The 114,362-nt window shown below is 68.2% G+C and carries 97 protein-coding genes, 3 tRNA genes and 2 pseudogenes (2 of these 102 cut by a window edge); 48 read left to right on the forward strand and 54 right to left on the reverse strand.

Annotated elements, in window-relative coordinates; translation table 11 throughout:
- Positions 1-125, reverse strand: the start of a protein-coding gene (locus MC45_RS02245; RefSeq protein WP_038658979.1) for a LysE family translocator. The gene continues 505 nt to the left of window position 1, outside the view; only the first 125 of its 630 coding nucleotides appear in the window; it begins with the start codon at positions 123-125; its stop codon lies off the left edge, out of view.
- Between the two features lie 24 nt (positions 126-149).
- On the reverse strand, positions 150-1,370 hold the full coding sequence (locus MC45_RS02250; protein ID WP_038658980.1) for an alginate export family protein: 1,221 nt from the start codon (positions 1,368-1,370) through the stop codon (positions 150-152).
- A gap of 248 nt (positions 1,371-1,618) precedes the next feature.
- Between MC45_RS02250 and MC45_RS02255 the strand changes: the two are divergent.
- Positions 1,619-2,077: pseudogene (locus tag MC45_RS02255) on the forward strand (GAF domain-containing protein); the annotation flags it as partial.
- Here MC45_RS02255 and MC45_RS20045 read toward each other — a convergent pair.
- A pseudogene (locus MC45_RS20045) lies at positions 2,018-2,176 on the reverse strand (KH domain-containing protein); the annotation flags it as partial. The pseudogenes MC45_RS02255 and MC45_RS20045 overlap by 60 nt on opposite strands.
- Between MC45_RS20045 and MC45_RS02260 the strand changes: the two are divergent.
- Together MC45_RS02260 and MC45_RS02265 are read left to right on the forward strand one after the other, a co-directional pair.
- Positions 2,125-4,179, forward strand: coding sequence for a putative bifunctional diguanylate cyclase/phosphodiesterase (locus tag MC45_RS02260; protein ID WP_245640898.1), 2,055 nt, complete (start codon positions 2,125-2,127; stop codon positions 4,177-4,179). The pseudogene MC45_RS20045 and the gene MC45_RS02260 sit on opposite strands and share 52 nt — an antisense overlap.
- 95 nt (positions 4,180-4,274) lie before the next feature.
- On the forward strand, positions 4,275-4,625 hold the full coding sequence (locus tag MC45_RS02265) for a hypothetical protein (RefSeq protein ID WP_052075478.1): 351 nt from the start codon (positions 4,275-4,277) through the stop codon (positions 4,623-4,625).
- A 77-nt stretch (positions 4,626-4,702) separates the two neighbouring features.
- Here the strand turns inward: MC45_RS02265 and MC45_RS18815 are convergent, their stop codons facing one another.
- The 3 genes from MC45_RS18815 to MC45_RS02275 are packed head-to-tail and all read right to left on the reverse strand — an operon-like array spanning position 4,703 to position 6,509.
- On the reverse strand, positions 4,703-4,843 hold the full coding sequence (locus MC45_RS18815; RefSeq protein ID WP_081974303.1) for a DUF2256 domain-containing protein: 141 nt from the start codon (positions 4,841-4,843) through the stop codon (positions 4,703-4,705).
- Complete coding sequence (gene aroB / locus MC45_RS02270) at positions 4,843-5,943, reverse strand: 3-dehydroquinate synthase (protein WP_038658988.1); 1,101 nt, start codon at positions 5,941-5,943, stop codon at positions 4,843-4,845. Before aroB ends, MC45_RS18815 begins: the two co-directional genes overlap by 1 nt.
- Entirely contained in the window at positions 5,940-6,509 is a 570-nt protein-coding gene (locus MC45_RS02275) for a shikimate kinase (protein ID WP_081974304.1), read from the reverse strand. Before MC45_RS02275 ends, aroB begins: the two co-directional genes overlap by 4 nt.
- 76 nt (positions 6,510-6,585) lie before the next feature.
- On the opposite strand from MC45_RS02275, the gene MC45_RS19900 reads away from it, so the two are divergent.
- The 4 genes from MC45_RS19900 (at position 6,586) to MC45_RS02290 (ending at position 10,593) form a co-directional block, all read left to right on the forward strand.
- On the forward strand, positions 6,586-6,720 hold the full coding sequence (locus tag MC45_RS19900; RefSeq protein ID WP_281177479.1) for a hypothetical protein: 135 nt from the start codon (positions 6,586-6,588) through the stop codon (positions 6,718-6,720).
- 207 nt (positions 6,721-6,927) lie between these two features.
- The gene (locus MC45_RS02280; RefSeq protein ID WP_169742515.1) at positions 6,928-8,721 is read left to right on the forward strand and encodes a hypothetical protein; all 1,794 of its coding nucleotides are present in this window, start codon (positions 6,928-6,930) and stop codon (positions 8,719-8,721) included.
- Entirely contained in the window at positions 8,718-9,635 is a 918-nt protein-coding gene (locus MC45_RS02285; protein WP_038658992.1) for a tyrosine-type recombinase/integrase, read from the forward strand. The genes MC45_RS02280 and MC45_RS02285 overlap by 4 nt, the downstream gene beginning before the upstream one ends.
- Before the next feature lie 10 nt (positions 9,636-9,645).
- A complete protein-coding gene (locus MC45_RS02290) occupies positions 9,646-10,593 on the forward strand; it encodes an acetyl-CoA carboxylase carboxyltransferase subunit alpha (RefSeq protein ID WP_038658995.1) in 948 nt (315 codons plus the stop codon).
- 71 nt (positions 10,594-10,664) lie between these two features.
- Here the strand turns inward: MC45_RS02290 and MC45_RS02295 are convergent, their stop codons facing one another.
- Positions 10,665-10,832 (reverse strand): Flp family type IVb pilin, encoded by a 168-nt coding sequence (locus MC45_RS02295; RefSeq protein WP_038666264.1) that lies wholly within the window; start codon positions 10,830-10,832, stop codon positions 10,665-10,667.
- A gap of 123 nt (positions 10,833-10,955) precedes the next feature.
- Positions 10,956-11,156 (reverse strand): Flp family type IVb pilin, encoded by a 201-nt coding sequence (locus MC45_RS02300; RefSeq protein ID WP_038658998.1) that lies wholly within the window; start codon positions 11,154-11,156, stop codon positions 10,956-10,958.
- Positions 11,157-11,187: 31 nt separating this feature from the next.
- Between MC45_RS02300 and MC45_RS02305 the strand changes: the two genes are divergently transcribed.
- Positions 11,188-11,634: a (deoxy)nucleoside triphosphate pyrophosphohydrolase gene (locus MC45_RS02305; protein WP_052075480.1), complete on the forward strand. Its 447-nt coding sequence runs from the start codon at positions 11,188-11,190 to the stop codon at positions 11,632-11,634.
- Positions 11,635-11,676: 42 nt separating this feature from the next.
- A tRNA-Cys gene (locus tag MC45_RS02310) sits at positions 11,677-11,750 on the forward strand.
- A 7-nt stretch (positions 11,751-11,757) separates the two neighbouring features.
- On the opposite strand, the gene MC45_RS02315 is transcribed toward MC45_RS02310, so the two are convergent.
- Positions 11,758-12,102, reverse strand: a complete 345-nt coding sequence (locus tag MC45_RS02315) for a hypothetical protein (protein WP_038659000.1) — start codon at positions 12,100-12,102, stop codon at positions 11,758-11,760.
- Positions 12,103-12,258: 156 nt separating this feature from the next.
- On the opposite strand from MC45_RS02315, the gene MC45_RS02320 reads away from it, so the two are divergent.
- From MC45_RS02320 to MC45_RS02345, 6 genes are all read left to right on the forward strand, one after another.
- On the forward strand, positions 12,259-12,939 hold the full coding sequence (locus MC45_RS02320; protein WP_038659003.1) for a protein-L-isoaspartate O-methyltransferase family protein: 681 nt from the start codon (positions 12,259-12,261) through the stop codon (positions 12,937-12,939).
- An 18-nt stretch (positions 12,940-12,957) separates the two neighbouring features.
- On the forward strand, positions 12,958-14,463 hold the full coding sequence (locus tag MC45_RS02325; RefSeq protein ID WP_038659006.1) for a TolC family outer membrane protein: 1,506 nt from the start codon (positions 12,958-12,960) through the stop codon (positions 14,461-14,463).
- A 40-nt stretch (positions 14,464-14,503) separates the two neighbouring features.
- Positions 14,504-15,043, forward strand: a complete 540-nt coding sequence (locus MC45_RS02330) for a DUF2497 domain-containing protein (protein WP_038659009.1) — start codon at positions 14,504-14,506, stop codon at positions 15,041-15,043.
- A gap of 119 nt (positions 15,044-15,162) precedes the next feature.
- Positions 15,163-17,199, forward strand: a complete 2,037-nt coding sequence (locus tag MC45_RS02335; protein WP_038659013.1) for an alpha/beta hydrolase family protein — start codon at positions 15,163-15,165, stop codon at positions 17,197-17,199.
- Positions 17,200-17,255: 56 nt separating this feature from the next.
- Positions 17,256-19,946 carry a valine--tRNA ligase gene (locus tag MC45_RS02340; RefSeq protein WP_038659016.1) on the forward strand — a complete coding sequence of 897 codons (2,691 nt, stop codon included), beginning with the start codon at positions 17,256-17,258 and terminating at the stop codon, positions 19,944-19,946.
- Positions 19,947-20,192: 246 nt separating this feature from the next.
- Positions 20,193-21,626 (forward strand): MATE family efflux transporter, encoded by a 1,434-nt coding sequence (locus tag MC45_RS02345; RefSeq protein ID WP_038659019.1) that lies wholly within the window; start codon positions 20,193-20,195, stop codon positions 21,624-21,626.
- A 130-nt stretch (positions 21,627-21,756) separates the two neighbouring features.
- Here the strand turns inward: MC45_RS02345 and MC45_RS02350 are convergent, their stop codons facing one another.
- On the reverse strand, positions 21,757-22,641 hold the full coding sequence (locus tag MC45_RS02350; protein ID WP_038659022.1) for a diacylglycerol/lipid kinase family protein: 885 nt from the start codon (positions 22,639-22,641) through the stop codon (positions 21,757-21,759).
- 88 nt (positions 22,642-22,729) lie between these two features.
- Between MC45_RS02350 and hemB the strand changes: the two genes are divergently transcribed.
- Complete coding sequence (hemB, locus tag MC45_RS02355) at positions 22,730-23,722, forward strand: porphobilinogen synthase (protein WP_038659025.1); 993 nt, start codon at positions 22,730-22,732, stop codon at positions 23,720-23,722.
- Positions 23,715-25,925, forward strand: coding sequence for a polyamine aminopropyltransferase (locus MC45_RS02360; protein WP_052075481.1), 2,211 nt, complete (start codon positions 23,715-23,717; stop codon positions 25,923-25,925). Before hemB ends, MC45_RS02360 begins: the two co-directional genes overlap by 8 nt.
- Here the strand turns inward: MC45_RS02360 and MC45_RS02365 are convergent.
- Positions 25,922-26,425 (reverse strand): hypothetical protein, encoded by a 504-nt coding sequence (locus MC45_RS02365; protein ID WP_038659034.1) that lies wholly within the window; start codon positions 26,423-26,425, stop codon positions 25,922-25,924. The two genes, MC45_RS02360 and MC45_RS02365, sit on opposite strands and share 4 nt — an antisense overlap.
- Before the next feature lie 82 nt (positions 26,426-26,507).
- On the opposite strand from MC45_RS02365, the gene MC45_RS02370 reads away from it, so the two are divergent.
- Together MC45_RS02370 and MC45_RS02375 are read left to right on the forward strand one after the other, a co-directional pair.
- Positions 26,508-26,584 (forward strand) — tRNA-Arg (locus tag MC45_RS02370).
- A gap of 102 nt (positions 26,585-26,686) precedes the next feature.
- Positions 26,687-27,682 (forward strand): bile acid:sodium symporter family protein, encoded by a 996-nt coding sequence (locus MC45_RS02375; protein WP_038659037.1) that lies wholly within the window; start codon positions 26,687-26,689, stop codon positions 27,680-27,682.
- Here the strand turns inward: MC45_RS02375 and MC45_RS02380 are convergent.
- The 10 genes from MC45_RS02380 to MC45_RS19190 form a co-directional block, all read right to left on the reverse strand.
- Positions 27,672-28,421 carry a 3'(2'),5'-bisphosphate nucleotidase CysQ gene (locus MC45_RS02380; protein ID WP_038659040.1) on the reverse strand — a complete coding sequence of 250 codons (750 nt, stop codon included), beginning with the start codon at positions 28,419-28,421 and terminating at the stop codon, positions 27,672-27,674. The two genes, MC45_RS02375 and MC45_RS02380, sit on opposite strands and share 11 nt — an antisense overlap.
- Positions 28,418-30,331, reverse strand: coding sequence for a sulfate adenylyltransferase subunit CysN (cysN, locus tag MC45_RS02385; protein WP_038659043.1), 1,914 nt, complete (start codon positions 30,329-30,331; stop codon positions 28,418-28,420). Before cysN ends, MC45_RS02380 begins: the two co-directional genes overlap by 4 nt.
- Positions 30,331-31,230, reverse strand: coding sequence for a sulfate adenylyltransferase subunit CysD (cysD, locus tag MC45_RS02390; protein ID WP_038659046.1), 900 nt, complete (start codon positions 31,228-31,230; stop codon positions 30,331-30,333). The genes cysN and cysD overlap by 1 nt, the downstream gene beginning before the upstream one ends.
- A gap of 58 nt (positions 31,231-31,288) precedes the next feature.
- The gene (locus MC45_RS02395) at positions 31,289-31,507 is read right to left on the reverse strand and encodes a hypothetical protein (protein ID WP_038659049.1); all 219 of its coding nucleotides are present in this window, start codon (positions 31,505-31,507) and stop codon (positions 31,289-31,291) included.
- Between the two features lie 76 nt (positions 31,508-31,583).
- The gene (locus MC45_RS02400) at positions 31,584-32,822 is read right to left on the reverse strand and encodes an N-succinylarginine dihydrolase (RefSeq protein WP_038659052.1); all 1,239 of its coding nucleotides are present in this window, start codon (positions 32,820-32,822) and stop codon (positions 31,584-31,586) included.
- Positions 32,816-33,832, reverse strand: a complete 1,017-nt coding sequence (locus MC45_RS02405; protein ID WP_038659055.1) for an arginine N-succinyltransferase — start codon at positions 33,830-33,832, stop codon at positions 32,816-32,818. The genes MC45_RS02400 and MC45_RS02405 overlap by 7 nt, the downstream gene beginning before the upstream one ends.
- Complete coding sequence (locus MC45_RS02410; protein WP_179944556.1) at positions 33,829-35,034, reverse strand: hydrolase; 1,206 nt, start codon at positions 35,032-35,034, stop codon at positions 33,829-33,831. The genes MC45_RS02405 and MC45_RS02410 overlap by 4 nt, the downstream gene beginning before the upstream one ends.
- Positions 35,035-35,088: 54 nt before the next feature.
- Positions 35,089-36,021 carry a DUF481 domain-containing protein gene (locus MC45_RS02415; protein ID WP_038659061.1) on the reverse strand — a complete coding sequence of 311 codons (933 nt, stop codon included), beginning with the start codon at positions 36,019-36,021 and terminating at the stop codon, positions 35,089-35,091.
- Positions 36,022-36,070: 49 nt separating this feature from the next.
- The gene (locus MC45_RS02420; protein WP_038659064.1) at positions 36,071-36,571 is read right to left on the reverse strand and encodes an RNA pyrophosphohydrolase; all 501 of its coding nucleotides are present in this window, start codon (positions 36,569-36,571) and stop codon (positions 36,071-36,073) included.
- Complete coding sequence (locus MC45_RS19190) at positions 36,568-36,732, reverse strand: hypothetical protein (protein WP_156143762.1); 165 nt, start codon at positions 36,730-36,732, stop codon at positions 36,568-36,570. Before MC45_RS19190 ends, MC45_RS02420 begins: the two co-directional genes overlap by 4 nt.
- A gap of 54 nt (positions 36,733-36,786) precedes the next feature.
- Between MC45_RS19190 and MC45_RS02425 the strand changes: the two genes are divergently transcribed.
- On the forward strand, positions 36,787-37,683 hold the full coding sequence (locus tag MC45_RS02425) for a histone deacetylase family protein (RefSeq protein WP_038659067.1): 897 nt from the start codon (positions 36,787-36,789) through the stop codon (positions 37,681-37,683).
- Positions 37,684-37,725: 42 nt separating this feature from the next.
- The gene (locus MC45_RS02430) at positions 37,726-38,916 is read left to right on the forward strand and encodes an SAM-dependent methyltransferase (RefSeq protein ID WP_052075770.1); all 1,191 of its coding nucleotides are present in this window, start codon (positions 37,726-37,728) and stop codon (positions 38,914-38,916) included.
- Between the two features lie 145 nt (positions 38,917-39,061).
- On the opposite strand, the gene MC45_RS02435 is transcribed toward MC45_RS02430, so the two are convergent.
- A complete protein-coding gene (locus MC45_RS02435) occupies positions 39,062-39,769 on the reverse strand; it encodes an SDR family NAD(P)-dependent oxidoreductase (protein WP_038659071.1) in 708 nt (235 codons plus the stop codon).
- 3 nt (positions 39,770-39,772) lie between these two features.
- Positions 39,773-41,230, reverse strand: a complete 1,458-nt coding sequence (gene purF, locus MC45_RS02440; RefSeq protein WP_038659073.1) for an amidophosphoribosyltransferase — start codon at positions 41,228-41,230, stop codon at positions 39,773-39,775.
- A 124-nt stretch (positions 41,231-41,354) separates the two neighbouring features.
- Here purF and MC45_RS02445 point away from each other — a divergent pair, with 124 nt between their 5' ends.
- The gene (locus MC45_RS02445) at positions 41,355-41,606 is read left to right on the forward strand and encodes a DUF7218 family protein (RefSeq protein ID WP_038659076.1); all 252 of its coding nucleotides are present in this window, start codon (positions 41,355-41,357) and stop codon (positions 41,604-41,606) included.
- Positions 41,607-41,772: 166 nt separating this feature from the next.
- Here MC45_RS02445 and MC45_RS02450 read toward each other — a convergent pair whose 3' ends face one another.
- From MC45_RS02450 to MC45_RS02460, 3 genes are read right to left on the reverse strand one after another with little or no spacing between them, the layout of a single operon-like run.
- Complete coding sequence (locus MC45_RS02450) at positions 41,773-43,125, reverse strand: cell wall hydrolase (RefSeq protein WP_081974306.1); 1,353 nt, start codon at positions 43,123-43,125, stop codon at positions 41,773-41,775.
- Positions 43,126-43,151: 26 nt separating this feature from the next.
- Positions 43,152-44,072 (reverse strand): cysteine synthase A, encoded by a 921-nt coding sequence (gene cysK / locus MC45_RS02455; protein WP_038659080.1) that lies wholly within the window; start codon positions 44,070-44,072, stop codon positions 43,152-43,154.
- Complete coding sequence (locus MC45_RS02460; protein WP_038659083.1) at positions 44,069-45,343, reverse strand: MFS transporter; 1,275 nt, start codon at positions 45,341-45,343, stop codon at positions 44,069-44,071. Before MC45_RS02460 ends, cysK begins: the two co-directional genes overlap by 4 nt.
- 107 nt (positions 45,344-45,450) lie before the next feature.
- On the opposite strand from MC45_RS02460, the gene hisI reads away from it, so the two are divergent.
- From hisI to epsC, 6 genes are all read left to right on the forward strand, one after another.
- A complete protein-coding gene (gene hisI / locus MC45_RS02465; RefSeq protein WP_038659086.1) occupies positions 45,451-45,810 on the forward strand; it encodes a phosphoribosyl-AMP cyclohydrolase in 360 nt (119 codons plus the stop codon).
- A complete protein-coding gene (locus tag MC45_RS02470) occupies positions 45,807-46,301 on the forward strand; it encodes a hypothetical protein (RefSeq protein WP_038659089.1) in 495 nt (164 codons plus the stop codon). The genes hisI and MC45_RS02470 overlap by 4 nt, the downstream gene beginning before the upstream one ends.
- 37 nt (positions 46,302-46,338) lie before the next feature.
- Positions 46,339-46,764 (forward strand): MerR family transcriptional regulator, encoded by a 426-nt coding sequence (locus MC45_RS02475; protein WP_038659092.1) that lies wholly within the window; start codon positions 46,339-46,341, stop codon positions 46,762-46,764.
- A 4-nt stretch (positions 46,765-46,768) separates the two neighbouring features.
- Positions 46,769-48,571 (forward strand): acyl-CoA dehydrogenase C-terminal domain-containing protein, encoded by a 1,803-nt coding sequence (locus tag MC45_RS02480; RefSeq protein WP_038659094.1) that lies wholly within the window; start codon positions 46,769-46,771, stop codon positions 48,569-48,571.
- A 384-nt stretch (positions 48,572-48,955) separates the two neighbouring features.
- A complete protein-coding gene (locus MC45_RS02485; protein ID WP_038659097.1) occupies positions 48,956-50,269 on the forward strand; it encodes an NAD(P)/FAD-dependent oxidoreductase in 1,314 nt (437 codons plus the stop codon).
- 104 nt (positions 50,270-50,373) lie between these two features.
- Positions 50,374-51,312, forward strand: a complete 939-nt coding sequence (gene epsC, locus MC45_RS02490; protein WP_052075482.1) for a serine O-acetyltransferase EpsC — start codon at positions 50,374-50,376, stop codon at positions 51,310-51,312.
- Here the strand turns inward: epsC and MC45_RS02495 are convergent, their stop codons facing one another.
- Together MC45_RS02495 and MC45_RS02500 are read right to left on the reverse strand one after the other, a co-directional pair.
- Entirely contained in the window at positions 51,313-52,047 is a 735-nt protein-coding gene (locus tag MC45_RS02495) for a glycosyltransferase family 2 protein (RefSeq protein WP_052075483.1), read from the reverse strand.
- Positions 52,048-52,093: 46 nt separating this feature from the next.
- The gene (locus tag MC45_RS02500; RefSeq protein ID WP_038659099.1) at positions 52,094-54,994 is read right to left on the reverse strand and encodes a TonB-dependent receptor plug domain-containing protein; all 2,901 of its coding nucleotides are present in this window, start codon (positions 54,992-54,994) and stop codon (positions 52,094-52,096) included.
- A 181-nt stretch (positions 54,995-55,175) separates the two neighbouring features.
- On the opposite strand from MC45_RS02500, the gene MC45_RS02505 reads away from it, so the two are divergent.
- The 3 genes from MC45_RS02505 to MC45_RS02515 are packed head-to-tail and all read left to right on the forward strand — an operon-like array spanning position 55,176 to position 58,164.
- A complete protein-coding gene (locus tag MC45_RS02505; protein ID WP_038659101.1) occupies positions 55,176-56,444 on the forward strand; it encodes an extracellular solute-binding protein in 1,269 nt (422 codons plus the stop codon).
- Entirely contained in the window at positions 56,441-57,322 is an 882-nt protein-coding gene (locus MC45_RS02510) for a carbohydrate ABC transporter permease (protein ID WP_038659104.1), read from the forward strand. The genes MC45_RS02505 and MC45_RS02510 overlap by 4 nt, the downstream gene beginning before the upstream one ends.
- Positions 57,313-58,164 (forward strand): carbohydrate ABC transporter permease, encoded by an 852-nt coding sequence (locus MC45_RS02515; RefSeq protein ID WP_052075484.1) that lies wholly within the window; start codon positions 57,313-57,315, stop codon positions 58,162-58,164. The genes MC45_RS02510 and MC45_RS02515 overlap by 10 nt, the downstream gene beginning before the upstream one ends.
- Here the strand turns inward: MC45_RS02515 and MC45_RS02520 are convergent.
- Positions 58,125-59,234, reverse strand: coding sequence for an ABC transporter ATP-binding protein (locus tag MC45_RS02520; protein WP_038659110.1), 1,110 nt, complete (start codon positions 59,232-59,234; stop codon positions 58,125-58,127). The genes MC45_RS02515 and MC45_RS02520 overlap by 40 nt on opposite strands.
- A 136-nt stretch (positions 59,235-59,370) precedes the next feature.
- On the opposite strand from MC45_RS02520, the gene MC45_RS02525 reads away from it, so the two are divergent.
- Complete coding sequence (locus MC45_RS02525; RefSeq protein ID WP_038659113.1) at positions 59,371-59,556, forward strand: hypothetical protein; 186 nt, start codon at positions 59,371-59,373, stop codon at positions 59,554-59,556.
- 144 nt (positions 59,557-59,700) lie between these two features.
- Here MC45_RS02525 and MC45_RS02530 read toward each other — a convergent pair whose 3' ends face one another.
- Positions 59,701-60,702, reverse strand: coding sequence for an ATP-grasp fold amidoligase family protein (locus tag MC45_RS02530; protein WP_038659116.1), 1,002 nt, complete (start codon positions 60,700-60,702; stop codon positions 59,701-59,703).
- 222 nt (positions 60,703-60,924) lie between these two features.
- Here MC45_RS02530 and MC45_RS02535 point away from each other — a divergent pair, with 222 nt between their 5' ends.
- Positions 60,925-63,129, forward strand: a complete 2,205-nt coding sequence (locus MC45_RS02535; protein ID WP_156143763.1) for a TonB-dependent siderophore receptor — start codon at positions 60,925-60,927, stop codon at positions 63,127-63,129.
- An 89-nt stretch (positions 63,130-63,218) separates the two neighbouring features.
- Here the strand turns inward: MC45_RS02535 and ftrA are convergent, their stop codons facing one another.
- On the reverse strand, positions 63,219-64,217 hold the full coding sequence (ftrA, locus tag MC45_RS02540) for a transcriptional regulator FtrA (RefSeq protein ID WP_052075486.1): 999 nt from the start codon (positions 64,215-64,217) through the stop codon (positions 63,219-63,221).
- A 139-nt stretch (positions 64,218-64,356) separates the two neighbouring features.
- Between ftrA and MC45_RS02545 the strand changes: the two genes are divergently transcribed.
- A complete protein-coding gene (locus MC45_RS02545) occupies positions 64,357-65,217 on the forward strand; it encodes a DMT family transporter (RefSeq protein ID WP_052075487.1) in 861 nt (286 codons plus the stop codon).
- 24 nt (positions 65,218-65,241) lie between these two features.
- Here MC45_RS02545 and MC45_RS02550 read toward each other — a convergent pair whose 3' ends face one another.
- On the reverse strand, positions 65,242-67,527 hold the full coding sequence (locus MC45_RS02550) for a hypothetical protein (RefSeq protein WP_038659123.1): 2,286 nt from the start codon (positions 67,525-67,527) through the stop codon (positions 65,242-65,244).
- Positions 67,518-68,249, reverse strand: coding sequence for a hypothetical protein (locus MC45_RS02555; protein ID WP_038659126.1), 732 nt, complete (start codon positions 68,247-68,249; stop codon positions 67,518-67,520). The genes MC45_RS02550 and MC45_RS02555 overlap by 10 nt, the downstream gene beginning before the upstream one ends.
- Before the next feature lie 184 nt (positions 68,250-68,433).
- Here MC45_RS02555 and MC45_RS02560 point away from each other — a divergent pair, with 184 nt between their 5' ends.
- From MC45_RS02560 to MC45_RS02580, 5 genes are all read left to right on the forward strand, one after another.
- A complete protein-coding gene (locus MC45_RS02560; RefSeq protein WP_038659129.1) occupies positions 68,434-69,807 on the forward strand; it encodes a sugar porter family MFS transporter in 1,374 nt (457 codons plus the stop codon).
- Positions 69,804-70,433 (forward strand): nucleoside/nucleotide kinase family protein, encoded by a 630-nt coding sequence (locus tag MC45_RS02565; protein ID WP_052075488.1) that lies wholly within the window; start codon positions 69,804-69,806, stop codon positions 70,431-70,433. The genes MC45_RS02560 and MC45_RS02565 overlap by 4 nt, the downstream gene beginning before the upstream one ends.
- Positions 70,434-70,557: 124 nt before the next feature.
- Positions 70,558-71,856, forward strand: coding sequence for an O-acetylhomoserine aminocarboxypropyltransferase/cysteine synthase family protein (locus MC45_RS02570; RefSeq protein ID WP_038666286.1), 1,299 nt, complete (start codon positions 70,558-70,560; stop codon positions 71,854-71,856).
- A 101-nt stretch (positions 71,857-71,957) separates the two neighbouring features.
- Positions 71,958-72,833 carry a glutathione-dependent disulfide-bond oxidoreductase gene (yghU, locus tag MC45_RS02575; protein ID WP_038659132.1) on the forward strand — a complete coding sequence of 292 codons (876 nt, stop codon included), beginning with the start codon at positions 71,958-71,960 and terminating at the stop codon, positions 72,831-72,833.
- Positions 72,834-72,846: 13 nt separating this feature from the next.
- Positions 72,847-74,691 (forward strand): glycoside hydrolase family 35 protein, encoded by a 1,845-nt coding sequence (locus MC45_RS02580; protein ID WP_038659134.1) that lies wholly within the window; start codon positions 72,847-72,849, stop codon positions 74,689-74,691.
- Positions 74,692-74,776: 85 nt separating this feature from the next.
- Here MC45_RS02580 and MC45_RS02585 read toward each other — a convergent pair whose 3' ends face one another.
- The 7 genes from MC45_RS02585 to MC45_RS02615 all read right to left on the reverse strand — a co-directional run bounded on the left by MC45_RS02585 (position 74,777) and on the right by MC45_RS02615 (position 85,504).
- Positions 74,777-75,289 (reverse strand): Hsp20/alpha crystallin family protein, encoded by a 513-nt coding sequence (locus tag MC45_RS02585; protein WP_038659136.1) that lies wholly within the window; start codon positions 75,287-75,289, stop codon positions 74,777-74,779.
- Between the two features lie 50 nt (positions 75,290-75,339).
- A complete protein-coding gene (locus tag MC45_RS02590) occupies positions 75,340-75,819 on the reverse strand; it encodes an Hsp20 family protein (protein WP_038659139.1) in 480 nt (159 codons plus the stop codon).
- A gap of 176 nt (positions 75,820-75,995) precedes the next feature.
- Entirely contained in the window at positions 75,996-77,411 is a 1,416-nt protein-coding gene (locus tag MC45_RS02595) for an efflux transporter outer membrane subunit (RefSeq protein ID WP_038659142.1), read from the reverse strand.
- On the reverse strand, positions 77,404-80,454 hold the full coding sequence (locus MC45_RS02600; protein WP_038659144.1) for an efflux RND transporter permease subunit: 3,051 nt from the start codon (positions 80,452-80,454) through the stop codon (positions 77,404-77,406). Before MC45_RS02600 ends, MC45_RS02595 begins: the two co-directional genes overlap by 8 nt.
- A 3-nt stretch (positions 80,455-80,457) precedes the next feature.
- Positions 80,458-81,546, reverse strand: a complete 1,089-nt coding sequence (locus tag MC45_RS02605) for an efflux RND transporter periplasmic adaptor subunit (protein WP_156143764.1) — start codon at positions 81,544-81,546, stop codon at positions 80,458-80,460.
- Between the two features lie 110 nt (positions 81,547-81,656).
- Positions 81,657-82,742 carry an AraC family transcriptional regulator gene (locus tag MC45_RS02610; protein WP_052075490.1) on the reverse strand — a complete coding sequence of 362 codons (1,086 nt, stop codon included), beginning with the start codon at positions 82,740-82,742 and terminating at the stop codon, positions 81,657-81,659.
- Between the two features lie 59 nt (positions 82,743-82,801).
- The gene (locus MC45_RS02615) at positions 82,802-85,504 is read right to left on the reverse strand and encodes a TonB-dependent receptor (protein WP_038659147.1); all 2,703 of its coding nucleotides are present in this window, start codon (positions 85,502-85,504) and stop codon (positions 82,802-82,804) included.
- A 103-nt stretch (positions 85,505-85,607) separates the two neighbouring features.
- Here MC45_RS02615 and MC45_RS02620 point away from each other — a divergent pair, with 103 nt between their 5' ends.
- Both MC45_RS02620 and MC45_RS02625 read left to right on the forward strand, forming a co-directional pair.
- Positions 85,608-86,477, forward strand: a complete 870-nt coding sequence (locus MC45_RS02620) for a DUF6528 family protein (RefSeq protein ID WP_038659150.1) — start codon at positions 85,608-85,610, stop codon at positions 86,475-86,477.
- A 79-nt stretch (positions 86,478-86,556) separates the two neighbouring features.
- A complete protein-coding gene (locus MC45_RS02625; RefSeq protein WP_038659153.1) occupies positions 86,557-87,708 on the forward strand; it encodes an ROK family transcriptional regulator in 1,152 nt (383 codons plus the stop codon).
- Positions 87,709-87,753: 45 nt separating this feature from the next.
- Here the strand turns inward: MC45_RS02625 and MC45_RS02630 are convergent, their stop codons facing one another.
- Positions 87,754-90,750 (reverse strand): M16 family metallopeptidase, encoded by a 2,997-nt coding sequence (locus MC45_RS02630; protein WP_081974310.1) that lies wholly within the window; start codon positions 90,748-90,750, stop codon positions 87,754-87,756.
- Between the two features lie 72 nt (positions 90,751-90,822).
- On the opposite strand from MC45_RS02630, the gene MC45_RS02635 reads away from it, so the two are divergent.
- Complete coding sequence (locus MC45_RS02635; RefSeq protein WP_038659155.1) at positions 90,823-93,918, forward strand: TonB-dependent receptor domain-containing protein; 3,096 nt, start codon at positions 90,823-90,825, stop codon at positions 93,916-93,918.
- Between the two features lie 210 nt (positions 93,919-94,128).
- Here the strand turns inward: MC45_RS02635 and MC45_RS02640 are convergent, their stop codons facing one another.
- From MC45_RS02640 to MC45_RS02675, 8 genes are all read right to left on the reverse strand, one after another.
- Positions 94,129-94,821, reverse strand: a complete 693-nt coding sequence (locus tag MC45_RS02640; RefSeq protein ID WP_038659158.1) for a type 1 glutamine amidotransferase domain-containing protein — start codon at positions 94,819-94,821, stop codon at positions 94,129-94,131.
- 101 nt (positions 94,822-94,922) lie between these two features.
- The gene (locus MC45_RS02645) at positions 94,923-95,522 is read right to left on the reverse strand and encodes a TetR/AcrR family transcriptional regulator (protein WP_038659160.1); all 600 of its coding nucleotides are present in this window, start codon (positions 95,520-95,522) and stop codon (positions 94,923-94,925) included.
- A 32-nt stretch (positions 95,523-95,554) separates the two neighbouring features.
- On the reverse strand, positions 95,555-96,976 hold the full coding sequence (locus MC45_RS02650) for an efflux transporter outer membrane subunit (RefSeq protein ID WP_038659163.1): 1,422 nt from the start codon (positions 96,974-96,976) through the stop codon (positions 95,555-95,557).
- Positions 96,977-96,987: 11 nt separating this feature from the next.
- The gene (locus MC45_RS02655) at positions 96,988-100,170 is read right to left on the reverse strand and encodes an efflux RND transporter permease subunit (RefSeq protein WP_038659166.1); all 3,183 of its coding nucleotides are present in this window, start codon (positions 100,168-100,170) and stop codon (positions 96,988-96,990) included.
- 55 nt (positions 100,171-100,225) lie between these two features.
- Positions 100,226-101,488, reverse strand: coding sequence for an efflux RND transporter periplasmic adaptor subunit (locus tag MC45_RS02660; protein ID WP_038659169.1), 1,263 nt, complete (start codon positions 101,486-101,488; stop codon positions 100,226-100,228).
- Positions 101,485-101,886, reverse strand: a complete 402-nt coding sequence (locus MC45_RS02665; protein WP_038659170.1) for a hypothetical protein — start codon at positions 101,884-101,886, stop codon at positions 101,485-101,487. The genes MC45_RS02660 and MC45_RS02665 overlap by 4 nt, the downstream gene beginning before the upstream one ends.
- Positions 101,887-102,192: 306 nt before the next feature.
- Entirely contained in the window at positions 102,193-102,804 is a 612-nt protein-coding gene (locus MC45_RS02670) for a TetR/AcrR family transcriptional regulator (RefSeq protein WP_169742516.1), read from the reverse strand.
- Between the two features lie 220 nt (positions 102,805-103,024).
- The gene (locus MC45_RS02675; RefSeq protein ID WP_081974311.1) at positions 103,025-104,125 is read right to left on the reverse strand and encodes an ROK family transcriptional regulator; all 1,101 of its coding nucleotides are present in this window, start codon (positions 104,123-104,125) and stop codon (positions 103,025-103,027) included.
- Positions 104,126-104,260: 135 nt separating this feature from the next.
- Here MC45_RS02675 and MC45_RS02680 point away from each other — a divergent pair, with 135 nt between their 5' ends.
- The 3 genes from MC45_RS02680 to MC45_RS02690 are packed head-to-tail and all read left to right on the forward strand — an operon-like array spanning position 104,261 to position 108,098.
- Positions 104,261-104,878, forward strand: coding sequence for a TonB-dependent receptor plug domain-containing protein (locus MC45_RS02680; protein ID WP_038659172.1), 618 nt, complete (start codon positions 104,261-104,263; stop codon positions 104,876-104,878).
- Complete coding sequence (locus tag MC45_RS02685; RefSeq protein WP_038659174.1) at positions 104,875-106,980, forward strand: TonB-dependent receptor; 2,106 nt, start codon at positions 104,875-104,877, stop codon at positions 106,978-106,980. Before MC45_RS02680 ends, MC45_RS02685 begins: the two co-directional genes overlap by 4 nt.
- Positions 106,977-108,098, forward strand: a complete 1,122-nt coding sequence (locus tag MC45_RS02690; RefSeq protein ID WP_218916694.1) for a hypothetical protein — start codon at positions 106,977-106,979, stop codon at positions 108,096-108,098. The genes MC45_RS02685 and MC45_RS02690 overlap by 4 nt, the downstream gene beginning before the upstream one ends.
- 51 nt (positions 108,099-108,149) lie before the next feature.
- Here MC45_RS02690 and MC45_RS02695 read toward each other — a convergent pair whose 3' ends face one another.
- Positions 108,150-108,572, reverse strand: coding sequence for a VOC family protein (locus MC45_RS02695; RefSeq protein ID WP_038659178.1), 423 nt, complete (start codon positions 108,570-108,572; stop codon positions 108,150-108,152).
- A gap of 104 nt (positions 108,573-108,676) precedes the next feature.
- Here MC45_RS02695 and MC45_RS02700 point away from each other — a divergent pair, with 104 nt between their 5' ends.
- Positions 108,677-108,934: an aldo/keto reductase gene (locus MC45_RS02700; RefSeq protein ID WP_038659181.1), complete on the forward strand. Its 258-nt coding sequence runs from the start codon at positions 108,677-108,679 to the stop codon at positions 108,932-108,934.
- Positions 108,935-108,982: 48 nt separating this feature from the next.
- Here MC45_RS02700 and MC45_RS02705 read toward each other — a convergent pair whose 3' ends face one another.
- Both MC45_RS02705 and MC45_RS02710 read right to left on the reverse strand, forming a co-directional pair.
- Positions 108,983-110,500: a DUF4139 domain-containing protein gene (locus MC45_RS02705; protein ID WP_052075493.1), complete on the reverse strand. Its 1,518-nt coding sequence runs from the start codon at positions 110,498-110,500 to the stop codon at positions 108,983-108,985.
- Positions 110,501-110,505: 5 nt separating this feature from the next.
- On the reverse strand, positions 110,506-111,978 hold the full coding sequence (locus tag MC45_RS02710) for a DUF4139 domain-containing protein (protein WP_038659184.1): 1,473 nt from the start codon (positions 111,976-111,978) through the stop codon (positions 110,506-110,508).
- 253 nt (positions 111,979-112,231) lie between these two features.
- On the opposite strand from MC45_RS02710, the gene MC45_RS02715 reads away from it, so the two are divergent.
- Together MC45_RS02715 and MC45_RS02720 are read left to right on the forward strand one after the other, a co-directional pair.
- On the forward strand, positions 112,232-112,552 hold the full coding sequence (locus MC45_RS02715; protein ID WP_038659187.1) for a hypothetical protein: 321 nt from the start codon (positions 112,232-112,234) through the stop codon (positions 112,550-112,552).
- A 164-nt stretch (positions 112,553-112,716) separates the two neighbouring features.
- Positions 112,717-113,547 carry a 23S rRNA (adenine(2030)-N(6))-methyltransferase RlmJ gene (locus MC45_RS02720; RefSeq protein WP_038659189.1) on the forward strand — a complete coding sequence of 277 codons (831 nt, stop codon included), beginning with the start codon at positions 112,717-112,719 and terminating at the stop codon, positions 113,545-113,547.
- 369 nt (positions 113,548-113,916) lie between these two features.
- Here MC45_RS02720 and MC45_RS02725 read toward each other — a convergent pair.
- Together MC45_RS02725 and MC45_RS02730 are read right to left on the reverse strand one after the other, a co-directional pair.
- Positions 113,917-113,992, reverse strand: a tRNA-Ile gene (locus tag MC45_RS02725).
- Positions 113,993-114,144: 152 nt separating this feature from the next.
- A protein-coding gene (locus tag MC45_RS02730; protein ID WP_038659191.1) for a hypothetical protein crosses the window boundary here: on the reverse strand, positions 114,145-114,362 show its 3' portion. Its footprint extends 46 nt past the window's final position; the window shows 218 of its 264 coding nt (coding positions 47-264); its start codon lies off the right edge, out of view — the gene reads right to left on this strand; its stop codon occupies positions 114,145-114,147.

The following is a 114,362-nucleotide window of genomic DNA, read 5'->3' on the forward strand; positions in this document are numbered from 1 at the left end:
GCCGCGACGCTGCGCCGCGCGCCGAGCGCAACGCTGCGCGACAGGATGTGGAGCATGTTCGGTCCCGGCGTTCCGCACAGCAGGAACACCGCGCCGACGAACAGCCACCAGCCATGAAGCGTCACGTCATCCTCCTCTTCCGCCGATCGCTACAGCGTCCAGTCCATCTGCAACCAAACTTTGCGCGTGTCGGTGGCGAAGCGGTCGGCGCGATAGTCGGCGTAGCGCAGGCTGGCGACGGTGCGCCCGATCCGCGCCTGCGCGAGCAGGTCGATCTCGTTGCCATAGTGCCGCACCAGCCGGTCGCTCTCGAAGCGGTGGTAGACCGCCTGCACGCTCACCGCCTTGAGCGCGCCGAGCTGCGGCCAGCCCCAGCCGGCGCTGCCGTAGAGATCGCGGATGCCGTCGGCGGGCGTGGTCGTCAGTTTGTCGGCCCAGCCCTGGAATTTGAAGATCGAGGCGAGCGGCGTCTGGAAGCTCGCCAGCGTGGCGCCGCGGCTGCGCCCGCGCCCCGCGCCGAGCACCTCATAGCCCGCGCCCACCTTCGGCCCGGCGAGATCGAGGCCGATGTCCGCCAGCCAATAATCGGCGGCATAGTCGTTGGGGTTGCGGTGATAGTCGGACTGGCGCGCATGGCTCGCGGTCCACGCCAGCTTCGTCTTGCCGAAGCCGCGCGATCCCGCCAGCCGCGCGCCATAGGTCTGGCTCGACAGGCGATAGCCCTGGACGATCGCCTCGTCCTGATCGACCAGATAGGCGAAGCCGGCCAGCGTACCGACCGGTGTCGTCACCCCCAAGGTCGCGAAGACATTGTTGCCGCCGATCGCCTGTTGCCGCGCACCCGCGCCGTCGATCCCCCACACCGTCCGCACGCCCCAGGCATAGGTGACGTCGGCCTTGACGCCCTTGACCGGGGTCAGCTCGGTACGCACCGCATCGAAGGTCTGGCCGTTGTTGCGTATCGCGGCGGCGCCGACGAAGCGCTCGTCGTCGAGCTGGATGCGCTGGCGGCCGGCGGTGACGGTCAACGCGTCGCTGCGATATTGCAGCTGCGCGCGATAGAGCGCGACGTTCTGCGGGTCGCTGATCTGCGGACGCACGGTCGCCGGACCGGCAAGCCCGTCGTAATAGTCGCCGACGATCGCCAGATTGCCCTGCGCTTCCGCCAGCGCCGTCCAATGCCCCGCGCGTGCCTGCAAACCGGCGCGGACGCGAACGGTGACCGCGTCCGCGTGCTCGGGCAGGCCGTCCTGCTCGACATGCTCGTGGCGCAGGCGCGCCTCCGCCAGCGGCGTCAGCGTCTGGGCTGCGGCCGGACCGGCGGCGATGACGGCGACGGACAGCAGCGACAGATTGAAGATCAGGCGCATCGTCTGGTTGGAACCCCCTCGGCGACGCCCCCCGGCGTGCCTTCCACCTCCTTCCTAGCGTCCCTCCGCCGCGCGCAATAGAAAATCGCGAAAGGCCAGCGAAGAAAGTGGCCTAACCACCGCGCAGGCGAGACGATCGCCTGATCGTGCCTTTGCCCGGCATTACGGCTTCCCGTCGCTAGATTTGCAACATTTGTTAACGTCTTACGGCCATTGTCGACACTCGTCGGGATGATAGTGGGTCGGGGATGTTCAAGAGCCTGTTGCGCGAGCGTCGCCGCTCGATAGCCGTGCATGGGCTTGCCCGCCTTGAGGCGTCGGCGGAGCCGGCGTTCGATCGTTTCGTCGGTGCCGCCGCTGCGGCCTTCCACGCGCCGATCGCGGCGCTGTCGCTGATCCATGACGACGTGCAGGCGATCAAGGCGGCGCGGGGTATCGCGTTGCATTGCATGCCGCGACAGGCCGGGTTCTGCAGCTTCGCGCTCGACCGGGACGGCGTACTGGAATGCTGCGCCGCGCTCGACGATCCGCGTTTCGCCAAGCTGCCCGGCGTGGTCGGCGAGCCGCACATCCGTTATTATATCGGCGCGCCGCTGCGGCTGCTGAGCGGGGTCGATGTCGGCGCCCTGTGCGTCGTCGATACCGTCGAGCGTCCGCCCGCCTCGACCGATCAGAAAGCCTATCTGCTCGGGCTCGCACGTCAGGCGTCGCAGGCGCTCGAGGCGCGGCTCGATATCCTCGGCTACGCCGCATGATGCGGGTGGTGGCATGTATCGCACACGATCATGACCTGCGGCTCGTCGCATTGGCGCTGGCGGTGGCGCTGCTCGGCTCGCTGGCGACGTTGCAGACCTTCCGCCGCATCGCGCTGGCACCCGGCCCCAGCCGCACCGGCTGGATCGGGCTCACCGCGGTCGGCATCGGCACGATGGTGTGGGCGACGCATTTCGTCGCGATGATGGCCTATCGCGCCAGCGCACCGGTGGTGCTCGATCCGCTGCTGACGCTCGCCTCGCTGCTCGCGGTGATCGTCCTGGCCGCGCCGGGGCTGGCGATCGCGGCGCGGCGGCCGCTCGCGGCGCGCTTCGGCGGTGGCGCGATCGTCGGGATGGCGATGACAATCATGCATTATCTCGGCATGGCTGCCTATCGCGTCGACGGCATCGTCCATTGGGACGCGCGTTTCGTCGCCGCCTCGCTGGTCTGCGCGATGCTGCTGTCGGGTGCCGCGTTCGCGCTGTTCAGGCGCCGCCGCGGCTGGCGCAACGTCGGTGCGGCGGCGACGCTCGCGCTGGCGGTGGCGACGCTCCATTTCACCGGCATGGCGGCGCTGTCGATCACCGCGCTGACGCTGGGGGAGGGATTGTCCGACGTCACGATGACGACGCTGGCGATCACCACCGCGATCGCGGCGATGATCGTCATCGGCGGCGCCGCGGTGAGCGCGCTGATCGACGGCCATACGCAGGGCGAATCGTATCGGCGGCTGCGGCGCATGGCGCTGCACGATGCGCTGACCGACCTGCCCAACCGGATGCATTTCACCGAGGAGCTGGAGCGGCGCTTCCGCATCGACGGCGGCTACCACCGGCTCGCCGCGGTGATGCTCGACCTGTCGCGGTTCAAGGTGGTCAACGACACTTATGGCCATCAGGCCGGCGACCAGTTGCTGATGGCGCTGGCGGCGCGGCTGACCGCGAGCCTGCGTCCCGGCGAATGTATCGCGCGACTGGGCGGCGACGAATTCGCCGCGATCATCTCCTATGACGCGGGGGAGGAGCTCGATGCCTTCCTGCTGCGGCTGCGTGCGGCGTTCGCCACGCCGTTCGTGTTCGACCGCTTCAGCGCGACGATCGACGCCAATATCGGCGTCGCGCTGGCGCATCACGACGGCTTCGATCCCGATGCGCTGCTCGCCAAGGCCGATCTGGCGATGAGCCGCGCCAAGGCGGCGCGCTCGCCGGAACCGTGTTTCTACGATGCGCAGATGGACGAGGCGGTACGCGCGCGCCGCGAGCTGGTCACTGACCTGCGCGCCGCGGTCGAGGCGGAGGCGTTCGAACTCCATTACCAGGTGCAGGCTTCGGTCGAAACCGGCGAGATCACCGGTTACGAGGCGTTGGTCCGCTGGAACCACCCGACCCGGGGGCGGATCGCGCCGTTGGTGTTCATTCCGCTGGCGGAGGAAAGCGGCGAGATCGTGCCGCTGAGCATCTGGATCCTGCGTCAGGCGTGTTTCGAGGCGGCCTTGTGGACCAACCGGCACATCGTTGCGGTCAATCTGTCGCCCAAGCACCTCGCCGACCCGCGGCTGGTCGAGACGGTGGCGGCGGCGCTCGCCGACAGCGGCCTGCCGCCCGAACGGCTGGTACTCGAACTGACCGAGAGCGCGATCATCCACGATCGCAACTTCGCACTCGACCAGTTGCAGGCGCTGAAGGCGATGGGAATCGGCATCGCGCTCGACGATTTCGGCGTCGGCTATTCGTCGCTCGACGTGCTCCGCTCGTTCCCGTTCGACCGGATCAAGCTCGACGCCTCGTTCGTGTCGGCGATCGACCATGACGACCAGGCGGTGTCGATCCTCCGGTCGGTGGCGGCGCTCGGCCGAACGCTCGGCATGTCGGTGCTCGCCGAGGGGATCGAGCAGCCCGCGCAACTGTCGATCGTGACGCGCGAGGGCTGTTCGGCGATCCAGGGCTATCTGATCGGCAAGCCGGCGCGCGTGCTCGCCGACCCCGGCGAGGTGCGGCAGGCGATGCTTCTCAAGCCGCGATCGCTGGTGCCGGGGATTGCCGCGACGGGGTGAGGCGGCGTTGGCATCGCCGGGCGAGCGATCACGGGCGGACATCGATGGCCTCTCCACAGGTTGGCACCCAAGCGCCGATGTGAGAACAACCGGGCATGCGTGCGCGATTGATGAAGCTTCTTGCCCTGCTGCTCGCCAGCGGATTGTACTGGCAGCTGGTTTGTGAGGTGACGGACGCGCCGGAGCCCTGGGATAGCGATGGTTATTGGACGCTCTGGTATCCAATCTCCCTCGCATTGGCGGCGGTCGCCGGGTATTTCCTAAGAAGCCACGGGTGGCTGGCTGGAGTCATCATCACGTTCTCGCAGCTGCCAGTGATGTGGACCAACGCCGGAACAGGCCCGTTGCTCGCGGCAGGATTGCTCTTCCTGTGCATCCTGGCAGTTCCAGCGGCAGCGGTCTCATTCATTGCCGGTCGGGTTGCGATGCGAACCCGGACGTCCTGAACGTCCGAATGGTGGCACTGCCATTCGACAGGCCCACCAGATCCATGCGGTTACCCGACCGTTGTCCTTCCGGACGCCTACCGCTTCTTGCGACAGGCGTCCGAGCAATAGATCACCGAGTCCCAGTCGCGCGCCCATTTCTTGCGCCACGCGAAGGGGCGCTCGCACGCCGGGCAGATCTTGGTCGGCAGATTGCCCTTGGCGATGCCGTTGGGCATCAGCGTGGCTGCGCGTCGAGGAACGCGGCGACATCCGCGAGGTCCACCGATTTGTCGAGATAGGTCCGGCCGATGCCGCGGGCGAGCAGGAAGGGGAGCGTGCCGGCCGCCATCTTCTTGTCGTGGCGCATATGGTCGACCAGCGTCGCGCCGCTTGCGGCGATGCCGGCGGCGGCGAGACCGTCGGGCAGGCCGACGCTGCGAAAATGCGCAGCGACGCGGCCCGCGTCCTGTCCGGAACCGATGCCCTGCGCGGCGGAGAAGGCGAAGGCGAGTGAACAGCCCGCCGCGACGCCTTCGCCGTGGATCAGTTTCTGCGAGAAGCCCGCTTCGGCCTCCAGCGCATGGCCGAAGGTGTGGCCGAGGTTGAGCAACGCGCGCGTGCCGTTGGTCTCATGCTCGTCGGCGGCGACGATGCGCGCCTTGGCGGCGACGGCATGCGCGATCGCATGGTCGCGCGCCGCCGGATCGCCGGCGAGCAGCGCCGCGCCGTTCGCCTCGCACCATTCGAAGAAGGCGGGATCGTCGATCAGGCCGTATTTGACCACTTCGGCGTAACCGGCGCGGACCTCGCGCAGCGGCAGCGTGTCGAGCAGCGACGGATCGATCAGTACCAGCGACGGCTGGTGGAAGGCGCCGATCAGATTCTTGCCGGCGCGGGTGTTGATCGCGGTCTTGCCGCCGACCGAACTGTCGACCTGCGCGAGCAGGGTGGTGGGGATCTGGACGAAGTGGCAGCCGCGCTTGAGGATCGCGCAGGCGAAGCCGACGAGGTCGCCGATCACCCCGCCACCCAGCGCGACGACATGGTCGCCGCGCTCGACGCCGAGGTCGAGCAGCCGGTCGCAGAGGCCGGCGAGATGCTCCCAGCTCTTGGTCTTCTCGCCGGGCGGCAGGACGATCGCCTCGCTCCGCACTCCGGCGGCGGCGAGCACCGCCTGCAACGTGTCGGCATGGGGGCGGACGTTCTCGTCGGTCACGATCGCCATCGTGCGGCCACGCGCGAGCGGGGCGAGATGGTCGGCGGCGCTTGCGAGCAGTCCGGCCGCGATATGGATCGGATAGCGGCGGTCGCCGAGCTCGACGGTGACGGTCCTCATGCCGCGTGCCGCCCGTGGCCGATCGCCTTCAGGATCGCATTGACCGTGGTTTCGTGCGGGGCGGCGTTGCTGGTGATGTGGATATGGGCCTCGGCGTAGATCGGGTTGCGGATGGCGGCGAGCTCGGCGAGGACCTTGCGCGGGTCCTTGCCGCGCAGCAGCGGGCGGGTGTCGCGGCGGCCGACGCGTTCGGCGAGCACGTCGGGATGCGCGCGCAGCCAGATCGCGGTCGCCTCGGCGAGGATCAGCGCACGCGTCTCGTCGTTGATGAAGGCGCCGCCGCCGGTGGCGATCACCTTGGGCGTGCCGTCCATCAACCGCTGGATGACGCGGCGTTCGCCGTCGCGGAAATAGGGTTCGCCGAAACGCGCGAAGATCTCCGCGACGGTCATGCCGGCGGCCTGTTCGATCGCGGTGTCGGCGTCGACGAAAGGCAGGCGCATCCGGTTCGCCAGCCGGCGGCCAACGGTCGACTTGCCGACGCCCATCAGCCCCACCAGCACGATCGGCCGAGCGGGATCGTGGCGGGCAGGGGCGGCAGCCGGGGGATGAGCGCTTTGCAACATGGAATGGAGCGCTATACAGCGGGTCCGGACGGGGCAAAAGCTCCGCATCCGTCTTTTACGTGTCCTAAGGTACGGTATGTCTCGCTTGGTCCTCTCCGTCATCGTGCTCCTCGTCGTGGTGGGCGGCGGCCTGTTCCTGCTCGCCGGCCGCGCCTCGGAGCGGCCGCAGACGCATGTCGAAAAGGCCGTGACGCTTGCCAACCTCAGCTAGGGCGCACGCTGTGCGCGTCGCCTGGACGGCGGCTTGGCGATGAGTGATCCGGCTGCTCCATCCACGCCGTCACCCCGGACTTGTTCCGGGGTCCACGGTGCCGCAGGAGCAACGGACCAGTCGCCTGCGGAACGGTGGATGCCGGAACAAGTCCGGCATGACGGGGGAATCTTGGCAGCGGTTTCAGGACACAAGCGGCGCTCAGGCTTGCGTCGACTGACGCGCGGCGTCGCCGCCGTCGCGATCACCGCCGCCGCCGTCGCCGCTTATGCGCAGGAGCGGCCCGAATCGATCCTGCCGCCCGGCTTCGGCGAACCGGCGCCTGCCCCCTCGCCCCGCGCGACCTCGTCCGCGCCACGGGCGACGCCCACCGGCAGCGCGCTCACCACCGCGCCGGCGCCCGCCGCGACCGGGCTCGTCCAGCCGCTGCCGCTCGACCTGCCGGCACCGGTAGCGAGCGCCACGCCGAGCCCGACGCCAACCGTCGATCCGGCGGTCCTCGCCCAATATGAGATGCCGCTCTCGGCGCGCAGGTCGCTCGACCGGGTCGGGCCGGCAGGCGAGCGCGAGGGCGCGCTTGCTGCGGATGCGTTCGGCGAGGCGGACGGGCGCTATCTGGAAGGCCTGATGCGCCGCGTCGCCGCGCCGCTGCCATCGCGCTGGCTGTCGATCCTGCTGCGGCGGACCTTGGTCGCGCAGCTCGATACGCCGGCGCAGGTCCATGGCGCCGATTTCGCCGCCGAGCGCGCGTGGCTGCTGCTGCGCATGGGCGAGGCGGTCGGCGCGCGTGCGGTCGTGCAGAGCGTCGACAATGCCGGCTATACGCCCAAACTTTATCAGGTCGCGATGAACGCCGCGCTGGCGACCGGCGATCCGGCGGAATTGTGCCCGATCGCCGATGCCGGGTTCGCGGCGACCCGCGAGCGCGGCTGGACGCTGGCGCAGGCGATGTGCGCGGGGCTCGCCGGCGAACCGGCGCGCGCCAAAGCGCTCGTCACTGCCGCGCGTAAGCGCAACGTCGCGACCGGGATCGACCTGCAACTGGCGCAGAAGGTGGTCGGTGCCGGTCCTGGTGGCGGACAGGCGGTGACGATCGAATGGGCGGGCGTCGACGCGCTGACCGCCTGGCGGTTCGGCCTCGCCGCGGCGACCGGAGTCACGATTCCCGCCGACATGTTCGCGACCGCGGGACCGCAGGCGCGCTATTGGTATGCGCTCGCGCCGGGGATCCCGATGGCCGAGCGACTGACATCGGCGGAGGCAGCGGCGGGGCAGGGGGTGCTGTCCGCCGCGGCGCTGGTCGATCTGTACGGCGCACTCGATGCGGCCAATGACACGCCGGCGCCGGTGGCCGCGTCGATCAACGACCTGCGCACCGCTTATATCGGCGGCGACATGGACACGCGGCTGACCGCGTTGCGCGCGCTGTGGGGCGCGACGCCCGCCTATCCGCGGCTGGTGCTGACCGCGCGCGCCGCGGCGCGGCTGCCGGTACGCACCGGGATCGCTGATGCGCCGCAGCTCGTTGCGTCGATGTTGACCGCGGGGCTCGATCGCAGCGCGGCGCGCTGGCGGGCCGCGGTCGACGAGGGCAGCGACGCCTGGGCGATGATCGCCCTCGCCGACCCCGACAGCGGCGGGCGGCTGAGCTACCGGCAATTGTCGTCCTATGCGGGCAGCGGCAATGCCGCGCTCAAGCAGCGACTGTTCTTCGCCGGCCTCGCCGGTCTCGGCCGGCTGACGCAGGAGGATACCGAACGCGCCGCGGCGGCGCTCGACGTGAAGATCGGCGCCGAGAACAGCTGGACGCGTGCGATCGATCGTGCCGCATCCGATGGCCAGCCGGGGACGGTGGTGCTGCTCGCCGCGATCGGCATGCAGACGCCGCAATGGCGCGGCGTGCCGCCGGCGATGCTCTACCGGATCGTCAGCGCGCTGCGCGCGGTCGGGCTGGAGGGCGAGGCGCGGATGATCGCCGCCGAGGCGCTCGCGCGGGTGTGAGTAGCGGTGACCGCGCGCTGATCGAGCGGTTCCTTGAGATGCTCGCCGCCGAGGCGGGCGCGGCGGCGAATACGATCGCCGCCTATCGCAGCGACCTGACGCTCGCCTCGGCGTCGGTGCCGGGCGGGCTGGTCGCGGCGGATGACGCACGGTTGCAGGTGCTGGCGGAGGACTGGCGAGCGCTGGCGCGGAGCACCGTCGCGCGCAAGTCGGCGGCGTTGCGGCGTTTTTACGCCTTCCTTGTCGACGAGGGGCATCGCGCCGACGATCCGGGCAAGGCGCTGCCGCGTCCCGGCGCAGCGCGGCCGCTGCCAAAGGTGCTGGGCCATGGCGATGTCGAACGGCTGTTCGCGGCGATCGCCGCGTGCATCGGGGTGGAACGGCCGCTGCCCAACGACCTGCGGCTCGCGGCGCTGGTCGAGCTGCTCTACGGATCGGGGCTGCGCGCGACCGAGCTGGTCAGCCTGCCGCGCAATGCCGTCCATCCCGACCGGCCCTATCTGATCCTCAAGGGCAAAGGCGGGCGCGAGCGGCTGGTGCCGCTGTCCGACCGCGCCCGCGCGGCGGTGGCGGAGTGGCGCGAGCATGTCGCGGTCGAGACGCCGTGGCTCTTCCCGTCGGGGAAGGGGCATCTCTCGCGCATCCGCCTCTACCAGCTCGTCAAGGCGCTGGCGGCGGAGGCGGGCATCGCGCCCGACCGGGTGAGCCCGCACGTGCTGCGCCACGCCTTCGCGACGCATCTGCTTGCCGGCGGCGCCGATTTGCGCGCCTTGCAGTCGATGCTCGGCCATGCCGATATCGCGACGACCGAGATCTACACGCATGTCGATGCGAGCCGGCTGGTCGAGCTGGTCAATGCGCGCCATCCGCTCGGCGATCCCGGGCGCGTTGACGGACGCGCGCGTCGCCCGTAACCGGCGTTCCATGGCGAGCTTCCTCGAATTTGAAAAACCGATTGCCGAGCTGCAGGGGCGGATCGACGAACTCCGCGCGACCGCGGCGGACGGCACGATCGACATCGCGGCCGATCTGGCGCGGCTGCAGGCCAAGTCGGACAAGCTGTTGCGCGATACCTTCGCGAAGCTGACCCCGTGGCAGAAGACGCAGGTCGCGCGGCATCCCGAACGACCGCATTTCAAGGACTATGTCGCCGGGCTGTTCGACGAGTTCGTGCCGCTGGCGGGCGACCGCGCCTTTTCGGACGATCAGGCGATCATGGGCGGCTTCGCCAGCTTTCGCGGCCGCAAGGTGATGGTGCTGGGCCATGAGAAGGGCTCGGACACCGCGACGCGGCTGCGCCACAATTTCGGCATGGGCAAGCCCGAGGGCTATCGCAAGGCGATCCGGCTGGTCGAGATGGCGAGCCGATTCGGCCTGCCGGTGGTGACGCTGGTCGACACGATGGGTGCCTTCCCCGGCATCGAGGCGGAGGAGCGCGGCCAGGCCGAGGCGATCGCGCGCTCGACCGAGGCGTGTCTGGCGGCGGGCGTACCGGTGGTCGCGGCGATCGTCGGCGAGGGCGGCTCGGGCGGCGCGGTGGCGCTGGCGGCGGGCAACCGCGTGCTGATGTTCGAACATGCCATCTATTCGGTGATCAGCCCCGAAGGCTGCGCCTCGATCCTGTGGCGCACCGCCGACAAGGCGGCGGACGCCGCCGAGGCGATGCGCGTCACCGCGCAGGACCTCAAGACGTTCGGCGTGATCGACACGATCGTCCCCGAACCGCTCGGCGGCGCACATCGCGATCCCGCCGAAGCGATTCGTGCCCTAGGCGACGCGCTCGACGAGGCGCTGGCTGGCCTCGATCACCGCGACGCCGCGACGTTGCGGCAGGACCGGCGCGAGAAGTTCCTGGCGATGGGCCGCCTGTAAGCCTCACGAGAAAAAGGGCGGCGGAACCGGAGTTCCGCCGCCCTTCGTATCGATCCTACCCGAAGGTGGGATCAGGTCGCCGACATGTTCGTCGACACGTTGTTGAACGTGGTCTTCAGCTTGTTGCCGAGGCCCTGCATCGCGGCGATCGCGGCGACGGCGATCAGCGCTGCGATCAGGCCGTATTCGATGGCGGTCGCGCCCTTGCTGTTCTTGATGAACTTGCGAATCGTCTGCATTCCGGTCTCCATAATCGACACTTCAGTCACCCGGCTGAACCGGTGAACCGGAGCAGCAGGGCGGACATAACCGGCGCAAGGTTGCTAAACGTTTAAACCAGTTTAGCTTTTTTGAGGGCCGGGTCAGCCGGCGTTGACCACTTTGGTGCTGACCTGCTGCCAGACATCGGTATTGGCCCGGGCGACCTGTTTGAGCGCGACGACCATGACGATGACGATCAGCGCGACGATCAGGCCATATTCCACGGCGGTGGCGCCCCGCGAATCGCGCCGGAGATCGGCCGCCGCGCGGCGCCGGCGGCGAGGGGGCGTATGGCCTGACATGGCCGATCAACTATCTGAAGAGATTTAAGGAATGGCTGACGACAGGTCCGAAACGACGCCGATGCCGGTGCGACTGATGCCGGTCGTCGCGGCGGCGCTGATCGACGCCGACGGTCGGGTGCTGCTCCAGCGCCGGCCGCCCGGCAAGCAGATGGCGGACCTGTGGGAGTTCCCCGGCGGCAAGATCGAGCCCGGCGAGGCACCCGAGGCCGCACTGGTCCGCGAGTTGCACGAGGAACTGGCGATCACCGTCGATCCGGCGGCGCTGGTGCCGCTGACCTTCGCCAGCGCCGGGCTCGGCGAGCGACACCTGCTCTTGCTGCTCTACGTCGTACGCCGCTGGCAGGGTGTCCCGCAGGCGCTGGAGGCGACGGCGCTCGCCTGGGTCGAGCCCGCGGCGATGCGGGCGCTCGCGATGCCGCCCGCCGACGTCCCGCTGGTGGCGATGCTGGAGCGTTTCCTGCAAATCGGCGGTTGACGGTCCGGCCAAAACCGATCATCAGCCGCCCTCCCGCGTCGAGGCCCGATGGCGGAGTGGTGACGCAGAGGACTGCAAATCCTTGCACCCGGGTTCGATTCCCGGTCGGGCCTCCAATATCCGTTACGCGGTTTCCGACATCTTCACCCGCGCCGCGTCGCGCGGCAGCAGCATCGGCCGCATCCGCAGGCCGAGGCAGATCACCGTCGGCCAGAAGAGCGTGTTGAGGACGTCCGAGGTCGTGTCCTCCCAGCGCCACGAGCCGAAGTTCAGTCGGTCCATCACCTCGTTGAACGCCTCGGCGAGGACGACGAACGACCAGGGCACGAAGCTGCCGAGCGAGCGGCGGGTGAGCAGCCGGGCGATCATCAGCACCGCCAGACCGGCGTGGATGTGGAGGATTGTATCGGGAAGGCCGGTGCCGTCGCCGATCCAGTCGATGAATTTGTGATAGGTCGCAGGAAGCATGCCGCGCCTCATACGGACTGTGCCCGATGCTGGCCATCCGTTCCGCCGCACGGCAATACGCCTGCGTCCGCTTGGCGCGACGCATCGCGCGCGATACAAGCCGGTTCATCACGAAGTGTATTGCGCAGCTAATACGGTTGTGCGAGAGGGATCAGCATGAATATCAGCGTCGACACCATCCAGCACGATTCCACCGATCTGGCGGTGATGCGGCAGGCGATGGTCGCCAGCCAGCTGCGCACCAATGCGGTCAGCGACCAGCGCGTGCTGGTGGCGATGAACACCGTGCCGCGCGAAATGTTCGTCCCCGCCGAATCGCGCCGTCTCGCCTATCGCGACACCGCGCTGCCGGTCGGCGGCGGCCGTGCGATCAACCTGCCGATGGTCACCGGGCGGCTGCTGACCGAAGCCTATCTGGAAAAGGGTGACCGCGTGCTGCTGATCGGCGCGGCGGGCGGCTATACCGCGGCGCTGCTCGCGCAGATCGTCGCCGAGGTGATCGCGGTCGAGCAGGATCCGGCGCTCGTCGCGCTGGCCCGCGACGGACTGGCCGGAACGCCGAACGTCACCCTCGTCGAGGGACCGCTCACCGCCGGCCATTCCGACGGCGCGCCCTATGACGTGCTGATCGTCGACGGCGCGGTCGAGCATCTGCCCGAGGCGCTGGTCGATCAGATCAAGACCGGCGGCCGCGTCGTCACCGGGCTGATCGAACATGGCGTGATCCGGCTCGCCAGCGGTCGCAAGACCGAGGGCGGGTTCGGACTGTCGCCGTTCCTCGACTGCGATTGCGTCGTGCTGCCCGGCTTCGCGACGCCGCAGGGTTTTAAGTTCTAGACAATGATAAACGGGGGGATGATGCGGGGATTGTTGCTGGGGGGCGCGGCGCTGCTGGGGGCTGCCGCGCCGGCGAGCGCGGAGACGCTGCGCGAGGCGCTGGCCAAGGCCTATGCATCGAACCCGACGCTGACCGGGCAGCGCGCCGCGCAGCGCGCCACCGACGAAAACGTGCCGATCGCCCGGTCGAACGGCATCCCGGGCGTCAACGTGTCCGGGTCGCTCACCGACAATTTCCTGCAGGCGAACAACAACTTCGCCAATCCCGAGCGGACCGCGGCGGGATCGCTCAATCTGTCGGTGCCGATCTTCCAGGGCGGTGCGGTAAAGAATGCGGTGCGCGCCGCCGAGACGCGTGTTGATGCCGGCCGCGCGACGCTGCGCGGTACCGAGGCGAGCACCTTCACCAACGTCGTCGCGGCCTATATGAACGTCATCCGCGACGAGGCGATCACCTCGCTCAACCAGCAGAACGTGCGGGTGCTCGAGGTCAATCTGCGCGCGAGCCGCGACCGGTTCCAGGTCGGCGACCTGACCCGCACCGATGTCGCCCAGTCCGAGGCGCGGCTGGCGCTGGCCCGCGCACAATTGCAGCAGGCGGAGGCGCAGCTGATCTCCAGCCGCGAGACCTATATCCAGATCGTCGGCACGCCGCCGGTCGCGCTCGAAGAGCCGCCGGCGCTGCCCAATCTGCCCACTGCGCCCGATGCGGCGATGAGCGTCGCGCTCAACAACAATCCCAACCTGATCGCCGCGAGGCGTCAGGCGGATGCGACGCGCTATGACGTGAACGTCGCGCGCGCCAACCGGCTGCCGCGCCTGTCGGTCGTCGCAGGGCCGAATTATTTCAACTATCTCCAGACGCTTCCCGCCGGTTCGGGCTTGCCCAATTCGGGCACTGCCGCATCGGCAGGTCTCCAGGTCACGCTGCCGCTGTTCCAGGGGGGGCGCCCCGCGGCGCAGATCCGTCAGGCCGAGGCACTGCGCGGCCAGTCGCTGGAGAACGTCACCGCGACCGAGCGTGCGGTAATCTCGCAGGTGCGGTCGGCCTATGCGGTTTGGCAATCGTCGCAGCAGGTGATCGCCTCGTCGGAGACCGCGGTGAACGCCAACAAGCTGAGCCTCGAAGGCGTGCGCGCCGAGAATAGCGTCGGCACGCGCACGATCCTCGACATCCTCAACGCCGAACAGGAATTGCTCAACAGCCAGGTGACGCTGGTGAGCGCCCGCCGCGACGCCTATGTCGCCGGCTTCGCGCTGCTCGCCGCGATGGGCAATGCCGAGGCGCGCGACCTCGGCCTCGACGGGGGTGCGCTGTACGATCCGACCGTCAACTACAGGCGCGTGCGCAACCGGATCAGCGACTACGGCAGCGACGGCGAGCCGGTCCCGGTCGCGGTGTCGACCGCGCAGACGCCGGCACAAAATGCTGCCGTTGCGAAACCAAGCGACCCTTTGCTCAACACGCCGGTTGACAGGAGCCCCGGTCTGACGACAGGTGCTGCATCGCCAAGCCGCCAATAACGGCGTCGAAAAGGGTAGGGACGTCAGGATCATGGGGGATATGAGCGCGGAGCCGTCGATGGAAGAGATCCTGTCGTCGATCAAACGGATCATCGCCGAGGAGGGCGAGGGGACGCAGGCGCGCTCACGCCGGACCCGCACGCAGCCCCAGCCGATCGAATCGGACGCGGCAGAAGTGCTCGAGCTGAGCGATCCGATGCCGTCGCTACATGCGCCGATCCCGGAGCCGCAGCCGCATTTCGAACCCGAGCCCGACGTCGAGCCGGTGCCCGCCCCGCGTGCCCAGGCACAACCGCAACCCGCCCCTTCGCCGCAACCGACGCGCGCCGCAGCCGTTCAGACGCCGATGTCCGAGGAACCGATCCTGTCCAACCGTGCCGCCGCCGCCAGCCTTGGCTCGCTGGAAACGCTGAGCAAGCTGCTCGTCAAGCCCGAGCCCGAGAGCGAAGGCACGCTTGAGGGTCTGGTGCGCGAGATGCTGCGCCCGATGCTGCGCGAGTGGCTCGACGCGCATCTGCCCGAGATGGTCGAGACGATGGTCGCGCGCGAGATCGCCAAAATCACGTCGCAGATGCGCTGAGGGTTTCCCTTCGATTGCTATGCGTCATCCCTGTCTAGGCGGGGATGACGGTTGATGGCGGATAGGCGGTAGCCGACGACCCGTTGCTCAGCCGCGGACTTCTGCCTAACCTGCCGCGCATGAGAACCCTGTTCGCCGCGAGCCTGCTCGCCACCGTCGCGGTCATCGCCGCACCCGCCGCCGCCCGCCAGCTCACCATCGACGATGTCGCCTCGCTCAGCCGCATCGGGGCGCCGACCGTTTCCGCCGATGGCAAATGGATGGTCTGGGCGCAGCGCGAGACCGATCTCGCCGCGAATCGTGGACGCTACGACCTCTGGCGGCTCGACTTGTCGCGCAAGGGCGCCAAGCCCGAACCCCTGGTCGCCGAGCCCGAGGTCAACGAGAACGATCCGCAGATCGTCGGCGGCACGGTCTATTTCAGTTCCAACAAGGGCGGCGACGATGCGATCTGGTCGGTGCCGGTTGCCGGCGGCGCGCCGCGCAAGCTGACCGGCTTCCAGGGCGGGTTCGGCGGCTTCAAGGTCGCGCCGACCGCGGACCGCATCCTCGTCTGGGCGGACCGCAAGCCCAATGCACCGAGCCTCGCGCCGGCGATCGAGAAGAAGGACCCGCAGGCGGGCGAGGGCCGCGTCTACGACAAATTGTTCGTGCGGCACTGGGATACATGGGTCGACGGCAGCCATTCGCAGCTCTTCGTCCTGCCCCTGACCGCCGCGGGCGCGCCGGGCGACGGCATGGCGATCGAACACGGCCTCGATGGCGACGCCCCCTCGCGCCCGTTCGGCGGCGGGGAGGAAGTGTCGTGGAGCGCCGACGGCAAGACCGTCTATTTCGCGTTGCGCATTGCCGGCACCACCGAGCCGCTGTCGACCAATCTCGATATCTGGTCGGCGCCCGCCGACGGGTCGGCCGCGCCGGTTAATCTGACCCCCGCCAACCGCGCCACCGACACGCTGCCGACGGTTTCGCCCGACGGCCGCAGCCTCGCCTGGGTGGCGATGAAGCGACCCGGCTTCGAGGCGGACCGGCAGGTGCTGATGCTGCGCGATCTCGCCACCGGGCAGGTGCGTGCGCTGACTGAAAGCTGGGACCGGTCGGTGTCCTCAATCGCCTGGTCGCCCGATTCGAAGCGGATCTACGTCACCGCGCAAGACACGCAGGAAAACCCGCTGTTCGCGGTCGAGCCGGCGAGCGGCAAGGTGACGCGGCTGACACAGCAGGGCCATGTCTCCGCGGTGGCGGCGACGCCGAAGGGCGCGGTGGTCGCGCTCAACAGCCTGACCGCGCCCGACGATTTCTACGCCGTCGCGGGCAAGGACAAGCCGGTGCGGCTGACCCAGGTCAACGCCGCCAAGCTCGCCGGCATCGATATGCCGGGCGTGACGCGCTTCAGCTTCACCGGCGCGAACAGCGACACGGTCTGGGGCTATGCGGTCAGGCCGGCGGGCAGCACCGGCAAGGTGCCGGTCGCCTTCATGGTCCACGGCGGCCCGCAGGGATCGAGCGACAACAGCTGGTCGTATCGCTGGAACCCGGCGGTATTCGCCGGCGCCGGCTATGGGCTGGTCGCGGTCGATTTTCACGGCAGCACCGGTTACGGTCAGGCGTTCACCGACGCGATCAGCAACAATTGGGGCGGCTGGCCGCTCGACGACCTGAAAGCCGGACTCAAGGCGGCGACCGACAAATTCGGCTGGCTCGACGGCGACCGCGCCTGCGCGCTCGGCGCGTCATACGGCGGCTATATGATGAACTGGATCGAGGGCCAGTGGCCCGATCGCTTCAAGTGTATCGTCCAGCACGACGGCGTCTTCGATGCGCGCGCGATGGCCTATGAGACCGAGGAGCTGTGGTTCGACGAATGGGAACACGGCGGCAAGGCCTATTACGAGGACCCCGCCGCATTCGAGAAATGGAACCCGGTCAATTACGTGCAGAATTGGAAGACGCCGCAGCTCGTCATCACCGGCGAGAAGGACTTCCGCATTCCCTATACGCAAGGGATCGCCGCCTTCACCGCGCTCCAGCGCCGCGGCATCCCGTCGCGCCTGCTGGTCAATCCGAACGAGAACCATTGGGTGCTGAAGCCCAACAATTCGCGGCAATGGTATCGCGAGGTGCTCGGCTGGATGGACCGCTGGACGGCGAAGTAACCGCCGCGCAGACGGGGAGGTGACGAACCACCTCCTCCCCGTCTAAAGCGCGGGGCATGACCGAGCTTCCCAAGACCTTCGACCCCGCCGCCATCGAGACCCGCTGGTACCAGCATTGGGAGGCGAACGGCTTGTTCCGCCCCGACCGGCCCAACGCCGAGCCGTGGACGATCGTCAACCCGCCGCCCAACGTCACCGGCTCGCTGCATATCGGCCATGCGCTCGACAATACGCTGCAGGACATCCTGACGCGGCATGCCCGGCTCAAGGGCAAGGACGCGCTTTGGGTGGTCGGCACCGACCATGCCGGCATCGCGACGCAGATGGTGGTCGAGCGGCAGATGGCCGCCAAAAGCGAGAAGCGCACCGACGTCAGCCGCGAGGACTTCGTCGCCAAGGTCTGGGACTGGAAGGCGGAGAGCGGCGGCGAGATCACCCGCCAGCTGCGCCGGCTCGGCTGTTCGATGGACTGGGCCAACGAACGCTTCACGATGGACGAGGGCTTTTCGAAGGCCGTGCTCAAGGTGTTCGTCGAGCTGCATCGGCAGGGCCTGCTCTATCGCGACAAGCGGCTGGTCAACTGGGACCCCGGCCTCGGCACCGCGATCAGCGATCTCGAGGTCGAGACCAAGGAGATCGCGGGCAAATTCTGGCATCTGCGCTACCCGCTCGCCGACGGCTCGGGTTACATCGAGGTCGCGACGACGCGACCCGAGACGATGCTCGCCGACATGGCGGTGGCGGTGAACCCCGAGGATGCGCGCTATACCGCCTTGATCGGCAAGCAGGTGAAGCTGCCGATCACCGGCCGGCTGATCCCGATCGTCGCTGACGACCATGCCGATCCGGCGCTTGGCTCGGGTGCGGTAAAGATCACGCCGGGGCATGACTTCAACGACTTCGAGGTCGGCCGTCGCGCCGGGATCGAGGCGCGCGACATGCTCAACATGCTCGATGCCAAGGCGCAGGTCTGCCAGACCGCGGACGGGCTGATCCCGGCCGAGCTGATCGGGCTCGACCGGTTCGCGGCGCGCGCGGCGATCGTCGAACGGCTCAAGGCCGAGGGCGTGTTGATCGCGCACGTCGACAAGGAGGGCGTCGAGCACGATGCCGAGCCGCGCACGATCCAGACGCCGTACGGCGACCGGTCCGGCGTGGTGATCGAGCCGTGGCTGACCGACCAATGGTATGTCGACGCCAAGACGCTGGCGCAGCCGGCGATCGAGGCGGTGAAGTCAGGCGCGATCAAAATGGTGCCGAAGAGCTGGGAAAAGACCTTCTTCAACTGGATGGACAATATCCAGCCGTGGTGCGTCTCGCGCCAGCTCTGGTGGGGGCATCAGATACCGGCGTGGTTCGACGCCGACGGCAAGGCCTATGTCGCCGAGACCGAGGAGGCCGCGCAGGCGCAGGCCGGGGCGGACGTCGCGCTGACCCGCGATCCCGATGTGCTCGACACGTGGTTCTCCTCCGCGCTGTGGCCGTTCGCGACGCTCGGCTGGCCGGAGACCGACGACCCGACGCTCGGCGGGCGTTACCCCAACGACGTGCTGATCTCCGGGTTCGACATCCTGTTCTTCTGGGATGCGCGGATGATGATGCAGGGCCTGCACTTCATGCAGGACGTGCCGTTCAAGACGCTGTATCTGCACGGTCTCGTCCGCGCCGCCGATGGCGCCAAGATGTCCAAGTCGAAGGGCAATACCGTCGATCCGCTCGGCCTGATCGACGCATATGGCGCCGATGCTTTGCGCTTCTTCATGGCGGCGATGGAGAGCCAGGGCCGCGACATCAAGATGGATGAGAAGCGCGTCGAGGGCTATCGCAACTTCGCGACCAAGCTGTGGAACGCGAGCCGCTTCGCGCAGGCGAACGGCATCGGCGGCTCGACGCCGGGCAAGGCGCCCGCGGCGACGCTGGCGGTCAACCAGTGGATCATCGGCGAGACGATCGCGACGGTGCAGGCGATGGACCTTGCGCTCGCCGACCTGCGCTTCGACGCGGCGGCGGAGGCGATCTACCAGTTCGTCTGGAACCGCTTTTGCGACTGGTATCTCGAGCTCATCAAGCCGACGCTCGGCGAGGATGCGGTGACGTATCCGGAGCATGCCGTCGAGACGCGCGCGGTGGCGGGCTGGGTGCTCGACCAGATCCTCGTCCTGCTGCACCCGTTCATGCCGTTCATCACCGAAGAGCTGTGGCATGCGATGGCGCCGCGCGAGCACGACCTGATCGTCGCGCAATGGCCGCTGGTCGACGGCGAGCATATCGATGCCGAGGCGATGGCCGATATCGCGTGGCGCATCCGCCTGATCGGCGAGGTGCGCACCGCCAAGAACGAGCTCGGCATCGCGCCGGGCACGCAGCTCAAAGCCTATGTCCGCGATGCCGATGCGACGACGCAGCGGCGTGTCAACGGTGCCTACACCGCGCTGCGCAAGCTCGCGCGGTTGCAGGAGGTGTCATTCGAGCCTGCACCGGCGGGAGCGGCGATCCAGTTGGTCGTCGACGAGGCGACCTATGTCATCCCGCTCGACGGCATCATCGACCTTGACGCCGAGCGCGCGCGCCTGACCAAGGCGATCGCCGCGGCGGCGAAGGAGCGCGACGCACTGGCGGGACGGCTCGGCAATCCGAGCTTCGTCGAGCGCGCCAAGCCCGAAGCGGTGGAGAAGGCCAAGGCCGACCATGCCGACAAGGCTGCGGAGGCCGAGCGGCTGTCCGCGGCGCTTGCGCGACTGGGATAGGAGTCGGACCCGCGCCTCCCTTTCCCCGTCACCCCGGACTCGTTCCGGGGTCCACTCTGCGGCGGGGAGACCGGCCGGGATTGGGAGCGCACGCCTGCGGCCCGGTGGACCCCGGAACGAGTCCGGGGTGACGGGTGGTTTGTGAGAAGGCTCGACCCGATTGAACGATCGCCACATCTTCGCGGCGACGCGGTTACCGCGTAAGGCCGCGCCCTCGCAGATGCGAGCGCAGGAGGGGCACCACGAATGGCGAGACCGCAACGCGACCTGACGTCCGGGCCGATCGGCAAGACGCTCTTGCTCTTCGCGCTCCCCACTCTGGGGTCGAGCGTGCTCCAGTCGATCAACGGCTCGATCAACGCGATCTGGATCGGCCAGCTACTCGGCGAGCGCGCGCTGGCGGCGACGACCAATGCCGGGCTCGTCATGTTCCTGCTGGTGTCGGCGGTGTTCGGCTTCGGCATGGCGGCGACGATCCTGATCGGGCAGGCGATGGGCCGGCGCGATATCGACGGCGTCCGCCGCGTGGTCGGCACCGCACACGGGCTGTTCGCGATCCTGTCGCTGCTCGTCGTCGCGGCCGGCTGGATGACCGCGCCGGCGATCCTCACCGCGCTCCGTACCCCGGCCGACGCCTATCCGCTGGCACTTTCCTATCTCCGGGTGATCTTCGTCGCGATGCCGACCAGCTTTCTGGCGGTGCTGCTCAGCATGGTGCTGCGCGGCGCGGGCGATTCGGTGACGCCGCTCAAGTTCATGGCGCTGGGATCGTTGATCGACGTCCTGCTCAATCCGGTGCTGATCCGTGGCATGGGGCCGATCCCGGCGCTCGGCATCGCCGGGTCGGCGACGGCGACCTTCATCGCCAATACCGTGTCGTTCGCGGCGCTGCTCGCCTATGTCTATCGCCGCGATCTCGTCGTGCGGCTGCGCGGCGCGGAGTGGCGCTATCTGATCCCCGATCCGGCGCTGCTGCGGCCGATCGTCACCAAGGGCGTGCCGATGGGGTTGCAGATGCTGGTCGCGACCGGATCGGCGCTGGCGATGATCGGGCTGGTCAACGGCTATGGCACGACGACCACCGCCGCTTATGGCGCGGCGAGCCAGCTGTGGACCTATATCCAGATGCCGGCGATGTCGGTCGGCGCGGCGGTGAGTGCGATGGTCGCGCAGAATATCGGCGCTGGGCGCTGGGACCGGGTGGCGCGAATCACGCGATCGGGGCTGCTGCTCAACCTCGCGATGACGGCGGCATTGATCGTTGCGGTGGCGGTGCTGGACCGCGCCGCGCTGGGGCTGTTCCTCGGCAGCGATGCCGGCTCGATCGATCTCGCGGCGCATATCAATATCATCGGCTCGGCGAGCTTCCTGCTGTTCGGCGTCTCGATGGTGTTGTCGGCGACGGTGCGCGCCAATGGCGCGGTGGTCGGGCCGCTGCTGATCCTGGCGGTCGCGCTCTTCCCGATCCGGCTCGGCCTGGCTTATGCCCTGCAACCGAGCTGGGGCGCCGACGCGATCTGGTGGAGCTTCCCGGCCGGCTCGGCGGCATCGATGGTGATGACGATCGCTTATTACCGCTACGGCAGCTGGCGGAAGGGGCAATTGCTGCCCGCGGTCGAGGGCGAGGAGCACGCCAAGGCCGCCACCGAACCGACCGCCAAGCAGATGCCGGTGGGGTGATTTGCCCGCGAAGACGCGAAGGGGGCAGGCTTCGACAGGCTCAGGGCAAACGGTGGGCGTTCGCGTCGCTCTGCAAAGCCCCCGCGTCTCCGCGCCTTAGAGCGAAACCATTTCCCGTATTCGCGACAAATCACTCCGAGGCCGGTACCATCACCTCGATCACCCCGGGGGCGACCTCCGCCATCACCGGCGTATGTGCCAGCACCTCGCCGTCGATCGAGATCGGCAGCGACGGCTTGGTGTCGATGCGCAGCGACTTGCCCGAGAAGCTCACCGTATCCTGATGCCGCGATTCGTGGCCGAAGAAGCTCGCCGCCCAGTTCTTCACCAGCGTCCGCTTGTAGCGGCCGGTGACCGCCTGCACGACGATCTCGCCCGAATTGACCGAGGCTTCGTCGACCAGCCAGGTGCCGCCGTGATACGGCCCGTTGGAGATGCGCACCTCGACGACACGCATCGTCTTGGTCTCGTTGCCGTCGTCGACGGTCAGGATGAACGGCTTGAACCGCGCGAACTGCCAGCTCGCCCAGCCGAGATAGCCGATCCGGCCGAGCACCTTCTTGAGGCCGTGCGGCACCGTCTCGGCGATCTGGGGGCTGATCCCCATCGCCGCGCAATTGGCGAAATAGTCGCCGTCGATGCGGCCGAGGTCGATGCGCTTGCGCACGCCGGTGCGGATCGCCTCGATCGCGCCCTCGACGTCCATCGGCAGGCCGAGCGTACGCGCGAAACTGTTCGCGGTCCCGAGCGGCAGCACGCCGAGCACCACGTCGTGGCCGACGAGCAGGTCGACCAGCCCGCTGATCGTGCCGTCGCCGCCGCCGAGGATGACGAGCTGCGGTTTCTTGGCGAGCGCGTTGCGCACCGTCTCGACGAGGTCGTCGGGATTTTCCACGGCATGGGCATCGACGGGATAAGGTAGTCCGCTCAACGCCTTGCATGCCCGTTCGAACAGGGCCTGGCCCTTTCGCGACTTGGCGTTGACGATCAGAGCGGCGGACGTGAACTGGGTCATGGGGTTCCGATCGGTTACGGGCGCGCAACGCTTGGCAAGTGCGCCGCGATCCCTCAAAGCCAGCCTAACCCGTCAAGCAGGATGCGTCATGACCGCTGCCTATCCCGCGCTCCGTCTGCGCCGTACCCGTTCGAGCGGCTGGAGCCGCCGCCTCCACGCCGAAACCGTGCTGACCCCGGCCGATCTGATCTGGCCGATGTTCATCGTCGGGGGCGAGGGCGTCGAACAGCCGATCGACAGCCTGCCCGGCGTGTCGCGCTGGTCGGTCGACGGCATCGTCGCGCGGGCGAAGGAAGCGCACGATCTCGGCATTCCCTGCGTTGCGCTGTTTCCGTTCACGCCGGCCGAGCTCAAGACCGACGACGGGCGCGAGGCGCTCAACCCGGACAATTTGATGTGCCGTGCGATCCGCGCGATCAAGGATGCGGTGCCCGAGGTCGGCGTGCTGACCGACGTCGCGCTCGACCCCTATACCAGTCACGGCCATGACGGGCTGGTCGACGCGGCGGGCTATGTCGTCAACGATTCGACCGCAGACCTGCTGATCCAGCAGGCGCTCAACCAGGCACGTGCCGGTGCCGACATCATCGCGCCGTCCGACATGATGGACGGCCGCATCGGCATGATCCGCAGCGCGCTCGAAGGCGAGGGCGCGCACAACGTCCAGATCATGAGCTATGCCGCCAAATATGCGAGCGGCTTCTACGGCCCGTTCCGCGACGCGGTCGGCAGCCGCGGGCTGCTCAAGGGCGACAAGAAGACCTATCAGATGGATGCCTCCAACGCGGAAGAGGCGCTGCGAGAGGTTGCGCTCGACCTTGCCGAGGGCGCGGACAGCGTGATGGTCAAGCCCGGCCTGCCCTATCTCGACATCATCGTGCGGGTGAAGACGCGCTTCGAGGTGCCGGTGTTCGCCTATCAGGTGTCGGGCGAATATGCGATGCTCGAGGCCTCGGTCGCCGCCGGCGCGGGCGAGCGCGACGCGCTGGTGCTGGAGACGCTGATGGCGTTCAAGCGCGCCGGCTGTTCAGGCGTGCTGACCTATCACGCAGCGCATGCGGCGCGACTGCTGAATGGCTGAGCCAACGGAGGGCGCCATGCGCGCCTGCCGCATCACCTTCGTGGTCACGATCCTCACCGGATCGTTCCTGCTGTTCCTCGTCCAGCCGATGGTCGCGCGGATGGCGCTGCCGCGGCTCGGGGGCGCGCCCGCCGTGTGGAATTCGGCGATGCTCGTCTACCAGACCCTCCTGCTTGGCGGCTACGCCTATGCGCACGCGCTGGCGCGGGTGCGGCCGGGGTTGCAGGTGCTCATCCATCTCGGGGTGCTGCTGGTCGGCGCGGCATGGTTGCCGATCGGGCTCGCGCTGACCGGTAGCCCGGCGGGTGTCACCCCGGCGCTGTGGGTGCCGTGGCTGCTCGGTGCATCGATCGGACCATTGTTCTTCGCCGTCTCCGCGCAGGCGCCGCTGGTGCAACGTTGGTTCAGCATCGCGAGCCGCGAGGGCGATCCCTATGCGCTCTATGCGGCGTCCAACCTCGGCAGTTTCGGCGGGCTGATCGCTTATCCTCTGCTCGTCGAGCCGTTGCTCGCGCTGCGCCAGCAGAGCTGGCTGTGGAGCGGCGGCTATGTGCTGTTGATCGTGCTGGTGATCGCCTGCGCGTTCCGCCTGCCGCGCGGGGCGAGCGCCGATGTCGCGCGGCCGACCAGCGTACCGGCGACGCGGCGACGGATAATGCACTGGTTCGCGCTCGCGCTTGTGCCGTCGGGGCTGATGCTCGCGACCTCGACCTATATCACCACCGATATCGTCGCGATGCCGTTGCTGTGGGTACTGCCGCTCGGCCTTTATCTGCTCAGCTTCACGATCGCCTTCGCCGCCAACCGCGAGATCGCCGATTTGCTCACCCGGATCGCGCCGATCACCATCCTGATGTTCGGCGGGGTAATGATCGGCGGCTTCAACGAATCGCCGCTGGTCAATCTCACCATCGCGTTGACGTTACTGTTCATGGCGTCGGTCGCGCTGCACACCCAGATGTACCGGCTGCGGCCCGAGCCAGACCGGCTGACCGGATTCTACCTCGCAATGGCGTTCGGCGGCGCGCTTGGCGGCGTGTTCGCCGGGCTGATCGCGCCGGTGGTGTTCGACTGGACCTACGAATATCCGATCCTGATCTTCGCGGCCGGGCTGCTCGTGCCGCAGGTGTTCCTGACGCACCGCATCCGCAGCCTGTGGACGACGCCGGCGAAGCGCCGCCTCGCCTACGCCGGCGTGGTGGCGATGCTGGTGCTCCTCACGGCGCTGACCTTCCGCGGGCCGGCGGCGCTGTTCGGCGAGGGGCATCAGGGGCTGACCTTCATCGGCATCGCGCTGATCGGGGTGATCTCGGTCGGTGCGCGCCTGTCCTATGCGATGATCCTGGCGGTGACGCTGGTGATCTTCGGCGGCTGGCGCGCGGTGGAGCTGTCGCTCGAACAGGGCGCGCGGACGCGCAGCTATTTCGGCGTCTACACGATCCGCGACGGGCGCGGCGTACGCGAGCTCGACCATGGCACGACGGTGCACGGCATCCAGTTCACCGGCAGCCCGGTGCTCGAACGGCTGCCGACCACCTATTACGCGCCGCCCTCCGGTATCGGCCGCGCGATGGAGGCACTCGACGGGCTGTACGGCCCGGCGGCGCGGGTCGGGGTGGTCGGACTGGGGACCGGCACGCTTGCCTGCTATGCGCAGGCGGCGCAGCGCTGGCGCTTCTACGAGATCGATCCGGCGGTGGTGCGGATCGCGCGCGACACCGGCCAATTCACCTATCTCAGGAATTGCCTGCCGCGCCCCGACATCCGTATCGGCGACGCCAGGATCAGCATCGAGGCGGACCGGCCGGCAAGCCTCGACCTGCTCGCGCTTGACGCCTTCTCGTCCGACGCGATTCCGATGCATCTGATGACGCGCGAGGCGTTCGGCGATTATGCGCGGGTGCTGCAACCCAAGGGGCTGCTGCTCGTCCATATCTCCAACCGCTTCCTCGATCTCGAGCCGGTCGTCGCCGCCGCGGCGCAGGCGGGCGGCTGGCAGCCGGCCAAGCTCTATTACCAGCCCGAGCAGCCCACCCCCGTCGCCTCGCCGAGCCAGTGGATCGCGCTGTCCCGGGACCCGGCGACGATGCACGCGCTGGGCAAGGCGGATGGGCGCTGGGTGCCGCTTACCGCGCGCGCCGGCTTCGTCGCCTGGACCGACGATTATTCGACGATCCTGCCGCTGCTCAAGTGGCGTCGCTAGGCGGCGGGCAGCATCGCCTGCAGCCGGTCGATCGTGCCACTCTGTCGATCCGCCTCGGCGACGATCCGTTCGCGCAGCGTGGCGAGTGCGGGATAGGCGGGGGCGAGCGCCGCGGCACGGTCGGTCGCCGCCCGGTCCAGATCGGTGAGCAGCGACGAGGTCTGCGCCCGCCAGTCGTCCAGTCCGGCCAGCGCCGATTGCGCATCGAGCCAGGCGTCGCTGCCGACGCCTTTGCCCCGCGCGCGGCCGGCGGCGGCGTCGGCCTTGGCGGCATCGCTGCCGTACCCCTTGGCGATCGTATCGAGCGTGCGCTGCCAGTCGGCGATCTTCGCATCGAGCGCCGGATCGGGCTTGGCTTCGACGATCGCGACCGCCGGCTCTGCGAAGCCCAGTTTCTCCACCGCACGCGGCGCCAGCGACGGATAGGGCGTCGCATCGTGCGCGCAGCCGGCGAGCGGGAGGAGGACGAGCACGGGGGCGAACAGGGGGGCGGTTTTCATGCCATCGGTCTATGCGCGCGCAGAAAATGGCGCAACGCACTTGCGCCGGGCGAAACGTCTGCTATCAGCGCGCCTCCGATGTGCGCCCGTAGCTCAGCTGGATAGAGCATCAGACTACGAATCTGAGGGTCGGACGTTCGAATCGTTCCGGGCGCACCAGGATCTCCCCCGCGGACCAGAGATGGTTCGGCGGGGGTTTTCATATCCCCCGTCGGCGATCGCGGGGTGGCCGTGCGGCGGATGACGGCCTAAGCGCTGGCCATGCTGCGCGCGATCCTCTCCTTCTTCGAACCCTTCATCCTGATGCTGCTCGGCACGGTGGTGATCGCCAGTCTGGTGCCGGCGCGAGGGGTCTATGCGGATATCGTCGCTGGCGCCGCGGATGTCGGCATCGTGCTGCTCTTCTTCCTGCACGGCGCCAAATTGTCACGCGCCGCGATATGGGAGGGGGCGCGCAACTGGCGGCTGCATCTCACCGTCGTTGCCACCACCTTCCTCGTCTTCCCGCTGTTCGGCCTCGCGCTCGGCCGGCTGCCCGGTCTCACCGGCGCGGTGGCGACGGGGATGCTGTTCCTCACCTTGCTCCCGTCGACGGTCCAATCGTCGATCGCCTTCACCGCGATCGCGCGCGGCAACGTCGCCGCGGCGGTGTGCAGCGCCTCCTTCTCCAACCTGGTCGGCATCGTGCTGACCCCGGCGCTGGTCGCGCTGCTGATCGGCAGCGGCGTCGGCGGGCAGGGGAGCGGCATTTCGCTGTCGGCGGTCGAGGCGATCGTCGCGCAGTTGCTGCTCCCGTTCGTCGCCGGCCATCTGCTGCGGCCGTGGATCGGCGGCTTCGTCGCGCGGCAGAAGCGGCTGCTAATGATCGTCGATCGCGGCTCGATCCTGCTCGTCGTCTACAGCGCCTTCGGGGCGGCGGTGGTCGAGGGGCTGTGGCACCGCGTGTCCCCGGAGGACCTGATGCTGATCGGCCTCTTCTGTTCGGTGCTGCTCGCTGCGGTGCTGGCGTTCACCTGGCTGGCCGGGCGGCTGCTCGGTCTGCCCCGCGAGGATGCAATCGTGCTGCTGTTCTGCGGCTCCAAGAAGAGCCTCGCCGCCGGCGTGCCGATGGCGGGCGTGCTGTTTCCCGCGGCGCAGGTCGGCGCGGTGCTGTTGCCGGTGATGCTGTTCCACCAGCTCCAGCTGATCGCCTGCGCGGTGATCGCGCGGCGCTACGCCGATGCGGCGGGCGTGACTGAAACGGAGGTCAGCGTGTAGCCGCCGCGACCGCCGCCAGCACCTGGTCCGCCAGTTCAGGGCGGCAGATCAGCAGGTCGGGGAGCAGCGGATTGGCGCAATTGTAGACCAGTGGGCTGCCGTCGATGCGCGAGGCATGGAGGCCCGCCGCCAGCGCCACCGCGGCGGGCGCGCAATTGTCCCATTCATACTGGCCGCCGTCGTGCAGGTAGATGTCGGCGCGGCCGTCGACCACCGCCATCGCCTTGACCCCCGCCGACCCCATGCCGACGCGCGTCGTCGCCAGCGCCTCGCTGACCCGCGCGACCATGTCGGTCATGCGGGTGCGGCTGACCACCATGCGCGGCGCGGCGGCGCTGCGCAGGTGCGTGCAGCGCGCCTCGGCGGTGGTGTAGACGCGGCCGGTGGTCGGCACCGCCACCGCGCCCACCGTCGGACGGCCGCCGATCGCGAGGCCGATATGCACCGCCCAATCGTCGAGCCCCTCGGCATAGTCGCGGGTGCCGTCGAGCGGGTCGACGATCCATACCCGCTCCGCCGCACAGCGGGCGCGGTCGTCGATCGATTCCTCCGACAGGATGAAATCGTCGGGTCGTGCGGCGCGCAGACGATCGAGGATCAGCGTGTTCGCCTCGCGATCGCCGGCGTCGCCGAGCGCCTTGCCGTGCGCGTCGCCACGGTCACGGATCGCGAGCAGCAGCGCGCCGGCCTCTACGGCGACGCTACGCGCCAGTTCGACGTCGGTGGCCGCAGCCGTCACAGTTCGAAACTCCACACGCCGAGCACATGCTCGACGATCCGTTCGGCGGCAGCCTCGGCGCTTTCGCGACGCGTGTCGATATGGATATCGGGCCGCTCCGGCGGTTCGTAGGGGCTGGAGATACCGGTGAAATGCGCGATCTCACCGGCACGCGCCTTGGCGTAGAGGCCCTTGGGGTCGCGCGCCTCCGCCTCGGCCAGCGGCGTATCGACGAAGATCTCGACGAACTCGCCGGCGGGCAGCAAACCGCGCACCAGATCGCGCTCGGCACGGAACGGCGAGATGAAGGCGGTCAACACGATCAGCCCGGCATCGGTCATCAATTTGGCGACCTCGCCGACGCGGCGGATGTTCTCGATCCGGTCGGCATCGCTGAAGCCGAGGTCCTTGTTGAGCCCGTGGCGGACGTTGTCGCCGTCGAGCAGGAAGCTGTGGCGGCCGAGCGCATGCAGCTTCTTCTCGACCAGATTGGCGATCGTCGACTTGCCCGATCCCGACAGGCCGGTGAACCACAGCAGCCGTGGCGACTGGCCCTTCTGCCGGGCGTGCGCCTCGCGGGTGATGTCGACCGATTGCCAATGGACGTTCTGCGCGCGGCGCAGCGCGTGGTGGATCATCCCGGCGGCGACCGTTGCATTGGTCTCGCGATCGATCAGGATGAAGCCGCCGAGTTCGTGGCTGTCGGCATAGGGCTGGAAGACCAGCGGCGCGTCGGTGAACACCTCCGCCACGCCGATATCGTTGAGCGCCAGCGTCTTGGCCGAGAGATGCGCCTGCGTGTTGACGTCGACGACGTGCGCCGGTGGCTGCACCGTCGCGCCGACGGTGCGCGTGCCGAGCTTGAGCCAATAGCCGCGACCGGGGACGAGCGCGGTATCGGCGAGCCAGACGAGCGTCGCCTCAAACTGGTTGGCGGCCTCGGGCGGCGCCTCGGCGGCGGCGATCACGTCGCCGCGCGAGCAATCGACCTCGTCGGCGAGCACCAGCGTCACCGCCTCGCCGGCGCCGGCCGTGTCGCGATCGCCGTCATGGGTGACGATCCGCGCGACCTTGCTCGTCTTGCCCGATGGGACGATCCGGATGGGATCGCCGGTGCGGATGCGGCCGGCGGCGATCGTGCCGGCGAAGCCGCGGAAATCGAGATCGGGCCGGTTGACCCATTGCACCGGCAGCCGGAACGGTGCGGCTGTCGCCCGATCGGCCTCGATCGGCACCGTCTCGAGAAGCGGCAGCAGCGCCGGCCCCTCGTACCAGGGCATGGCGTCGGAGCGGGCCAGTATGTTGGCGCCGGTCAGGCCGGAGAGCGGGATGGCGGTGAAGCCGGCGATGCCGATACTGTCTGCGAACGCCGTGTAATCGGCAACGATCTGCTCGAATCGCGCCTGATCGTGATCGACCAGATCCATCTTGTTCACCGCAAGCACGATGTGGCGGATGCCGATCAGATGGGCGAGGAAGGAATGGCGCCGCGTCTGCGTCAGCACGCCCTTGCGTGCGTCGATCAGGATCACCGCGAGGTCGGCGGTCGAGGCGCCGGTCACCATGTTGCGGGTATATTGTTCGTGGCCGGGCGTGTCGGCGACGATGAACTTGCGCTTGTCGGTGGCGAAGAAGCGATAGGCGACGTCGATCGTGATGCCCTGCTCGCGCTCGGCGGCAAGCCCGTCGACGAGCAGGGCGAAATCGATATTCTGCCCCTGCGTGCCGAGCCGCTTGCTGTCCGCCTCGAGCTGGCTGAGCTGATCCTCGAAGATCGTCTTCGAATCATACAGCAGCCGGCCGATCAGCGTCGACTTGCCGTCGTCCACCGAGCCGCAGGTGATGAAGCGCAGCATCGACTTATGCGCATGGCCGTCGAGATAGGCATGGATGTCCGCGGCGATCAGCGCGTCGGGCGTATAAGCGGTCATCAGAAATACCCCTCGCGCTTCTTCTTCTCCATGCTGGCGGCCTGATCGTGGTCGATCGCGCGGCCCTGCCGTTCGGAGGTGGTGGTGAGCAGCATCTCCTGGATCACGTCGGGCAAGGTTGCCGCCGCGCTCTCCACCGCCCCGGTAAGCGGATAGCAGCCGAGCGTGCGGAAGCGGATCGAGCGTTCGACCGGCACTTCGCCGGGATGCAACCGAAAGCGATCGTCGTCGACCATAAGCAGCATGCCGTCGCGCTCCACCGTCGGGCGCGGCGCGGCGAAATAGAGCGGCACGATCTCGATCCCCTGATCGAGGATGTACTGCCAGATATCGAGCTCGGTCCAGTTGGACAAAGGGAACACCCGGATGCTCTCGCCGCGGTGGATGCGCGCATTGTAGAGGCTCCACAATTCGGGTCGCTGCGCCTTGGGGTCCCAGCCCTGGCTCGCCGAGCGGAACGAGAAGATCCGCTCCTTGGCGCGGCTCTTCTCCTCGTCGCGGCGCGCGCCGCCGAAGGCGACGTCGTAGCCGCCCGCCTTCAGCGCCTGTTTGAGCCCCTCGGTCTTCCACAGGTCGGTGTGGCGGCTGCCGTGATCGAAGGGGTTGATCCCCGCGGCGACCGCATCGGGATTGGTGTGGACGATCAGCTCTATTCCGGCATCGGCCGCGGCCTTGTCGCGAAGGTCGTACATCGCGCGAAATTTCCACGTCGTATCGACGTGCAGCAGCGGGAAGGGCGGGCGTGCGGGGAAGAAGGCCTTGCGCGCGAGATGCAGCATGACCGCCGAATCCTTGCCGACCGAATAGAGCATCACCGGCCGTTCCGCCTCGGCGACGACTTCGCGCATGATGTGGATGCTTTCGGCTTCAAGCCGTTGTAAATGGGTAAGCCCGCTCATCAGCGTTCAGATAAGCATCCTGCGCGACGAAGCGACGAACTTATCCTATCGGGCGGCCCTAGTCCGACTGCCGCCGCTCGACCGAATCGAGCAGCACGCCGCCGACCATGAACACCGCGATTGGACAGCAGGCGAACAGCAGCCAGCCGCCATAGCCCGGATATTGCTGGAGATAATGGATGCCGCGCTCGACCGCGCCGAGGCCGAGCCCATAGATGACGAGGAACGCCTCGAATTTCGTCTTGATGGTGAAGAGGCGTTTGATCCGTGTCCACATGCGCTGCCCCACGCAAGCACCGGGCCAGTGGCGGAAAACGGCCATTTGCCGCGGGCGGCATTAGGTTAATTGTTAATTAACTCGACAGGTTCAACGCCCCCCGCAGCCGGCCGTGCGCGGTTTCGATGTCCCGGATGAGGGCGGCGTCGCCGAGTGCGTCGGGGTCGATCGTCTCGGGCCACCAGCGGCGGACGATCGCGCCGATCGCATCGAGCTTCGCCGCATCGACGAGGAAGCGCGGATCGATCGACGCGGGATCGCCGACGACGCGCAGCCGCAGGCAGGCGGGGCCGCCGCCATTGGCCATCGATTGGGTCACGTCGACCGTTTCGACCCGGCGGATCGGGCCGTTGCCGGCCTGATGGCGTTCGAGCCAGCCCCAGACCGCGCTATTGGCCCTAGCCTCCATCGGCACGACCAGCGTCGGCCCCTGCGCGGTCGTCACGAGCTGCGCGTTGAACAGATAGGAGGCGATCGCGTCGGCGAGACTGACCTCGCTTTCCGGCACCTCGACGATCTCGACTTCGGGCAGCAGGCGGCGCAGATCGGCGTAGAGCCGGTCCTTGTCGGCGAAGGCGCGCTCGTGCGCGAACAGCACGCGTTCGTTGGCGACCGCGACGACGTCGTTGTGGAAGGCACCGGCGGCGACCGCCTCCTCCGACTGCTGGACGAACAGCGTCTGTGCCGGATCGAGCCGATGCGCGCGCGCGATCGCGGCGCTCGCCTGCAGGTGCTGCCGGGCCGGGAAATGGCCGCCAGCGACGGTGTAGACGAACAGTTCGACCCCCGGCGCGTCATGCGCCGCGGCCAGCCGCATGTGGTTGGCCGCGCCCTCGTCGCCGAACGGGGCGGGGATCGGCGCGTGGACGGCGAAGGCGTCTTTCGCGAAGGCGGTGCGGAGCTGCGCCAGCGTCTCGGGCCATTCGTGACTGCGATGCGGCATCGTCATCAGATTGGCGACGGTGAGATGGCAGCGGCCGTCCGCCGTATCCGGCGCCGGCGAGACGGTCGCGGCATTGGCGGCCCACATCGCCGAGGCGGACATGGCTTGCGCCTGCAACAGCGGCGGCGCGTCTTCGTAGCGGGTCGACAGCGCATCGAGCCACGCCCGGTCCGGCCGCCGGTGCGGCAGCAGCACGCCCTGCGTCAGCCCGAGCGCGAGATTGGCGCGCATCTTGTCGAGCCCCTGCAACGCCGCCGCGCGCGGCTGCGACAGCTGCCCGGCATGCGCGGTCGCGGCGAGATTGCCCGGCGAAAGGCCGGCATAATTGTGGCTGGGGCCGACGATGCCGTCGAAATTGATCTCGATCACCACCGCGGCACCTGCAACACGTCATCGCCGGGACCGACGCCGAGCGCCTCCGCGCAGTCGCGCGACAAGGCGATGCCGCCGTCATCGTGGCGGATCATCCCATAAGCGCATCGGAAGTCCGCCAGCCGGCCGACCGAGATCAGGGATTCGTCGCCGTCGACGTCGTCGATCGCGACGATCCGCCGCTCGCGTGCCTGTTCGATCGTCTTCACCCGGTCGGTCCGCGCGGTCATCGTCGGGCCGCCGTCGAAGATGTCGACATAATGTTCGTAGCTGAAGCCTTCGTTCTCCAGCATCCGCATCGCCGCGCGACCGCTGGGATGCGGCAGGCCGATCGCCGACCGCGCCGCCTCGGACAGCATCGCGGTGTAGATGGGATGTTTGGGCATCAGGTCGGCGATCATCTGGTGGCCGTTGATCGCGTTGAATTGATCGGCGTCCTGGAAGTTCATCCCGAAGAACCGCCCCGCCAACCCGTCCCAGAACGGCGAGCCGCCCGCCTCGTCGATCACCCCGCGCAATTCGGCGAGGATACGGTCGGCGAACCGGGCGCGATGTGCACGGATGAACAGATAGCGGCTGCGCGCGAGCAGCAGGCCGAGCCCGCCGGCGCGTTCGCCGGGGTGGAGGAACAACCCGCCGACCTCGCACGATCCTTCCAGATCGGTGGTCAGCGCCAGCATCTCGGCACGGAAGGTGCGCGCCAGTTCCTTGCTGTGCTGGGTCAGCGTGCCGAGGCGATAGCTGTAGAAGGGATGCTGCTGCCCGACCTGGGTAAACAGCTGGCAGGTGCCGCGCACCTCGCCGGTCGCGACATTCTCCAGCATCAGCACGAACAATTCGTCGGTGACCGCGTCGTTCTGCCGCGCGAAGGCGGCCCCGGCGCGCTCGAGCTTGCCGCGCAGCGCGGTGCGGTCGGGCGGCAAATTGGTGAAGCCGCCGCCGGTCAGCTTGGCCATTTCGTAGAGATGCTGCAGGTCGTCGGCACGCGCCGCCCTGATCCGGAAGGTCATGCATGCCCCTTTCGCAGGATGCGGTGGATGGTGAGCGCCGACAGCGCCGCCCGCTCGGCGAGGCTGTCGACGATCATGAACTCGTCCGGCGAATGGATCGCCCCGCCCCGCACCCCCATCGTGTCGACGACGGGGACGCCGGCGGCGGCGATGTTGTTGCCGTCGCACACCCCACCGGTGGCGCGCCACGCGATCGGAATGCCGAGATCGGCACCGACGGCGGCGACGAGCCCGAACAGCGCCTCCGCGCCGGTGTCGAGCGGCTTGGGCGGGCGGTTGAAGCCGCCATGGACCGCGATTGCGACGTCATGCGTCGCGGCGACCTCTGCGACCGCTGCGTCGATCGCGGCGCGGGCGCGGGCGATTTCGGCGGCGGCAGCGGGGCGGAAGTTGACGCGCAGCACGGCGAGATCGGGGACGACGTTGTTCGGACTGCCGCCGTCGATCCGCGCCGGATTGACCGCGAGGCCCGGTGCTCGCGCCTCGGCGAGCCGCACCGCCAGCGCCGCGGCGGCGACGATCGCGTTGCGGCCGTCTTCGGGATTGCGGCCGGCGTGCGCGCTGCGCCCGCGGACCACGATCGAGAAATTGCCCGTACCGCCGCGTGCACCGGCGAGCGTACCGTCGGGCAGCGCCGGTTCGTAGGTCAGCGCCGCGACCTTGCCGCGCGCGGCCCGCGCGAGCAACGCGGCCGAGGACAACGATCCGGTCTCCTCGTCGGAGTTGATCACCACCTCATATCCGAGCTGCGCCGCGCCCGCCGCCTCGACCGCCCGGAGCGCCGCGAGCATTACCGCGAGGCCGCCCTTCATGTCGGCGGTGCCGGGGCCGTTGATCGTGCCGTCGGCGCGGCGGGTCAGCGTCTGGAAAGGATGATCGGCAGGATAGACGGTATCCATATGGCCGGTGAACAGCATCTGCACCGGCGCGTCGGGCCGGACCCGCAGGTGGAGGTGGCGGCCGTGGGCGATGTCCGCGACGCTGCCGTCGGCGGCAACCGCTTCGGCCGGTTCGGGTTCGACCAGCATGATCTCCCCCGGCAGCACCGCGAAGGCGTCGGCGAGCAGCGCCGCCATCCGCCCGACCCCGGCGAGATGGCGCGTCCCGCTGTTCACCGCCGCCCAGCGCTCGACCTGATCCAGCATCGCGGCCTGGTCGATCGTCGCGACCAGTGCGTCTTCGTCGTCCGGCAATCCTCTCATCCGGGGATGTTAGCCGATGGACGCGGCGGGGGGAACCGGCCGCTGCGCGTCAGCCTAGAAGCTGTATACCAGCGACGCGCGGCTGGTCGTGTCCGTCGACAGCGACCCCACCGGCGGCATGCTTTCATATTGGACGTTGTACGACAGCGCCGCCGACAGCGGCCCGATCAGCTTGGCGTTGACCGAGGTCGTGCCGCTCAGCGTCGAATTCGAGCTTTGCACGTAGGCCGACGCGTTCTGCGTCACCGACAGGCCGGGCAGCAGCCGCCAGTTGAACGCCAGGGTGCCGCGACCGGCGATGTTGCTCTGGTCGGTCTGGTCGGTGAACGCCGTCTGGCGGAACGCCGGGCCGAGCTCGATGTCGAGTCGGATCGCCGAGGTCTTGATCGCGCTGTAGCCGACGCCGGTCGAGGCGGAATAGCGGTGATAGAAGCCGAGGAACCGGTCCTCCTCATATTGCGCGGCGCCGTAGAGATAGACGCGATCCTTGATCTTGTAGTTCGGCTCGTAGCTGGCGAGATAATGTTCGCGCGTCGTGATCCCGGCGTTTTCCTGATAATCCGCCTGGATGTGGAACTTGTGCCGCCATTGCAGGCCTTCGCGGGTCAGGTCGAGCACCGCCGATCCACCCTTGCTGTCGGTGTTGCCGGTGGTGATGTAGCCGCCGAGTTCGGCGCGGCCGCTCCACAGGTCGAACATGCTCGCCTGCCGGATCGTCGTCTGCCGCGCCTGCGCGCGGTCGCTGCGCCATTTCTGCGCGATCGCCAGCACCGCATCGGCGCTCGCCGGATCGGCGAGCCGGGCATATTTGACCACCACCGACACGTCGCCGTCGTTGCCGCTCTCGATCGCGGCATCGAGCATCGAGCGGATCGCGGCGGGGATCGGCACCTTGCTGTCGTCCGGCTCGCCATCCGCCGCCGCGTTGGCGAGCAGCAGCGGGGCGAGGATCAGAACGAGGATCGGGGACAGCAGGGTAGCGCGCACATCGCGCGCTCTACCCGTTGAGTCCGTAGAGGAAACCCCCAAAATCCGCTCACCCCGTTTGGTCTGCGCCGAGCTGAGGCCGGAACGCGGCGAGCACGGCCGTATAAAGATCGCGTTTGAACGGCACGATCAGCGTCGGCAGGTCGTCCGGATCGCTCCATCGCCAGGCGCGGAATTCGGGGTGGGGCGTGTCGATCCGCACGTCGGCATCCTCGCCGAGGAAGCGGAACAGGAACCAGCGTTGGCGCTGGCCGCGCCATTTGCCCTTCCACACCTTGCCGACCATGTCGTCGGGCAGGTCGTAGAAGAAGTCGTCCGACGCCTCGGCGACCAGTTCGACCTTGTCGGGCGAAATCCCCGTCTCCTCGCCGAGCTCGCGGACCGCCGCCGCATAGGCGTCCTCGCCGGGATCGATCCCGCCCTGCGGCATCTGCCATGCCTCCAGGATCGTATCGATGCGCTGGCCGACGAAGACCTTGCCGTCGCGGTTGACCAGCATGACGCCGGCGCAAGGACGGTAGGGCAGGCGGGCGTTGGCGTCGTTGCTCATCGGCCGGCCGCCGCCGGCTCACCGACCGGCAGATCGGCGAGCGCGCGAGTCGCGCGGAACGCCTCGCGCGCCTCGGCGGGCGGCATCGCGTGCCGCGCCGGTCCGGGCAAGGCGTTGAGATAGTCGAGGAAACTCCGGACGTCAGGGGGCGTATCGGTCATGCGTCACTCCGCAGGCGGCTTGGGGAACGGCCACCGCATCCCCAACTACCGGGCGTGATCCCGATCGTCCATCATCCCGCCTATGTCGCGCCGGCGCCGGCGCGCTCCACCTACCGCTGGAACAAGAACGGCCTGATCCGCGACCTCCTGCTGGCCGAGGGGCCGCGGGTGGCGTGGCACGCCCCCGAACCGATGCCGCTGCATTGGCTGGAGGCGGTGCACGACCCCGGCTACGTCGCCGAGGTGCTGGCCGCCGACGTGCCGTATCTAAAGACCCGACGGATCGGCTTCCCGATCACGCCCGAGGTCGCGGCGCGCGCTCAGGCGGTGCCGGGGGGCACGTGGCTGGCGGCGCATCTCGCGCTCGATTACGGCTTCGCGGCAAACACCGCGGGCGGCAGCCATCATGCGCTCGCCGACACCGGTGCGGGCTATTGCGTATTCAACGATCTCGCGCTCGCCGCGGTGCGGCTGATCGAGGAGGGGACGGTCGACCGGCTGGCGGTGGTCGATTGCGACGTCCATCAGGGCGACGGCACCGCCGCGCTGCTCGCCGGGCGGCCGGAGATCGCGACCTATTCGATCCACGCCGAGAAGAACTTCCCGGCGCGCAAGGCGCGTTCGACGCTCGACGTGGCGCTGGCCGACGGGGTCGGCGACGACGCCTATCTGGCGACGCTGGCGGCAACGCTCACGCCCTTCCTCGCCGAGCATCGGCCACAGCTGATCCTGTATCAGGCGGGCGTCGATCCCTTTGCGGGCGACCGGCTCGGACGGCTGTCGCTGACGCTCGACGGACTGGCGCGGCGCGAGCGGCTGATCGCGCGGCTGACCCGCGGCATCCCGCTCGCGAGCACCGTCGGCGGCGGCTATGGCGACGACGCGCTGGAGATCGCGCGACGGCATGTCGCCGCGATCCTGACGCTCGGCGAGGCGATTGCGGCGCGCTGACCCTTTCCTGATCGGGCAAGCTGCGGCATGAGCGCCCGCGACATGGCTGCGGACACATTCCAGACACGCGCGCTCGCCCCGATCTTCCACCGTTTGCTCGACCGGATCGATGCCGGGCTGGCGAGCGGCGGCATCGAGGCGCGACTGCCCGACGGCACCCACCGGCTGCTCGGCGGACGCAGGCCGGGGCCGGTGCCGATCGTTACCCTCCACCGCTGGCGCGCGCTGGTCCGGCTGGCGACGGGCGGTTCGGTCGGCTGGTATCGTGCGTGGCGCGACGGCGACTGGTCGAGCCCCGACCCGGTGCCGCTGTTCGATCTCTTCATGCGCAATCGAGTCGAGCTCGCCGACGTGGCCAGGGCGGGCGGCGGATCGAAGCTGTTGCTGCGCCTGTGGCACCGCCTTCGTCGCAACGACAAGCAGGGTTCGCGTCGTAACATCGCCGACCATTACGACCTCGGCAACGACTTCTACCGCGAATGGCTCGATACCGGCCTGACCTATTCGAGCGGGATCTTTGCGAGCGGTGACACGCTCGAGCGCGCGCAGGACCGCAAGCTCGCCGCGATCCTCGATCGCACCGGCACGGCGCCGGGCGACACGATCCTGGAAATCGGTTGCGGCTGGGGTTCGTTCGCCGCCACTGCGGCGGCAGGCGGGCGGCGCGTCCAAGCGCTGACGCTCTCTACCGAGCAGAAGGCGGCGGTCGATGCGCGGAACCTGCCGGGGGTGACGGTAGCCCTGACCGACTATCGCGACGTCACGGGCCAGTTCGACGCGGTGGCCAGCATCGAGATGGTCGAGGCGGTCGGGCAGGATTACTGGCCGGCCTATTGCGACACGCTGGCGCGGGTGCTCAAGCCCGGCGGGCGCGCGGCGCTGCAATATATCAGCATCGCCGACGACGTGTTCGACCGCTACGCGACCAGCGTCGATTTCATCCAGCGCTACATCTTCCCCGGCGGCATGCTGCTGTCGGAAAGCCGCTTTCGTGCCTTGTGCGAGGCGCGGGGGCTGGCGTGGACCGACCCCTGCAGCTTCGGGCTCGATTATGCGCAGACGTTGCGCCACTGGCGCGAGCGGTTCGAGAATGCCGACAAGGCCGGGCGCCTGCCCGAACGGCTCGACGCGCGCTTCCGCGATCTGTGGCGCTATTATCTGATGTATTGCGAAGGCGGCTTCCGCGGCCGCGGCATCGACGTCGCACAGGTGACGCTGGTGAAGCGTACCTAATTCCTCCCTCGCTTTAGCGGGGGAGGGGGACCGTTCGCGATGCGAATGGTGGAGGGGCGCTTCCGCAAATACGGACATTACCGTATCCTCCACCTCCGTCAGGCCTTCGGCCTGCCACCTCCCCCTTGCGGGGGAGGACTTGGGGTCACCCCACGCGTTCGCGGTGTCCGGCCTCGAAGCCCGCCACCGCCAGCGCGACGATCCGGTCCGCCACCGTCTCGGGCGGCTTGACCGACTCGGGTGCCTCGCCCGGATAGGCGCGCGCGCGCATCTTGGTCCGGGTCGCGCCGGGATCGACGATCGCGGTGCGGATCTGGCTGATGTCGGCGGTCTCGTCGCCATAGGCGCCGAGCATCGTCTCGAACGCCGCCTTCGACGCGCCATAGGCACCCCAATAGGCGCGCGGATTGCGCCCGACGCTGGAGGTCAAACCGATCACCTTGCCCGCCGCCGCCTTGCGCAGCATCGGGTCGAACGCCTGGATCATCGCCACCTGCGCGCTGACGTTGAGCGTCAGCACCTGCGCCAGTTCCTTGGCGTCGATCGCCGGCACCGCGGCGAGGCTGCCGAGCATCGCCGCGTTGAGCACCAGCACGTCGAGCGCCTGCCAGCGCTCGCCGACCGCCGCGGCGAGCCGCGCAATACTGTCGGTCTGCGTCAGGTCGAGCGGTGCGATCGTCGCCGAGCCGCCCGCGTCGAAGATCGTTTCCTCGACCGCCTCCAGATCCTTGGCGGTGCGCGCGGTCAGCACGACATGCGCGCCCGCCGCGCCCAGCGCGATCGCGGTGGCGGCGCCGATGCCGCGGCTCGCGCCGGTGACCAGCGCGAGTTGGTTCGCAAGCGGTCTGGCCATGCCTTAGTTGACCCGCTCCGCCAGCATCGCGAACTGGTCGACCGCGACGCTGTCGTCCTGGTCGGTCAGCGTCGTCGGATAGTCGCCGGTGAAGCAGGCGTCACAGTATTTCGGCCGGATGTCGGCGCGCTTCGCCTCGCCCAGCGCCTTGTAGAGGCCGTCGATCGACACGAACGACAGGCTGTCGGCGTGGATAAAGTCGGTCATCCCGCCGAGGTCGAGCTTGGCGGCGAGCAATTTGGCACGCTCGGGTGTGTCGACGCCGTAGAAGCAGCTATGCCGCGTCGGCGGGCTGGCGATGCGCATATGCACCTCGGCCGCGCCGGCATCGCGCATCATCTGCACGATCTTGAGGCTGGTGGTGCCGCGGACGATCGAATCGTCGACGAGGATGATCCGTTTGCCCTTGATGAGCGCGCGATTTGCGTTGTGCTTCAGCTTGACGCCGAGGTGGCGGACCTTGTCGCCCGGCTGGATGAAGGTGCGACCGACATAATGCGAGCGAATGATGCCGAGCTCGAACGGAATGCCCGATTGCTGCGCATAGCCGATCGCCGCCGGTACGCCCGAATCGGGCACCGGGATGACGAGGTCGGCCTCGACCGGCGTCTCGATCGCGAGCTGCGCGCCGATCTCCTTGCGCACCGTATAGACCGACTGGTCGCCGGCGATCGAATCGGGGCGGCTGAAATAGACCCATTCGAAGATGCACGGCCGCGGCGCCATCGGCGCGAACGGGCGAATCGAGCGAATCTCGCCGTTCTGGACGATGACCAGCTCGCCCGGCTCGACCTGCCGTTCGAAGGTCGCGCCGCAGACGTCGAGCGCCACCGTTTCGGAGGCGAAGATCACCGCGCCGTCGAGCTTGCCCATCACCAGCGGCCGGATGCCGAGCGGGTCGCGGCAGGCGATCATCCCCTCGGGTGTCATCACGACGAGGCTGTAGGCGCCTTCGATCTGCTTGAGCGCATCGATGAAGCGGTCGAGCAGGGTGCGATAGTTGGAGGTCGCGACGAGATGGATGATCGTCTCGGTGTCGCTGGTCGACTGGAAGATCGAGCCGCGCCGGATCAGCTCGCGTCGCAGCTTCATCGCGTTGGAAATATTGCCGTTATGCGCGACGGCGAAGCCGCCGCTGGCGAGTTCGGCATAGAGCGGCTGGACGTTGCGCAGCGCCGTCTCGCCGGTCGTCGAATAGCGGACGTGGCCGACCGCATAATCGCCGGGCAGCGCGCGGATCACGTCGTCGCGGTCGAAATTGCCCGCGACATGGCCCATCGCGCGATGGGTGTGGAAGTGATGGCCATCGAAGCTGCTGATGCCAGCCGCCTCCTGGCCGCGGTGCTGCAGCGCGTGCAGGCCGAGCGCAACGAGCGCCGCGGCGCTGTCGCTGCCGGATACACCGAATACGCCACACTCTTCGCGTAGCTTGTCGTCTTCAAACGGATGGGTCGTCAGCATGGTGGCGGGGGCTCACATCGTGCGGGTGGCCATATAGGAGCGCATTCCGCGTTTGTCGCGTATTTGTAATGCGCAAAACGAACCGATTGTCGCGATGCGCGTTCCGGGCGCGAAGGAGAGGGTGATGGCCAAGGACCATGGCGCGCAGATCAAGGACGACGCGCTCTACGAGGAGCTGCTGAAACAGGGCAATTCCAAGGAGAAGGCGGCGCGGATCGCCAATGCCAAGGCGGCCGGCACGCTCGACCATCCGGGCGGCACGCTGGAGGAGCGCAGCAAGGCGGACCTGCTGAAGGAAGCACGCGAGATCGGCATCGAGGGCCGTTCGAAGATGGACAAGGCGGCGCTGGTCAAGGCGATCCGCGGGCATAAATAAGCGTCGTGGCGCGGAACGGCGCGTCAACCGCCCGTCACCCCGGACTTGTTCCGGGGTCCACCGGGCCGCAGGGGGACGATATCCTCTCAAGCCGCGCTCCTCGCCGCGGAGTGGACCCCGGAACAAGTCCGGGGTGACGGGGTGGGTGGGTAGTCGTCAACGAGTCCTAGCGCTCGCTCGTCATCGGAAGACGACGCGCGGACGACGAAGCTGACGGGAAGGCGGACGCTGGCCGTTTTGCGCCGGTGGCCTCCGGCACCTCGTTACCGCGGGCTACCGCATCCCCCTTGCGCCGTACGCCGCCCAGCTCGGCTACCGGCGTTGCGACCGGCGTCGGCGTCACTGCCGCCACCGGCACGGCCGTCAGCAGCACCTGCTGCTTCATACACTGCCGCCGGTCGGGCCGGGGGTATTTGGCGCAATTCCATAGCGTCCGCTCCAGCCCGGCATCGCGGTCGCGGATATAGCTGAACGCCATCGCCGCGACCTGATCGGCGGTCAGCGGCGCGGCGGTCGGCGTCTTTGCCGCGTCGCTCCACGCCGAGAAGCGGCACGCCTTGCGGTCGCCGCACGCCTTGGCGGCGATCGTCGGATACAATTCGGGCTGCACGCCCCACGGCAAGGTCACGAAGAAACTGTCGCCATCGGCCGCCGAGGCGGTGAACGGCGCCGTCTCGCCCGCCACGCCGTCCGGCGCGACCAGTCCGAGTGCCGCCGACGCCTCGAGCAATGCCGCATCCGCCTCGGCGAGCGCGCCGCCCATCTTGTGCGCGTCGGAGATCGGCGCGAGCTGCGCGATCACCGGCTCGCTCGAACTCACCTGCCGGTTGAACGCGGGCGGCGTTCCCCACCAGCCGGTCCAGCGGAAGAACAGATGGCTGTGCACCGCAACGACCTTGTCGAGGCTCGCCTGCCAATAGGGCACCACCCAGTCGGTGTGGTAATGCGTCGCATAGCCGACCGGGCGATAGACCGCGCCGCCCAGCGCCATCGTCGCCACCTCGCGCGCCCGCCGCCAGGCGTCGGCGGTCGGCGTCCAGCGCGTCAGCGCGTGGTCGCACGCGAAGCTGAACTGGCAGCCGGTGCTGCGCTCCTGCCCCTCGAAGATCACGCCGCACACGGTCTTCGGAAAGGCGGGGTGGCGCAGCCGGTTGAGCACCACCTGCGCGACGGCGCGTTCGCCCTCGCTATCGTCGCCAGCCTCATACAGCACGCCCGCCGCCATACAGTCGGTCGCCCGCGCACGATCCTCCGCGTCGCCGACGAAGCGGAACGGCCGCGCCGCCGGATTGGGCAAATCGGAAAAAGGAACGCCGGCGTTGAACGCCTTGGCATCCTCCGGCGTCAGGTCGATGAACGTCACCGGTTCGACCGGCGGCAGCTCGGCGGGCGGCACGACCCGCCGTTGCAGCACGACACGCTTGTGCGGCTGCGGCATCGCGGGCGGATGGGTGACGACGAGGGCGGGGACGGCGACCGCGACGATCGCAGTCGCCGCCAGCACCGCGCGCAGCCACATCGGGCTGCGCGCCTGGGAAGGAACCGTCACTGTTCGGGCAGGAAGTCCGGCACCGACAAATAGCGCTCGCCCGTGTCATAGTTGAAACCGAGCACGCGGACACCGTCGGGCAGATCCGGCAGCTTCTGGAGGATCGCGGCGAGCGTCGCGCCCGACGAGATGCCGACGAGGATACCCTCTTCGGTCGCCGAGCGGCGCGCCATGTCCTTGGCGACCGCGGCGTCGACCTCGATCACCCCGTCGAGCGCCTGCGTGTGCAGGTTGCGCGGGATGAAGCCGGCGCCGATCCCCTGGATCGGGTGCGGCCCCGGCTGGCCGCCGGCGATGACCGGCGAGGCGGCGGGCTCGACCGCGAAGACCTTGAGGTTCGGCCAATGCTTCTTCAGCGTCTCGGCGACGCCGGTGATATGGCCGCCGGTGCCGACGCCGGTGATGATGACGTCGATCGGCGAGTCGCGGAAATCGTTGAGGATCTCCTGCGCCGTCGTGCGGGTGTGGACATCGATGTTGGCGCCGTTTTCGAATTGCTGCGGCATCCACGCGCCCGGCGTCGCATGGACCAGCTCGATCGCGCGCTCGATCGCCCCCTTCATCCCCTTCTCGCGCGGGGTCAGGTCGAAGGTCGCGCCATAAGCGAGCATCAGCCGCCGCCGCTCGAGCGACATCGATTCGGGCATGACGAGGACCAGCTTGTAGCCCTTCACCGCGGCGACCATCGCCAGGCCGACGCCGGTGTTGCCGCTGGTCGGCTCGATGATCGTGCCGCCGGGCTTGAGGTCGCCATTGGCTTCCGCCGCCTCGATCATCGCCAGCGCGATGCGATCCTTGATCGAGCCGCCCGGATTGGAGCGTTCGGATTTGATCCAGACTTCCGAATCGGGAAACAGCTTGGCGACGCGGATGTGCGGCGTGTTGCCGATCGTTTCCAGGATGGTGTTGGCCTTCATGGCTTGGCTTCTCCGTGCTGCGGTTCGATCTGTAACATGTCTGGCGGGTCGAAGGTCCGTGCGGCGCGCAGTTCGGGGAACAGCCGCGCCCAGAGCAGGGTGACGACGATCGCCGCGATCCCGCCGAACGCGACCGCGCCGACCGGACCGAGCAGCGACGCCATCAGCCCGCTTTCCGCCTCGCCCAGTTCGTTCGATGCCGAGATGGTGAGCTGCGACACCGCGCTCACCCGGCCGCGCATCTCGTCGGGGGTATGGAGCTGGATCAACGACTGGCGGACGTAAACCGAGACCATGTCTGCGCCGCCCGCGACGATCAGCGCGGCGAGGCTGAGCGGGAAGGAGGTCGACAGGCCGAAGGTCAGCACCGCCACGGCGAAGACGACCACCGCGATCAGCATCTTGGTGCCGACGTTGCTGTCCATCGGCCTCACCGAGAACCACACCGCGGTGACTGCCGCGCCGATCCCCATGCCGGCGGCGAGCACGCCCAGCCCCTGCGCGCCGACATGCAGGATATCGCGGGCGTAGATCGGCAGCAGCGCGGTCGCGCCGGCGAGCAGCACGACAAACAGGTCGAGCGTGATCGTTGCCAGCACCAGCCGGTTGTTGCGGACGTACTGGAAACCGTCGAGGATGCGGGTGAGCGGGTGTTTGTCGGTCTGCGCCGGCGGCTGCGGCACCGGCCCGATCAGGAACATCGTCGCCAGCGCCAGAACGAACAGCCCGGTGATCGTCGCATAAGCGACGTCGGGATGGATCGCATAAAGCAGCCCGCCGACGCTCGGCCCGGCGATCGACCCCACCTGCCACGCGATCGACGAGATCGCGATCGCGGTCGGCAGACTCTCGCGCGGCACCAGATTGGGGGCGAGCGCCGAATAGGCCGGGCCGGTGAAGGCGCGCACGACACCGATTACCACCGCCGCGAAGAACAAGGCCGGCAGCGTCAGCTCGCCGAGCCAGGTCAGCACGCCGAGGAACGCCGCGACCAGCGCGATCACCGCTGTCGTGGCGCGGACGATCCAGCGCCGGTCGACGCTGTCGGCGACGAGGCCGGTGACGGGGGTGAGCAGGAACAAAGGCACGAACTGCGCCGCGCCGATCATGCCGAGCAGGAACGCCGCCTGCCGCACGTCCATCGTCTCGCGCGCCAAGCCATAGACTTGCCAGCCGATGACGATCGCCAATGCGGTCTGCGCGATCGTGCCGGACAGGCGCGACAGCCAATAGCTGCGGAAATTGGCGATACGGAAGGGGTGGGTGGCCATGTGGCGCGCAGCTTTGCCGCGTGCGCAACCGAAGGGCAACATAGTTGCGCTTTTCAGCGGTTGCACGGGAGGATGACGCCGCCTCCGCACCCGCTATAGACGCTGGCATGGCCGATCCCCGCGAAACCGAACTCGTCCTCGATCCCAAATACGACGCCGCCGGGCTGATCACCGCGGTCGTCACCACCCGCGACGGCGCGCTGCTGATGGTCGCGCATATGAACGCCGAGGCGCTCGCCGCGACGCAGGCGAGCGGCGAGGCGACCTTCTGGTCGCGCAGTCGCGCGCGGCTGTGGAAGAAGGGCGAGACGTCGGGCAACGTGCTGCGCGTCGTCGAGATGCGCATCGACTGCGATCAGGATGCGCTGTGGATCATCGCCGATCCCGCCGGGCCCGCCTGCCATACCGGCGCGGCGAGCTGTTTCTACCGCCGGGTCGACGGCGATCGGTTGCAGGCGATCGGATGAGGCGCGCGCTGTTCGCGGCGCTGTTGCTCGCCGGCTGCGGATCGCCGCCACCGGCACCGCAGGACACGCCGGGCAGCCGGTTGGAACGCGCGGCGCTGCGTGCCGGCCTCGTCGGCGATCCCGCGCGCGCCGGCCTCGCCGGGTCGTGGGCCGCCGACACCGACCGGCTCTGCATCGTCCCCGCCGGCCGCGACACGTTCCGGATCGGCGCGTTGATCGATTACGGCGAGGGGCAGGGCTGCGCCGCTGCCGGCACCGCCCGCCGGCGCGGCGAGACCGTCGCGGTCGCCTTCGGCCCCTGCCGCTTCGATGCGCATTTCGATGGCGAACGCATCGTCTTCCCCGCCGCGATGCCCGCCGATTGCGATCGGTACTGCACCGGCCGCGCCTCGCTCGATTCGCTGACCGTCGAGCGGCTCAGCGGCGCGGTGGCCGAGGCGGCGACGCTGCGCGCGCCGTCTGGAAAACGGCTGTGCAGCGCAGGTGAGTAGGTTGACGTTGACGTAAACGTGACGTAACGAATCGGCCATGGCCTCGTCACCCGCTTATGCCGTGATCGAACATCGCCACGATCGCGACTCCTTCACGATTTCCGATCTGTGCGAAGAGTTCGGCGTCACCGCGCGGGCGCTGCGCTTCTATGAGGACGAAGGGCTGATCGCTCCCGAGCGGCGCGGCACCCAGCGCATCTATTCGCATCGCGACCGCGCGCGGCTCGCCTGGATCCTGCGCGGCAAGCGCGTCGGCTTCAGCCTCGGCGAGATCCGCGAGATGATCGACCTCTACGATCTCGACGACGGCCGCCGTCTCCAGCGGCAGGTGTCGATCGACCGCTGCCGCGCACGGATCGAACTGCTCGAACGCCAGAAGCACGACATCGACGCCGCGATCGCCGAACTTACCGAATTCGTGGCGGTCGTCGAGGCCGTCCATATCGCCGACACACAAGGATAATCGGATGCCACAGTATACGCCCCCCGTCCGCGACACGCGTTTTATCCTCGAGCATGTCGTCGGCTTGCAGAAATACGCAAATCTGCCCGGCTTCGACGCCGCCACCCCAGACGTGGTCGAGGCGGTGCTGGAGGAGGGCGGCCGCTTCGTCGCTGAGGTGCTGTTCCCGCTCAACCAGTCGGGCGATCTCGAAGGCTGCACCCGGAACGAGGACGGCAGCGTCACCACCCCCGCCGGCTTCAAGGACGCCTATAACCAGTACGTCGAGAGCGGCTGGGCGACGCTGGGCAACGCGCCGGAATATGGCGGGCAGGGCATGCCGCACGTCGTGTCGATCGCCTTCCAGGAATATATGATCTCGTCGAACATGGCCTTCGCCATGTATCCCGGCCTGACCCACGGCGCGATCGCGGCCTTGGTCGCCAAGGGCAGCCCCGAGCAGCAGCAGATGTACGTCCCCAAGATGGTGTCGGGCGAATGGGGCGGCACGATGAACCTCACCGAGCCGCAATGCGGCACCGATCTTGGCCTGATCCGCACCAAGGCAGAGCCGCAGGCGGACGGTTCCTATGCGATCACCGGCACCAAGATATTCATCTCGGCGGGCGAGCACGACCTCACCGACAACATCATCCATCTCGTGCTGGCCAAGACGCCGGGCGCGCCCGACAGTTCGAAGGGCATCTCGCTGTTCGTGGTGCCCAAGGTGCTGGTCAACGCCGACGGCAGCCTCGGCGAGCGCAACGCGGTCACCTGCGGCTCGATCGAGCACAAGATGGGCATCCACGCCAATTCGACCTGCGTGATGAACTATGACGGCGCCAAGGGCTGGCTGGTCGGCGAGGAGATGAAGGGCCTTGCCGCGATGTTCATCATGATGAACGCGGCGCGGCTCGGCGTCGGCCTGCAAGGGCTCGGCATCGCCGAGGTCGCCTATCAGAATGCCGTCCAGTACGCCGAGGATCGTCGCCAGGGCCGCGCGCTGACCGGGCCGAAGCAGCCCGAGGAAAAGGCGGACACCTTGTTTGTCCATCCCGACATCCGCCGCATGCTGATGGAGGCCAAGGCGTGGACCGAGGGGCTGCGTGCGCTCTGCCTGTGGGGTGCGTTGCAGGTCGATCTGGAGCATCATGCCGGCACCGATGCCGAGCGCGAGATGGCGGGCGACCTGATCGGCCTGCTCACGCCGGTCATCAAGGGCGTCGGCACCGACAAGGGCTATGAGGTCGCGACCAACGCGCAGCAGGTCTATGGCGGACACGGCTACATCGCCGAATGGGGCATGGAGCAATATGTCCGCGATGCCCGGATCGCGATGATCTACGAGGGCACCAACGGCGTGCAGGCGATGGACCTCGTCGGCCGCAAGCTCGCGCTGAAGGGCGGTCGTGCGGTGCAGGCGCTGTTCAAGATCGTCGCCGAGGAAACCGCGGCGGCCGAAGCCGTCGAGGCGACCGCGGGAATCGCCACCGCGCTCAAGAAGGCGCTCGGCGAGCTGCAGGCCGCGACGATGTGGTTCATGGCGAACGGCATGAAGAACCCGGAGAACGTCGGTGCCGGGGCGGTGCCGTACATGCATCTGATGGGGATCGTCGCCACCGGCCTGATGTGGCTGCGCATGGCGAAGGCCGCCGCCGAGCTGAAGGCCGCGGGCGAGGGCGACCCGGCGTTCCTCGACGCCAAGCTGGTCACCGCCCGCTTCTTCGCCGAGCGGATCGCACCCGACGCGGGCGCACTGCGCCGCAAGATCGAGGGTGGCGCGGAGAGCCTGATGGCGCTGCCGCCGGAGATGTTCCGCGCGGCGTGATCCGCGGGGGTGCCGGCGGTTGGCGCGGCAGTCCTGCGATAGTCGCCAAGGTACGCAAGAGCTGTACCCCGGCGGAGGCCGGGGCCCAGTTGGGCGAAGGTTTGCGATGACTTGCGACAGTCATCCCAACTAAGCCCCCGGCCTCCGCCGGGTACAGCGACGCTTCATTGAGATCTTTCGCCTCCCGTGATGACGGCTTGGCTAAGGGCCTGACGCAAGTGTGGGCCGGGCGGCGGATATTTACCCAATCCGTCCCGGCACGGTATACTGTGCCGCAAGACGATCAGATCGGCCGCCGCCAGGTCCGCCGATCGGAAAACGAGGGGATGCCGTAACCAACGCGCGAGCGGCGCCCGCCCGCGTGTTCGATGCGGAGACGAAGCCATGACGTCCAAGACCCAGATCGTCATCGTCGGCGGCGGTGCAGCGGGCCTCGAACTCGCCACCCGGCTCGGTGCGCGCTATGGTCGCAAGGCGCACGACATCATCGTCGTCGATCGCAACCGCACGCATATCTGGAAGCCGCTGCTGCACGAGGTAGCGACCGGCTCGCTCGATGCCAATATGGACGAAGTCGGCTATCGCAGCCATTGCCATCGCTGGGGCTATCGCTTCTTCTACGGCACGCTGCGTGCGATCGACCGGACCACGCGGCAGGTCCATCTGGCGCCGGTGTACGACGATCAGGGTCGCGAGGTGATCGCCGCGCACGCGATCCGCTACGATTATCTGGTGCTCGCCTACGGCTCGGTGACCAACGATTTCGGCACGCCCGGCGTGGCGGACAATTGCACCTTCCTCGACAGCCGGGCGCAGGCCGACCGCTTCCGCGACCGGCTGCTCGATCATTGCCTGCGCGTCTCGCGGACGATGACCGCCGATCCCGCCAGCGACGCGCACGTCCGCATTGCCATCGTCGGCGGCGGTGCCACCGGCGTCGAACTGGCCGCGGAATTGTTCAACGCCGCTGCGGCGCTCGGTCATTACGGGCTGGAGGTGTTCGACGAGAGCCGGCTCGCGGTGACGCTGATCGAGGCGGGACCGCGAATCCTTCCCGCTCTGCCCGAGCGGCTCGCCGATGCCGCGCGCGGCGAGCTGGAGGCGCTCGGCGTCCGCGCGGTCACCGACACGCCGGTGACCGCGGCGGATCGCGACGGCCTGACGATAGGCACCGGCGACCGGATCGATGCCGACCTGATGGTCTGGGCGGCGGGGGTGAAGGCGGTGCCGATCGCCGGCGGACTCGACGGGCTCGACCTCGCCCGCGGCGGGCAGGTGGTGGTGACGCCGACGTTGCAGAGCGTCAACGACGATCGCATCTTCGCGATCGGCGATTGTGCGGCGTGCCGGCTGCCGGGCAGCGACCGCCCGGTGCCGCCACGGGCGCAGGCGGCGCATCAGATGGCCGCGGCGGTCTTCGTCAACCTCAAGCGGCAGATGGCGGGCAGGCCGTTGCGGCCGTTCGTCTACCGGGATCACGGCTCGCTGGTGTCACTGAGCCGCTTTTCTACCGTCGGCACGCTGATGGGCAATCTGGTCGGTGGCAAGCTGGCGATCGAGGGGCGGCTGGCTCGGTTCGTCTATCTGTCGCTGTATCGCATGCATCTGATCGCCATCCACGGCTGGATCAAGGGCTGCGCGCTGATCGTAATCGGCCACGTCAACCGCATCGTCCGGCCGCGGCTCAAGCTGCACTGACCCCGGCGGGCGCTGATATCCAGCCTTTGCGCGGGGCAAATCAAGCTGCTTTGCCAAGATGCTGCGCTCCGCCGAGATGACGGGCCGTAGCAAGGATCGAAATCATGGTTGAGCCCAGCGCCGACGAATATCCGTCGATCGCCTTCCCGCAGGAAATCGACGTCGTCGTCGAGCAATTGCAGCGCGCCCGTATCGCCTGGCGCACCGCGCACCCGCACAACGACGAACGCGGCAGCCGCTTCCCCTCGCGTCAGGCGCTCAAGCGGATCACCGGGGAGCTCGGCACCGCCTTGTTCCCGCTGCGGCTCGGCCCATCGGAGCTGACCGCCGCCAACGAAAATGCGTTCATCGCGGCCTCGCTCGAATCGACGCTGGCGCAGCTCGCCGCGCAGATCGACCTCGAACTGGGCTATAGCGGCAGCGAGGGCGACGTCCGTGCGACGGCGCTGCGCGCCGAGCGGCTGATCGGGGCCTTCGCCGCCGGCCTGCCCGAGATCCGCCGCATCCTCGATAGCGACGTGGAAGCCGCTTATGCCGCCGATCCCGCGGCGCGCAGCGTCGACGAGGTGCTGGTCGCCTATCCGTCGTTCACCGCGATCATTCATCATCGCATCGCGTATTTGCTGTATCGCCTCGGCGCGCCGCTGGTCGCGCGCCTGATCGCCGAGATCGCGCATGCCGGCACCGGCATCGACATCCACCCCGCCGCGCGCATCGGCCGGCGGTTCTTCATCGATCACGGCACCGGCGTGGTGATCGGCGAGACCGCGATCCTCGGCGATCGCGTCCGCCTGTACCAGGGCGTCACCTTGGGCGGCGACCCCGATCTGTTCGGCGACAAATCGGGCGCGCCGCGCCATCCGATCGTCGCGGACGATGTGGTGATCCACGCCAATGCGACGATCGTCGGCCGGGTGACGATCGGCGCCCGCTCGCGCATCGGCGGTGGCGTCTGGCTGCGCCAGGACGTGCCGGCGGACACGCTGGTCGAGGCGCCGGCGCCGCTGTTCCGTGCCTTGCCGATCCCCGCCGCAACGGGTTGATCAGGCGGTCAGCGCCATCAGATAGGGGTGGGCGAGGACGCGGTCGGCGTTGCGTGCGCCGATCGCGGTGTCGTTGACCAGCCGGCTGCCCGCGACGGTGCGATAGAGCGCCACGCACGTGTCGATCCGGGCGAAGCGCGCGCCCGCCGCGGCGGTCCGGGTGTAGAAGTCCCAGTCGTTGCAATTGTGGAAGCTGGGGTCGAATCCCCCGACCTGCGCCACCATCGCGCGGCGGACGATCGACCAGCTCGGCCCGATGACGCCGCCGCTGGCCAGGCCGCGACGGATGCAGCCGCCGTCCCAGCCGCATTCGGGCGCTTGCGGCGCGCCGTCACCCTCGACGCGGGCGAAATGGCCGACGACGATGTCGTGCAGTCCGCCCGCGGTGCCGTCGAGCAGCGCCCGCGCCGCGCCGGGCAGCCAGACGTCGTCGCTGTCGAGGAAGGCGATCCAGTCGGACCGGGCGGCACCCGCGCCGGTGTTGCGCGCCTGCGATGCGCCGACGTTGCGCGGCAGCACGATCGCATCGACCGAGGGATGCGCCGCGGCGAGGCCGCGGATTACCGCCGCGCTGTCGTCGGACGAGCCGTCGTCGACGACGATCACGCGGGCGGGCGGATGGTCCTGCGCCAGCACGCTGGCGACGGCATCGGCCACGACATGGGCACGGTTGTGGCAGGGAATGACGACGTCATAGGTCGCGAGCGGCGCGAACAGTAGCGGAACATGGAGCATCGCCGCTCCATGCCAGTTTCCGCCGCGCGATCAAGCGTCGGGCGGCTCAGCTGCCGCCGAACCGCACCTTCGCGCCCGCATAGAGATAGCGGCCGACCGGCGAGATCGGCACGTTGGTCTGGAAGCCGATATCGGGCTTCTGGTCGGTCAGGTTGTTGACCCCGCCGTAGAAGGCGAAATCGCGGGCGACCTCGATCTGCGCCTGCACGTCGTGCTGCCACAGCGCCTTGTAGCGGAAATAACGGGGATCGACGAGGTTGGCGTTGCCGTCGCTCTCGAAGCGGCTGAAGCGGCGCACGCCGTTCTGCCAGCGCAGATTGTAGCTGAGCGTCAGCGGCCCGTCGCTCCACGTCGGCGACAGCGTCGCGTTCCAGCGCGGGCGGAAGATCTGGTCGACGTTGTTCTCGACCTCGGCGCCCGGCGTCGCGACCTGTTCGAGCGTGTTGAGATAGCCACCGACCAGCCGCACGTCGAAGGTCCCGGCGCCGGTGGTGCGGAAGCGATAGGCGACGTTGAGCTCGGCGCCCGAGGTGCGGAAGGCGGAGACGTTCTGCGGCGTGATCGTATAGCCGTTGATGAAGCCGGTGCCGGTGCGCCGGCTGATCTGCCCGCAGAACGGATTGGCGAGCGTCGGCTGGTCGACGCAGAGCGCAGCGATGCTGTTGGCGGCATCGCCATTGGGGTTGTTGATCGCGTCGCGCAGGCGGATGTCGTACCAGTCGACGCCGATCGACAGGCCGGGGACGACATCGGGGCGCAGCACGACGCCCGCGGTCCACGTCCGCGCCACCTCCGCCTTCAGATCGGGATTGCCCGACACCGAACCGGGGATGAAGATCGCGGCATCGGGATTGTTGGCCGCGGTGAAGGTCGCCGGATTGCCGCCCAGCCCGCTGATCAGCGCGACGCAATTGGCGGCGCGCGACGCGCTGCCGAGATTGCGGTTGCCGACGTAGCACGGGTCGGAGAAAAAGGCGCTCGACCCCGTCGTCGGGCGGAACAACTCGCCGATATTGGGCGCGCGCACCGAGCGTCCATAGGAGCCGCGGAAGCTGATCGCGCGAATCGGCGCCCAGATGCCGTTGAACTGATAGGCCTTCGTCGATCCGACCGTCGAATAGTCGGAATAGCGTCCCGCCGCGCCGACCGAGAGCAGGTGGAAGAACGGCCGGTCCTTGAGCAGCGGCGCGTTGAGCTCGCCGAACGCCTCCCACACATCGAAACGGCCGCGCGACGCGGTCGGGATGATATATTCGTCATATTGGTAGAAGGCATTGTCGACGAGCGACTGCGCGGGCGTGAAGCGGCTCGACTCGCGCCGGTACTCGCCGCCCACGGCGAAGGCGATCGTGCCGCCCGGCAGCTCGAAGAACCGGCCGAAGTCGCCGGTCAGCGCGGCATTGACGACATGCTGGGTGATCCGCGCGTTGCTCACCGGATTGTCGAGATAATAAGCGTAGGAGGCGGGATCGACGGTGGCACCGCCGAAGGTGTTGACCGGTATGCAGCCCGCCGCCTGCGCCGCCGCCGATCGGCAAACGATCGTGCCGCCGGGGCCGCGTACCGCGTCGAGCGCTTCGAGGAAGCGCGTGTTCACCCGGTCGTTGAGCTTGGTCGCGCGGACGTCGGTCTGGCCGTAGGTGTAGGAGACGTCGTAGCTGGCGTGGTCGTTCAACCGCCCGGCGACGTCGACGACACCGCGATAGGTGCGCCGGCGATCGGTCTCGCCGCGACGGGGGATGTCGAAATTGTTGCGGTTGACGTCGATCGAGGTCAGCCCGGCCGCGCGCGCCGCGGTGAGGATGGTCGCGGGGATGAACGGATTGTCGAGCGCGATCGTCGCCGGATAATTGCCGCCATAGCCGCTGAAGCTGGTGATCGTCGACTGGACGAACTTGCCTTCGAGGCTGACCTTGAACGCGTCCGATGCATCGTAATGCGAGAGCGCGTTGACCGCGTGGCGACGGGTGCGCGGGAAGATGTCGCCAATATAGCCCGCCACCGGCGTATCGTCGCCGCCGATGCTGTAGCCGTCGTTCTGCAGGACGCGGCCCGGCGTGTAGATCGCGCCGTCGCCGCGGAACGTCTGGTCGCCGATGTAGATGATGCCCTGGTTCGAACTATAGGGATAGCGCAGGTCTCCGAGCGGTGCCGTCTGGTAGCTGCCCGCCTGGCCGGGGACATAGCCATCGACATTGACGAAATACTGGCGTTGCGCGGCGGTGAGGTAGGAACGGTCGTCGTTGGCGAGCGGTTCGTCGGCGTTATATTCGTAGGCGAGCGTGACGTTGCCGCGGCCATCGGCGAAATTGTGCCCTGCGACGATCGACGCAAAGCGGTTGGCGGCATCGCCGCGGTCGGAGATGCCGAATTGCGAACGCGCCGATATCCCGTCGAAGTCGCGCTTCATCACGAAATTGACCACGCCGGACACGCCGTCGGCACCGTAGACGGCCGAAGCGGCGCCGGTCAGCACGTCGACGCGGTCGATCAGGTCGGTCGGGATCGCGTTGATGTCGACCGCGGCGGTGTCGGGCTGGCCCGCGACGTGGCGGCGGCCGTTGACCAGTACCAACGTGCGGTTGGGGCCGAGCCCGCGCAGGTCGAGCAGGTTGAGGCCGACCTGGCCGAAGCTGCCGTCCGCCTGGTTGCTGCCCGCGGTCCGCGTGCTGTCGAGCGAGTTGGTCAGCGCCGGCACGCGCTGAAGGAAGGTGGTGACGTTGGTGTTGCCCGATTGCTGCAGGTCGGCCGCGCCGAATGACACGATCGGATTGGGCGCGGCATAATCGGGGCGCTGGATGCGCGATCCGGTGACGATGATGTCGTCGGCCGGTGCGTCGGCGGCAGGCTCGGCCTGGGGTGCGGCGGTCTGTGCCTGCGCAAGCGGCGCAAGGAAGAGCGCCGCACCTGACAATAGGGAGCGGCTGCGGTGAATGCGGCGCGACATGATGATCCCCCTGTGTGCCGGCTCGGTTTCGGCCGGCGTTCTGTTGTCGCTATCCTTACCGGCATCGCCCGGCGGTTCAATCGCCGCAGCGGCCACGTAGTAGATAAAACAGTCGACATATGAACGATTTAATCGATCGTATGGGTGGTGCCTCGGCAACGGATGCGGCATCGTCGCCGCGATGGGAGAGGGCAGCACGGACGTCGCATGGACGCGCAGGTCCGCCCTCGGGCTGATCCCGGCGCTGGCGCTCGCCGGCTGTGCGGGACCGGGCGGGACAGAAGCGCCGCTGTCGATGTGGGCGATGAGCTATGAAGGCGACTATTCGCCGCTGCTGATGCCCGCCTTCACCGCCGCGACGGGCGTCCCGGTCGAGGTCCAGTCGCTCCCGACCACCGCGAGCCACGAAAAGCTGCTCACCGCCTTCGCTGGCGGGGCGATGCCCGACGTGTTGATGCTGTTCAACGGCTGGGTGCAGGAGTTCGCCACGATCGGCGCGATCGCGCCACTGCCGTCGCCCGACCTCGTCGCCGACATGTTTCCCGGTGTGCTGGCGGCGACGCGTTTCGCGGGGCGGGACTATGCGGTGCCGTGGTCGGTCGCGCCGCAGGTGCAATTCTACCGCCGCGATATTCTCGGCGAAGCGGGCTATGACAGCTCGCCCGAGGACTGGGATGGCTGGCGGGCGATGGCGCGCGCGATCAAGCGCCGGCGGCCGGACGATTACGTCTTCCTCATGCTGCTCAACTGGCCCAACGGGCTCATCACGATGCTGTTGCAGGCCGGCGCGACGATGTTGCGCGATCGCAACACGCGCGGCGCCTTCCAGACCCCCGAGGCACGCGCCGCCTTCGCCTATTACGTCTCGCTCTACACGGACGGATATGCGCCGATGGCGTTGTCGACCGAGGTGCAGGACCCCGTCGCCGCCTTCGCCACCGGCTATTGCGCGGTCTGGCCGAGCGGTCCGACGACGCTCAAGGATTTCGCCCGCCGTGCCGATCTGCTCCCGCGCACGCGCTGGGCGACCGCGCGGCTGCCGGGACCGCACGGCGCCGGTCCGGTGTCGGGACTGAGCGCCAGCCTGTGCGTCTCGACGCAGACCAAGCGCCCGCGCGAGGCCTGGGCCCTGGTCCGCCATCTGACCTCGATCGAGAGCGAATTGCGCTACCAGCGGCTGATCGGCAATCTGCCCGCCCGCGTCGGCGCCTGGACCGCCCCGCAACTCGCCGCGCCGGTGCTGCGCCCGTTCGCCGACCAGATGCGCCAGCCCGCCGCCGCCCCGCCGGTGATCGAATGGGAGCAGATCCAGACCGAGGTGCAGTTCGCCGCCGAGCGGATCGTCCGCGGCGTCCAGACGATGGACGAGGCGTTGGCGGCGCTCGACCGCAGGGTAGACGGGCTGCTCGCCAAACGCCGCGCATTGGTCGAGGCGGGTCGGATCGCATGACCCGGCAGGAGCGGACCGGCTGGCTGTTCACCGCGCCGGTGCTGGCGATCATCGCGCTCGTCTTCGTACTGCCGACCGCGCTCGCGCTGGCGTTGTCGGTCACCGATTATTCGATCTACGCGCTCGCTGATTGGTCGAACCTGCATTTCGTCGGCCTCGGCAATTTCACCGGCCTGCTGTCGACGCCGCTGTTCTGGCGCGCGCTCGGCAACACCCTGCTGTTCGCCGCGCTCGGCGTGCCGATGGCGATCGGCACCTCGCTGTTCGTCGCCTTGCTGCTCAACGATGCGACGGTACGGTGGAAGCCGCTGTGGCGCGTGCTGCTGTTCGCGCCTTATGTGACCAGCGTCGTCGCGACCGCGGTGGTATGGCGTATCCTGTTCAACCAGCGCTTCGGCCTGATCAACCGCGCGCTCGCCGCCGTCGGCATCGCGCCGGTCGACTGGCTCGGCGACCCGCATGTGTCGATCCCCGCGATCCTGCTGTTCGTGACCTGGAAGATCTTCGGCTACAACATGATCGTCTTCACCGCCGCGCTGTCGGCGGTGCCGGGCGAGCTGATCGAGGCGGCGCGGCTCGACGGGGCGGGGCGGTGGGGCCGCTTCCGGCACGTCACCCTGCCGGCGATCGGCCCGACGCTGCTGCTGGCGACGGTGATGAGCGTTGCCGGCTTCCTGCAGATCTTCGCCGAACCCTATGTGATGACGCTCGGCGGCCCGGCGCAGAGCACGACGACGGTGCTCTACTTCATGTTCGACGAGGGTTTCAAATGGTGGAACCTCGGGCAGGCGAGCGCGGTCGCGTTCGTGCTGTTCCTGATGATCCTCGCGGTGACGATCGCGCAGACGCGGATCGGAAGGCGCCACGAATGGCTGTGACGCGGCTGCGCACGATCGTCTCGACCGGCGCGGTGGCGGTGCTGACCGCGCTCACCATCGCGCCGCTGGCCTATATGGTCGTCGTCTCGTTCATGCCGCGCGGCGAATCGACCACCCTGCCGACGCCGCTGTGGCCGTCGCATTGGTCGGGCGAGAATTATTACGAGCTGCTGGTCCGGCGATCGATCGACGGCGCCTGGTTCGACTATCGCATCGTGCCGGCGCTGGTGAACAGTCTGGGGATCGCGGCGGTCTCGACGCTGCTCGGGCTGTTGCTGACCGTTCCGGCGGGCTATGCCTTCGCCAAGCTGCGCTTCCGCGGGCGAGCGCGACTGCTCCAGCTGCTGATCGCGTCGCTGGTCGTGCCGGGGCAGGTGGCGATGCTGCCCTTGTTCCTGATCTTCAGGGAGCTGGGGCTGGTCAACAGCTATGCCGGCGTGATCCTGCCCAGCCTCGCCGGCATCTTCGCGATCCTGTTCGTTCGTCAGGCGACGCTCGCCATCCCCGACGAGATGATCGACGCGGCGCGGATCGACGGCGCGGGCGAGACGCGGATCTTCGTCAGCATCGTGCTGCCGCTGCTCACTCCGATCGTCGTCACGCTGGCGCTGTTCTTGTTCCTGGGGAGCTGGAACGACTTCCTGTGGCCGCTGATCGTGCTCGCCGACCAGCATCTCTACACCCTGCCGGTGGCGATCGCTGCGATCGGGCGGGAGCATGCCGCGGACGGCGAATTGATGATGGCGGCGGCGGTGGTGACGACGATGCCGGTGCTGCTGCTGTTCCTCGCGCTCCAGCGTTATTATCTGACCGGGCTGCTCGGCGGCAGCATCAAGGGATAGGCTCGGCCGTCCGCGGCGAACAGATGCGTGTCCGCCGCGGCGACGTCGAAGCGCAGCGTCTCGCCGAGCGTCACCGCGCGATCCCCGGGCAGTTGCGCGACGATCGTGCCGATCGCCCCCTGCGCGCCGAGATGCGCGAACGACAGCGGCCCGAGCCGCTCGAACAGCTCGACCACGCCGGCAAAGGCGCCCTCCGCGGCCGCGACGAGATGTTCGGGCCGCACGCCCAGCGTCGCGGCGCCACCCACCGCATCGGCGGGGACGTGGGCGGCGGTGCGCACCGTGGCGCCCCCCGCCAGACGAACCGCGGCGCCGTCCTCGCCGGCCTGGGCGATCGTCACCGGCAGCAGGTTCATCCCCGGCGAGCCGATCGCCGCGGCGACGGCCAGGCTGGCGGGGCGGCGATAGACGTCGAGCGGCGCGCCAACCTGCTCGACGCGGCCCTCGCTCATCACGACGATGCGGTTGGCGAGCGTCATCGCCTCCAGTTGGTCGTGCGTGACGTAGATCATCGTCGCACCGAGCTGCTGGTGCAACCGGGCGAATTCGTGCCGCATCCGCGCGCGCAGCGCGGTGTCGAGGTTGGACAGCGGCTCGTCGAGCAACAGCACGCGCGGCCGACGCACCACCGCCCGCGCGATCGACACGCGCTGGCGCTGGCCGCCGGACAGCGCGCGGGGGCGCCGGTCGAGCAGGTCGGAAAGATCGAGCATCGCCGCCACCGCCGCCACCCGTTCGGCGATCTCGCGCTTGGCGACGCCGGCGACCTTCAGCGGAAAGGCGATATTCTGCGCGACCGTCATCTGCGGATAGAGCGCATAGGATTGGAAGACCATCGCGACGCCGCGTTCGGACGGTGGCGCATGGGTGACGTCGCGCCCGTCGATCGCGACGTGCCCGCCGCTGGGGTCTTCGAGCCCGGCGATCATCCGCAGCAGCGTCGACTTGCCGCATCCCGACGGGCCGACCAGCACGAGGAATTCGCCGTCCTCGACGACGAGGTCGGTCGGCTGCAGCACGGTCACGCCGCCGAAGCCTTTGGTCAGTCCTGATATTTCGACGCTGGCCACGCTCGTCTCCCGATGCTTGGTCCTGCGAGGCGGCGGTGGCCGCTGTCAAACCAAAGTTACGGCCGCAGGTTGGCGGAGTCGCAGGTCGGCCGCGCCGCGCTTGTGCGAATCGTCGGCGGGTGGCTAGGCTGGCGGCATGACCGAAGATGCAGCGACCCACCGGTTGGGCGAAGCCCTCAACCATCTCCACGCGTTCGCCGCGACCTTCGACGCGGGCGCGTACGTCGACGAGGCGAGCGCGCTGACCGCCGCCGACCTCCACCTCATCCTCGACACGCTGGAGCAGGTCCACGGCATCGTGAAGGCGGCACCGGGCCTGTGAAGCGCCGCCACGCCGGGATCGATCTCGGCGCGACGGTCGCCACCGTGCTCTTCCTCGTGGGCTTCGGCGGCATGATCTACGCGTTGGGGGCGAAGATCGGCCTGTTCTAACGCGCGCGCCGGCGCCGAGAGGGCGGTCGAGCGGTCAGGCCTGCCCGTCGCCGGCCAGCGCCGCCATCACGATCCCGCTATAGACGCGGTGCGTCGCATTTTCGGCATGATCGCCCGCCGCCGCCGGCGCGATCCCGAGCGACGCCGCCGGGGTGAAGGTCAGCTCGCCGAAATAGACGCCGTCGCTGCCGTCATAGAGATCGACGCGGACGAATTCGAACGGCGCGGACAGGGCGCGGGCCGCCGCCATCATCGCCGCGATCCGCTCGGCGGTGGGCAGCGCATGGCCGGCGGGCGGCGCCAGCCCGTCGTCGCGGTCCATCGGCTCGAAGCTCGGGACGCGATAGAGCCGGCTCCACGGCCTGCCGAAGCGGCTGTGATCGACCTGGCAGACCAGCGGCTGTCCGCGCACGCAATGGAATTTGTAATCGTCGGGCGATGTCCCCGCGGCGCTCGGGACCAGCGCCTCGACGATGATCTTCCGCGGCAGCCGCCAATATTGCATCTCCCGCAGGATCGACGCGTAATCGGCCTGCGCCAGCCAGAACAAGCGCCGCAGGTCCTCCGGCCCGGTGACGTCGCGCAGGAAGACGGTGCCGCCGCTGGCATGCGTCGGCTTGGCGATCGTCGCGGTACCGACGAAGGGATGCAGCCGTTCGAACAGCGCCTCCGGCGACGGTACGTCGTCCATCGCCACCACCAGCCGCGTCTCCGGCACGCGCAGGCCCGGTGACAGCCGCTGCGCTTCCCGTTTCGCGGTCTCCTTGTCGACGAAGGCGCGTTCGAGCGGCGTCCAGCGCGGATCGATCATCCGGTCGAAGATCACGTCGTTGATCGTCGAGCGCGGGTCGGCGGCGGGCAGCGGCCATCGGCCGAAGCGGCGCCGGAAATGCGGACCGGCGATGACATGGTTGAACGCGCGCGTCATCGGCGCGGCGGCATCGAACGCCACACCGTCGGCGGCCTGACAGGCGTCGTCATCGGCCGCAGGCGTATCCGCAACGCGGCAGGAGACGGGCGGGCGGGTGCGATCCATCCCTTCGGGTAGCGTGGGGTTAGGGTGCAGGCAATCGCCACGACCGCGGACGCCCATATGCTCCGGCCACAAGCCGTTAACAATAAGACATGGTCCAGCAATTGATATTGCTAGTGACTCGCAACAACGATGCCGTTAGGTCGCGGGCATCGAAGGGGAAGTGAAGTGATCTATCTGGGCGTTCTACTCGCAGGCGTGGCTCCCGTGAATGGTGCCGCGCCCATGCCGGCCTCGTCGGCCAAGGCCGAACCCGTCGCGGCTGGCGCCGCCGATCCGCAGCGGGATGACGAGATCCTCGTCGTCGGCAAGAGCTATGGCCGCGGCGTCGGCAAGACCGTCACGCCGCTCAAGGACACGCCCAACACGATCACCGTCGTCGACCGCGAACAGATCGAGGCGCAGAACCTCTTCACGCTCGAAGACGCGCTGACCGCGACCAACGGCATCACCGTCAACGGCGTCGGCAGCGAGGACCCGTCGTTCCTCTCGCGCGGCTTCGCGATCAACAACTATCTGATCGACGGCGTCCCGACGCTGTCGGTCAACTTTCCCTCGGCGGTGCCCGATCTGTTCTTCTACGACCGGCTCGAGGTGCTGCGGGGGCCGGCCGGGCTGTTCAGCGGCTCGGGCAATCCCGCCGGCAGCATCAATCTCGTGCGCAAGCGGCCGCTCGATACCGCCCGGATGCAGGCGAGCGCCGGCTACGGCAGCTACGACAATCTCCGCCTGGAACTCGACGTCTCGACCCCGGTCGGCGGCGTCGCCGCGCTCCGCGCCGGCGTCATGGCGCAGGATCAAAACCAGTTCTTCGACACGGCGCATCGCAACCGGCTCGACGCCTTCGCCGTGGGTACGCTGGAGATCGGTTCGCGGACGACGCTGACCGCGGGCGCGAATTACGATCGCTTCCGCCCGGCGGTCCAGTCCGGCCTGCCCGGCTATGCCGGCGGTGCCGACGGCAGCGACGGGCGTCTGCTCGACGTGCGGCGATCGACCTATCTGGGCGCCGACTGGAACCGCTTCGATGCGAAGACCTGGTCGGGCTTCGTCGAGCTGGCGCATCGCGTCTCCGATCGCTGGACGTTGCGCGCGACCGGGCTCTACACCGATGTCGACCGCGTCGACGTCTACAGCTATATCGGCGCGCAGCCGGTGACGCCGGCCAACCGCGGCCTCACCAACCAGATCGCCTATCGCGGCGACAGCAAGCAGCAGACGCGGTCGTTCGACGTCAACGGCATCGGCAGCTTTCCGCTGTTCGGGCGCGACCAGACGCTGATCCTCGGCGCCGATTACCAGGCGAGTGCCGGCACCTCCTATTTCACCCGCCTGTCGAACTATGCGCGGATCGACGTCTTCAATCCCGTCTCGCCGGCCGAGCCGCCGCTCGATCCCTATGGCCCGCTGCCGCCCTATCCGGTGCAGGGCACCGCGGGGATCTGCACGCCGGTGCAGACGCCGGCGCAATGCGTCACGCAGGTCTATGGCGGATCGGTCACCCACCTCGAACAATATGGCCTGTACGGCCAGATGCGGCTCAGCCCGCTCGCCGGGCTGACGCTGATCGGCGGCGGAAGGCTGACCTGGTTCGATACCGACACGCGCACGGTGTTGCCGACCCCGGGGGCCCGCACCGGCTATACGATCGACAACCGCTTCACGCCTTATGCCGGATTGGTCTGGGACGTGACCCGCCACCTCAACCTCTACGCCAGCTACGCCGACAGTTTCACGCCGCAGGCGCAGCCGGTCGGTCGCCAGCGCGGCGACGGCGGCAGAATCGAGCCGATGGTCGGCGAGCAGTTCGAGGCAGGCAGCAAGGTCTCGCTGATGCACGACCGGCTGTTGCTCTCCGCCGCGGCCTATCAGATCACGCAGCGCAACCGGCTGTTCAACGACCCCGTCGACGCGAATCTCTACTACCAGCTCGGCAAGGTACGCGCGCGCGGCATCGAGCTGGAGGCGACGGGCGAGATCCTGCCCGGCTGGCGGATCAACGGCGGCTACAGCTACACGCGCACCAAGTTGTTGGAGGACATCAACCCGGCGCTGGAGGGCACATCGCTGGTCCCGGTGATCCCCCGCCACATGGGCAAGCTGTTCACCAATTACGCGCCGACAAACGGCATGCTGGCCGGCGCCAGCATCGGCGGCGGCCTGACCGTCTTCGGGGCGACCTCCGGCGGCACGCGGTCGTCGATCGCCGCCAACGGCACGCGCGTGCTGTCCACCCTGGTTCGACAGGGCAGCTACGCCGTGCTCGACCTGCGCGCGGGCTACAAGCTCACCGAGCAGCTCGGCGTGTCGATCAACGTCAACAACGTGCTCGATCGCACCTATTACGCACGCATCTTCTCGACCGCGCGCGGGAATTATTACGGCAGTCCCCGCACGGTATTCGCGACCTTGCGCTACACGCTGGGATAAGGCGTGTTGGATGTCGCGACGGCGCCGGCGATTGCCTCTGCTGGCGACGTCCGTCGATCGCGGCATTCGATCTGGCGAAAGCGGGGCATCTAGGCACCAACGCTCGAAAACTGCTGACGATAGGCGGTCGGGCTCGTGCCCAGCCTCGTGCGGAAATGATGCCGCAGGGTCTCCGCGGAGCCGAAGCCGCTGCCCTGTGCCACCCGCTCGATCGACACGCGGGTCGTCTCCAGGAGCAATCTGGCGCGTTCGAGCCTGAGGCTGAGCAACCACTCGCCCGGCGTCGTGCCGGTCGTGTCGTGAAACCGGCGAAGAAAGGTTCGTCGGCTCATGCAGGCTTCGGCTGCCAGGGCATTGATATCGACATCGACATCGATCCGGCTTCGCAGCTTATCGAGCAGCGGAGCCAAGGCGGCGTTCTCCCTGACCGGCAATGGTTGATTGACGAACTGGGCTTGTCCACCCTGCCTGTGCGGCGGCACCACCATTCTCTGGGCGACGCGATTGGCTGCGATCGGTCCATGGTCGCGCCTGATCAGATGCAGGCAGACATCCAGTCCGGCAGCGCAGCCGGCGGATGTGAGTATATCACCTTCATCAACATACAGGACGGCGGGCTGGACGTCGATCGCGGGGTAATTGGTCGAAAGCACCGTCGCATGGTGCCAGTGAGTGGTAGCGCGGCGACCGTTCAGCAATCCGGCGGCAGCCAACACGAAGCTGCCGGTGCAGATCGATACAAACCGGCAGCCGCGCCGGCCAGCACGCTGCAAAGCCTCTACGAGCGCGTCCGGGACCGGCTCGTTTACGGCGCGCCAGCCGGGAACGACGATCGTCCCAGCTTCTTCGAGGAGCTCAAGCCCGCCGTCGATCGCCAGTCTTACGCCTCCGCCCGCGCGCAGCGGCGTCGCTTCCGCAGACGCAACAGCCACATCATACCATCGCTCCTCCCATCCCGGCGGCGGCGGCCCTAACGTTTCGAGGGCAGTGCTGAACTCGAACAGGCAAAGTCCGTCATACGCCAGGATCACCACGAAGGGTCTGCAGGCCGGAGCCGACTTTGGCATGATCTTGACGATAGCTGTCATCGCTGCCGATGGCCAGCACGAGCACGCAAGCGCAAGTCATGCCCTCTTTTGTCATGCGGTGGGCCGGCACGATGATCGATCCTCATGAATGCAGCGCAGCGTTCACCCGTCGATGCTTGGTCGACGTTTGGACAGCCGCATGATCGCCATCGCCATGCTCATGGGCCTGCTCGCCGCGCTGGGCTGGGGGGCAGCCGACTATCTTGCGGGCAGTACAGCCAAACTGATCGGGATACGCAGGACTGCAGTGTTCACGCAGTCGATGGGATGGCTGGCGGTCACGCTGGTGCTGATCGCAATGCCGTCGCTGCGGGGAAAGGCATGCGCGGCATCCGCTTCGGGATGGTCGTACGGCGTTCTTGCCGTGGCGTTCAATCTCGCTGGCTCGATGTCGCTGCTCCGCGCCTTTTCGATCGGTCGCGCCTCGTTAGTCGCACCGTTAATCACGACTTATGCCGCCGTGACGGCATGTCTCGGTCTGGCGATCAGCGGCGATCGATTGAGCGGTTTTCGTCTGGCCGGACTCGTGATCTGCCTGATCGGCGCGCCGCTGGCGGCGGTCGCCCCAAGCCGCCAAGACGGGCTTGGAGCCGACGGCGTCGGTTACGCTGTGCTGACCGCTCTGTGCTTCGGCGTCGGCTTTTGGATACAGGGCAAGTTCTCCGTTCCCGCGATTGGCGCGACGCCCATGCTGTGGCTGTTTTTCGGGATCGGCATTCTCGTGCTCGCGCCGACGCTTGCGTTGCGCCGGGACCGGATCTTGCCGCACCGGAATGCGCTGCCGCTGCTCGTGCTGCAAAGCCTGTGCAATCTCATGGGCTATGGGACCTTCGCAGTGGGGTTGGCGACGGGAGCCATCACGGTCGTCACTGTGCTGAGCACCTTCGCCGCAGCCGTTACCGCGATATTCGGGCTCGTCCTGCGGAGGGAGAGGCTGTCCCGCCCGCAAACCGCCGGCGTGTCCGCCATTCTGATCGGCGCGGCCCTCCTCGCCGTCTGATCTCGCGCGGCCGGCGGGTCGGGTTCAATCGTAGTAGAACGGCGACCGCGCCGTCCATCCGGAGCGGGGATACCGCCGGTGCAGCAGCAGGAACGCGCGGCGACCGAGATGGTCGTGGTTGCCACCCCAGCGCGCAACACGGATCAGGCGATACAGGGCTTCGGCTGCCCGGGGGTCACCCGGATGGCGGACGACGTAAGTGAGCGCACTATTCCATAGCGATATACCTGCCGTCTGGACTGTCACCGGACGCCCGCTGTCGTCGAAGTGGCGCATCGAGACGATGAAGGCACGGCGCTCCGCCAGGGCGCGGGGCAGCGTCGCCCGCACGAAGGGCGGATAATGCAGCGGCAGGATGCCGGAGCCACACTTTTCCAGACAAGCGAGATCCGCGCGGTCGGCCTCGCGATCCGACGCGTAGGCGCTGCTCCAATAGCCGTTGGGCAGATATGCGCTGGCGGGCGGGAACGGGCGGGACGGCCCGTGCTGGCCGGGGAGTGGCAGCAGCAGATCCACCCAATAGCCGCCGAACTGGCGTACCGTGCCGGTCGGACGGGCGTAATCCGCGAGATCGACGCGCAGGCTCGGGATCTTCATCATCACGAACGCCTCGGCGAACAGCTTGTCCGCGCCCGGCGGCGTCGCCGCGATCCGGCGCCAGTCTGCGGCGACCTGTGGGAGCAGGGTCACCAACCGGGCGGCGAGACGATCCACCGCCGCATCGTCGCGCAGCTGCACCGCCCGCACGAAGCTGGTGAGGGCGATGTCGAGCCGGATCTCGCGCGGCATCGCGGTCATGTCGGCGACCGCCATCCGCTCGTGCAGCGGCAGCCGGTCGATCACCGCGCGCGCGTCCGGCCCGAGGCCGGCGAACCCACCCGACGGGCGTCGGCCGATCAGGCCGTCGCCCGCCGTCCGGACGTCGGCGGTGCAGGTCGAGAGCCCCGTCCGGCAATAAGGCGCGCGCAGCGCATGGGCGGCGAAATCCGCAAGCGACGCGGCCGTCTGCGTGCGCACCGCCTTGAAGACGTTGCGATCCGACCGGATGAGGTCGTCGCGCGCCAGCACCGCGTCCGCCTCCGCCCGGATCTGTGCGGCGTCCGCCCGTGGCGTCAGCAGGCGGAGCCGATGATAACGCGCGGTCAGCCATGCCGGATCGGTAGCCGGCACCCGTCCCGCCGCCTCGGCCAGCGCGGCCGCGCCCGCGTCCGCCGGGTCGGCGAGCAACAATGCGGCGATGAGCCAGGCGGTGCGGTGGCCGGCGTTCCAGCGTTCCTGCGCGTGCGTCGAAGCGGCGACACGATCCTTCGCCTGGATCGTCCGGATCCAGTCCGCCGCCTCCGGCTTGGCCGGATGACGGTCGGCGAGCGTGAGATAGTCGCGAACGGCGACCGCGACCTCGGGCAAGGGTGCGGGCGCGTTCAGGTCGCGGTCCAGCCGTAAGAGAAGCCGATCGGGATGCTCGTGGAAGGCGAGGATCTGGCGCATCCGCATCAGCTCGCCCCGTCCGAACGTGCCGGCAGGCGCTGCGGCGAGCCGATCGAGCGCCGCATGCGCCGCGGCCAAGCGCGCAGGTGCCGGGGCATCGATCGCGGCACGCAGCAGCGCCCGCGCCGACAGGTACAGGCCGGACGGTCGCCAGGGCGATGCCACATCCCCGGCGATCGCGGCGAAGCGGCGGGCGGCCTCGTCGGCCTGACCGTTGTAGAGCGCCAATGCCGCCTCCTGATAGGCGCGATCGGAGCGAAGCCACGACGGCGCAGCGGCCGGCAGCGGCGCCAGCGCGGCGACCGGCTTGGAACAGGCGGCGAAGACGGCGTCCTGCGCGTCGAGCCATGCCCGCACGGCAGGCGCCGCTCTGCCGTAGCGCCGCGCCCGGTCGGCGAGGGTCGCGGCGGCGGTGGTGAAGGCATCGTCGAAGCAGGTGGGGATCGCGACGAAGTTCGGACCATTTCGCTCCGCCGCGATCCAATAGACCTCCGTCGCACCCGGTATCGTGCGGCGGACGTCCAGCCAGTCGTGCTGCCTTGTGGCGGGCGTGCCGCAGCACGGCGCGACGAGGGCATCTGCGGCGCTCTGTCCCACCTGCAGTCCGGTCAGCCGCCGCCAGTCGAGGAACAACAGCGCATCCGTCGTCGCGCCCTTCACGATCGGCAGCCGCCCGCCCGCCAGCGCGGCGCGTTCGGTCGCATCCTGCGGGTCGGCGAAGACGTATACGGGCCGGGGCGTCGGATCGCCCGAGCCGAGCGCCCGCGTCGCGAGCGCCGCCGCGAGGACGACACCGATCGGAACGCGCCACCTCACCGCCATCGCCGTACCTCCCGCTCCGCCGCGGCGAAGTCGCGCGGCGTCCAGCTTCGCGGATCGAACAGATACACCCGCCGTCCCGCCGGCGCCCGCGGCACCGGCGTGCCGACCGCCACCCCGAGCGCGCCGCGGCAGCGATCATGCCGCAGATCGCCGCCCTCCGCCAGCATCGCCCGCACGGTCTCACCGCGCCGTCCCATGCGGAAGAGCATGGGAACGACTTCGTCGACCGGCGCCCGCCCCAGCCAGTCCTCGCCGCACCACGACGCCAGCGCGGTCATCGACAACACGGTCGCGCGGGGCAGCGCGCGGCGGACGTCGCCGAGGACGTCCAGCAATATCGCGCGTTCGGACGCACGCACCTCGAAATCGACCTGCACGCGCCGGGCGGGCAGGCGGGTGGCGTAATGCAGGATCGCCGCGGCCGTCGTCGCGCGCATCGTCGCATTCCAGACGAGGGGGCGGTCGCGGCGGATCTCGACATGGACGACGCTGGTCGTCGGCGGCTCGGCGACGAGCAGCGGATGGCGCCGCCCGCGCGCCTCGACCGCCGCGCCATCGAGCACGATCGAGCCACTCTCGACCGCGACCTCCGCGCGGCCTTTGACGAAGCGCAGATCCTCGGGCCGCTCCCACGCCCACAGGACGAGCGGGGCAGGCGGCGGCGGCGACGGCCGGCACGCCGTCAGGGCGAGCAACAGGGGTAGCCAATTGCGGCTGCGCATCGGGCGATTAGGCCGACGCCCCGCCATGTCGTCAAGCGGCGGTCCGGACGGACCGGCATGGGGCCGCAGCCCGTGGGGCGTCATCGACTCTCACGTCAGGAGATCGCCGCCCCTCTGGCACGAACGGCGATTGCGGATTACGGCCGGGTGTCAGCCGTCGATCGGCCGGAACGAAGGATTGCGGATGCGTGCTCATGTCCTGTTGATCGCCGGCATCGCCGCGCTGGGCGGCCTGCTGTTCGGCTACGATACCGGCATCATCTCGGCGGCATTGCTGTTCATCGGCGACAGCTTCCCGATCTCGGTCGTCGGCAAGCAGATCGTCACCGCCGCGATCGTCGCCGGCGCGCTCGTCGGATGCATGGGCGCCGGGCCGCTGTCGGACCGGATCGGCCGGCGGCCCACCGTCATGGTCGCCGCCATCGTCTTCATGATCGCCTCCGTGGCGTCGACCGTCGCCGGCTCGGTGGCGTCGTTGACCGCCGCGCGTCTCGTCCTCGGCCTCGCGGTCGGCGCGGCGAGCCAGATCATCCCGGTCTATATCGCCGAACTGGCCCCGGCGGCGCGGCGCGGCGCGATGGTGGTGATGTTCCAGCTCGCGGTCGTCGGCGGCATCCTGGTGTCGACGATCGTCGGCTGGCTGCTCGGCGGCAGCCACGTCGCCGACGGTCTGCTGGGCGAGGGCGGCGACTGGCGGCTGATGTTCCTGCTCGGCGTCGTGCCGGCGGCGATCCTGCTGATCGGCATGATCGTGCTGCCGGAAAGCCCGCGCTATCTCGCGCTCAAGGGCGACGTTGCGAAGGCGCGCGCCATCCTCGCACGGCTGCGGCCGAGCGCGGCGGAGGTCGAGACCGAACTCGCCGCGATCGGCGAGACGGTGCACGTCGAGGGGCGCTGGCGGACGTTGCTGTCCGGCCGCATGCGCCCGGCACTGATCGCCGGCGCCGGCGTCGCGATGTTCTCGCAGATCACCGGCACCAACGCGGTAATCTATTACGCGCCCACGATCGCGACCAACGCCGGGCTCGGCCAGAATGCGGCGCTGCTGACTGCACTCGTCGTCGGCGTGACGATCGTGCTGACGACGATCTTCGGCACCTGGGCCGTGGATCATTGGGGGCGGCGTAGATTGATGCTGCGGTTCCTGCCGGGGGCGGTGATCGGGCTGGCGATGATCGCGGTCGCCTTCGCAAACGGCGCGCCGACCGGCGGGATGCGCTGGGTCGCCGCGGCGGGGCTGCTCGGCTACGAGGTGTTCAACGTCGGCAGCATCTCGGCGGCGATCTGGCTGGTTGGCGCGGAGGTGTTTCCGCTGTCGGTGCGCGGCAAGGGGATGAGCCTCGTCGCTCTGTCGCACTGGAGCTTCGACTTGCTGGTGACGCTGACCACGCTCAGCCTCGTCGAGGGGCTGGGCACCGCTGCGACCTTCTGGCTGTTCGCGGGGATGAACCTGCTCGCCTGGGGGTTCGTCTGGCGCTTTGTCCCCGAGACGAAGGGCCGATCGCTCGAGGAGATCGAGGCGAGCCTGCAGAACGGCACCTTCGCGTCGGCGCGATGACGGAGGCGCTACCCGCACCGCTCGGCGACGCGATCCACGCCTTGCTCGCCCGCCGCGGCCGCGCGCTGCTCGGCGTCGTCGGTCCGCCCGGCGCGGGCAAGTCGACGCTCGCTGACCGGATTGCGCGGCAGTTCGCCGACCGGTCGGTCGTCGTGCCGATGGACGGTTTCCATCTCGCCAATGCGGAGCTCGACCGGCTCGGCCGCCGCGATCGCAAGGGCGCGCCCGACACGTTCGACGTCGCCGGGTTCGTCGCTTTGCTCGATCGCCTGCGGCATCCGGTCGCCGGCGAAACCGTCTACGCCCCCCGGTTCGAACGCGCGATCGAAGAGGCGATCGCCGGCGCGATCCCGGTGCCGGCAGGCACACCGCTGGTCGTGGTGGAGGGCAATTACCTGCTCCTCGACGGGCCATGGTCGCCGGTGCGCGGTCTGCTGGATCGCTGCTGCTACGTCCGCACCCCGCCGGCACAACGCCGCGACTGGCTGCTCGCGAGACACATGGCGTTCGGACGCAGCCGCGCCGAGGCGCTCGACTGGATCGATCGTACCGACGAGCCCAATGCCGTCCTCATCGAGCGGAGCGCGATGCGCGCCGATCTCGCCGTCGACGTGACGCCCGGCTGATCCCGCGACGCGGCCCACGGCCATGGCGCCGGCTGGGCGGCGGCAAGCAAAAGTATCTCCCCTTCGAACGGCGCGTGGCTAGCATCGCGGTCGACACAGCACCCGCTCGAAGAGGACGATGGCCATGGTCGATCACACGCTGCACCCCGAAACGCTCGCGCTGCACGCCGGCTGGCGCGCCGATCCGGCGACCGGCGCGGTGGCGCCGCCGGTCTACCAGACCACCTCCTACCAGTTCCGCGACACCGATCACGCCGCCGACCTGTTCGCGCTACGCGAACTCGGCAATATCTATACCCGACTGGGCAATCCGACGACCGACGTGCTCGAGCGGCGGATCGCCGCGATCGAGGGCGGAGCTGCCGCGCTGGCCGTGGCGTCGGGACAGGCGGCATCCGCTTATGCGGTGCAGAATCTCGCGCGTGCCGGCGACAATATCGTCAGCGGCACCGATCTGTACGGCGGCACGTGGAACCTGTTTGCCAACACGCTGAAGGACCAGGGGATCGAGGTGCGCTTCGTCGATCCCGCCAATCCCGACGCCTTCGCGCGCGCGAGCGACGAGCGGACGCGCGCCTGGTATGTCGAGACATTGCCCAACCCCAAGCTGATCGTCGGGCCGATCGCCGAGATCGCGGCGCTCGGCCGGCCGCTCGGCATCCCCTTGATCGTCGACAATACCGCGGCCCCGCTGCTCGCCCGGCCGTTCGATCACGGCGCGGCGATCGTCGTCTATTCGACCACCAAATATATTGGCGGCCACGGCACGTCGATCGGCGGCATCATCGTCGACGGCGGCAATTTCGACTGGGAGGCGTTTCCCGAGCGCCAGCCGCTGCTTAACACGCCCGACGCCAGCTACCATGGCGCGGTGTGGAGCCAGGCGGCGAAACCGCTGGGGCCGATCGCCTACATCCTGCGCGCACGTACCGTGCTGCTGCGTGATCTCGGCGCGGCATTGTCGCCGTTCAACGCCTTTCAGATCCTGCAGGGGCTCGAGACGCTGCCGCTGCGCATGCCGCGCCATTGCGCCAATGCCGCGGCGGTCGTCGCCTTCCTCCAGTCGCGGCCCGAGGTGATCCGCGTCATCCACCCCTCGGTGCAGACCGGCGTGCAGGCGGAACGGGCCGCGCGCTATCTGACCGGCGGGCAGGGTGGCCTCGTCGGCTTCGAACTGGCCGGCGGCGAGGCGGCGGGGCGCGCCTTCATCAACGCGCTGGAGCTCTTCTATCACGTCGCCAACATCGGCGACGCGCGCAGCCTCGCGATCCATCCGGCGTCGACGACCCATTCGCAGCTGTCGTCCGGGGAACGGCAAGCGACCGGCGTCTCCGACGGCTACGTCCGCCTGTCGGTCGGTCTGGAGCATGAGGAGGACATCCTCGCCGACCTGCGCCAGGCGCTCGACCGCGCCGCGGTCTAGTCAGCCGGCCGATCGACAAAACCCTTGCCGAACAGGCCGCTAGGCCGGCGAGCTTGGCGGCCGGCGGACCCGGCGATAGACCAACGACGAAAGGACCGACCATGGCCGATCAGGATAGCGCGAACAATCTGCCCGCCGGCTACGCACCGCCCGAGGTGTGGACGTGGACTCAGGCGAACGGCGGCCAGTTCGCCAGCATCAACCGCCCCGTCTCAGGCGCGACGCACGATGCGCCGCTGCCGGTCGGCCGCCATCCGCTCCAGCTCTACTCGCTCGGCACACCCAACGGGCAGAAGGTGACGATCCTGCTTGAGGAGCTGCTCGCGGCGGGCCATGCCGGCGCCGAATATGACGCGTGGCTGATCGAGATCGGCAAGGGCGACCAGTTCGGCAGCGGCTTCGTCGCGCTCAATCCAAATTCCAAGATCCCGGCGCTCGCCGATCACGGCACGACGCCGCCGACGCGGGTGTTCGAGAGCGGAGCGATCCTGCTCTATCTCGCCGAGAAATTCGGCGCCTTCCTGCCGACCGGTCCGGCGGCGCGGGTGCAGGCGATCAACTGGCTGATGTGGCAGATGGGCTCGGCACCGTTCGTCGGCGGCGGCTTCGGCCATTTCTTCGCTTATGCGCCGATCAAGATCCAATATGCGATCGACCGCTATGCGATGGAGGCCAAGCGCCAGCTCCACGTGCTCGACACGCATCTGAAGGAGCACAGCTATTTGGCGGGCGACGAATATTCGATCGCCGATATCGCGGTCTGGCCCTGGTATGGCGGGCTGCTGACCGGCACCTATGGCGCGAGCACGTTCCTGAGCGCCGGCGACTATCCCAATCTGCAGCGCTGGACCGACCGGATCGCCGCGCGCGAGCCGGTGCGGCGCGGGCGCATCGTCGGCGAGCCGGGCAGCATCCTGCGCGAACGGCACGAGGCGGCGGATATCGACGCGGCGCTGGCGGCCACGACCAATCCATAACGGGGAGAGACGAATGACCTTGGCGAAGCGATCGATATGGGGGGCTGCGCTCGCCATCGTGGCGGCGACGACGGGCGCGCATGCGGAGGCCCCGGCGCGCAGCTTCGCGGTCAGCGGCGCCGGCTTCGTCAAGGACGGCAAGCCGTATCAGGTCATCTCGGGCGAGATCCACTACGTCCGCATCCCGCGCGCCTATTGGCGCGACCGCCTGCGCAAGGCGAAGGCGATGGGGCTCAATACGATCACCACCTACGCCTTCTGGAACGTCCACGAGCCGCGGCCCGGCGTCTATGATTTCAGCGGCCAGAACGACATCGCCGCCTTCATCCGCGACGCGCAGGCGGAGGGGCTGAACGTCATCCTGCGCCCCGGCCCCTATGTCTGTGCCGAATGGGAATTGGGCGGCTATCCGGCGTGGCTGCTCAAGGATCGAAAGCTCGTCCTGCGCTCGACCGACCCCGAATATACCGCCGCGGTCGAGCGCTGGATCGTCCGGCTCGGGCAGGAGGTGAAGCCGCTGCTGCTCGCCAACGGCGGGCCGATCGTCGCGGTGCAGCTCGAGAACGAATATGGCGCGTTCGGCGACGACAAGGCGTATCTGCAGGGACTGGAGGCGACCTATCGCCGTGCCGGCCTCGCCGACGGCATCCTGTTCACCTCGAACCAGGCGTCGGACCTCGCCAAGGGCTCGCTGCCGCATCTGCCCTCGGTGGTCAATTTCGGCTCGGGCGGCGCGGCCAATGCGGTCGCCAAGCTCGAGGCGTATCGGCCCGCGGGCCTGCGCATGGTCGGCGAATATTGGGCGGGCTGGTTCGACAAATGGGGCGAGGACCATCACGAGACGGACGGCCGCAAGGAAGCCGAGGAGATGCGCTTCATGCTGCAGCGCGGCTATTCGATCTCGCTGTATATGGTCCACGGCGGCACGACGTTCGGCTGGATGAACGGCGCCGATTCGCACACCGGCACCGATTACCACCCCGATACGACCAGCTACGATTACGACGCGCCGATCGATGAGGCGGGCAATCCGCGCTACAAATATGCGCTGATCGCCAATGCTATCGCTGCGGTCACCGGCAAGCCCGCCGCGCCGACCCCGGCGCCGACGGTCGCGGTCACCTTCCCGGTCTCGCCGATCCGACGCAGCGCGTCGCTCTGGGACCATCTGCCCGAACCGGTCCGCGCCAAATTGCCGATGACCTTCGAGGAACTCGATCAGAATTACGGCTATGTCCTGTATCGCGTCGCGCTGCCGGCGGGCGCGCGCAAGACGCTGACGCTTAAGGGGATGCACAGCTACGCGCAGGTCTATGTCGACCGCAAGCTGGTCGGCGCGCTCGACCGCCGGCTGGGACAGGAGACGGTGACGCTGCCCGCCCGCGCCGGTGCCGCGACGCTCGACGTGCTGGTCGAGAACACCGGCCGGGTGAATTACTCACGTGCGATCCGCACCGAGCAGACCGGGCTGACCGGCGCGGTGACGCTCGACGGCGCGGTGCTGGAGGACTGGCGGATGTACGGCCTGCCGATGGACGATCTATCGGGGCTGCGCTTCACCGCCGCGCCCTGCGCCGGCCCGTGTTTCTATGAGGCGGAGATGACCGTCGACCGGCCGGGCGACACCTATCTCGACATGCGCGGCCTGCATAAGGGGCAGCTCTGGCTCGGCGCGCACAATCTCGGCCGCTTCTGGTCGATCGGCCCGGTGCATACGCTCTATGCGCCTGCGCCGTGGATGCAGGTCGGCGCCAACCGCATCGTCGCCTTCGACCTCACCGGCGACGCCACCGATCGCCTGACGACCGTCAAGGCGCCGGTCTACGGCAAGATCACGACGACACGCGAGGCGCAATAACGCACCGCCGCACGCGACGTTCACGGCTGCGGCCGGGGCGTCGCGTGGGGCTGGCTCGATCGGTCGGCGTGTTTGAACGCGCCGATCAGGCCGCATCGCTGTGGATCAATATGCGGCGGACGGTGTCGGCGGCGGCCGCCGATCTCGGCAGCGTGACGGTAAGCACGCCGTTGCGGAAGCGTGCGCTCGCCTTGTCCGTCTCGACGGTGCGCGGCAAAGCGATCCGCCGGTCGAACCGGCCATAGCTGCCTTCGGAATAGCCGCCGTCCTTGTCCTCGACCTCCGACTTCTTTTCGCCGAGCAGCGTCAGCACGCCGTCCTCGGCGACGATCTCGACGTCCTTCTCGTCGAGCCCGGGCAGCTCGGCAATGACGCGGATCTCCGCATCGGTCTGGCCGAGTTCGAGCCTGGGCGACAGCAACGCGCGCTCCGTACCGGCGAAGGCGGGCACGCCGAAGCCGCGCACGACATCGTCGAACAGGCGGTTCACCTCGCGGTGCAGCGACAGCAACGGATCGCGCCGGTCCTGCTCGACCGCGAACGGCGCCGGGACGCGATAGTCGGTGCGGCTCCAGGGGATCAGATCACGAATGGCCATGGGTCCTGTCTCCTTTGTGGTCAGTGGCATGATGCAGGTCGATCGAGGGATCAGGCGGCGCGGAGCGCGTCGCTGCTGCCCTCGCCGATGCGCGCGGGGGTGGCGGACGAACCACCCTCGATCGCGATCCGGCGCGGCTTCAACGCGTCGGGAACGACACGCTTCAGCGCGATGCTGAGCAGGCCGTTGTCGCAACGCGCCTCGTCCACCTCGATGAAATCGGCGAGCTGGAAGCGCCGCTCGAACGGCCGCGCGGCGATGCCATGGTGCAGATAGCGCGCCTCGCCGCTCTCCTCGTCGCGCTTGCCGGTGACGATCAGCTGGTTCTGCTGCGCGACCACCTCGATCTGGTCGGGGCGGAAGCCGGCGACCGCCAGCGTGATGCGATACCGATCCTCGCCCTCGCGCACGATGTCGAACGGCGGGTAGCCGTCGGCGGCGTCGCTGCGGCCCGTTTCGAGCAGGTCGAACAGGCGGTCGAACCCCACCGTCGAGCGGCGGTATGGCGTGAAATCGAAATTGGTCCTCATCTCCAAATCCTCCTGTGAAGCGATCTGGACATGAGCGGCACCGGCGCGTGAACCGGCGCCCTCGATGTCCGGTCCGGACCCGGTTCGGCGTCCGGCGCGCAAAAACTGGGAATCGTCATCGCGAGATCAAGAGGCTGCCGGCAGATTTTTTAGGGACGTGGCGCGGCCGCGCGAACCTAGCCGCCGACCGCGCGGTGAAGCTGGATACGCGCGAGAGTGGCGGCGACCCGCTGTCGTATGGCCGCGCGTTCCGCCGACAGGGCCGCCTGCCGTGCCTCGATCACCGGCCCCGCCGCCAGATCGCCGCGCGCATGACGCGCCTCGACCATCGCCACCGTCCGCCGCCGCGACGCGAGGTCGCGGTCGGACAGATCGAGGCGCGCCGTCGCCGCGCGGCTGGCCGACAAGGCGTCATCCACTTCGCGCCATGCGGTGATGACGGTCTGGCGATAGGCGAGCGCAGCGCTGCGCGCTTCGGAGCGGCGCAAGTCGAGTTGCCGCTGCAACCGGCCGCCGGAGAAGATCGGCAGCGACAGGCGCGGCCCGATGCTGGTGCTGCGCGCGTCCCAGCCGAAATCGGCGAGATGGAGCACGTCGATGTCGAAGAGCCCGGTCAGGCTGATCTTCGGGTAGAAATCCGCCTGCGCGACGCCGATCCGCGCGGTGGCCGCGTGGAGCCGTGCTTCGGCCTCGATGATGTCGGGGCGCAGGCGCGCGACCGCCGAGGGCAGGCGCACCGCCACCGGCGGCAACGGTCGTGGCGGCGGCTGTGTCGCGGGGTCGACCGGCACGCTATCCGGGGTCGCGCCGATCAGGATCGCCAGCGCGCGCATCGCCATCGCCGCCTGTTGGTCGAGGTCGACGATCTCGCCGCGCAGGGTCCGCAAGGCCTCCTCGCGCGCGGCGACGTCGATCGGCGTGGCGAGACCGCGCGCCAGCAGCGTGCGGGCGATCCCGACGTTGCGCTCGGCGAGGCCGGCGCCGTCCTGCGCGATCCGGCGCTCATCACACAGGCCGCGCAACTGGAAATAGGTACGCGCCACTTCCGCCTCGACCGACAGGCGCACGCCGCGCGCGGCGGCGTCGCTGGCCTCGACCGCGGCCTGGGCCGCCTCGGCCTGCCGGCGGTGGCCGCCCCACAGGTCGAGCTCCCAGCTCGCGCCGACGCCGACGCTATAGAGATCGAAGTCGACGCCTTTGGGTGGGGTCGTCGCCGGCGTGATCCCGAGCAGCGTGTGCGTGACCGAAGCGATGCCTGCCGTGCCGAGACGCTCGCGACTATAGCCCGCTTGCCCCTCGACCTGCGGTGCGCCGGCGGCGCGCGCTTGGCCGCGTTCGATCCGCGCGGCGGTGATCCGTTCGATCGCCGCTGCGATATCGAGATTGGCGGTGCCGGCGCGCACCTCCAGCGCGTCGAGCACCGGATCGTCGAAGCTGCGCCACCAGGGCACATCGCCGGGGGTCGGCGACGCGGCGGTATCCGCCGCCTGCCAGACCGGCGGCAGGATCGGTGCGGGCGGCGTGAAATCCGGCCCGCTGGTGCAGCCCGCCAGCGCGACGGCGAGCATCAGCGGCCATTTGCGATCACCCATGTCGATTGTCCTGCTCGGTGAGGGGCGACGGGCGATCGAACGCCAGCGCATAGAGCGCCGGCAGCGCCACCAGGGTCAGCGCGGTCGCGCCGATCAGCCCGCCGATCATGACGATCGCCATCGGTCCCCAGAAGATGTTGAAGCACAGCGGAATGAACGCGAGCACCGCGGCCAGCGCGGTCAGCACCACCGGCCGGGCGCGACCGATCGTCGCCGCGACGATCGCCGCGTGGAGCGCCATGCCCCCGGCCTGGTTGTGCGTCACCTGATCGACCAGAATGATCGAATTGCGCATAATCATGCCCGCAAGCGCGATCAGCCCGAGCAGCGCGACGAAGCCGAACGGCGCGCCGGTCAGGATCAGCGCCGCCACCGCGCCGATCACGCCGAGCGGCGCGGTGGCGAGCACCAGCAGCGTGCGACCGATGCTCTGCAACTGGATCATCAGCAGCAGGAGCATCAGCGCGACGGTGATCGGCAGCAGCCGGTAGATCGCGTCATTCGCCTTGGCGGACAATTCGCCGTCGCCGCCCGCCTCGATCCGGTAGCCGGCGGGCAGCGATCGCGCGATGGCGGCGATGCGGTCCTCGGCGGCCGCGGCGATGTCCGACGCCTGGACGTCGCCCGTCATATCCGCCTGCACCGTCATGCAGAGCATATTGTCGCGTTTCCAGATGATCGGCTGTTCGGTGGTCACGCCGATCCGCGCGATCTCGCCGAGCGGGACCGCACCGCCGGGGGTGCTCACCGCCAGATCGGCGAGCCGCCCCGGATCGTTGCGCTCCGCCGCGCTGCCGCGCACGACGATGCCGATCCGCTTCGTCCCGTGCAGCAGCTCGCCGGCCGGCCGACCCGACATCATCGTCGCGACCTCGCCCGCCAGCCGTGCCCGGTCGAGCCCGAGCCGCGCCACTCGCGCGCCATCGAGATCGAGCCGCATCGCGACGGACGGCGTTCCCCAGTCCACCTGCACCGCGGTCGTACCCGGCGTCGCGCGCAGCACCGTCGCGATCCGCGCCGACAGGCGTCGCAACGTCTCGGGATCGGGGCCGGTCACGCGATATTGTACCGGGAAGCCCGCACTTGGTCCGAGCGACAGGCGACGGATATGCAGTCTGGCTTCGGGCGCGGCGCGGTTTGCTGCAAGCCGCGCGATGACGCGTTCGCGCGCGCGCAGATCGGTCGCGACGAGGACCATCGTCGCGGTCGCCGGATCGGGCAGGGCGGGGCCGTAGGGCAGATAGAAGCGTGGCGCGCCCTCGCCGACATAGCTGTCGACCTGCGCGACGTCGCGATCCGCGACGATGCCCGCCTCGATCCGTTTCACCGCCGCCGCGGTGGCGGTCAGCGACGCTCCGGGCCGCAGGCTGACGTCGACGATGATCTCGGGGCGGTCGGAGGTGGGGAAGAACTGCTGGCGGACCAGCAGCGCGCCCGCGAGGCTCGCTGCGAGCAGCAAGGCGGTGGCGGCGACCACCGCCTTGCGGTGGGTCATGTATGCCTCGACCACGCTGCGGAGCCGGCGATAGAGCGGCGTGTCGTATCGCGCGGCGGCGTCGTGCCGCGCCTGCGCCTCGGGGAGCAGGCGCACGCCGAGATAGGGGGTAAACACGACGGCGACGACCCAGCTGACCAGCAACGCCGACCCGGTTACCCAGAAGATGCCGCCGGCATATTCGCTGGTCGTCGATTGCGCGAAGCCGACCGGCAGGAAGCCGACGATCGTCAGCAGCGTTCCCGTCAGCATCGGGAAGGCGGTGTGCGTCCACGCATAAGCGGCGGCATCGGATCGCGTCGCACCCTGTTCGAGCTGGACGACCATCGCCTCGACGCTGATGATCGCATCGTCGACGAGCAGGCCGAGCGACAGGATCAGCGCGCCGAGCGAGATCCGTTCGAGCCCGATCCCGCTCACCCCCATGAACAGCGCGACGATCGCCAGCGTCAGCGGCACCGACAGCGCGACCACGACGCCGGTGCGCCACCCCAAAGTGACGAACGCGACCAGCAGCACCACCGACAGCGCGCAGAAGAACTTGATGAGGAACGCATCGACCGCCTCGCGGATGTTGCGGCTCTGGTCCTGGACCTGCGTCATCCGGACCCCGGCGGGCAGCGTCCGGGCGAAATTCGCGGCGGCCTGCGCCAGTTGCCGGCCGAAGCCGAGCCCGTCCGCGCCGGGCGCCATCGCGATCGCCAGTACCACCGCGGGTCGCGCGCCATGGCGGATCAGCCCGTCGGGCGGATCGGCAGAGCCGTTGCTCACCACGCCGAGATCGCCGATGGAGATGGAGCCGGTTGCGCCGGCGACCGCGGTGGCCGCGACCGTATCGACGCCGTCGACCGCACCGCCGATCCGCACCGGCACGCGCATCGAACGTTCGGCGGTGCCCGACGGCGCGACGCTGCTACGGTTCGCCAGCGCCTGCACGACGGCATCCGGCGACAAGCCCATTGCGGCGAGCCGGCGGCCGTCGAGATCGACGAACACGCGGCGCGGGATCTCGCCTATGATCCGCGCCTTGCCCGCGCCGGGGACGCGCAGCATCGCCTCGCGCGCGCGTTCGGCAAGCGTCACCAGCCGGGCATTGTCCGCGCCGGTCAGCGTGAAGACGTAACCGTAGACATCGGCATAATCGTCATCGGCGGCGACCGATGCCCCCGAAGGCAGATCGGGCTCGATATCCTTCAGTCGATTGCGCACCTGTTGCCAGATCGCCGGTACGCGGCTGCTGGGCGCGCCGTCCTTCAGCGAGACGCGGATGACGCAATGGCCGTCGACGCAATAGGTCTGGAGGAAATCGAGCTGCTCGGTCGCGCGCAGCCGGCGCTCGATCGGATCGCCGACCTGCGCCTGCATCTGCGCGGGCGTCGCGCCGGGCCAGGCGGCGGCGACGATCATCTCCTTCAGCGTGAAGCCCGGATCCTCGTCGCGGCCGAGCGCGAAGAACTGGGCGGCGCCCGCCGCGAACAGCAGCGCGATCAGGAAGCCGACGAGCGCGGGGTGACGGATCGCCCAGCGCGACAGGTTGAACCGGTCCATCGCTCAATTGCCGCCCGGGACGACGCCGGTCATGACGACGCGCTGCCCCTCGGACAGCGTATCGCCGCCGCTCGCGACGATCCGTTCGCCGTCGCGCAGTCCGGCCACGATCGCGTCGTCGCCGCGCAGATCGACGAGCCGCACCGGCCGGCGATGGACGCGGTCGCCGGCCATCGACAGCGACCAGACGTGCGGCCGGCCGCCGCGCGCGCCGAGCGCGGTCAGCGGCACACGGACGGTCGCATCGGCATCGGGCGTTCGCAGCGTGACGGTGGCCGAACTGTTGAACGGGATCAACGCGACGTCGCGGAGCAACGCGAACCGCGCGGTGCGGAGGCGCAGCGCGCCGTCGGCCGCCGGTCCGATGAGCCGCAGCCGTACCTCGGCGATCGTATCGGGCGCCGACCAGAAGCTCGCATCCGCCAGCGTGCCGACGGCCGGATGCGCCCGCTCGGGCAGGCGCACCTCGATTTCGGGAGCGCCCGCCGCGAGCCGGACGACGGGGCTGCCGGCCTCGACGACGATGCCGGGCTCCACCGTGCGTTCGGTCACCACCCCGTCCTCCGGCGCGACCAGCAGCGCGTCGGCGAGCGTCGCGCGGCTATGCGCGACTGCCGCCGCGGCCGCAGCGCGCTTCGCCGTGGCGGCGCTGGCGGCCAGCGCGCGGTCGCGCACCTCGGCGGTCGACAGCGCACCGATTCCGTCCAGCCCCGCCGCGCGTCGTGCCGCCTCGTCGGCCCGCACCGCCTCGGCACTCGCCGCCGCCAGTTCGGCGCGCGCCTGTCCGCTATCGGCGATCGCCGCGTTGCGCGACAGACGGGCGAGCACCTGCCCGGCGCGGACATGGTCGCCGACCTGCACCGTCAACGCGAGCACCCGACCCCCCGTCTTGAAGCCGAGCGCGAGATCGCGGCGTGGACGCACGATGCCGTCGAACGAGGCGGTGCGCCCGCCGGCATGATGGATCGTGACGGTATCGACCAGCGTGGTGTCGGGCCGCGGCGATGCGATCGGCTCGGGGGAACAGCCGGCGCAGGCAAGGGTCAGACCGGTGGCGATCAGCCTGACCGGGAAAGGGAGAATATTCGGCATCGACGCGTCCTGTTGGTGAACGCGGTCGCCCTGCCGGTCCGGACCGGTGCGGGCCTGCAATTCCTCGAAATCGACCGGTCATTTTCGGAAAGGACCGGTCCGCGACCGGGTTAGCCGCCGATATGCCGCCGCCGGAACGCGCTCGGCGTCTCGCCCAGGCGCTGCTTGAAGACGCGGTTGAACATCACGAGGCTCCCGAAGCCCGCGTCCATCGCGATCGTCAGGATCGGCACGTCCGCCTGCGCCGGGTCGGCAAGCGCGTCGCGAACCTCGGCGATCCGATGTTCGTTGAGATAGTCGCTGACGTTGCGATAGCCGAGGCCGCGATTGATATGCCGGCGCACGCGATATTCCGGCGTCTCGACGCGGGCGGCGATCGTGCCGATCGTCAGTTCGGGATCGCGATAGGCGCGCTCCTGCGTCATCATCACCGCGAGCCGGTGTTCGAGGGCCGCGTCGAGCGGTTCCGGCACGGGCTCCGGCACCGCGTTCTCGTCCGTTATGCCGGCAATCGTGCTGGGGAAGACCTCGGGATGCCGCAATCCGAACAGCGGCGCGGTGATCACGAACGCCCCGAGGAACAGTCCGGCCGCGGCCGCCATGCCGGACAGCGCGCGCTCGCCCGTGACGCGGCCGACGATTTCGCTGCCCAGCAGCCACAGGATGATGAGCCCGATCGACGCGACGAAGATCGTCCGCGCAGTCCGTCGCGCCTCGACCAGATCGCCCGACCGGTTGCGCCAGACCAGCCATTGCGCATGGACGGCGAACGCCATCCCGCCGAGATAGACCGCCACCTCCAGCCCGACGATCGGCGGCGCCCAGCCGCGTGCTGCCAGGCTGGCGTACAGCGTACAGCCCAGAAACGCCGCCGACAGGCCCAGGGCGGCGGGCGTGGGGCGAAACGCATCGTCGAACCACGCGCACGCGAACAACCAGAACAACGGTATCGCCGCGCTCGCGCTCAGATCCAGCAGCGGATCGAACACGCTTGGTGGGTGGGGCAGGCCGGCGAGCGTTCCGACGATCGTACACGATGTCAGCGCCACGCCGAACCGGCTCGGCAGCGAGGCCGGCGCACGCGCGAACACCACCGCCGCCAGCATCAGCAACCCGATCGCACCGCCGCGAAACAGAAGGTCGAGGTCTGCGATCACCGGCGGTACGAGCTGCGGGTCATGCGTCGCCGAAACCATGGTGCGGCCGATATGTCCAGTACCGCCGTCACGCGCGCCGCCCGCGGCATCCCGTCCGTTCAGAAGCGGAACAACGTGCCGAGATAATAGGCGCGGCCATTCTCGAGCTCTTCGCTGAGCAGGCCGAAGCCGGGACCAACCATACGCGTCGGGCGATTGCCCGACAGGTTCTTGCCCTGTGCCACCACGGTGATCGCGCGCGACAGGCGTATACGCACCTGCGCATCGAAGGTGTCGCTCGCCTTGTAGCGCACGTCTTGCGTCGGGTCGGTGGTCGAGACGGTCAGCAACAGCGGCGAGAGGTGGTTCCACGCGCCCTGCACCGTCACCGGGCCGAGGGTGTAGAACGCACGGGCATTGGCGACGACGTTCGCGCTTTCGACCAGGCTGGACAGGCGGCGGCGGGTGCCGTTGGCCATCATCACCGTCGGCGGCGTCGGTTGCAGCAGGGTGACGTTGGCGGCAAGACCGAGGCCGTCGAGCGGCTGCGGCAGGAAGGCCATGCGGGTGACCACCGCATTGAGTTCGACGCCGTGGATCACCGTGCCGCTGGCATTGACCGGTCGCGTTGTGGTGACCTGCGTGACGACGCCGTTATACGGTTGCAGCGCGGTGTCGCTGACCGTCAGGATCTCGTCGCGCACCGTCTTGATGAAGCCCGCCGCCGAGAACAGGACGTCGCGGCCGGCGTAATATTCGAGGCTGACGTCGTAATTGTCGCTCCGGCGGGGGCGGAGCTGCGCATTGCCGGTCGTGATGGTGACGAAGTTGGTCCCGGTGTTGATCGCGATGGACTGCCGTCCCGCCAGATCGTTGTAATTGGGCCGGGCGAGCGTCCGGCTGAAGGCGGCGCGGGCGCGCAGATCCGCGGTGACGGTCCAATCGAGCTGCGCGGACGGCAGCCAGTCGTGATAATGCTGGCGCTGCTGCCCGTAGCCGAGACGCGTCGTCTTGCCGAGCGTGGTAAAATTGTACGAGCCCGTCGACAATCCGGTGTCTTCGTAGCGGATGCCGGCGGTCAGCCGCACCGCGTCGCGGGCGTAGCGCCCCATCAGATAGCCGGCCTTGATCTCTTCGGTCAGCGTATAGTCGGATTGCAGGCTGGCCTGGCCGTTGGTCGCGTTCGCCGTGAATTTGCCGGGATTGTCATGGAAATAGGCGGTGACCGCGGCCGGATCGAAGAACATCACGCGCTGTCCGCTGCTGTTATAGGGCGTATACCGTTGCGGCGCGATGAAGCTGGAGAGCGGTGCGGCCCCGGCAACCGGGGTGTAATCGCTGACGGTGCGGTCGTAGCGGCGGTCGAGGAAGCGGGCATAGGCGCCCGTCGCAATGCCGAACCCGTCATCCTCATTCGCCATGTTGACCGTCAGATTGGCGCGCGCAGTCAGCGCCTTCTCCTTCTGATCGTCGGGCGTGGTCTGATAGTCGTAGAAATTGTATTTGGTCGGATCGGTCACATAGGCCGGCTCCGCGAAGGTGAATTGCGGGAAGCCGCCCGGCGTGAGCGCATAAGCGTAAGCGAGACGTGTGCCGGCGGGGATACGGAAGACCGACGTCGTCGCATCCTGACGATAGGTGGCGACCGCATAATTGACCCCGATGTCGGCACGGATATGGTCGCCGGGCGTCAGTTCGCCATGCAGATCGGCATATTTGATGCCGCGCTTCTGAAAGAAGCGGGACTCGTCGGCCTGAGCGTAATTGCCGCTGGTGACCTTGCCGCCCGACGGCGTGACATCGGTGATATAGGTGTAGGTATTGGTCGCCGCGGTCACCGCCGTATTCGGTGTGACGCTGTTCGCCTGTCGATCCTCGTCGTTGGTGTGATGAAATTCGGCGACGGTCAGCGCGCCGTTGAACATCGCATGATCGTCGAACTCCAGCTTGGCGAAGCCGCCGTAGCGCTGGCGAAGATTGTCATAGTGCAGCCAGCGGCGGACCGACGGCACGACGGCGGCATTGCTGGCATCGCTGATCGCCGGGTTCAGCCGCCGCCCGCTTGCGGGATCCACGTAGAGCGGTGTCGTGCTCGCGCTGTCGAGCGACGCGCTCACCCGGCGGAAATAGCTACCGGCGACGACGATGCCGAACTTCCGGTCGGGACCGAAGGTCGTCGCGCCGACCAGTTCGGCCTGGCCCGACGGCGGGTTGCCGCCGCGCGTGCGCCGGAAGTCCCAGCGGCCGATATCGACGCGACCGCCGACGAAGCTCTTGCCGCCATTGTCGAAGGCGCTGCGCGTGCGCAGGTTGGCGATGCCGCCGAGCGCGTTGCCGTTCATCGCCGCGGTCATCGACTTATAGACCTCGACCCGGCTCGCCAGCGACGACGGGATCACGTCAAGCGAGACGTTGCGGCGCGAAATCTCGTTGGCGGGCAGCGGCACGCCGTCGATCTCGACAAGATTGTAATCGGCGTTGAGCCCGCGGATCGAGAGGAATTGCGCCTCGCCACGGCCGTTGTTCTGGATCGTCGAGACGCCCGGCACGCGGGTCAGCGCCTCGCCGAGCCCGAAGTCCGGCAGCGTACCGACCTCGTCGGAACTGATGCTGTCGGAGATGACGGCGATCTCGCGCTTTGCAGCGATGTCCTTTTTCGCCTGCAACCGGGCGCCGGTGACGACGATATCCGCCTCCGGTCCGGCGGTGGCCGACGCATTCTCGCGCGACGCCGATGGAAGCGTGTCGCTTTGCGCGGCGGCGATCGCAGGAACCCCGCCGGACAGCATCAACAGCACACGGCAGGTGGTACGCAGCAACATGACATTTCCCCCTAGGTCTGACTTGGGAGCGTCATTTAATAACTATAGGTGACATACCCGTGACGCGGCGCGATTTGGCGCAGCCGCGCAGACGAAGGGACCTATGACAATGATGTTGCTCGGCATGTTGCTCGCCGCCACATCGGTGGAGGTATCCGGCCTGGTCTATGCCTGCGGCGACGATCAGGTGCGTGAGCTGAAGATCGACAACAAAGCCACCACCGAGTCGTGGCGCTGGTCGGCCAAAACCGCAACCGATCTGCCGCGCGATTATGGCGACCGCCTGCTCGGCCATATCGACGAATGCAAACCGGTCGAGGACGGCCGTGCGATCCTCGTCACCGCATCGACCGGCGGCGCGGTGCTGATCGATCGGGCGACGGGGAAGGTCCGGTTCCGGGCCCGCGTGCCGATGGCGCATTCGGCGGCACTGCTGCCCGGCGGCCTGGTCGCGATCGCGCTGTCGATCGATCCCGCCGGCGACCGGCTTGACCTGTACGATCTCCGGCACAGCGAGCGGGTCATCCAGACCCTGCCGCTGCCCTCCGGTCATGGCGCGGTGTGGGACGAGCGCCGCCAACGGCTGTTCGCCTTGTCGCACGATCTCGTTCAGGCCTTCCGCCTCGACCGCGGCGCGGCCGGGCCGCGGCTGGTCGAAAGCGCGCGCTGGTCGCTGCCGGGCCGGCACGACGGCCATGATCTGTCGCCTGCTCCGGACGGCGGCTATTTTGTCACGACCGACGACGGCGTATGGCGCTTCGATCCCGATGGCGGCAGCTTTGCAGCCTATGCTCCGCTCAATCCCGGCCGGCAGGTCAAGGCGGTGAGTGCGGTCGACGATCGTATCGCCTGGGTGCAGGCCGAGGCGAGCTGGTGGGCGCACGGCTTCACGGTGATGCGCCCGGACGGCAGCGACCGGCGGCATGTGCCGGTGCCCGATCTGCACCTCTACAAGGTGCGCTGGGTACGATGAACCGCCGCCGCACCTTTTTCGGCGGCGTCTTTGCCCTTGGCTGGTTGACACGGCGCGGCGGGCGCGGTGTCGAGGAGCGATGACCGATCCGTTCGCCGGCGCCTTCCCGGCATCCTTCCTGCGCGATGACGGCCGTCGGACGGCGACCGCCAACGAGCGCGTGGTGATGACGCTGCTGTCGAAGCGGGGGGCTGCTTCGCGGGCCGATCTCTCGCGGGCGACCGGCCTCGCTCCGCATTCGATCACCCGCCTGGTCGAGCCGCTGCTCGAACGCGGTCTGGTGGGGGAGGGGGCGCCGGAGATCAGCGGCCGGGGCAAGCCGAGCGCGCCGCTGCGCCTGCTCGCCGACGCCGCCTTCGCCGTCGGCATCTCGGTGATGACCGATGCGGTCTCGCTCGCGCTGATGGATATCACCGGTGCGATCCGGGCACGCGCCTCGGCGCCGCTCGAGAGCGCGGATTTCCCGGCCGCGGCCGATCAGCTCGCGCGCCTGATCGACGATACCGTCCGGGACGCTGGGCTCGATCCGGCGCGGCGAATCGGCATCGGCGTGGGGGTGACCGGCTATTTCGTCGGCGACGGAGCGCGGCTCAACCCGCCTGCGCAGCTCGATCCCTGGGCGTTGATTCCGCTCGATACATTGCTGGCGGATCGACTCGGCGGGCCGTTATGGGTCGCCAATGACGGCAATGTCGCGGCGGTGGGCGAGGCGATGCTGGGGGTCGGGCGGACGGTAAGCGATTTCGCCTATCTCTATTTCGCGGCAGGCTTCGGCGGCGGTGTGGTCGCGGGCGGTGCGCCGATGCGCGGTGCGCATCGCAACGCCGGCGAATTCGCCTCGATCCTGCCCGAAGGCTGGGCGCAACCGAATCTGGAGACACTGCGGCTCTGGCTTGCGGCGCATGGCCAATCGTGGCCCGACCTGCATGCCATGCTCTCTGGCTTCGATCCGCACGATCCGGCCATCAACGGCTGGCTCGACACGTGCGCGCCCTCGCTCAACCTCGTCGCCTCGGCGATTTCCGCGATCCTCGATCCCGAACTGATCGTACTCGGCGGCAGACTGCCGCCCGCGCTGGCCGACCGGATCGCCGCCCGCATCCGCTTCACCAACCCAGAGCGTCGGGGGCATCACCGTCCCGCCCCGCGGATCGTCAGCTCCGCGATCGGCACCGACGCCCCCGTCATCGGTGCCGCGATGCTGCCGATGCGCGCCGCTTTCTTCACCTAACACGTCGATTGGGGGGCGCCAGCGATCTGGCATGCGGGCCGGCATTCATCGCAACCGCCGCCCATAGACGTCCTGTACCTCCACCGGTCCAAGTCCCAGCGCCCGGATAGCGGGTTCGATCCGGCGGAGGTCGCCGGAAATGCTCCAGACGAAATCGTCGGTGCGGAACGTTTCCGCGGCAACCTTGCGCGCCTCGTCCAGTGAGATGCCGCGGACGATATCCGGCACGCCGGTGACATAATCGAGCGGCATGTCGCGCGTGTCCGCGTCGAGCATCGCGCCGAGATAGGCCGCGTTGGAGCTCAATCCGGTTTCCATGCGGTTGAGCACGGCGGTCTTCTGTCCGTCCAGCTCTGCCCACGTCAGCGGCCGGTCGTGGGTGAACGCGCCGATCTCCTTGACGATCTCGCGGATCGCGTCGGCGGTATTGTCGGTCTGCACCGCGCCGCTGACGTAGAAGGTGCGCTGCGACTGGACCGAGCCGCCGAGGTGCGAATACATGCCGTACGACCAGCCCTTCTCCTCGCGCACGGTCATGTTGATACGGCTCGTGAAGCTTTCGCCGAGTGCGGAATTGGCGAGCTGTTCGGCCATTGTCCGTCGCGCCTCCCAAGGCTCGATCAGGCGGCCGGCGAGGATGTTGCTCTGCTCGGCACCGGGCACGTCGATCAGCACGACGCGGACGCCGGTCGGACGGGCCAACGCAGTGGCGATCGTCGCGGCGGGCTTGGCATCGACATGCCAGTTGCCGAGATGCTGTTCGAGGAGCGTACGGGCCTTTTCGAGCGTGATGTCGCCGACGAAATAGGCGGTCAGATTGGCCGGCGCGAGTTCGTTGCGATAGAAAGCGAGCATCTCGTCGCGCGACACCTTCTTCGCCTCGGCGCGCGTGTCGATCCAGCCGTAAGGATGGTCTCGACCCCATAATGCCGAGTTGAACAACGCGCTCTGCGCATTGGCGGGATTGCTCTCATAGGCATCGAACGTCTGATCGACGCGGGCGATATATTCGTCGATCTTCTTCTGTGGGAATAACGGTTCGCGCAGCACCTCGGCGACGAGGTCGATCCCCGCGCCCAGCCCGGCCGTGTGGCTCGCGAAGCTCAAGGTGCAGCGCCGGTCGCCGCTGCCCGTGCCGGGGAAGATCCCCAGATCGCGCATCCGCGCTTCCAGCGCGCCGTGGGGATAACGCTGACTGCCCTCGAACAGGCTGCCGAACGTATGGGTCGACAGCCCCCGCGGATAGCGATGATCGATCATCTGGCCGGTGGCGAATTGGAGTGCGACACTGACCAGCGGGAGCCGCGGCCGGTGCACGACGACCAGTCTGGCGCCGTTGGCGAGCGTCGCGCGCTCGATCGTCGGGAAGGGGCGCGACGATGATGTCGCCGCCGTGGCTGCCGGTGGTTGATGCCGGTCGACCGATCCGGCAATTGCCGGCTGTGTTTTCGGTTCCGGGTCGGTGCGAACCGCGAGATAGGGACGCGAGAGCCATTTGCGCGCCACCGCCGCAATTTCGAACGGTGTCGCTTCCTTCTCCCAACGGCGGCCGACCTTGAACAGCAAGGGATCGCCGGCGATCAGTTCGCCCGCCTCCAGCAGGCCGCCGACCGATTGCGGAGTCTCCAGCGAGGCGAGCAGCGACTTGTCCTTGATCGCGAAATTCTGGCGCAGCACCACCGGGTCCGGCCCGTCGCGCAGCAGCTTCGCCATCACCGCGTCGATGCGCCGGTCGATCTCGGCGATATCCCCGCCCGGTTTGACGTCGACCCCGATTGAGAAGGTGCCGTTGACCGAAGCGTCGCCGAAGCTCGCCGATACGCCGAGGGCCGGGCCGTCGTTTTCGACCAGCGCGTGATTGAGCGCGAGCTGCGGCGCACCGGCGATCGCGGAGGCGAACATTTGGAGCAGCGTCCCCTCGCGTTCGTCCCCGGTCGGCACCGGCCAGGTGCGCTCGAGCTGGATCGTACCGCTTTTGCCGAAGAAGTGGAGCTGCTTGCCCTCGCCGAGCACCGGCACCCAGCGTTTGATCTCCTGGACGCGCTTGCCCGGTCGCACATCCTTGAAATAGAGCGCGACCTTCTCGCGTGCCGTCACCGGGTCGATATCGCCGGCAAGCAGCAGGATGGCGTTGCCGGCGCCATAATAATTGTCGAACCAGCTCCGTGCATCGGCGACGCTGGCGTTGTCGAGATCCTGCATCGATCCGATCGGCGCGTGATCGTACGGATGGCCTTTTGGATAGAGAGCGGTGGTATAGGCTGCGCTGCGTGCGGCGGATTCCGGCGTCTCGCGTTGCCGCTTCTCGTTCTTGACCACGGCGCGCTGGCCGTCGAGTGCCTTGAGGTCGATCGCACCGGGCAGATATTGCATCCGGTCGCTTTCCATCCACAGCGCCAGGTCCAGCTCGCGCGTCGGCACGACCTCATAGTATCGCGTCCGGTCGGTGGTGGTGTTGCCGTTGACGTCGATCGCACCGTCATCGAGCAACTTCTTGAAATACTCGCCTTTCCGATTTTCCGTCTCCTGGAACATCATATGTTCGAACAGATGGGCAAATCCCGTCTTGCCCTGGGGTTCATCCTTCGAGCCGACGCGGTAGGTTACCGATACCAGCACCTTTGGCACGCTGTGGTCGGGATAGACGATCACGGTCAGCCCGTTGGGCAGGGTGAAGCGCTCGAACGGCAGCTTGATCTGTTCAATCAGATCCGGAGCGTCGTGCCGGGCGGCCGCGACCGCTGCCGCCGTGCGATGTGGCCGGGTCGCCGCCGCTTGTACGGTCAATGCCGGTAGCGCGCAGGACACCATGAAAAAGCACAAAATCAGCGTCTTCCGAACCTTCATAGATAAAACTCGCTCAAGACTTGACTGTTGATGAGTACACATTCCTGCTGCAACCAATAGTCCGTCCTGATCACCACTCCATGAAATTCCTACTATATCGGTATGTAAAAATGCTTGCTTCGGCTTTGTTCTGCATCCGGCCAGAAAACGGGCATCACGCCATTGCCAAGTATCGTTCGGGGCATATTCGAACATTATCTTGGCTATGCAGTGACTTGATAAAGTCGGGGGAAGTCAGTGCATTCAAACTATGTAAAAACAAAGACGATGCTGCTTGTCGGTACGATGCTGCTGCCGCCGGCGTTTTTGTTTCAAGGGCAGGCACTTGCGCAGGCGCGCCCTGCCTCGGAGGCATCGACGCTGACGCCTGCGGTGGAGGACGCGCCTGCGACCAGCGCCGAGGATGCGGACGCAGCTCCACCTGCTCAGGCCGCCGACGATCGGAAGGCCTCCGAACGGAAGCAAGGCGATCAGACGGTAGACGAGGCCGCGCCCGGCGAATCGCAACCCGCGCGGCCGACGTCCGATCGACGCAAGGCGGACACCGCGGCGGATGGATCCATTGTCGTCACCGGGTCGCGTATCGGCGGTTATGATCCGACCAGCGACGTCAAGGTCTATACGCAGGACGACATCAAGGCGCTCGGCGTCTCCAACGTGCAGGATTTCATTCGTAGCCTGCCGCAGAACCAGGCATCGGTAGGCTATGGCCTGAACAATCGCACCAAGGCCGCGAACCAGGATGCTCACGGATTGGGCGGCCTCGGCGTCGCCGGGGTCAATCTGCGCGGACTCGGCACCAAGAACACGCTGGTGCTGGTCAACGGCCGGCGCATCGCCGGTGCGGCGGGAGTGGAGGATGGCTTCGCCAACATCAACACCATACCGCTCGCGGCCGTGGATCGGGTCGAGGTTAGTCTGGGCGGCAACAGCGCGGTCTATGGGGCAGACGCGATGGCCGGCGTGGTCAACTTCATCCTGAAAAAGCATTATAATGGCTATGCTGCGACGGTACGGCACGAGAACTCCAGCACCGGCGCGCGCACGACCCAGGCGACCTATCTTGCCGCGACCTCATGGGGCAGTGGATCGATCACCGGGACGCTGTCGCTGACGCAGATCGATCCGGCGCAAAACGTCAAGCTCGGTTATGTCACGCACGACTACCGCCGGTACATTACGCGAGAACAACTCGTGGCTTTGGGGCGGTCGAGATATGCTCTCGACCAACGATCCTCGAGAGATGGCGCACAGCCCGGGGCCATCGTGCTGGATTACAAAATCCTGGCGTCAAAGGGGCAGAGGGCAAAGGACGTCGATGAGACCTACCAGTGGAAGCCAGGCGGGGACATGACGCATCCGACCTTCGCCGGGTTGGGCCCAATCGATCGCGAGACGATCGCGCCGAACATTCCGGTCGACGCCGGCGAACATCAGCGCAGTGGTGGCCTGTCCCTAAATATCGAGCAGAAGATCACCGATCGGCTGCGCGTCACCCTCGACTATCTAGGCTCGATCAACAAGGCGAACCTGCGCGAACTATGGCAGAAGATCGATATCGTCGTGCCGTTCACCCAGGCATATAGTCCGCTCAAACGCAGCGACTTTCCCGCCGAGGCGGTGATCGCGAACACGTTCGGCGTCTATTATTATCCCAGTGCCGATTACGCCAATGGGCGCATGCGCCGAGGATTTCAGGAAACAACGATCCGCTCGCATACGGTCAACGGCGGGCTTCGCTACGAATTCGATCCGGAAACGGCGCTTTCGGGCAATTACTCCTATTCGCGCAACACCGCGACCGGGAAGCAGCAGGGCATCCAAAACCTGACCAGCACCCGGTACGGCCATTGCGTCGCCAGCACCGGCACCGTGACCGCGCCCAATCTCGATGCGATCGTCGCGGCACAATGCGCGGCAATCAACAGCAGCGATCCGGCGCTGGCGTTCAACTTCCTCGATGATGGAACCGGCAAACTCGGCGTCCCCGCCAGCGTCTTCTTCGTCACCACCCATCGGCTGGCGACGTCGGCGGGTGCGCAGGATGCCGACATCCTGTTCACCGCTGCGCCGATCACGCTGCCGGCCGGCAAGGTGCGCCTGGCGATCGGCGGGGAAACACGGACCAATTCGGTGAAGAGCCCCCGCATCGTCCAGCGAACCGCAGAACGGCTGAATACGCGGTTATGGGCGGCCTATGCGGAGCTGCGCGTACCGTTGATCGCGGAGACGATGGGAATACCGCTTTTCCACACCCTCGATCTGTCGCTGAAGGCGCGCTACGATCGGTATGATTCCCACGGGCCGATCGGCACCGTCGACAATATCCCGTACGCTGACGGCGGCACACTCATCCGCGGCAAGTCGACCTTCGACCGGCTCAGTCCTGACGTTGGACTGGCCTGGACGCCGATCGGTGGCCTGCTAGTGAGGGGCAGCGTGTCGTCCAACTTCACGCCTCCACCCTTTACCGCGCTTTACGATGTCGTTGCGGGTCAGACGAACTTCGAGAAATACATCTTCTCCGATCCCCTCGCTCCGGCTGACGACCCTTATTACACCTGGAACGGTCCGATCCCGGCGCAAACGCAAGCCAATCCGACTCTACGTCCGTCGGTGGCGCGCAGCTACAACCTCGGATTAGTGATCACGCCGCCACGCGCGATGCATAACCTCAATCTCGAAGTGAACTATTACCGGACCCGCATCCGCGACCGGGTTAGCGATTCTACCGAGTTGTTCGACTTGATCCCCGCAACGGAATATTTTGCGATACCGGAATTTTTTGTACGGGATGCCAGCGGATATATCGTTCGCCAGATCATCAAGCCGATCAACATCGGCTGGGACAAAAGCGAGTCGCTGGACGTACAATTCAGCTACGCGATTCCGACCGGTATCGGCCTGATCACGCCATCGATCCTCTATTCGCGGAACTTCAAACAACAGGTTTCCTATGCTGGACGCGTCTCGACGATCAACAATCTCGGTACGTCGACTGGTATCGACAAATACCGGCTCGTCGGCAATCTGGATTTCACCCGCCCCGATCTGATGGCCCGGCTGACCGTGCGATACATACCGCCCTATGAGAATACCTACGACCTGACGCGGGAAGACGGTGAATTCTGGGATTCCGATTTTGACGGTGTGAAGGATCAGCCGATGCACATTGCCAGTCTGATCACCTATGATTTCACCACGCGGTGGCAAGCGACGCCGAAGCTGACGTTGAGCGCTGGCGGCCGCAACATCTTCAACGCCAAGCCGCCGTTCGCGATGATCGACCGCCGGCCCTTCGACGCATCCCGCTACGACATACGTGGACGGGTATTGTATGCCGAAGCGCGCGTGAACCTCTAATATAATTTCAATGAGGTGTTAGCCATCTTTAAAATGGTTTGTTTATTTTCGCACGCCAGCTTTCTTGAAAGAATTATAATACTGTATGAACAAGAAATAATCAATATTATCGATATAAGTCGTGACAATCCCCTTACCGATGGGAGTTTCACAAACGCCTATCCAGATCGCAGCCCGGCATCGCCCCATGCCGGGCCGCGTAACGGAGCGTCAGTCCGTGCTGCGCTCGGCGAGCAGGTCAAGCAGCCGTTGTGCGGCATCTGCCGACGAGCCGGGGTTCTGCCCCGTGATGAGCAGGCCATCCGACACGACGTGCGACGCCCAATCGTCGCCGCGGGTGAACTGCCCGCCATTCGCCTTCAGAATGTCCTCGACGAGGAAGGGTACCACGTCGGTCAGGCCGACCGCGGCTTCCTCGCTGTTGGTGAAGCCGGTGATGGTCTTGCCGGCGACCAGCGACGTGCCATTGGAACCCTTGACGTGGCGCAGCACACCCGGCGCGTGGCAGACTAGCGCCACCGGCTTGTCCACCGCGATGGCCGCCTCGATCAGGCCGATCGACCGCGGGTCTTCGGCGAGGTCCCACAGCGGGCCGTGGCCGCCGGGATAGAAGATCGCGTCGAAATCCGCCGCCGATTGCTCGGCCAGTACGTGCGTGTCGGCCAAGGCGGCCTGCGCCTCCGGGTCGGCGGCAAAGCGACGGGTGGCATCGGTCTGCGACGACGGTTCGTCGCTCTTGGGATCGAGCGGCGGCTGGCCACCCTTTGGTGAAGCGAGCGTGATCTCGGCGCCGGCATCCTTGAAGACATAATAAGGCGCGGCCAGTTCCTCGAGCCAGAAGCCGGTCTTCTTGCCGGTATCGCCGAGCTGGTCGTGCGAGGTGAGGACGATCAGGATCTTCATGTCTGGCTTCCTTCGCTGTGACGAAGCTCGACATAGATCGTATTAGACCGGTCGTCTACAGCTTCGTGGGTCGATGGTTCAGGATGCTGGCTCGGCTTCCGTCACGGCGTCAGGCCGAGAAGCTGCCGGGTCGAGCACAACGCGGCGTCGAACGGCGCGTGTGTCCTCACGATCTTCGCCATCACGCTGGCGCCAAGCCAGAGCTGATAGAGCGACGCGGCCACGTCTTCGGCCGTCCCGGTCACGCCGACCGAGCCATCGGCGACGCCATCTCCAACCATGCGGGTCATACGCGCGATGATCGCGGCGGTACCCGTCTTCAACGTCAGCCGCATCGGCTCGGACAGATCGGCGACCTCGGCCCCGAGCTTGACCGCCAGGCAGCGTCCCTGACAGTCGAGCGCGCCCTGATTGTCGCGCCAGGCCGCGAAATAGGCGATCAACCGCTCGGCCCCGGTCAGGCCGGGCCGCGCGAACAAAGCATCCATCTCGGCAAGATAATCGTCGAAATAGGCGGCGAGCATCGCCTCGCCGAACGCGTCCTTCGATGCGAAATAGTGGTAGAAGGATCCCTTGGGTACGCCGGCGTCCTTCAGGATCTCGGTCAGGCCGACGGCCGAAAACCCCTTGCGGCTCATGATCGTCTGGCCCGTCGCGAGGATCGTGGCACGCGTACTGGTATCGGGAGGCGGAGGTGACATGGACCTGACGTATCATTGGCTAGACCGATCGTCTAGGATTGCCGCCCGCCTCCCGCCGTCTCGCGCGCCCAGCGGCCGCCCAGGGCGCGGAACAGGTCGATCTGCGCGGTCGCGATCGCAGCGTCCTGCCCGGCGAGCGCGGCCTGCGCATCGGCGAGCGTGCGTTCGGCGTCGAGCTGCGATAGGCTGTCGATCCGCCCCTCGCGGCGTTGCGCGCGGGTGATGCGGGTGGCGCGATCGGCCTGGTCGAGCGCGCGTTGCAGCGCGGTGCGGCGGTCCAGCGCGCGGGCATAATTGGACAAGGCCGTCTCCGTTTCGCCGAGCGCGGTAAGGACGGTGCCGTCGAAGGTTGCCAGCGCCGCCTGCGTATCGGCCTCCGCCCCGGCAATCCGCGCCCGCGCGCGGTCGCGGTTGACCGTCCAGTTGAGCAGCGGACCGAGCAGGAAGTTGAGCGGTCCGGCGCCGAACAGATTGCCCAGCCCGGTACTGGTCTGCCCAATCGACCCGCCCAGGGTGATCCGCGGATAGAGGTCGGCGGTCGCCACGCCGATCCGCGCGGTCGCCGCCGCCAGCCGGCGCTCGGCGGCGCGCACGTCGGGGCGGCGCGCCAACAGCGTGGCGCCGTCGCCGACCGGGATCGGCTGCGTCAGGCGCAGCGTCGCGGTGCGCTGCGCGGCGATCGCGGGTAGCTCCTGCGGCGTGCGGCCGGTCAGCGTCGCAAGGCGGAACAAGGCCGCCTGCCGCTCGGCCTGCAACAGCGGGATATCAGCGCTGCGCTGGTCGCGGAGCGCGGCGATCCGCGCGGTGTCGAGCGGGGTGGTCATGCCGACGTCGACGCGGCGTTCGGTGGTGCGCACCTGCCGGTCGAGAAGTGCGACGATCCGCTCGGCCACCGCGATCCGCTCGGCCGCGGCGGCGGCGTCGGCATAGGCGCGTGTTGTGTCCGCGACGATCGCGACGCGGACCGCATCGGCGTCGGCATCGGCGGCCGCGACGTCACCGCGCGCGGCGGCGACGTTGCGCGCGATGCGGCCGAACAGGTCGACCTCGTAGGACAGGTCGAGTCCGCCGTCGATCAGCCACGTCTCGCTGCCGACGCCGGGCGGGCGCTGCGCCTGCGAGAAGCGGTTGTAGCTGGCACCGGCGCCCAGCGTGGCGCGCGGGGTGCGGTCGGTACGCACCTCGCGAAGCGCAGCGCGCGCACGGGCGAGACGGGCGACCGCGACGCGCAGGTCGGTGTTGGCGGCCAGCGCCTGTGCCACCAACCCGTCGAGCACGGGGTCGTCGTAGAGCCGCCACCAATGGTCGTCGGGCGGCGTGGTATTGGTCGCGGCACTCGTTGCGATGAACGGTGCGGCGGCAGTCGCCGGTGTGGCGGGCGGGCGATAGTCCGGTCCGGCGGCGCAGGCGGCGAGCGCAAGCAGCGAGACGGCGGTGGTCAGGGATTTGAGCATATCGGCCCTCCTCATTCGGCAGGCTGGAGCGCGGGATCGGCGGCATCATGGCGGACGCGGCGCGCGGCAAGTCGCAGGCCGAGCGCACGGCACACGACGTAGAAGGTCGGCGTGAAGATCAGCCCGAAGCCGGTGACGCCGATCATCCCGAAGAACACCGCCGTCCCCAGCGCCTGCCGCAGCTCCGCGCCCGCACCGCTGGCGACCAGCAGCGGCACCGTTCCGAGGATGAACGCAAAGCTGGTCATCAGGATCGGACGCAGCCGCACCTGCGCGGCCTGTACCGCCGCCTCGACCGGCGAGAGGCCGTCCTGCTCCTCGGCCTGCTTGGCGAATTCGACGACGAGGATCGCATTCTTGGCGGCGAGCGCGATCAGCACGACCAGCCCGATCTGCGTCAGGACGTTATTGTCGAGCCCGCGCAGATTGACCCCGATCATCGCCGCCAGCAGGCACATCGGCACGATCAGCACGATCGACAGCGGCAGCAGCAGGCTCTCATATTGCGCCGCCAGCACCAGGAAGACGAACACCACTGCCAGCGCGAAGACGATCCCCGCGATGCTGCCCGCCGCTTTCTGCTGATAGGCGATGCCGGTCCATTCGCTGCCATAACCGCGCGGCAGCGTGTCGGCGGCGAGCTTCTCCATCGCGATCAGCGACCGACCCGAGGAATAGCCGGGCGCGGTGTCGCCATCGACCTCGACTGCCGGGTAGAGATTGTAGCGCGTGACGCGATACGGACCGGTGCGGTCCTGGAAGGTCGCGACCGACCCAAGCGGCACCATCCCGCCCTTGTCGGATCGCGTCTTGAGGTCGGCGATGTCGGCGGGGGTGGAGCGGAACGGCGCGTCGGCCTGTGCGGTAACGCGATAGGTGCGGCCGATCAGGTTGAAGTCGTTGACGAACGCGCTGCCCAGATAGACCTGCAACGCCTCGAAGACGCGCGCCGGCGGCACGCCGAGCATATCGGCCTTGGGGCGATCGACATCGGCGAAGATGCGCGGCGTCGCGGTGTTGAAGAAGGTATAGACCTGCGCCAGCCCCTCGGTCTGGTTGGCCTTGGCGATCAATGCGCCCGCGGTGGCGTCGAGCTGCTTGTATCCGGCACCCTGCCGGTCCTGCACCATCAGCCGATAGCCGCCCGCCGATCCGATCCCCTGGATCAACGGCGGCGGGACGACGAGAATGCGCGCCTCGTCGATGTCGGCGGTCGCCTTGCGGGTCGCGTCCATCAGCCCCGCGAAGGTGACGCCCAGCTTTTCGCGCTCGGCGAACGATTTCAGGGGCACATAAGCGGCGGCGGTATTGGGGGCGAGCGTCTGCGACGGTCCGTCGAAGCCCGCCAGCATCACCACGCCCTTGACGCCGGCGAGCGGCAGGATGCGCTTGGCGACCTTCTGCACCACCGCGTCGGTACGCTCGACCGAGGCGCCGGCGGGGAGCTGGACGATGGTCAGGAAATAGCCCTGATCCTGCGCCGGGATAAAGCCGGTCGGCGTCGCCCAGAACAGACCGACGGTGGCGACGATCAGCCCGGCATAGACCGCCATCATCCGCTTCGGCCGTCGCACCAGCCGGGCGGTGAGCGCGGCATAGCGCACGCTCAACCGCTCGAATCCGGTGTTGAAACGGTCACCCGCGGCACGAACGAAGCGGATGGCGCGGTTGCCGCCCTCGTGCGTGTCGTGCGCGCGCAGCAGGATCGCGGCGAGCGCGGGCGATAGCGTCAGCGAGACGATCAGCGAGATCACCGTCGCCGTCGCGATCGTCACCGCGAACTGCTGATAGAAGGCGCCGGAGAGACCGGTGAGGAATAAGGTCGGCACGAACACCGCACAGAGCACCAGCACGATCGCGACCAGCGCGCCGGACACCTCGTCCATCGACACCATCGCCGCCTCCAGCGGCGGCAGGCCGCGCGCCAGATTGCGCTCGACATTCTCGACCACCACGATTGCATCGTCGACGACGATGCCGATCGCCAGCACCAATCCGAACAGCGACAGTGTGTTGAGCGAATAGCCGACCGCCGCGAGCACCGCGAACGTGCCGACCAGCGACACCGGGATCGCCACGATCGGGATGATCGCTGCGCGCCATTTCTGGAGGAACACCAGGATGACGAGCACGACCAGCACCATCGCCTCGAACAGGGTGTGGATCACCGCATCCACCGATTGCGCGATAAATTCGGTGGGATTGTAGATGACGCGATATTCCAGCCCCTTGGGGAAGGATTTCGACATCGCCTGCATCTCCGCCTCGACCTTCTCGGCGGCGGCGAGCGCGTTGGAGCCGGGACGCTGGAACACCGCCGCGATCACGGTCGGCTGGCCGGACAGATAGGTGTTGGAATTATAGTCCTGCGCACCCAGTTCGACGCGCGCGATGTCGCGGACGCGCACCTGCCGTCCGTCGGCGTCGGTGCGGATCACGACGTCGGCGAATTGTCCCGGTTCGAGCAGGCGCCCCTGCGTCTCGACGTTGAGCTGAAAGGCGCTGCCGTGCGAATAGGGCGGCTGGCCGAGCGAACCGGCGGCGACCTGCACGTTCTGCGCGCGCAGCGCCGCGACGATATCGCCGGCGGTGAGGTTCAGCGCGGCGGCGCGGCCGGGATCGATCCAGACGCGCATCGCATAGTCGCGGCTGCCGAACAGGCGCACGTCGCCGACGCCGTCGATCCGCGCGAGCCGGTCGCGGACCTGGGTCAGCGCGTAATTGGAGATATAGCCGCGATCGAGCGAATTGTCGGGCGAGATCAAATTGACGACCATCAGAAAGTCGGGGCTGGTCTTGCGCGTGACGACGCCCAGCCGCTGCACCTCCTCGGGCAGGCGGGGGACCGCGATCGCGACCCGGTTCTGCACCAGCACCTGCGCCGCATCCAGATCGGTGCCGATCTTGAACGTGACCGTGATCGTGACGTTGCCGTCGCCGGTCGACTGGCTCGACTGGTACAGCATGTTGTCGACGCCGTTGATCTCCTGCTCGATCGGCGCGGCGACCGTCTCCGCGACGGTCTCGGCGGACGCGCCGGGATAGCTGGCGGAAACCGTCACGGTCGGCGGCACGATGTCGGGATATTGCGCGACCGGCAGCCCCCAGTAAGCGATGGCGCCGACAAGCGTGATGATGACCGCGATGACGCCCGCGAAGATCGGGCGGGTGATGAAGAAGCGCGACAGGCGCATGATAGGCTCCCCCTTTCCGAGGATGAAGACGGCCGGGACGTGGGTCGGCGAAGCGTCAGGAGGTGAAGGTCGCCTCGCCGGTGGTCGGCGACAGGCCGCCGGGGGCGGGGGCGGCGACGACCGGCGCGATGCGGCCTGCGCGCACCTTCACCTTCGTTCCCGGCATCGCCATCTGCGTGCCGCCGATCACGACGCGATCGCCGCGCGACAGCCCGCCGCTGACGATCCGCAAGCCATCGACCACCGGACCGAGCGTCACCGGCTTGACCACCACCGTGCCGTCGCTGGCGACGGTCAGCAGCGTCTTGCGCGCCTGATCGGTCTGCACCGCCGCATCCGGCACCAGCAGCGCATGCGTGGTGCCGCCGCTGGCCAGCCGCATGTTGCCGAACAGACCGGGGGTCAGGAACATGTCCGGGTTGGCGAGCACGGCACGGCTGCGGATCGTGCCGGATCGCGGATCGAAGCCGTTGTCGGTGAAGTCGAGCTTGCCGTGCCAGCGATAATCGCTCTCGTCCTGCAACCGTACGTCGACCGCCGGGGCGACATTGCCGACGGCGCGCGCGCGCTTCCCCTTGAGAAACAGCGCCTCCGAGCCGTCGAAGGTGAAATAGATCGGGTCGAGCGCGTTGATCGTCGTGAGCAATGTGCCGCTGGTGTCGCCGCCCGCGACGAGGTTGCCGGGGTCTACGCGCCGGCTGGAAATCCGCCCGCCGATCGGCGCACGGACCTGCGTGAACTCGACATCGAGCGCGCGGCCGCGGATGCGCGCCTCCGCGGCGGCGATTGCCGCGGTGGCGGCGCGGACGCGGGCGCTCAGTTGGTCGAGCTCGCCCTTCGACACCGCATCCTCCGCCTCCAGCCGGTTGGCGCGGTCGAGGTTGGCGCGGGCCAGCGCGAGGTCGCTGCGCGCGCTTGCCAGCCCGGCGCGGGCCTCGGCCAGCGCGGCGGCGAACGGGCGCGGATCGATCGTGAACAGCAACTGGCCCGGTCGCACGGTCGCGCCGTCGGTGAAGTGCAGCGCGGTCACCGCGCCGGACACGCGCGCGCGCACCTCGACTGTGCGGCTCGGTTCGAAGCGGCCGACGAAATCGTCCCATTGCGCGACGTCGCGCTGTAGCGGCGCGGCGACCGTGACGGTCGGTGCGGGGGCGGCCGAGGCAGTCGCCGGCTCGCTGCGATTGACCGCCACACCGGCGGCGATCGCGAGCAAGGCGGGGACGCCGATCCACAGCGACCGGCGCAGCAGCGGCGACGACGCGGCTGGCGGGGCGAGCGGCGTCGCGTGGGTCGTGTCCACGGGGGCGTGCACGGTCATCGACGCGCTCCCATCGTCTTGCGGCGGGCGACGCCGATACTGTCCGTCATCAGCTCATATTGCGCCGGCGAGAAACCGGCGTTGAGGAAGCGGGTCAGCTCGGCGCTCGGTATCGTATAACCGTAATGCCACGCGAAGACCGCGATCCGGCGCAGCGCCTCCAGACGCTCGTCCGCGAGCATCGGGTTGTGCGGCTGCCGGAACAGCGCGCCGAGCGCGCTGGCCATGCGGCCGGGGCGGCGGAGCGACGACAAGGCGTCCTTGCGTGCCAGGGCGACGACCGACCATTCCAGCCCGGTGAGTCGGGCGGCAGGTTGGTCGTCGATCGCCGGCACCGCGGCCGGTGTGGCAGGGGGAAGGGCGGGGAGGCGGTCGGCGTCGAGCATCAGATAGGCCATGCGAGATCCCTGAATTGGACGTGCGCGAACACCGCCCGCCATCGCGGACGACGACGGGGCACACCGATCGATCGGTGGCGGGCGCACGGAGCCGGCGGGCGCTGGCGGCCCGTTGCGGCAGGTCGTGATGAGAAGTGGCGGGCGCGACCGTCAGGTCGCGTCGGGTCGTCCGGTCAGTCCAGGATCCATGTCGGCTCCTTCGATCGTGAACCGCCGGCGTGGCGTTTCATTCCGTACCGCATGGTATATTAACCGCTTCCGAGAAGATCAACGTATTTCTGTACCGGGCGGTAATTTATTTCGCGTTCAGCGGCTGGGCCACATCATCAGCCCGATGTCGACGACGCGGTCCAGATCGGCGCGGGTCGCGCCGGAGCCGGCCTGCACCGCCATGCCCTGCAGCATCGCGTAGAGATATTGCGCGAGTCCTTCCGGATCGGCGCCGGGGGCAAGGTCGCCATCGCGCTGCGCCGCGCGGAAGCGCTCGACCAGCGCTGCATGCGCGGCGGCGCGACGCTCGATGATATGGCCTCTGATCGACTCGGCCTCGGCGCCGCAGGCGGTGGCGCTGATGACGCCCAGACAGCCCTTGGGATCGGAAGTGCTGGTCTGCGCCACGACCGCGCCGCGCATGAGATGCTCGGCGACCGCGCGGGCGGTCGGCTGTTTGAGGGCATCGCGGGTATAGGCCATCTTCTCGGCGCCGTAGAGATCGAGCGCACGATGGAACAGCTGTTCCTTATTGCCGAACGCGGCGTAGAGGCTGGGTTTGGTGATGCCCATCGCCGCGGTCAGATCCGCCATCGACGCGCCGTCATAGCCCTTCGCCCAGAATACGCCGAGCGCGGCGGCCAGCGCCGCTTCGGTGCAGAATTCGCGTGGACGGCCACGCGTCGCAACGGCAGGAGCAGATTGCATAACGCTCGGTATATAATGGTCGACAACGCCCGCGTCGAGGGCCGTCACATAGTAAGTCATTCGTCCGCGATCGGTTCTTGAAAGCGGTCGGGCGGTCGGGAGTGGAATGTGGATCGACCGCCTTGCAAGCCGTTGGGCTGGGAGTATCCGCGGTATCGTCCCAATCGAACGAACGGCATCGTACGTCATGCGGGAGGGCGATCTTGCGACGGCGGTTCCATCAGTCGAACATCTGGTGGTGGAGGATCAGCGCCGCGGCGCCCAGCGGTGCCGCCAGATCGGGCTCTAGCGCCGCCACCGCGAGCTTTGCCGGCGGTTCGCGAACGCCGCGCCGCTCCGGCAGGGTGAGTACCGGCCATTGCACGCCGTCGACGATCCGGCGGGCAAGCGCGCGCGGCAGCCGGCCGCCAAGCACGATCGCCTCGCAGTCGAAGGCGTAGCGCAGCGTCTGGAACAGCCAGGTGAAGGACTCCTGGCGTGCGTCGAGCCATGGCTCGACACCGGGCCAGCGCGGATCGAACCGCGCCACCAGATCGCCGATACCGTCACACTCGGTGCCGTGGGCCGCGAGCATGGCACGAAGGTCGCCGAGGTTCGGCGTGGTGCGGCCGGCGAAGGGGAACAGGCCGGCGATCTCGCCGGCATTGCCGTGATGGCCGCGCAGCAGCTGGCCATCGACGACCGTCGCGGCGCGGAAGCCGGCCGCGACGTTGACGTAGCAGAAGCTGCCGAAGTCGGCGCCGACGCCGAGCAGGTGCTCGCCGATCGCGGTGGCCGCGGCGATGTTCTCTACCATCGCGGGCAAGGCAAGGCGGCGGCTGACGAGCGCCTCCAGATCGATCAGCGCCCAGTCGTCGAGCTCGGGGGCGGGGTTGACGGTGCGCGGGGCGGTGAAGAAGCCGGCGATCGCCACGCCGATGCCGACGATCTGGTCGGGCAGGGACTGTTCGTCGCGGAACCGCACGACCGCGTCGAGCAGCCCGTCGCGCGGCATCCCCGGCAGGCTGATCTCGCGGCGCGCGCGCACCGCCCCGGCGAGGTCGAGCAGCAGCACGTCGGCACGGTCGGTCATCACCGACAGGCCGAGGCTGAAGGCGGCATCGGGGGCGATGTGGATCGTGGCGCTCGGCTGGCCGCGACCCTGCGCCACCGCCTCGCCGGCGCGGACCAGCCCCGCCGCCTCCAGCTCCTCGGTGGCGCGGAAGATCGCGGTGCCCGACAGGCCGGTGTCGCGGATCAGCGTCGACCGCGACAGGCTGCCGTGCCGTCTGACGAGGGTCAGCACGCGGCGTGCACGCGGGGTCAGGGAGAGGCGGTTCATCTTCACTAACCTCACGCACAGGACGACCTACCTGGCGTTAGCCCCGGCGTCTTCAGACTGTCAAATATATATCGTACAGGATGATATGTATTTGACGAAGTCGGGGGGCTCATGACATATCTATCGAGGCATTCCATGCTGTTGACGCTGGCGGCCGGCACGATGCTGGCGGGAATGCCGGCGCAGGCGCAGGCGCAGGTGAGGGACGGCGCGGCCGTCGCGCCGGACGCGAACAGCGACGGCGACCAGCCGGACATCGTCGTCACCGGCTTCCGCGCGTCGCAGCGCTCGGCGACCAAGGCGAAGCGCGAGGCGGCGGTGATCCTCGATTCCGTCGCGCAGGACGATGTCGGCCGGCTGCCCGACCTCAACATCGTCGAGGCGAGCCGGCGGATCACCGGCGTGTCGGTGGTCGGCGGGGCGGACGCGACCAAGAACCGCGACATCTACCAGCGCGCGACGATCCGTGGCCTCGATCCGCGCTACAATCTCGTCACGATCGACGGCATTCCGCTCGCCTCGCCCGACTGGGTCTATCGCGGTGCGCGGCTCGAGATGCTGCCGGCATCGCTCGTCTCGCGGATCGAGGCGATCAAGAGCGTCAGCGCGCAATATGATCCGCACGCGCTCGGCGGCCAGATCAACATCGTGTCGAAAAGCGCCTTCGACGGCCGCGGCGACCGCAGTCTGGTGCTCAACGCCAATGCCGCGACAACGACACCGCAGGCAAGCTCATCCGCGGCGGTGGCGTGACGATCCGTACCGATGCGACCGCCGCGGCGCGGTTCGGCGCCAACCGCGATTTCGGCGTCGTCGCCTCGGCGGAATATCAGCGCCTGCCGTCGACCGCGCGCGCCGAACTGCCCGGCGACAGCAATGGCGCGGGCTGGTCCTATTTCACCGCCGCGGGGGCGCGCACGCCGTTCGCCACCCTGTCTACCGGTTATCCGGTGCCGGTGCGCAACCAGGACTATTTCTTCGAGAATATGCGCACCCGGCTCAGCGGCAACCTGAAGCTGGAATGGCGACCCGACGATGCGACCGCGCTGGCGCTGTTCGGCGGCTATTATCACGACACCGATACCGAGACGCGGTACGAGATGCTGACCATTCCGACCGGCGCGCCGACCGACGTCACGCCGGGCAGCGGCCGCTTCGCGCGCGGCGACCTGCAGCAGGGGCTGACCTATCAGCCGGTGACGCGCGACACCTGGCTGGTCGACGCAAAGGGGCATCACGACTTCGGCGGTGGCGTCGTGCTCGACACGACGCTCGCGCGTTCGCAGGCGACCTATCGCGAGCTGCGCGAGATGATCAAATATGGCACCAATCCGCAGGCGGGCAGCGCCACGGCAGGCTATCTGCCGGCGTTCGGCTATGCCTATCGCATCGTCAAAGGCCGGCCGCGGCTGACGTTCAACGACGGCGCCGCGGCGAACAACCCGGACAGCTATCGCGCGCTCTACTATCGCAGCATCGATCGCGATCTCGATTCGACGGTGGATTTCGCCAGGGTCGATCTCGGCCTCAACGCCGCGGCGGCCGACCGCGGCTTCGGCGCGCGGGTCGGCGCGGCGGTGACGCGCACCGATCTCGCCTATGACCAGCGTTATGCCGAATATGTCCCCGCCGATGCCGCCGGGCAGACGACGATCGGGACGATGCGCGGCATCCTCTACGACCGGCGCCCCGGCGCCTATATGACGCCCGCCGTCCCCTATCTGCTGATCGACCGGCAGGCGGCGTGGCAGCGGTTCGCGGCGACGCGCAGCGCCTTCGTCGCGACCAATCAGGTCGCCAACAATGCCGCCGACGATTTCCGCGATCTGGAGACGACGAAGGCCGCCTATGCGCAGGCGCTGTTCCGCACCGACGATTTCGACGTGCAGGCCGGGGTGCGCTACGATGATACGCATCTCGTCGTCGACACCAACCAGCCGACCGGCACCGCGGCGACCGCCTATCGCGCGGTGCGGCGCACCACCGGCTATGCCTATTGGCTGCCCTCGGCGCTTGCCACCTATCAGCTCGGCGACGGCATGCGGCTGCGCGCCGGCGTGTCGAAGACGATCGGCCGACCCGATTACAGCCAATATGCCGTCCGCAACACGTTCGGGATCGGCACCGACGGCACGCTGACGATCGCTACCGGCAATCCCGACCTCAAGCCGCGCGAGGCGTGGAATTACGACCTGTCCTACGAATGGTATCCGGGCGCCGGCATGATCTCGGTCGCCGCCTTCACCAAGGCTATCCGCAACGAGATCTTCACCAGCAGCCAGCAAGGGCCGGCGACGCCGTTCCAGGGCGTCACTTACCAGAATGTCTTCGTCACCACGCCGCGCAACGCGGCGTCGGCGCGGGTGAAGGGGCTGGAGATCGGCTATACGATCGATCGGATCGCCACGGTGCCGGGCCTCGGCTTCAACGCCAACGTCACGCTGCTCGACGGATCGTATCGCCAGCCGGTCAGCGCGGCGGGGATCAGGACGGGGCTGCCCGCGACGCGGCGAACCAGCGGATTGATCCAGCAGCCCGATTATATCGCCAACCTCACCGTCTTCTACGTGACCGGCCCGGTCGAGCTGCGCGGTTCGTACAATCGCATCGGCCGCGCGCTGCAATCGGCGGACGGCGATACGCCGCTGCGCGACCTCTATCAGGAGCCGCGCCAGCAATTCGACGTGCAGGCGCGGCTTGCGGTGCGCGACGGGCTCGATCTCGTCGGCCAGGTGCAAAATCTGACCAAGGAGGCATTCGTCGTCCGTCAGGGGCGCCGGCGCGAGGACGTCAATTACTTCTTCCCGGTCGGGCGGACGATCTGGCTCGGCCTGTCGTGGACGCCGAAGCTATGAGGCCGCTGCCGGGGGTGATGGTGGCGGCCCTGATGCTCGCCGCCACCGCGGCTGCGGCGCAGGAGGTCGGCCAAGTGCCGGTCGAACCGATGGTCCGCGTCGTGCTCAAATTCGTCAAGCGCGGCGCGGGCGGGGGTGTCCGCTTCGATCCGGCAAGCTGTCCGGCGTGCCGGATCGTCACCGACGCCAATTGGAACGCTGACAACGCCCGCGAGACGGTCGTCGCCGTGTCGGTGCCACGGATGCGGTCGCTGGAGCTCGGTTTCGCCGGCCCGGCCGCGACGATCCGGCGGGTGATCCTCGAGGGCGGCGACCTGCCGTTCCGGCGCGCGGGTGCGCGGCTGGTCGTGGCGCTGCCGCCGGTGCCTGCGGATGCGATCACCGCCGGCGAGGTCGCGACGCATATCGTCGAGCCGGGCATGGTGCTGCGCTTCGAACATGCCGACCCGGCGCGGCGCGCGGGCGATTATGCCGGCGGCCGTTTCCCCGCGGTCGAGCGCGCCGCGGCCGACACGCTGGAGTTCGCGCAGCGCGAGGTGGTGCGCGAACTCGGGCTGGGCGCGCATGTCGGGCGGGCGGGGCTGGGGACGATCCAGATCATGGGCTTCGACACCAACGCCCCCCACGACCATCGCGACTCCCCGCCGCACATCCACATGCATCTGCGCTGGCCGGACAATATCGGCACGCAGATCGGCCATTATTATATCGGGCCGGACGGCTTGCTGAGCCACAATGTCGTGGGGGTGAAAGGGCTGGAAGCGCCGCAGCGGCGCTTCGGCCGCGGCGAGGCGTTCACGACGATCGGTGCGGACGGGCGTCCCGTCTACACCCATCGCATCACCGCCGAAGGCTGGCTCGATCTCGGCGCGGCGGACGGGCCGCCCTGCCATATCCGCCCGGCCGGCGCCGGCGGCTTCGCGGGTGGTGCGATCGTCGCCTGTCCGGGGCAGGCGCCGCGGCGGATCACCGTCGCCGACGACCTCGCGCGAGGCCTGCTGACCGTCGACACCAACGCGATCCGCGAGACCTTCCGCTACGATCCCGACACCGGCGGGCTGCTGCCGCCGACCGACGTCGCGCCGCCCGGCCCGTCGGTGTTCACCGGCGACGGATGATCCCGCGCGCCGTCCGTACCGGATGTCCGGCCGCCAGCCGGGAGCTGATGCCTAAGCCTGATCCGGCGGCCCCGCTTCGATGGCGGCGGAATCCATCCAGAACGGCCCGAACCCGTGGCCATCGAGGTCCTCGAACGCGCGGCTGTACATGAAACCCATGTCTTGTGGTTCGTGCAGTTCGCGTCCACCCGCCTCGACCGCCGCGCGCGTGATCGCGTCGACGTCTTCGCGACTGTCGAACGACAGCGCGTAATGGCCGGTGGAGTGCGTCGCCGCATCCACGATCGTCTTCTCCGTGAATGTCGCGAAGAAGGGCTTGGCGAGAAGCATGACGTAGATCGCGTCCGACCACACCATCGACGACGACTGCGCATTGCTGAACCGCGCGTTCTTCGCGAAGCCGATCGCCTCGTAGAAAGCGGTCGATGCCGCGACATCGGCGACCGGCAGGTTGACGAAGATCATCTTGGGCATGGTTGAGGTCCTCTCCATCGCAACGACTGCCGTCGACTCGGCTCGTTCGCAAACTATGCTCTTCCCGACGCCGTCCGTCGTCCCCGCATTCGATAGCCGGGGCCGTGGCTGGCGTCGTCGCGCAGGTGGCGCTCGCCTGGGCGATGGCGAAGCCGGGCGTCACCTCGCCACTGATCGGTGCGCGGACCGTCGAGCAGCTGACCGGCAACTTGGCCGCTGCCCCGCTGACGCTCGACCACGAACAGATGGCACGATTGGATGAGGTAAGCGCTCCTCCGCCCGGCTTCAGCGCCGGGCTGGCGTCGCTCGCCATTCGGCGCATGGTATTTGGAGGTCGCGACGTTCGCGGTTGGGGCGAGTAATGGGGACACCGCGATCAGCTCGGTTTCTGGGTCAGCACGTCCGACAATCTAACGAGAACCGAGCATCTCGTAATCGAACGTCGCCAGCCCGTTCGCCGGCACCGTCGTCGCCCAGACGTAGCGGCCGTTGCGCCGACGGAGGGGCTGCCGGAATCGCAGATGCTGGTCGTCACCGCTGGTCCCGAGCCTGGCCTCGAACTCGATCGGCCATGGGTTGGCGTTGGTGACCGTCAGCAGATGACCGTCCGCGTGACGGCGCGCCGGCCGATCGGCGATCTCCACCGACACGCCGGGGCCGGCATCGAGCCGATACTCGACGTCCTCGCCCACCGCTTTGTCGTCGGTCCTCGTGGAGCCGATCAACAACCGCCGACCGCCCATCTCCTGAAACACTTCGACTTGCCCCGCCGGCAATGGCGCTCCGAGGCCACCGGTGGTGGTGTTGCGCGCGCGCAGGATCAGGCGGGGGGCGCTCGCGTCGTCGTCGAAGACGTCGCTGACATACACGAGGCGCATCGCCACGCCTTGCCGGGCGAGGAATGCCACCTGCTTCTGCGCTTTCGCCGCGACGGTGACCCGGTCGGGGAAGCGGTATAGCTTGAGGTCGCCGAGTTCCTCCTGCTTCGCGATTCTGGCGGCAGTGACGACGATTTCCTGAGCCATCGGCGCTGGCGGGGGCGGCGGTGGCGGCGGTGGCGGTGGCGGGGGAGGCGGCAATGGCGAGGAATAGTCGGCGCCGGTCGGGAAGCATCGCAGCGTCAGCGCGCGATTACGGTCGATGCCGACTATCGGTAGCCGGTCTGACTCCACCCGATTGACTTTGCCGGCCACGGCCGCCCCCCGCGCGTTGGGGAAGCTGGTGACGTCGTTCGATGCTACGGTCACCCACGCGAACAGATCAGCGGAGCGACCATCGGGCTGCATCGTCACGACATAGTCCGCTTGCCAGTCGAACCCGGTGGCGAGGTAGGACAGGGTCAGCGTGGCGGTGGCCGCGTGCGCGCTGGTGGTTCGGATCGACAGCGTCGGCTTGTCGGACAGGCCGGCTGGCACCTCTGGATAGACGATCGCCTCCGCAAGGCCGGTGCATCGCAGCGCCTCGGTGCCGGCAGCCAAAGTGACCAGCGCGGCGCCGCGGGCGGCGGAGCGGATCGTCGCAGGCTGCTCGACCACCTTGCCGGTCGCGCGGTCGGTCCGACGGATGATGACCCGCCGACCGAGCGCCCGGTCGTAGAGCGAGCGCGGCGAGAGCAGGTCGGCGTCAAGATTCTTCTCGATGACCCCGCTCGGCAGGTCGGCGACGACGGCGGACTCGGGCAGAATGTTGCCCGCAACGCCCTCGAACCGGATCACCGCCGTGCCCGCCGGCAGGGTGATCGTCCGCCGTTCGGTGATGAGCGCGACACCGGCGGGGTGGTTGCGGTCGATCTCGCGACCCCGGCGATCCGGCGCGCCATAGACGGTGACGCTGACGTCGTCGGGCTTGGTCGAGGTGACCACCACCTGCGCGTCGAGCACCGTCGGCGCAGCCACTGCCAGCAGCAGGGCGAGCCAGGCGAGGCGCACGATCGTCAGTACCGCGTGTCGAAGGTCGCGGTCAGCGTCGCGGTGCCGTTCGCGGGCACCCGCACATGCCATATCCGCTCGTCGAGCGAGCGCTGCTCGCCCGGCTGGCTCTCCGCCGTTACGCGCGTGTCTTCCCACCTGTCGCCAAGGCCCGTCTGGCTGACGTCGACCGTCACCGGCTCGGGCCGGGCGTTGGTCAGGACGTAGCGCATCGCGGTGCGCCAGTAGGTGACGCTGCGCGATTCCTCGACCGTGCGGGTCGGCGCGCCTTGAACCTTGATCCGGTAGCGGGCGGTGCGTTCCCACTCGTCGGCCAGGATCTTCTCGCGCTTGTCGACCGCGGGTTGAACCTTCACGTCGAACGCCTCGCCCGTCTTGATTGCGAGCTGGCTGCCCATCGGCGTGTGGCCGATGCCGTTCTCGCCGACGAACTGCGGCTGCCCCGTGGCGTCGCGCATATAGACGCGCACCGTTCCCGCCGGCAGCGCGTCGCCGAGCCCGCCCTCGCGCGCGGTGGAGAAGCCGATCACCGTGTCGGCCGAGCGCGGCTCCTGATCGCTGCCCATCCAGCCGTTGCGGAACGCGTACAGCTTGCGCGCGGCGACACCGCCGACCGACAGGAAGCTCACCTGCTTCTGCTGGTTGGCGGCGATGGTGGTGCGGTGGCCGAGTGGGTAGAGGTAGAAATCGCCCAGCCGCGCACGGCCGGCGCTCTGCGTCCCCGGCCGGGTGCCCGGCGCCAGCCCCAGGCTGCGGCTGCTGTTGCCACCGGGACCGCCCGCGACCAGCAGCGCGTCGGCATCGACATAGGTGGTGCCGCCGCTATTGCCGAGCGTGATCCAGCCCTGCACGTCGACGGTCGATTTGCCCTCGTCGAACAGCGCCACATAGTCGGCCGACCACGACAGGCCGCCGGTCAGATAACTGATCGTCACCGGCCGCCGCCCGGCGTTCTTCGCATCCAAAGTGATCGACAGCGTCGGTCGCGCGCGCAGGTTGGGCGGCAACGAATCGAAGACGACCCGCACGGGCAGGCCATCGTCGCGCAGCACCTCGATCCGGCTGCCGATCTGCAGGATGACGCCGTCGTTGGAGGCGAGCACCCGGGCCTGTTCGCGCGTCTCCGCGCCGGTTGCCGGGTTGGTGCGGACGAGGGTGATGGTCTGTCCCACCGCCTTTTCCATCAGCGCGCGCGGCGATAACAAGTCATAGTCGTAATTCTGTTCGACGATCGTCGTGCCCTCGGCCGACAGGCGGACGGTGGCGGGGCGGATCTCGCTCGACACGTCGGGGAATTCCTGCCGGGAGATGCCGGCCGGCAGGGTCATCTGCCGCGTGTCCTGGATCAGCGCGGTGTCGTTGGCATAGATCGTGACCGCCACGTCGCCTTGCGCGCTGCGGCCGGCAACCGAAGGCGGCACAGCCTGAGCCCATGCCCCGGCAGGCACAACCGCCAGCAAAACCAACGTCGATCGCATAGTCTCTCCCCCTGCGGTGAGCTTACGGGGCGGGGCTGCCCCGCGCAACGTCGGACATGATCGACGCGGGCCACAGGCCTTCCATGCGGAAACTGAACGAATGGTGGAAGTCGGGTGCGCGAAACTTGCCTGCGAGTGACCGGCTTTGGGTCGTTGCAGCCGCACTGCGTTTTGCACGTCCGTCTGCCAAGCCATGATCCGATACGCCCCCGGACCCGTGCTTTGGGCGGCATAGCATGTTAGGGCCGCCGCCATGTCGAAATCCCAGAGCAACGGCGGCGCCGTCGAAATCGATGGCGCCACGTATGATTGGCACCTCCAGCGTGAACCGCATCAGTCGGATGATGAAGGGTGGAAGGGGATGATCATCGCCCTTCTCCAGCGCGATGCAAAACGCGAAGCATGGGTGCAATTCCCGCCGCCGAAGCGGCTTTTGAAGGGCTTGCCGCGCGGCCGTCTGCAACTGGACGACGCCACGATTTCGCGATGCGTGCGCGCCGCGATGTCGGCGGGCTGGGAGCCGATGTCGCGGGGCAAGCCGGTCGTGTTCGAGGTCGATGCCCAAGGCAATTGAAGCGGCCGCGACCGAAGCCTCGATCATCGGACATTCCCATGCGCCTTCGCGTCGATTGCTGGCGCGGGCTCAACGTGGATCGGTTGTTCAATTGCTTCGCGCTCATCTGGCGCTCAGCAGCATGCATACACGTATAAGGTAGATCGGCAGGATCCGAGTTCACGATGAATTATCGCCATTCCTTCCACGCAGGCAATAGTGCCGATGTCGTCAAGCACAGCCTGTTGATAGCTCTCATAAAGGCCTTGCAACAAAAACCGGGCGCGTTGACCTTGATCGACACGCATGCCGGCCGCGGGCTGTACGACCTCGACGGCGCGGAAGCCCAACGCACGGGCGAATCCACCGAAGGCGTTCTTCGAGCTTTTGCCGACCCGAACCCCTTGCTGGACGACTATCGCGCGGCGGTACAGGCGGTGAATATCGGACCCGAGCCGCATTTCTATCCTGGTTCGCCGCGGGTCCTCGCGCAGCTTCTTCGTCCGCAAGACCTCCTTATCCTGAACGAAAAGCATCCCGAGGAGGCTCATACCCTGCGCAAGGTGATGCGCGATACTTCCGCTGCCGTGCACGAACGCGACGCCTACGAGCTTTGGCTGGCGATGCTGCCGACCCGAACCGCACGCGGCGTCGTGGTGGTCGACCCGCCGTACGAACAGCTCGATGAACGCGCCCGTATCACCGCGACCCTCGCCGCCGCTTACCGCAAATGGGCGCACGGCGTGACGGTGGTCTGGTATCCGCTCAAGGACCGCGCCGCGCACGGGCGATGGAAGGAACAGCTGAAAAAGCTCCGCATTCCGAAAATGCTGGAGGTGGAGCATTGGTTGTACGATGGCGATCAGCCCGACATCTACAATGGGGCGGGCCTTTTCATCGTCAATCCGCCCTATGCCTTCATGCAGGCGCTGCCGTCTCTGCTGGAAGCGTTGCGCGCGATGCTTGCCCCGGAGGGGCACCGAGGGGAGATCACGGCCGACTGGTTGAGCGTTTGATATCGATCCCCGGCGCCCTTGGTGAGGACGTGCCGCGTTGCTGATGCCAAACGAGCATCTCGCGAGGTCGACTTGCCGCCGCACCGTTCCCGGAAGCGGCGCTGATCTGATGACGCGGTTCCAATGCGCCTCGCACGGCCTTCGGAAAGCAATCGCTCAGAGCGGTGCGACTCAGGGAAGATCAAGGGTGTCGCCCGCTGGCGCGGCGATTCGGGCGGCACTCTCTGCATCGGAGGATGCAAGGCCACATGGCCAGCGCCGCGATGATCAACGCTTTCGCCCAGTGTCGGTGGGTTGCCTGACCGCCTCAATCCGTTCGTGCCCAACCTGCCGGAAAGCGTAAGATTTTCTCGGGCATTTGGCGAAGGATGGTGGGCCCGGCAGGACTCGAACCCGCAACCTAGCCGTTATGAGCGGCCAGCTCTAACCATTGAGCTACAGGCCCCACCTCGGCGTTCGCTAGCGCAACCGGCGGCAAAGAAAAAGCCGGTGCGTGGGAGCGCGGGCCACGAAAAAGGGCGCCTCCCGCATGGGAAGCGCCCTTCGAGATCGTGCGACAGCCCGATCGGCGCGTCGGGCGAACCCGACGCCGCGCGATTAGAGGTTGTCGGCCTTGGCCTCGGCTGCGTCACGGACGTTGTCCGCTGCGGCGTTCGTGTTGTCGGCAACGTTCTCGAGCGCGGCAGCAGCCGATGCGTTCGAGGTGTTGTCGGCCAGCGCGTCGATGTTGTCGGCCTGCGCTTCCATGTTGTCGGCCAGCATGTCACCGTTGTTCTCAACGGCAGCAGCTTCAGGCGACTTGTGGCAGGCAGCGA

The organism is Sphingomonas taxi (assembly GCF_000764535.1).
Lineage (GTDB): Bacteria > Pseudomonadota > Alphaproteobacteria > Sphingomonadales > Sphingomonadaceae > Sphingomonas > Sphingomonas taxi.

Excerpts from the sequence above, each read along its gene's own strand:
- MC45_RS02365 (WP_038659034.1), bottom strand. The coding sequence starts at position 26,425 with ATGAAAACCGCCCCCCTGTTCGCCCCCGTGCTCGTCCTCCTCCCGCTC.
- MC45_RS02680 (WP_038659172.1), top strand. The coding sequence starts at position 104,261 with ATGCTGTTGACGCTGGCGGCCGGCACGATGCTGGCGGGAATGCCGGCG.
- MC45_RS02625 (WP_038659153.1), top strand. The coding sequence starts at position 86,557 with ATGACCGATCCGTTCGCCGGCGCCTTCCCGGCATCCTTCCTGCGCGAT.
- MC45_RS02350 (WP_038659022.1), bottom strand. The coding sequence starts at position 22,641 with ATGACCCAGTTCACGTCCGCCGCTCTGATCGTCAACGCCAAGTCGCGA.
- hemB (WP_038659025.1), top strand. The coding sequence starts at position 22,730 with ATGACCGCTGCCTATCCCGCGCTCCGTCTGCGCCGTACCCGTTCGAGC.
- yghU (WP_038659132.1), top strand. The coding sequence starts at position 71,958 with ATGGCCGATCAGGATAGCGCGAACAATCTGCCCGCCGGCTACGCACCG.
- cysD (WP_038659046.1), bottom strand. The coding sequence starts at position 31,230 with ATGAGCGGGCTTACCCATTTACAACGGCTTGAAGCCGAAAGCATCCAC.
- MC45_RS02605 (WP_156143764.1), bottom strand. The coding sequence starts at position 81,546 with ATGCCGAATATTCTCCCTTTCCCGGTCAGGCTGATCGCCACCGGTCTG.
- MC45_RS02330 (WP_038659009.1), top strand. The coding sequence starts at position 14,504 with ATGAGCGCGGAGCCGTCGATGGAAGAGATCCTGTCGTCGATCAAACGG.
- MC45_RS02550 (WP_038659123.1), bottom strand. The coding sequence starts at position 67,527 with ATGGCGGTGAGGTGGCGCGTTCCGATCGGTGTCGTCCTCGCGGCGGCG.
- MC45_RS02615 (WP_038659147.1), bottom strand. The coding sequence starts at position 85,504 with ATGTTGCTGCGTACCACCTGCCGTGTGCTGTTGATGCTGTCCGGCGGG.
- MC45_RS02345 (WP_038659019.1), top strand. The coding sequence starts at position 20,193 with ATGGCGAGACCGCAACGCGACCTGACGTCCGGGCCGATCGGCAAGACG.
- MC45_RS02510 (WP_038659104.1), top strand. The coding sequence starts at position 56,441 with ATGACCCGGCAGGAGCGGACCGGCTGGCTGTTCACCGCGCCGGTGCTG.
- MC45_RS02635 (WP_038659155.1), top strand. The coding sequence starts at position 90,823 with ATGCTGCTTGTCGGTACGATGCTGCTGCCGCCGGCGTTTTTGTTTCAA.
- MC45_RS02560 (WP_038659129.1), top strand. The coding sequence starts at position 68,434 with ATGCGTGCTCATGTCCTGTTGATCGCCGGCATCGCCGCGCTGGGCGGC.
- MC45_RS02300 (WP_038658998.1), bottom strand. The coding sequence starts at position 11,156 with ATGTCAGGCCATACGCCCCCTCGCCGCCGGCGCCGCGCGGCGGCCGAT.
- MC45_RS02535 (WP_156143763.1), top strand. The coding sequence starts at position 60,925 with ATGCCGGCCTCGTCGGCCAAGGCCGAACCCGTCGCGGCTGGCGCCGCC.
- ftrA (WP_052075486.1), bottom strand. The coding sequence starts at position 64,217 with ATGACAGCTATCGTCAAGATCATGCCAAAGTCGGCTCCGGCCTGCAGA.
- MC45_RS02660 (WP_038659169.1), bottom strand. The coding sequence starts at position 101,488 with ATGACCGTGCACGCCCCCGTGGACACGACCCACGCGACGCCGCTCGCC.
- MC45_RS02320 (WP_038659003.1), top strand. The coding sequence starts at position 12,259 with ATGAATATCAGCGTCGACACCATCCAGCACGATTCCACCGATCTGGCG.
- MC45_RS02710 (WP_038659184.1), bottom strand. The coding sequence starts at position 111,978 with ATGCGATCGACGTTGGTTTTGCTGGCGGTTGTGCCTGCCGGGGCATGG.
- MC45_RS02360 (WP_052075481.1), top strand. The coding sequence starts at position 23,715 with ATGGCTGAGCCAACGGAGGGCGCCATGCGCGCCTGCCGCATCACCTTC.
- MC45_RS02420 (WP_038659064.1), bottom strand. The coding sequence starts at position 36,571 with ATGAGCAACGACGCCAACGCCCGCCTGCCCTACCGTCCTTGCGCCGGC.
- MC45_RS02645 (WP_038659160.1), bottom strand. The coding sequence starts at position 95,522 with ATGTCACCTCCGCCTCCCGATACCAGTACGCGTGCCACGATCCTCGCG.
- MC45_RS02395 (WP_038659049.1), bottom strand. The coding sequence starts at position 31,507 with ATGTGGACACGGATCAAACGCCTCTTCACCATCAAGACGAAATTCGAG.
- MC45_RS02610 (WP_052075490.1), bottom strand. The coding sequence starts at position 82,742 with ATGGTTTCGGCGACGCATGACCCGCAGCTCGTACCGCCGGTGATCGCA.
- MC45_RS02505 (WP_038659101.1), top strand. The coding sequence starts at position 55,176 with ATGGGAGAGGGCAGCACGGACGTCGCATGGACGCGCAGGTCCGCCCTC.
- MC45_RS02600 (WP_038659144.1), bottom strand. The coding sequence starts at position 80,454 with ATGGACCGGTTCAACCTGTCGCGCTGGGCGATCCGTCACCCCGCGCTC.
- MC45_RS02250 (WP_038658980.1), bottom strand. The coding sequence starts at position 1,370 with ATGCGCCTGATCTTCAATCTGTCGCTGCTGTCCGTCGCCGTCATCGCC.
- MC45_RS02340 (WP_038659016.1), top strand. The coding sequence starts at position 17,256 with ATGACCGAGCTTCCCAAGACCTTCGACCCCGCCGCCATCGAGACCCGC.
- MC45_RS02470 (WP_038659089.1), top strand. The coding sequence starts at position 45,807 with ATGAGGCGCGCGCTGTTCGCGGCGCTGTTGCTCGCCGGCTGCGGATCG.
- MC45_RS02630 (WP_081974310.1), bottom strand. The coding sequence starts at position 90,750 with ATGTTCGAATATGCCCCGAACGATACTTGGCAATGGCGTGATGCCCGT.
- MC45_RS02665 (WP_038659170.1), bottom strand. The coding sequence starts at position 101,886 with ATGGCCTATCTGATGCTCGACGCCGACCGCCTCCCCGCCCTTCCCCCT.
- purF (WP_038659073.1), bottom strand. The coding sequence starts at position 41,230 with ATGCTGACGACCCATCCGTTTGAAGACGACAAGCTACGCGAAGAGTGT.
- MC45_RS02405 (WP_038659055.1), bottom strand. The coding sequence starts at position 33,832 with ATGACCTTCCGGATCAGGGCGGCGCGTGCCGACGACCTGCAGCATCTC.
- MC45_RS02375 (WP_038659037.1), top strand. The coding sequence starts at position 26,687 with ATGCTGCGCGCGATCCTCTCCTTCTTCGAACCCTTCATCCTGATGCTG.
- MC45_RS18815 (WP_081974303.1), bottom strand. The coding sequence starts at position 4,843 with ATGCCCAACGGCATCGCCAAGGGCAATCTGCCGACCAAGATCTGCCCG.
- MC45_RS02495 (WP_052075483.1), bottom strand. The coding sequence starts at position 52,047 with ATGCTCCATGTTCCGCTACTGTTCGCGCCGCTCGCGACCTATGACGTC.
- MC45_RS02485 (WP_038659097.1), top strand. The coding sequence starts at position 48,956 with ATGACGTCCAAGACCCAGATCGTCATCGTCGGCGGCGGTGCAGCGGGC.
- cysK (WP_038659080.1), bottom strand. The coding sequence starts at position 44,072 with ATGAAGGCCAACACCATCCTGGAAACGATCGGCAACACGCCGCACATC.
- MC45_RS02570 (WP_038666286.1), top strand. The coding sequence starts at position 70,558 with ATGGTCGATCACACGCTGCACCCCGAAACGCTCGCGCTGCACGCCGGC.
- MC45_RS02670 (WP_169742516.1), bottom strand. The coding sequence starts at position 102,804 with ATGCAATCTGCTCCTGCCGTTGCGACGCGTGGCCGTCCACGCGAATTC.
- cysN (WP_038659043.1), bottom strand. The coding sequence starts at position 30,331 with ATGACCGCTTATACGCCCGACGCGCTGATCGCCGCGGACATCCATGCC.
- MC45_RS02325 (WP_038659006.1), top strand. The coding sequence starts at position 12,958 with ATGATGCGGGGATTGTTGCTGGGGGGCGCGGCGCTGCTGGGGGCTGCC.
- MC45_RS02295 (WP_038666264.1), bottom strand. The coding sequence starts at position 10,832 with ATGCAGACGATTCGCAAGTTCATCAAGAACAGCAAGGGCGCGACCGCC.
- MC45_RS02565 (WP_052075488.1), top strand. The coding sequence starts at position 69,804 with ATGACGGAGGCGCTACCCGCACCGCTCGGCGACGCGATCCACGCCTTG.
- MC45_RS02500 (WP_038659099.1), bottom strand. The coding sequence starts at position 54,994 with ATGTCGCGCCGCATTCACCGCAGCCGCTCCCTATTGTCAGGTGCGGCG.
- MC45_RS02525 (WP_038659113.1), top strand. The coding sequence starts at position 59,371 with ATGACCGAAGATGCAGCGACCCACCGGTTGGGCGAAGCCCTCAACCAT.
- hisI (WP_038659086.1), top strand. The coding sequence starts at position 45,451 with ATGGCCGATCCCCGCGAAACCGAACTCGTCCTCGATCCCAAATACGAC.
- MC45_RS02450 (WP_081974306.1), bottom strand. The coding sequence starts at position 43,125 with ATGTGGCTGCGCGCGGTGCTGGCGGCGACTGCGATCGTCGCGGTCGCC.
- MC45_RS02260 (WP_245640898.1), top strand. The coding sequence starts at position 2,125 with ATGCGGGTGGTGGCATGTATCGCACACGATCATGACCTGCGGCTCGTC.
- MC45_RS02265 (WP_052075478.1), top strand. The coding sequence starts at position 4,275 with ATGCGTGCGCGATTGATGAAGCTTCTTGCCCTGCTGCTCGCCAGCGGA.
- MC45_RS02590 (WP_038659139.1), bottom strand. The coding sequence starts at position 75,819 with ATGAGGACCAATTTCGATTTCACGCCATACCGCCGCTCGACGGTGGGG.
- epsC (WP_052075482.1), top strand. The coding sequence starts at position 50,374 with ATGGTTGAGCCCAGCGCCGACGAATATCCGTCGATCGCCTTCCCGCAG.
- MC45_RS02695 (WP_038659178.1), bottom strand. The coding sequence starts at position 108,572 with ATGCCCAAGATGATCTTCGTCAACCTGCCGGTCGCCGATGTCGCGGCA.
- MC45_RS02675 (WP_081974311.1), bottom strand. The coding sequence starts at position 104,125 with ATGAACCGCCTCTCCCTGACCCCGCGTGCACGCCGCGTGCTGACCCTC.
- MC45_RS02555 (WP_038659126.1), bottom strand. The coding sequence starts at position 68,249 with ATGCGCAGCCGCAATTGGCTACCCCTGTTGCTCGCCCTGACGGCGTGC.
- MC45_RS02335 (WP_038659013.1), top strand. The coding sequence starts at position 15,163 with ATGAGAACCCTGTTCGCCGCGAGCCTGCTCGCCACCGTCGCGGTCATC.
- MC45_RS02480 (WP_038659094.1), top strand. The coding sequence starts at position 46,769 with ATGCCACAGTATACGCCCCCCGTCCGCGACACGCGTTTTATCCTCGAG.
- MC45_RS02460 (WP_038659083.1), bottom strand. The coding sequence starts at position 45,343 with ATGGCCACCCACCCCTTCCGTATCGCCAATTTCCGCAGCTATTGGCTG.
- MC45_RS02315 (WP_038659000.1), bottom strand. The coding sequence starts at position 12,102 with ATGCTTCCTGCGACCTATCACAAATTCATCGACTGGATCGGCGACGGC.
- MC45_RS19190 (WP_156143762.1), bottom strand. The coding sequence starts at position 36,732 with ATGACCGATACGCCCCCTGACGTCCGGAGTTTCCTCGACTATCTCAAC.
- aroB (WP_038658988.1), bottom strand. The coding sequence starts at position 5,943 with ATGAGGACCGTCACCGTCGAGCTCGGCGACCGCCGCTATCCGATCCAT.
- MC45_RS02475 (WP_038659092.1), top strand. The coding sequence starts at position 46,339 with ATGGCCTCGTCACCCGCTTATGCCGTGATCGAACATCGCCACGATCGC.
- MC45_RS19900 (WP_281177479.1), top strand. The coding sequence starts at position 6,586 with ATGTCTCGCTTGGTCCTCTCCGTCATCGTGCTCCTCGTCGTGGTGGGC.
- MC45_RS02445 (WP_038659076.1), top strand. The coding sequence starts at position 41,355 with ATGGCCAAGGACCATGGCGCGCAGATCAAGGACGACGCGCTCTACGAG.
- MC45_RS02410 (WP_179944556.1), bottom strand. The coding sequence starts at position 35,034 with ATGAGAGGATTGCCGGACGACGAAGACGCACTGGTCGCGACGATCGAC.
- MC45_RS02580 (WP_038659134.1), top strand. The coding sequence starts at position 72,847 with ATGACCTTGGCGAAGCGATCGATATGGGGGGCTGCGCTCGCCATCGTG.
- MC45_RS02585 (WP_038659136.1), bottom strand. The coding sequence starts at position 75,289 with ATGGCCATTCGTGATCTGATCCCCTGGAGCCGCACCGACTATCGCGTC.
- MC45_RS02275 (WP_081974304.1), bottom strand. The coding sequence starts at position 6,509 with ATGTTGCAAAGCGCTCATCCCCCGGCTGCCGCCCCTGCCCGCCACGAT.
- MC45_RS02595 (WP_038659142.1), bottom strand. The coding sequence starts at position 77,411 with ATGGGTGATCGCAAATGGCCGCTGATGCTCGCCGTCGCGCTGGCGGGC.
- MC45_RS02290 (WP_038658995.1), top strand. The coding sequence starts at position 9,646 with ATGGCGAGCTTCCTCGAATTTGAAAAACCGATTGCCGAGCTGCAGGGG.
- MC45_RS02305 (WP_052075480.1), top strand. The coding sequence starts at position 11,188 with ATGGCTGACGACAGGTCCGAAACGACGCCGATGCCGGTGCGACTGATG.
- MC45_RS02530 (WP_038659116.1), bottom strand. The coding sequence starts at position 60,702 with ATGGATCGCACCCGCCCGCCCGTCTCCTGCCGCGTTGCGGATACGCCT.
- MC45_RS02655 (WP_038659166.1), bottom strand. The coding sequence starts at position 100,170 with ATGCGCCTGTCGCGCTTCTTCATCACCCGCCCGATCTTCGCGGGCGTC.
- MC45_RS02650 (WP_038659163.1), bottom strand. The coding sequence starts at position 96,976 with ATGCTCAAATCCCTGACCACCGCCGTCTCGCTGCTTGCGCTCGCCGCC.
- MC45_RS02620 (WP_038659150.1), top strand. The coding sequence starts at position 85,608 with ATGACAATGATGTTGCTCGGCATGTTGCTCGCCGCCACATCGGTGGAG.
- MC45_RS02720 (WP_038659189.1), top strand. The coding sequence starts at position 112,717 with ATGAATTATCGCCATTCCTTCCACGCAGGCAATAGTGCCGATGTCGTC.
- MC45_RS02545 (WP_052075487.1), top strand. The coding sequence starts at position 64,357 with ATGATCGCCATCGCCATGCTCATGGGCCTGCTCGCCGCGCTGGGCTGG.
- MC45_RS02715 (WP_038659187.1), top strand. The coding sequence starts at position 112,232 with ATGTCGAAATCCCAGAGCAACGGCGGCGCCGTCGAAATCGATGGCGCC.
- MC45_RS02430 (WP_052075770.1), top strand. The coding sequence starts at position 37,726 with ATGGCTGCGGACACATTCCAGACACGCGCGCTCGCCCCGATCTTCCAC.
- MC45_RS02690 (WP_218916694.1), top strand. The coding sequence starts at position 106,977 with ATGAGGCCGCTGCCGGGGGTGATGGTGGCGGCCCTGATGCTCGCCGCC.
- MC45_RS02640 (WP_038659158.1), bottom strand. The coding sequence starts at position 94,821 with ATGAAGATCCTGATCGTCCTCACCTCGCACGACCAGCTCGGCGATACC.
- MC45_RS02515 (WP_052075484.1), top strand. The coding sequence starts at position 57,313 with ATGGCTGTGACGCGGCTGCGCACGATCGTCTCGACCGGCGCGGTGGCG.
- MC45_RS02435 (WP_038659071.1), bottom strand. The coding sequence starts at position 39,769 with ATGGCCAGACCGCTTGCGAACCAACTCGCGCTGGTCACCGGCGCGAGC.